82 protein-coding genes, 5 pseudogenes and 1 other annotated feature (1 of these 88 cut by a window edge) are annotated in these 83769 nt (G+C 37.7%); of the genes and pseudogenes, 17 read left to right on the forward strand and 70 right to left on the reverse strand.

Translation table 11 applies throughout. The features are described 5' to 3' along the window. The 17 genes and pseudogenes from ACGHCK_RS04265 to ACGHCK_RS04345 form a co-directional block, all read right to left on the reverse strand. Nucleotides 1-238: the 5' end (the start) of a replication initiation factor domain-containing protein gene (locus tag ACGHCK_RS04265; RefSeq protein WP_251420878.1), read on the reverse strand. It extends 239 nt beyond the left edge of the window; 238 of the gene's 477 nt are visible here — the first part of the coding sequence; the start codon lies at nucleotides 236-238; its stop codon lies beyond the left edge, outside the window. Nucleotides 239-757: 519 nt separating this feature from the next. Next, nucleotides 758-2119, reverse strand: coding sequence for a hypothetical protein (locus ACGHCK_RS04270; RefSeq protein WP_394304479.1), 1362 nt, complete (start codon nucleotides 2117-2119; stop codon nucleotides 758-760). Nucleotides 2120-2343: 224 nt separating this feature from the next. Beyond that, nucleotides 2344-4905 carry a BREX-1 system phosphatase PglZ type A gene (gene pglZ / locus ACGHCK_RS04275; protein ID WP_251420882.1) on the reverse strand — a complete coding sequence of 854 codons (2562 nt, stop codon included), beginning with the start codon at nucleotides 4903-4905 and terminating at the stop codon, nucleotides 2344-2346. Beyond that, nucleotides 4886-5446 carry an RloB family protein gene (locus tag ACGHCK_RS04280; protein ID WP_251420884.1) on the reverse strand — a complete coding sequence of 187 codons (561 nt, stop codon included), beginning with the start codon at nucleotides 5444-5446 and terminating at the stop codon, nucleotides 4886-4888. The genes pglZ and ACGHCK_RS04280 overlap by 20 nt, the downstream gene beginning before the upstream one ends. Further along, the gene (locus tag ACGHCK_RS04285; protein WP_394304480.1) at nucleotides 5446-6600 is read right to left on the reverse strand and encodes an AAA family ATPase; all 1155 of its coding nucleotides are present in this window, start codon (nucleotides 6598-6600) and stop codon (nucleotides 5446-5448) included. The genes ACGHCK_RS04280 and ACGHCK_RS04285 overlap by 1 nt, the downstream gene beginning before the upstream one ends. Nucleotides 6601-6837: 237 nt before the next feature. Further along, entirely contained in the window at nucleotides 6838-7233 is a 396-nt protein-coding gene (locus tag ACGHCK_RS04290; protein ID WP_251420888.1) for a hypothetical protein, read from the reverse strand. A 10-nt stretch (nucleotides 7234-7243) separates the two neighbouring features. Further along, nucleotides 7244-10642 carry a BREX-1 system adenine-specific DNA-methyltransferase PglX gene (pglX, locus tag ACGHCK_RS04295; protein WP_251420890.1) on the reverse strand — a complete coding sequence of 1133 codons (3399 nt, stop codon included), beginning with the start codon at nucleotides 10640-10642 and terminating at the stop codon, nucleotides 7244-7246. Between the two features lie 10 nt (nucleotides 10643-10652). After that, the gene (gene brxC / locus ACGHCK_RS04300; RefSeq protein ID WP_251420892.1) at nucleotides 10653-14192 is read right to left on the reverse strand and encodes a BREX system P-loop protein BrxC; all 3540 of its coding nucleotides are present in this window, start codon (nucleotides 14190-14192) and stop codon (nucleotides 10653-10655) included. After that, nucleotides 14189-14764 carry a DUF1788 domain-containing protein gene (locus ACGHCK_RS04305; protein ID WP_251420894.1) on the reverse strand — a complete coding sequence of 192 codons (576 nt, stop codon included), beginning with the start codon at nucleotides 14762-14764 and terminating at the stop codon, nucleotides 14189-14191. Before ACGHCK_RS04305 ends, brxC begins: the two co-directional genes overlap by 4 nt. A 3-nt stretch (nucleotides 14765-14767) precedes the next feature. After that, nucleotides 14768-15379, reverse strand: a complete 612-nt coding sequence (locus ACGHCK_RS04310) for a DUF1819 family protein (RefSeq protein WP_251420896.1) — start codon at nucleotides 15377-15379, stop codon at nucleotides 14768-14770. A 24-nt stretch (nucleotides 15380-15403) separates the two neighbouring features. Further along, nucleotides 15404-15595, reverse strand: a complete 192-nt coding sequence (locus tag ACGHCK_RS04315; RefSeq protein WP_058211109.1) for a helix-turn-helix domain-containing protein — start codon at nucleotides 15593-15595, stop codon at nucleotides 15404-15406. A 201-nt stretch (nucleotides 15596-15796) separates the two neighbouring features. Beyond that, a pseudogene (locus tag ACGHCK_RS04320) lies at nucleotides 15797-17161 on the reverse strand (IS3 family transposase). 109 nt (nucleotides 17162-17270) lie between these two features. Further along, entirely contained in the window at nucleotides 17271-18608 is a 1338-nt protein-coding gene (gene asnS, locus ACGHCK_RS04325) for an asparagine--tRNA ligase (RefSeq protein ID WP_251420898.1), read from the reverse strand. 20 nt (nucleotides 18609-18628) lie between these two features. Continuing rightward, nucleotides 18629-18956 (reverse strand): annotated as a pseudogene (locus ACGHCK_RS04330) (GIY-YIG nuclease family protein). After that, nucleotides 18946-20139, reverse strand: a complete 1194-nt coding sequence (locus ACGHCK_RS04335) for a pyridoxal phosphate-dependent aminotransferase (RefSeq protein WP_271328112.1) — start codon at nucleotides 20137-20139, stop codon at nucleotides 18946-18948. The pseudogene ACGHCK_RS04330 and the gene ACGHCK_RS04335 overlap by 11 nt, the downstream one beginning before the upstream one ends. 3 nt (nucleotides 20140-20142) lie before the next feature. Continuing rightward, nucleotides 20143-20586, reverse strand: coding sequence for a cell wall elongation regulator TseB-like domain-containing protein (locus tag ACGHCK_RS04340; protein ID WP_251420905.1), 444 nt, complete (start codon nucleotides 20584-20586; stop codon nucleotides 20143-20145). A gap of 219 nt (nucleotides 20587-20805) precedes the next feature. Beyond that, on the reverse strand, nucleotides 20806-23160 hold the full coding sequence (locus ACGHCK_RS04345; protein WP_251420907.1) for a helicase C-terminal domain-containing protein: 2355 nt from the start codon (nucleotides 23158-23160) through the stop codon (nucleotides 20806-20808). A 371-nt stretch (nucleotides 23161-23531) separates the two neighbouring features. Between ACGHCK_RS04345 and ACGHCK_RS04350 the strand changes: the two genes are divergently transcribed. After that, nucleotides 23532-23969, forward strand: coding sequence for a universal stress protein (locus tag ACGHCK_RS04350; protein ID WP_202230695.1), 438 nt, complete (start codon nucleotides 23532-23534; stop codon nucleotides 23967-23969). Nucleotides 23970-24041: 72 nt separating this feature from the next. On the opposite strand, the gene ACGHCK_RS04355 is transcribed toward ACGHCK_RS04350, so the two are convergent. Continuing rightward, nucleotides 24042-25733, reverse strand: coding sequence for a bifunctional lysylphosphatidylglycerol flippase/synthetase MprF (locus tag ACGHCK_RS04355; RefSeq protein WP_271328111.1), 1692 nt, complete (start codon nucleotides 25731-25733; stop codon nucleotides 24042-24044). Nucleotides 25734-26132: 399 nt separating this feature from the next. Continuing rightward, nucleotides 26133-27050, reverse strand: a complete 918-nt coding sequence (locus tag ACGHCK_RS04360) for a magnesium transporter CorA family protein (protein WP_251420911.1) — start codon at nucleotides 27048-27050, stop codon at nucleotides 26133-26135. 655 nt (nucleotides 27051-27705) lie between these two features. Between ACGHCK_RS04360 and ACGHCK_RS04365 the strand changes: the two genes are divergently transcribed. Beyond that, on the forward strand, nucleotides 27706-28104 hold the full coding sequence (locus ACGHCK_RS04365) for a VOC family protein (RefSeq protein ID WP_202230692.1): 399 nt from the start codon (nucleotides 27706-27708) through the stop codon (nucleotides 28102-28104). A gap of 147 nt (nucleotides 28105-28251) precedes the next feature. On the opposite strand, the gene ACGHCK_RS04370 is transcribed toward ACGHCK_RS04365, so the two are convergent. Then, entirely contained in the window at nucleotides 28252-28773 is a 522-nt protein-coding gene (locus ACGHCK_RS04370; RefSeq protein ID WP_202230691.1) for a hypothetical protein, read from the reverse strand. A 205-nt stretch (nucleotides 28774-28978) separates the two neighbouring features. On the opposite strand from ACGHCK_RS04370, the gene ACGHCK_RS04375 reads away from it, so the two are divergent. Further along, entirely contained in the window at nucleotides 28979-29959 is a 981-nt protein-coding gene (locus ACGHCK_RS04375; RefSeq protein WP_251420914.1) for an aromatic acid exporter family protein, read from the forward strand. Between the two features lie 164 nt (nucleotides 29960-30123). On the opposite strand, the gene ACGHCK_RS04380 is transcribed toward ACGHCK_RS04375, so the two are convergent. The 5 genes from ACGHCK_RS04380 to infC all read right to left on the reverse strand — a co-directional run bounded on the left by ACGHCK_RS04380 (nucleotide 30124) and on the right by infC (nucleotide 33967). Further along, nucleotides 30124-30834: a demethylmenaquinone methyltransferase gene (locus tag ACGHCK_RS04380; RefSeq protein WP_251420916.1), complete on the reverse strand. Its 711-nt coding sequence runs from the start codon at nucleotides 30832-30834 to the stop codon at nucleotides 30124-30126. A 139-nt stretch (nucleotides 30835-30973) separates the two neighbouring features. After that, on the reverse strand, nucleotides 30974-32275 hold the full coding sequence (eno, locus tag ACGHCK_RS04385) for a surface-displayed alpha-enolase (RefSeq protein ID WP_251420918.1): 1302 nt from the start codon (nucleotides 32273-32275) through the stop codon (nucleotides 30974-30976). Between the two features lie 351 nt (nucleotides 32276-32626). Then, on the reverse strand, nucleotides 32627-32986 hold the full coding sequence (rplT, locus tag ACGHCK_RS04390) for a 50S ribosomal protein L20 (RefSeq protein WP_003133061.1): 360 nt from the start codon (nucleotides 32984-32986) through the stop codon (nucleotides 32627-32629). A 251-nt stretch (nucleotides 32987-33237) separates the two neighbouring features. After that, nucleotides 33238-33438 carry a 50S ribosomal protein L35 gene (gene rpmI / locus ACGHCK_RS04395; protein WP_003133063.1) on the reverse strand — a complete coding sequence of 67 codons (201 nt, stop codon included), beginning with the start codon at nucleotides 33436-33438 and terminating at the stop codon, nucleotides 33238-33240. 31 nt (nucleotides 33439-33469) lie between these two features. Beyond that, nucleotides 33470-33967, reverse strand: coding sequence for a translation initiation factor IF-3 (infC, locus tag ACGHCK_RS04400; protein ID WP_237459962.1), 498 nt, complete (start codon nucleotides 33965-33967; stop codon nucleotides 33470-33472). A 52-nt stretch (nucleotides 33968-34019) separates the two neighbouring features. After that, nucleotides 34020-34146 (reverse strand) — a sequence feature (ribosomal protein L20 leader region). 268 nt (nucleotides 34147-34414) lie between these two features. On the opposite strand from infC, the gene ACGHCK_RS04405 reads away from it, so the two are divergent. The 3 genes and pseudogenes from ACGHCK_RS04405 to ACGHCK_RS04415 all read left to right on the forward strand — a co-directional run. Further along, nucleotides 34415-34918, forward strand: a complete 504-nt coding sequence (locus ACGHCK_RS04405) for a GNAT family N-acetyltransferase (protein WP_251420920.1) — start codon at nucleotides 34415-34417, stop codon at nucleotides 34916-34918. Between the two features lie 15 nt (nucleotides 34919-34933). Next, nucleotides 34934-35116, forward strand: a complete 183-nt coding sequence (locus tag ACGHCK_RS04410) for a hypothetical protein (RefSeq protein WP_271328110.1) — start codon at nucleotides 34934-34936, stop codon at nucleotides 35114-35116. Between the two features lie 24 nt (nucleotides 35117-35140). Beyond that, nucleotides 35141-35368, forward strand: a pseudogene (locus ACGHCK_RS04415) (GNAT family N-acetyltransferase); the annotation flags it as partial. Nucleotides 35369-35568: 200 nt separating this feature from the next. On the opposite strand, the gene ACGHCK_RS04420 reads toward ACGHCK_RS04415, so the two are convergent. Then, nucleotides 35569-35895, reverse strand: a complete 327-nt coding sequence (locus tag ACGHCK_RS04420) for a hypothetical protein (RefSeq protein ID WP_251420924.1) — start codon at nucleotides 35893-35895, stop codon at nucleotides 35569-35571. Between the two features lie 324 nt (nucleotides 35896-36219). Here ACGHCK_RS04420 and ACGHCK_RS04425 point away from each other — a divergent pair, with 324 nt between their 5' ends. Then, on the forward strand, nucleotides 36220-37185 hold the full coding sequence (locus ACGHCK_RS04425; RefSeq protein WP_202230667.1) for a zinc-binding dehydrogenase: 966 nt from the start codon (nucleotides 36220-36222) through the stop codon (nucleotides 37183-37185). 921 nt (nucleotides 37186-38106) lie between these two features. On the opposite strand, the gene ACGHCK_RS04430 is transcribed toward ACGHCK_RS04425, so the two are convergent. The 24 genes and pseudogenes from ACGHCK_RS04430 to ACGHCK_RS04545 all read right to left on the reverse strand — a co-directional run bounded on the left by ACGHCK_RS04430 (nucleotide 38107) and on the right by ACGHCK_RS04545 (nucleotide 60724). Next, nucleotides 38107-39246 carry a low temperature requirement protein A gene (locus ACGHCK_RS04430; RefSeq protein WP_251420926.1) on the reverse strand — a complete coding sequence of 380 codons (1140 nt, stop codon included), beginning with the start codon at nucleotides 39244-39246 and terminating at the stop codon, nucleotides 38107-38109. Nucleotides 39247-39314: 68 nt separating this feature from the next. After that, nucleotides 39315-39971 (reverse strand): putative quinol monooxygenase, encoded by a 657-nt coding sequence (locus ACGHCK_RS04435; RefSeq protein WP_251420928.1) that lies wholly within the window; start codon nucleotides 39969-39971, stop codon nucleotides 39315-39317. Between the two features lie 2 nt (nucleotides 39972-39973). Continuing rightward, nucleotides 39974-40888, reverse strand: a complete 915-nt coding sequence (locus ACGHCK_RS04440; protein ID WP_394304482.1) for an amidohydrolase family protein — start codon at nucleotides 40886-40888, stop codon at nucleotides 39974-39976. A 1057-nt stretch (nucleotides 40889-41945) separates the two neighbouring features. Beyond that, complete coding sequence (locus ACGHCK_RS04445) at nucleotides 41946-42629, reverse strand: LutC/YkgG family protein (RefSeq protein WP_202231315.1); 684 nt, start codon at nucleotides 42627-42629, stop codon at nucleotides 41946-41948. Nucleotides 42630-42631: 2 nt separating this feature from the next. Further along, nucleotides 42632-44104, reverse strand: coding sequence for a LutB/LldF family L-lactate oxidation iron-sulfur protein (locus ACGHCK_RS04450; RefSeq protein WP_251420930.1), 1473 nt, complete (start codon nucleotides 44102-44104; stop codon nucleotides 42632-42634). Between the two features lie 13 nt (nucleotides 44105-44117). Further along, complete coding sequence (locus ACGHCK_RS04455; protein WP_202231313.1) at nucleotides 44118-44885, reverse strand: (Fe-S)-binding protein; 768 nt, start codon at nucleotides 44883-44885, stop codon at nucleotides 44118-44120. A 283-nt stretch (nucleotides 44886-45168) separates the two neighbouring features. Next, nucleotides 45169-45348 (reverse strand): annotated as a pseudogene (locus ACGHCK_RS04460) (Asp23/Gls24 family envelope stress response protein); the annotation flags it as partial. 14 nt (nucleotides 45349-45362) lie between these two features. Continuing rightward, on the reverse strand, nucleotides 45363-45509 hold the full coding sequence (locus ACGHCK_RS04465; RefSeq protein ID WP_251420932.1) for a DUF2273 domain-containing protein: 147 nt from the start codon (nucleotides 45507-45509) through the stop codon (nucleotides 45363-45365). A 9-nt stretch (nucleotides 45510-45518) separates the two neighbouring features. After that, nucleotides 45519-46079, reverse strand: coding sequence for an alkaline shock response membrane anchor protein AmaP (amaP, locus tag ACGHCK_RS04470; protein ID WP_271328108.1), 561 nt, complete (start codon nucleotides 46077-46079; stop codon nucleotides 45519-45521). Nucleotides 46080-46105: 26 nt separating this feature from the next. Beyond that, complete coding sequence (locus ACGHCK_RS04475) at nucleotides 46106-46345, reverse strand: GlsB/YeaQ/YmgE family stress response membrane protein (protein WP_251420937.1); 240 nt, start codon at nucleotides 46343-46345, stop codon at nucleotides 46106-46108. A gap of 468 nt (nucleotides 46346-46813) precedes the next feature. Continuing rightward, nucleotides 46814-47167: a DUF4176 domain-containing protein gene (locus tag ACGHCK_RS04480; protein ID WP_251420939.1), complete on the reverse strand. Its 354-nt coding sequence runs from the start codon at nucleotides 47165-47167 to the stop codon at nucleotides 46814-46816. 35 nt (nucleotides 47168-47202) lie between these two features. Continuing rightward, the gene (locus ACGHCK_RS04485) at nucleotides 47203-47856 is read right to left on the reverse strand and encodes a DUF443 domain-containing protein (RefSeq protein ID WP_251420940.1); all 654 of its coding nucleotides are present in this window, start codon (nucleotides 47854-47856) and stop codon (nucleotides 47203-47205) included. Next, on the reverse strand, nucleotides 47849-49093 hold the full coding sequence (locus ACGHCK_RS04490; protein ID WP_271328107.1) for a hypothetical protein: 1245 nt from the start codon (nucleotides 49091-49093) through the stop codon (nucleotides 47849-47851). Before ACGHCK_RS04490 ends, ACGHCK_RS04485 begins: the two co-directional genes overlap by 8 nt. Further along, the gene (locus ACGHCK_RS04495) at nucleotides 49084-49440 is read right to left on the reverse strand and encodes a hypothetical protein (RefSeq protein WP_202231306.1); all 357 of its coding nucleotides are present in this window, start codon (nucleotides 49438-49440) and stop codon (nucleotides 49084-49086) included. The genes ACGHCK_RS04490 and ACGHCK_RS04495 overlap by 10 nt, the downstream gene beginning before the upstream one ends. A gap of 3 nt (nucleotides 49441-49443) precedes the next feature. Continuing rightward, entirely contained in the window at nucleotides 49444-49725 is a 282-nt protein-coding gene (locus ACGHCK_RS04500) for a hypothetical protein (RefSeq protein ID WP_202231305.1), read from the reverse strand. Between the two features lie 92 nt (nucleotides 49726-49817). Beyond that, nucleotides 49818-50342, reverse strand: coding sequence for a DUF6609 family protein (locus ACGHCK_RS04505; RefSeq protein ID WP_251420942.1), 525 nt, complete (start codon nucleotides 50340-50342; stop codon nucleotides 49818-49820). 187 nt (nucleotides 50343-50529) lie between these two features. Then, the gene (locus ACGHCK_RS04510) at nucleotides 50530-51372 is read right to left on the reverse strand and encodes a M48 family metallopeptidase (RefSeq protein ID WP_202231303.1); all 843 of its coding nucleotides are present in this window, start codon (nucleotides 51370-51372) and stop codon (nucleotides 50530-50532) included. A 527-nt stretch (nucleotides 51373-51899) separates the two neighbouring features. Beyond that, nucleotides 51900-53066: a nucleotide sugar dehydrogenase gene (locus ACGHCK_RS04515; protein WP_271328106.1), complete on the reverse strand. Its 1167-nt coding sequence runs from the start codon at nucleotides 53064-53066 to the stop codon at nucleotides 51900-51902. A 33-nt stretch (nucleotides 53067-53099) separates the two neighbouring features. Beyond that, nucleotides 53100-54425 carry a glycosyltransferase gene (locus ACGHCK_RS04520; RefSeq protein WP_251420943.1) on the reverse strand — a complete coding sequence of 442 codons (1326 nt, stop codon included), beginning with the start codon at nucleotides 54423-54425 and terminating at the stop codon, nucleotides 53100-53102. A 350-nt stretch (nucleotides 54426-54775) separates the two neighbouring features. Then, on the reverse strand, nucleotides 54776-56407 hold the full coding sequence (locus ACGHCK_RS04525) for a hypothetical protein (protein WP_394304486.1): 1632 nt from the start codon (nucleotides 56405-56407) through the stop codon (nucleotides 54776-54778). A 214-nt stretch (nucleotides 56408-56621) separates the two neighbouring features. Continuing rightward, complete coding sequence (locus ACGHCK_RS04530) at nucleotides 56622-57515, reverse strand: SPFH domain-containing protein (protein ID WP_202231579.1); 894 nt, start codon at nucleotides 57513-57515, stop codon at nucleotides 56622-56624. 61 nt (nucleotides 57516-57576) lie between these two features. Then, nucleotides 57577-58245, reverse strand: a complete 669-nt coding sequence (locus tag ACGHCK_RS04535; RefSeq protein WP_202231580.1) for a hypothetical protein — start codon at nucleotides 58243-58245, stop codon at nucleotides 57577-57579. After that, a complete protein-coding gene (miaA, locus tag ACGHCK_RS04540) occupies nucleotides 58235-59128 on the reverse strand; it encodes a tRNA (adenosine(37)-N6)-dimethylallyltransferase MiaA (RefSeq protein ID WP_251423950.1) in 894 nt (297 codons plus the stop codon). The genes ACGHCK_RS04535 and miaA overlap by 11 nt, the downstream gene beginning before the upstream one ends. A gap of 102 nt (nucleotides 59129-59230) precedes the next feature. After that, complete coding sequence (locus ACGHCK_RS04545; protein ID WP_394304487.1) at nucleotides 59231-60724, reverse strand: polysaccharide deacetylase family protein; 1494 nt, start codon at nucleotides 60722-60724, stop codon at nucleotides 59231-59233. Between the two features lie 125 nt (nucleotides 60725-60849). Here ACGHCK_RS04545 and ACGHCK_RS04550 point away from each other — a divergent pair, with 125 nt between their 5' ends. The 3 genes from ACGHCK_RS04550 (at nucleotide 60850) to ACGHCK_RS04560 (ending at nucleotide 61858) form a co-directional block, all read left to right on the forward strand. After that, nucleotides 60850-61029: a DUF3042 family protein gene (locus ACGHCK_RS04550; RefSeq protein ID WP_202231583.1), complete on the forward strand. Its 180-nt coding sequence runs from the start codon at nucleotides 60850-60852 to the stop codon at nucleotides 61027-61029. A gap of 24 nt (nucleotides 61030-61053) precedes the next feature. Beyond that, nucleotides 61054-61224 (forward strand): DUF3042 family protein, encoded by a 171-nt coding sequence (locus ACGHCK_RS04555; protein ID WP_251423944.1) that lies wholly within the window; start codon nucleotides 61054-61056, stop codon nucleotides 61222-61224. 529 nt (nucleotides 61225-61753) lie between these two features. Continuing rightward, nucleotides 61754-61858, forward strand: coding sequence for a putative holin-like toxin (locus ACGHCK_RS04560; protein ID WP_338147191.1), 105 nt, complete (start codon nucleotides 61754-61756; stop codon nucleotides 61856-61858). Between the two features lie 69 nt (nucleotides 61859-61927). Here ACGHCK_RS04560 and ACGHCK_RS04565 read toward each other — a convergent pair whose 3' ends face one another. The 4 genes from ACGHCK_RS04565 to ACGHCK_RS04580 form a co-directional block, all read right to left on the reverse strand. Beyond that, complete coding sequence (locus tag ACGHCK_RS04565; RefSeq protein ID WP_237460030.1) at nucleotides 61928-62131, reverse strand: hypothetical protein; 204 nt, start codon at nucleotides 62129-62131, stop codon at nucleotides 61928-61930. Between the two features lie 165 nt (nucleotides 62132-62296). Further along, complete coding sequence (locus ACGHCK_RS04570) at nucleotides 62297-62569, reverse strand: DUF1048 domain-containing protein (RefSeq protein WP_202231586.1); 273 nt, start codon at nucleotides 62567-62569, stop codon at nucleotides 62297-62299. 1 nt (nucleotide 62570) lies between these two features. Continuing rightward, a complete protein-coding gene (locus ACGHCK_RS04575) occupies nucleotides 62571-62930 on the reverse strand; it encodes a DUF1048 domain-containing protein (RefSeq protein ID WP_251423935.1) in 360 nt (119 codons plus the stop codon). Next, nucleotides 62927-63250 (reverse strand): PadR family transcriptional regulator, encoded by a 324-nt coding sequence (locus ACGHCK_RS04580; protein ID WP_202231588.1) that lies wholly within the window; start codon nucleotides 63248-63250, stop codon nucleotides 62927-62929. Before ACGHCK_RS04580 ends, ACGHCK_RS04575 begins: the two co-directional genes overlap by 4 nt. 163 nt (nucleotides 63251-63413) lie before the next feature. Between ACGHCK_RS04580 and ACGHCK_RS04585 the strand changes: the two genes are divergently transcribed. Then, nucleotides 63414-64346 (forward strand): dihydroorotate oxidase, encoded by a 933-nt coding sequence (locus ACGHCK_RS04585; protein ID WP_271328537.1) that lies wholly within the window; start codon nucleotides 63414-63416, stop codon nucleotides 64344-64346. 138 nt (nucleotides 64347-64484) lie between these two features. Here ACGHCK_RS04585 and ACGHCK_RS04590 read toward each other — a convergent pair whose 3' ends face one another. Further along, entirely contained in the window at nucleotides 64485-66149 is a 1665-nt protein-coding gene (locus tag ACGHCK_RS04590) for a hypothetical protein (protein ID WP_394304488.1), read from the reverse strand. A 453-nt stretch (nucleotides 66150-66602) separates the two neighbouring features. Here ACGHCK_RS04590 and ACGHCK_RS04595 point away from each other — a divergent pair, with 453 nt between their 5' ends. Genes ACGHCK_RS04595 through ACGHCK_RS04605 form a run of 3 tightly spaced genes read left to right on the forward strand, consistent with a single transcriptional unit; the run spans nucleotide 66603 to nucleotide 69127 of the window. After that, nucleotides 66603-67337: a metal ABC transporter ATP-binding protein gene (locus ACGHCK_RS04595; protein WP_251423916.1), complete on the forward strand. Its 735-nt coding sequence runs from the start codon at nucleotides 66603-66605 to the stop codon at nucleotides 67335-67337. A 6-nt stretch (nucleotides 67338-67343) separates the two neighbouring features. Continuing rightward, nucleotides 67344-68198: a metal ABC transporter permease gene (locus ACGHCK_RS04600; protein WP_251423919.1), complete on the forward strand. Its 855-nt coding sequence runs from the start codon at nucleotides 67344-67346 to the stop codon at nucleotides 68196-68198. Continuing rightward, nucleotides 68195-69127 (forward strand): metal ABC transporter substrate-binding protein, encoded by a 933-nt coding sequence (locus tag ACGHCK_RS04605; RefSeq protein ID WP_251423922.1) that lies wholly within the window; start codon nucleotides 68195-68197, stop codon nucleotides 69125-69127. The genes ACGHCK_RS04600 and ACGHCK_RS04605 overlap by 4 nt, the downstream gene beginning before the upstream one ends. A 256-nt stretch (nucleotides 69128-69383) precedes the next feature. Here ACGHCK_RS04605 and gndA read toward each other — a convergent pair whose 3' ends face one another. The 8 genes from gndA to ACGHCK_RS04645 form a co-directional block, all read right to left on the reverse strand. After that, a complete protein-coding gene (gene gndA / locus ACGHCK_RS04610) occupies nucleotides 69384-70805 on the reverse strand; it encodes an NADP-dependent phosphogluconate dehydrogenase (RefSeq protein ID WP_271328512.1) in 1422 nt (473 codons plus the stop codon). 123 nt (nucleotides 70806-70928) lie between these two features. After that, nucleotides 70929-71495: a YtxH domain-containing protein gene (locus ACGHCK_RS04615; protein WP_202231562.1), complete on the reverse strand. Its 567-nt coding sequence runs from the start codon at nucleotides 71493-71495 to the stop codon at nucleotides 70929-70931. A gap of 1 nt (nucleotide 71496) precedes the next feature. Continuing rightward, a complete protein-coding gene (locus ACGHCK_RS04620; protein ID WP_202231561.1) occupies nucleotides 71497-71916 on the reverse strand; it encodes a DUF948 domain-containing protein in 420 nt (139 codons plus the stop codon). Nucleotides 71917-72047: 131 nt separating this feature from the next. Further along, nucleotides 72048-72833: a prolipoprotein diacylglyceryl transferase gene (lgt, locus tag ACGHCK_RS04625; protein WP_251423928.1), complete on the reverse strand. Its 786-nt coding sequence runs from the start codon at nucleotides 72831-72833 to the stop codon at nucleotides 72048-72050. A gap of 10 nt (nucleotides 72834-72843) precedes the next feature. Beyond that, entirely contained in the window at nucleotides 72844-73767 is a 924-nt protein-coding gene (gene hprK / locus ACGHCK_RS04630; protein WP_202231559.1) for an HPr(Ser) kinase/phosphatase, read from the reverse strand. Between the two features lie 146 nt (nucleotides 73768-73913). Then, the gene (locus ACGHCK_RS04635) at nucleotides 73914-75581 is read right to left on the reverse strand and encodes a hypothetical protein (protein WP_394304489.1); all 1668 of its coding nucleotides are present in this window, start codon (nucleotides 75579-75581) and stop codon (nucleotides 73914-73916) included. 142 nt (nucleotides 75582-75723) lie between these two features. After that, a complete protein-coding gene (locus ACGHCK_RS04640; protein ID WP_394304490.1) occupies nucleotides 75724-75861 on the reverse strand; it encodes an adenine methyltransferase in 138 nt (45 codons plus the stop codon). A 117-nt stretch (nucleotides 75862-75978) separates the two neighbouring features. After that, on the reverse strand, nucleotides 75979-76158 hold the full coding sequence (locus ACGHCK_RS04645; protein ID WP_202229892.1) for a hypothetical protein: 180 nt from the start codon (nucleotides 76156-76158) through the stop codon (nucleotides 75979-75981). A 102-nt stretch (nucleotides 76159-76260) separates the two neighbouring features. Here ACGHCK_RS04645 and ACGHCK_RS04650 point away from each other — a divergent pair, with 102 nt between their 5' ends. After that, complete coding sequence (locus tag ACGHCK_RS04650; RefSeq protein ID WP_251423954.1) at nucleotides 76261-76716, forward strand: GtrA family protein; 456 nt, start codon at nucleotides 76261-76263, stop codon at nucleotides 76714-76716. 209 nt (nucleotides 76717-76925) lie between these two features. Here ACGHCK_RS04650 and ACGHCK_RS04655 read toward each other — a convergent pair whose 3' ends face one another. Both ACGHCK_RS04655 and ACGHCK_RS04660 read right to left on the reverse strand, forming a co-directional pair. Next, complete coding sequence (locus ACGHCK_RS04655) at nucleotides 76926-77828, reverse strand: YihY/virulence factor BrkB family protein (protein ID WP_251423957.1); 903 nt, start codon at nucleotides 77826-77828, stop codon at nucleotides 76926-76928. Nucleotides 77829-77863: 35 nt separating this feature from the next. Beyond that, nucleotides 77864-78721, reverse strand: coding sequence for a methionyl aminopeptidase (locus ACGHCK_RS04660; RefSeq protein WP_251423960.1), 858 nt, complete (start codon nucleotides 78719-78721; stop codon nucleotides 77864-77866). A gap of 158 nt (nucleotides 78722-78879) precedes the next feature. Between ACGHCK_RS04660 and ACGHCK_RS04665 the strand changes: the two genes are divergently transcribed. Next, the gene (locus ACGHCK_RS04665; RefSeq protein WP_251423963.1) at nucleotides 78880-79323 is read left to right on the forward strand and encodes a flavodoxin; all 444 of its coding nucleotides are present in this window, start codon (nucleotides 78880-78882) and stop codon (nucleotides 79321-79323) included. Nucleotides 79324-79360: 37 nt separating this feature from the next. On the opposite strand, the gene ACGHCK_RS04670 is transcribed toward ACGHCK_RS04665, so the two are convergent. Further along, on the reverse strand, nucleotides 79361-80089 hold the full coding sequence (locus tag ACGHCK_RS04670) for a TrmH family RNA methyltransferase (RefSeq protein ID WP_251423966.1): 729 nt from the start codon (nucleotides 80087-80089) through the stop codon (nucleotides 79361-79363). A gap of 93 nt (nucleotides 80090-80182) precedes the next feature. Between ACGHCK_RS04670 and ACGHCK_RS04675 the strand changes: the two genes are divergently transcribed. Continuing rightward, nucleotides 80183-80458, forward strand: a complete 276-nt coding sequence (locus ACGHCK_RS04675; protein WP_271328562.1) for an acylphosphatase — start codon at nucleotides 80183-80185, stop codon at nucleotides 80456-80458. Between the two features lie 340 nt (nucleotides 80459-80798). Here the strand turns inward: ACGHCK_RS04675 and ACGHCK_RS04680 are convergent, their stop codons facing one another. The 4 genes and pseudogenes from ACGHCK_RS04680 to ACGHCK_RS04695 form a co-directional block, all read right to left on the reverse strand. Continuing rightward, a complete protein-coding gene (locus ACGHCK_RS04680) occupies nucleotides 80799-81410 on the reverse strand; it encodes a lysozyme family protein (RefSeq protein WP_202229885.1) in 612 nt (203 codons plus the stop codon). A gap of 169 nt (nucleotides 81411-81579) precedes the next feature. Then, complete coding sequence (glyA, locus tag ACGHCK_RS04685) at nucleotides 81580-82821, reverse strand: serine hydroxymethyltransferase (protein WP_251423972.1); 1242 nt, start codon at nucleotides 82819-82821, stop codon at nucleotides 81580-81582. 110 nt (nucleotides 82822-82931) lie between these two features. After that, entirely contained in the window at nucleotides 82932-83534 is a 603-nt protein-coding gene (locus ACGHCK_RS04690; RefSeq protein WP_251423975.1) for an L-threonylcarbamoyladenylate synthase, read from the reverse strand. Nucleotides 83535-83643: 109 nt separating this feature from the next. After that, a pseudogene (locus ACGHCK_RS04695) lies at nucleotides 83644-83769 on the reverse strand (IS30 family transposase); the annotation flags it as partial.

Genomic DNA, 83769 nt, shown 5'->3' on the forward strand with positions numbered 1-83769 from the left:
GATTATCATTGATGATTTCAACAGGAAGCCTCATCGCTTCTGCACGTTCGAAATCTTTTTCATAAAATCGGAAAAACAGCAGACTCTTCCTACTGCCGATATACAAGGTAAATCCCTTCTTTAGTATTATGCGCCATGTCCCCCCTTGATTAACACTTGGGAGTTGGCGGTCGAGCAAGCTCGCCCGTTCTTGGATGCAAGGCGCATCGACGAACTTGTGGCTAAAGCCTCTGCACATTATCCCCCTCGTCAGCTACAAGTACTACCAGATATTTTCAAAATGATTCATCTTTGCTTTCTCATTTCTTCATGATGTTTCAAACTCTGGTCAATTAAAAAAGTCTCATATCCAGCTATGGAAATGAAGACTCTTTTGTGACTTACGTCTAAGATGTATTGAGAAAAGTTGGGGATCTCGGCGCATTTTGGTGATGGGTTTTACGCCGAAATTCTGAGCAATTTCGTCTTTGTCAGCATAGAGTTTTTGTTGGTTAGATTTCAAATAGTGCTTTCCATAATTTATTTTTAGATAGAAATTTATCACTTCAATATATAAGCGAAAAATTTTGATAATTCGTCCCCCCTTTTCTAAAATTTTATAAAATAAAAACTACAAAATAGTCCCTCTACTTATTAATTGAAAAATCAGGCAAAAGTAGAGTACTTTTTTAATTACATTTTCACAATATTTTTGTAAAAAACAAATACTCAAGAATAGATATAAAAATTCCTCTCACTAATAAGCGAAAAGAAAGCACTATAAGCCAGGAACTTCTGAATTATTTATATCTTTAAGTTCTTTTTCAACTGTGGCTTTTCCCTTCTCGATTCTCTCTTCTATAATTTTCACTTGTTCATCATTCAAAACGTGATAATAAGCATTATCTTTCATTTTCTTTTCTAAATATTCAATCGTAAACTCAGAATCAACAAAGATTATAGAATCGATAAACCTCCCATAACTTTCCTGTGCTGATAAAAAATAAGTATCAGATTCGATTTCAACTCTTGATAATTCATGATCAAAAGTCTTAATAAAATTGTCAGACATAACTTCAGAAACATCTTTTTCACCATTTTTGAAGCTTATGAAATCATTTCTATCCTCAATTTTAAGTTTTATCTCAAGTTTTCTAAGCAATCTTGCTAGCTTAACTAACTTCCAATTCATATCATACCAATAAGATGCCTTCGAGCTCATAGACGAAAATATTCTTCCAGGAAATAAAATACTCGAATTTCGTTTATTAAGTCGATTATAGCTGTTTCTAGAATTATTTAAAATTCTTTCTAAATAGAGAACTCCGCTAATAAAATCTTTATTGTCGGATTCCATCATTCTGTCACAAAGCAGCTCTAAAGTTCTATCATAAACTACATAAAGATAATTTTCATTATGCCATTTTTCCCCCATATCATTAATGAGTTCCCAAAAATCATTTTGAAAGTAAAAGTATTTTTTTCCAATTTCTTCGTTGGTTTTTAATAACAATCTCGGGGAAGTGAGCCACTTAAGTAAAGTACTCAATTTATTCTTCCTGCTAAACCAAATATCAAAAAATGAGTGACTATCGGCATAAATTGATATTATAAAATTTTGGACCTCATCTTCATCCTCAATCAATTCAATACGATTTCTAATACGGTTATCAAATTTTCTTAATCTATCAGATACTAAATCTTTATATAATATTTTCATATATTGATCTGATAGACCAGTTTGGATTATCCATTCTTCTCTCCAAATACCGTCCATTTTCACCTCTCTCATAGATGAAAAACCCCAGGTAAGATTAAAATAAATCGCTATAATAATGAAAATCAGTGATGCTATCCAAAGATTTTGTAAGATTAAGATATCTTTCCCCCAGAATAAAGGAAATACAATAAAATATAACAAGATTAATCTAAATAAAAACAGTTGCTCTATCTCTTCTAATACAGCTAATTTTACAGTTCGGCCATCCATATAAATCCCCCAGATTTTCTCTCTTCCCTTCTTTGAGGAAATTAGGAACTGAGAAATTGAAAAAATAATTGCATATACTGAAATTACAGTAAAAGCAACACCCAATAATGTTGCACTATCATTGGTAGAGAACATGTTTGCCAATTTCATTTTAGAACTAAGAAAATACAATCCAATAAAATAAGTTGACTGAATGATAAAAAGTAGAATGCCCTGAAATCTGTTGTATTTAGGACTCACGATTGACCTGTAATACTTCGAAAGTAACTTCCAGTATAACTTTGAACTCAAAAATATTAAGAAAATTATCAATAAAATCACTGAAGGATTTTGCAGAATGAAATTGATTACTGTATGAAGCATAAATATCCCACCTACCCTTCAAAATATCCAATATCAAACCGAAACCCGATTTTCTCAAAAACATCTGAACTCTCTTCAATCACAAGTCGATATTCTTCACTCATTAAATATTTTTGCTGTTTAAGATTAAATTGTAATCTAAATAAGCGTTCCGAATCACTCAAACTTTCTTTATTTGCAATAACCTGCTGCACATCACTTATTTTGTCACCATTTTGATTTTCAAAATATAAAGAATATATAGCTGGACGAATTTTATCTCCAACAGGATTTTTTTGTAAAAAATCTAATGAGAAAGTAAAGTTATTGCTCTTTCTGCTTTCACTGATTAAAATCAATTCGGGAGTTTGGATCTCAACAAATCCTTTTGAAGTCGTTCTGTGCCCTTTATATTTAATGACAGGAACAACCATTTCTTGTAAGCTCACACCACCGTGAACAAAGTTTTCCCCACCACCTTTAATTTTAAGACGAATTGTCTCTTGAGGCGCAAAACCTTGAATAGAATTTCCATTTAACTTTACATCACTCTTAATTGGTAGGAGATATTCTGAATAAGTTGCTTCTGTTGTGATTGCATATCTTCTTCCTAACTCTAAAACAGTGCCACTAAGTGATTGACTTCCTGATTTTTGTGACTCCTCTAATGATTTATAGCTATACATAAAACCGTGATCTGCTGTAAATAAGATATTAGAACTATGCAAATCATCGGTGATTATTTTTGCTAAGCCTGTCAATTCTTCGATCGTTTTCTCACAAGCATCAAAAACATCCGTCTCAGTAGTCAATTTGTCGCCTGTAGCATCTATTCTATTATGATAAATATAAATAACTTCTTTTCCTGAGTAAACTTTACGTCTTTGCTCTCTGTTTTTTGCAATTAACTCACTATATTGAATCGCAATGCTTTTTGGATTTGCTCTATTAAGGATTTTATTCCGATTGACTGTTCCACTTGCTGAGATGCCATCCAAGTACACGTTCATTTTATCGTCAACTGTAATTTCGCCTGCGGGTAAAAGTGCTGTCATTCCAAACTTAGTGACACTTGGGAATGTTGATTGCATTGATTCTAATACGGTAGTTCCTTTTGTTTTCTTAACCAGATAATCTGATAATTCAGCTGCGACCTCATATCTCAGTGCATCTGAAACAATAACAATCGTACGTCCTTTTGTCGATGAAATATAATGTGAATAAAAGTTATTTTGACGCTCAACGCCTGAAACAAATCCTTTTTCTTTAAAATCATTTTTTGCTGAGTCAAGCCAATTTCTGTTAACCTTTTTCAAATACCATTCATGATATAGTCCCTCTACGACATCAACAGTGGCTCTCAAATCCTCTTCTAGCAAAGGATGATGAGTAGATTTTGCCTTGTTGAAATAAATATGAAACTGGCGATAATAACTATCCATCAAGTAGAAGTCCTCAGTATAGCTCTTCCATATTTTATCTGCACCGACAGTATGAAAAGCATCTAAGTGCTTAAGATAGAACTCTTGCATTTTTCCTATATAGAACAAGCCTTCAAAATAATTTTTATGAAGTTTATACCAAGAGGAGATCCGCAATTGCTCAACTAGAACTTTGATATCATCAACTTTTATTATCTGATTGCTTACTAGGTCAAATTGACGTTTCAAGAGAATCACATTGATAATTGGAAAAATATTACTTACTCTTAACTCACTTTGTCTTGAAAACAAACTAAACAAGTTAAGTCGATTTTCAACTTCATAAACAATACTTTCAAGATCATTATTTAAATCACTCGCTTGCCAAGCACGAATAAACTGATAACAGTAGTTTGAGTAATTTATAGCACAATACGGACTTAACTCTTTATAAGAATCAACTGGATTATTTTGAGCAAAAGCAGTAACAAGTATGTGTGCAGCTAAATCAAACACTGTACGAGATATACCATTTGCAAACCCTGTGTACTTTTGAACTAAATGCCAAAACTCATTGATATTTCCAAATTTAGCAATAGATACCGTTTTTTCGTTTTCTTCTTCTAATCCTGAAATTAGTACTGCTTTAATGACATCTTCAAATTTTGCATCTGTCAAACCACATAAGGTAGCCATAATATCAACATGAAGCTGTTCTGCTTCTTCATATCTCCTGCCACGCCTTTGAATTTTTAACTTCCGTTCCTTATTAGCAAAGAATTTAGAGTATTTTTTTAAAACTCTACGCATTTCTTGAGTTTGAGCAATATTTAATTCTTCCATTTGCAAAGAGACTAAATCAGCTCTGAAAGGTTCCCCACTATATTTCTTAATATCATATAACCAGTCGTCTTGATGGTCTTTTTCATAAGTTAGTGAATCATAAATTAGGTAATCACTCTCCAAATCATCAATGACTAATTGCTTCTTAACTTGAAAATTATTGCTCCCTGTTAAAATAATTTTTTTGACATTAGTGAGCTCATAGTCAGCAAAATCCTCTCTAAATTCCTCATCTTCATCACTCCAAAAAACAATACGACGTTGATGAAATTCTGGCAAAGGAGATGTAAATCGTTCTTTTAATCTTTGTTCAATTGCTTCTGATAACATTGTAACTTCCTTTCCCAATCTCTCTAATCACATTTTCAATACTGCATGAAACTTCATCATACTTGGCAGTTGAAACATCTCGACTATTTTCAATGGCTTGATGAATATCTCGAACTAAATCTGTAATTTTACGCGTTGTTTTATTGTTCTCACTATACTCTGGAATATGTTTCTTTAAATCTCGAATCACATCCGCATAGTTCATTCTCAATTTCTCAAAGTGAGCAAGCAACCAGATTTCAAACTGGGGGTTGGTAAAACCAATGATATACCCAGTTGCTAACATTTGCTCAAACTGTTGCTCCGTCAAATGGTCTTTATCAAATACAAATGCAACTTTAGCAGAATCTTTAATTTGCTTTTTGTAAAAACGGTCTTTTAGCGCAGCGTCCAACAAATGATTTAAGCCCTCACAATTGATAATTTCAAGCTTGTAGTTAGATTGACGCACAAAGTCTTGCTGTTTCAAAGCTGAGAAATAAATTTCTTCGCTAAATCCTTCGACAAAGATAGTGAAGACCTGCTTTATTTTTCGTCCCATTAGTCTTCCTCCAAGATCCCCATCAAACCAGCTTCATTCACTTCTTGAATTGCCCCAAAAAGTCCTGCTTCATACTTAGGAGAAACTTTTGTCTCTTTGCGGATTCCATCAAATTCTGAAAGTTTATAGAGTTCACTCTCACCATCAGAGTTTTTCTCAACAAAATAGATTTGATGCTTTTGGAGAATATCCATCAAGCTACTGTCATGAGTGGTTGAGATAAATTGAATGTTATTCTTTTCGCTATTGATTAAATTCACAAAACTTTGTGTCAATTTTTTATGAAGTGAACGATCAAATTCATCATTTAATATCACAATATCTTTCACCGAGTTGCCCCCCAATAGAAGTAAAATCATATTGAAATATTGTTGTGTTCCATCACTTTCATTTTGCAAAAGTATCCTGAATCTTTTTCCGTTATTTTCATGAACAAGGTATATTTCGGTTACATTTTGCATAGTGAATTGCTGCTGAAAATCTTCTGGGCCTTTTGCTTCTTTCATGTCTATTTTCATTCCAAAAGAAAGTGACGGACGTAGATTTTCCTCAATTTCTATATCAAAAATATTGAAATCCGCAAAACGCATCGCATAAAGTACGCGTTCTTTAAAGTTACTATCATCTCTTAGTTTTTGAAAAACATTTCCACTATTTGGATTCTGCAGGTCATAAAACCATGAAAAAGCAATACGTGCTGCTTTAACATTATTATTTTGTGCAAAAAATAAAGCCAAACTTGTTTTCCGTATCGTTGCTACTAAGTAATTAACTTGAGCATTGATATCTGAAAAAACAAATTCTTGATAATTTCGCTCAAAAATCAGTTCTTCATCTTGTTGCAAACGTTCAAAAACAACTTCATTTCGATTATACTCAAGAATATATTTAAAAACAGATTCACGCTTTAAAAATACAACTTCAAATCTTGTGTTTTCTTTATTTGAAGCAAAACTATCTGAAAAAAGTCCTTGTTCATCATTTTGATTGGGATTTAAAATCAAGGCACTTAGCTGAAATAAAGCTTTCAAAATATTAGATTTTCCGCTCGCATTTGCGCCGTAAATCATTGCATTTTTAAGCACACGAATTGTGCCTAATTTCGTCTTAACCTCAAAACGGCGATTTTTATCACTTCGTTCATCTTTATTCAATACAAAAGAAATCTCTTGTTCTTCCTTAAATGACCGATAGTTTTTCACTTTTAAAGATAATAGCATCTCAACATCTCCAATCTTAAAAACACTTTCCTGTATTTAATTTTAACATTTTATTGTTTAAAACAGAAGAAAAGACTTTGCCGAATTTAACAAAGTCTTAACTATTTAAACTTTAATTGCATACACGCTGCGTTCGCAATTTATTTTAATCTCCAATATGAGGGCGACTACTTAAAAAGGATACTCTGAATCATTTATTTCGGTATTCGAGATTACTTCCGATAATGAAGCAATTACTTCTTTGTTAATGAATATTGTTTCATCAATCTTATATTTATCCTTCAACCAATTCTGGTTAAATATAGGTTCAAATTCTTCATCTTTAACAACAGCAACACAAAGCTTGGTTAGCTCATTATTATTTTTTTCAACATAAGCGTTAATCAACTCGGATTCATCTTCCAAATTTCTAATCACTAGACGCTGGCTCCAGATTTCTTTAACAGCCTTATTCAGAAGTGCACCAACATCATAATAAGGTGGAAGATTAACTGTCACATAATTTCTAGCTTCAGGAAAATAGTCTCTCGCCTCTTTATTTGATAATCCTAAAATTGATTTCCCCATAAATTAGCTCCTAGAACACCTTCGTTAAAATATCCCCAAACTTCGGATAGTTAACCTTTACTCCATCATCAAGATCTAGCTCGATATTCATATCTGCTAGGTGATGAACTTTTTCTTCAAAAATTACTGTCTCTTGAACTTGTGCCATAAACTTGGTTTGAGCTTTGGTTAAAGCGACACGCTCGCGTCCTTCTGCAGTCAGCAATTCTTGTTCAATTTGTTCAAGTTGCGTGTGATAGCGGTCTTGCTGCTCATGGATATAATCGGTACGGAGTTTGGCAAGTGTATCACGACTGTATCTGTGCAAGTAAACCAACGCTTTAAAACCATTTTTCTTACCACTATCAAACATCCAATAGATTGGACGTTTTTGATACATCTTGACATGATCTTTGTAGAAATCTTTAAGGAAATAGTTCCGCAAGACCTGTCTTGGTGTGCCTTTACCACCTAGTGCGTCCGCAATGAATTTGAGATTTTCTTCTAAAGTCGCTTCTCCATAGATTTTGCTGATGAACTCCACAAATCGACCTACGATATCATCCTCAAAATACTCATCATCTGTGATTGGGATAATATTATCTTCATCAGGAAGGAAAGGATCTATCCCGTTCTCAACTCCGTTACGTTTTGCAGAATCCATAATCCGCTCCACCTTTGAACCATAGCTCCAAGCGCCACCTGCATAGAAAAGGCCATCTTCGTATGGCGTGTAACGTCCAAATATACAGCCCACTGCATAGCTGATGAGTGATTTCACATCACGCACCAAGTCAGCTTTACGAACAGTGACATCTTTATCTTCAACCTCAGGACTTAACTCATCTTGCAAGCCATAGATATCAATGAAAATTTCGTTAAGCTTTTCTTCATTGGCTTTCAAGGTATTGAAGCGCTCATCAGCTTCTTTTTCCCAAAGTTCAAAAGCTGTCGCAATCTTGTCAGTACTGACAAGAAGCGGATGTTTCTTGAAGTCCCATGAATTTTCGAAAGAGTCCCAGTCGGTACGGGAGATGGAGATATTGTGTTCGACAATGGTTTCTACTTCTGCTATACAACTAAATAAAATCGGTAGGTTGCTGACATTTCCCTTTTGAAAATTCATTGTCGGATTAATTGCTGATAAATAATATGAAGCTACACAGCTATTCAAGAAAGCTAACAAATATTTTATTGAATATCCTGGTGGAATTGAAGCAAAAGAACCGCTTGCATCATATAAAAATCCATACTCCGTATACCTTGTAGAAAACATATTTGATGACAATGAGTTCCAACAAATATTTTCACAAAATATATACTCTAAATTAAATGCATGCGCTGGTATCTTGCCAGCTTCATTTTTTAGATTTCTCATATTATAACCGTCGTTATACCAGTCAACTACATATTCATTATTACCATACCATCTCCTAAACTCACCACCTTTACTGTATGGAAACCATTTTGCATTACTCATTATTGCTAAATCACGTGATTGACAATTTACACAAAAGCTTTGATTATTTACTTCATGCCATAGCCTCACAAATATATGATTGTTTCCCGTTATCATTCCCGCACGAGTTGTGAATAAATCACCAAAACTTGATGCTGAATCAAAAATCTCAAAGGCTTTTCTGTTCACCCAATATGCCACGGGACTACCCGGTATCTTGGAAAAATTGTCAGCATTAGAGACGTAGCGATCCTTACCCCTTAAGAACGATATTTCTTTCTCATCTTGACTGTTAAAGTCCACCAAGCGGATATACGTTCCCAAGAAACTCGGCGTTTTGTGAGTGTTTAGGACAAATGCTGTAGTCTGCACTACTTCACCGCCGATTTCCTCAAACGCTCGTGCTCCCAAATGTGCCATGTTTACGATGTCACAGGTAAGCAGTTTATTACGCAGTTTTTCATAACTTGACAGGAACATCCAAGCATGTTGAGTAATCATCGCCTGATAGCCAGTCGGCTTCAATAAATGCCTGCACCTTTCTATGAACGCGGCGAAAAGGTCGCTTTTCGTGTCAGAATAATTCTTCTTCACAAATTCAGACAATTTTCCACTCATACCATTTGAACTCATATAAGGCGGATTGGTCACAACCACATCATACTTTTGTGACAACAGTCGTTTAAAGTTCCATACACGTAGTTTCGTGCCATAATCTTCCAAATCCAGCTGATCAATCTGCTCTATCGGTTTAGGCTCAAGCGTTTCAACTTTGAGCAAAGAACCAAATTCTTCTCCGTTTGTCCAGCCTTCTGGATGATAGATTTGTGGTTTCACGCCAAGTGTCAAGAAACGACGATTATATTGTCTTGCTTTCATCATCAGTGCAAAGTAAGACAAGTGATAAGCACGTTTATCAATATCTAGTCCAAAAAGATTTTTCTCTAAGATGAGCTGTGCAGCCTCACGAGGACGATAGCCTGCACTTTCATAGATTTTAATCAAGACATCGAAGGCATAAACCAAGATATGACCGCTTCCCATACAAGGGTCAAGGAAAGTAATGTCTTCAGGCGACAGTCCGCTTCTTGTGCTACGAATTTGTGCAAGCTCACTTGCTACTTCGGGCAGTTGCTCAGCTTCTTCAAGGTAGTATTTCCATTCTGACTTGAGCGGACTATCGGGGTGAGCTTCTAACCAAGTCCGACCGAGCGAATTTTCAACCATATAGCGTACAATCCAGTCAGGTGTGAAAAGTTGAGTGGCTGCGGGAATTTTCTCTTTAGTGATTTTTTTGTTTTTCTTCAGTCCATCAAAGACTTCTTGCTTTGGCTCTGTATTGTAGTATTGATAAAGCCAGCCGATAATCTGTACGGCATCTTGCCAGTCAGCCTCAGGGATATCAGAGACTAGACGACCGAGTACACTATCGTCTTTGAGAAGGTTTGTAGGAAGTAAAAGCTCGGTGTAGCTATCCAAACGTTCAAACATCTCAGGGAGTGCTGAATTGAGCGCGTTACATTGTGTCAGCAAAAGATAGTTATAAAGTTCATTTGTGGCATTATCATTGATGAAAGTTGCCACTTTTGACGAATCAAGTCCATCAAGCTCTAAGCGCAAGGCATTGTCTAAAATTTCAGGCTTAAACTTACCATTAATATCTGAAAAAACTCGAATGTGCGTTGGTAGATAATCGTTGACTTCCATGTAGCGAAGCGCAACAAAACGGTTGAACCACGTATAAGCCACTTCTTCCATGACTTGTTGGTAACTGGATTGTTTGATTTTTGAGACGAGCTCTCTACGTTGGGACTTCTCATTGTCCGTTAGCACACGCTCATTGACAGCGACAGGGTTTTCTTCTCCATAGCCGTTTTCATCAATTCCGTAAAAATAAGCTTGCTGTTTCACTTGTGAGATGAGTTCCGTTCTTGCCCATACCGCATATTTTTGAACGGCATTTTTATTCATAAGTCACCTCTTAATTAATTTTGATACTGTCATTAGTATCTAATTTGCTGTAAAGCTTTTGCTTTATTGCGTCTAAATAGTCATCAATCTCTTGATGTGAGCTGAGCATTTTGACAGGAAACACTTCCATACGGCGCACACGAGTAATCTTAGGGATATGAGTTTCAATCTCAGTCCCATCTTCATACACAGTAAACTCTGTTTGTCGAACCAATCCTTCGATTCGAGCAACTACAGGAGCAGTGTAATTTTGAAGCTGGCGAATCATCGCATCAAGCTTCATGATTTGAGTGGTATATTCCACCTCTTCCTTTACACTTGTATAATATTGATCAGCTCGAGTGACTTCATTTTGCGCCCGAAGATCCCCCTCCGCTGTTGTATGCACTTCCGCCATACACTCTTGAATATTTTCAAAAACTTCCGCTTTCTTTTGAGCTAGTAACTCTTGGTGGACATTTTTAACCTCTTGAATTAAGCTTGGAAGTTCTTTGATGCGTTGGTATGGCTTAGGATTTGCTAAAATTGTTGCGATTTCTCTTAGGCTATCTGTTGCTTTTTCGCTTGTTTCAAGATAATGCCTTTCATCTTTCATATCAATTTGAAGTTTGAGGGCATTATCAAAAATCTCACGCTGAGAAGTAAAGAATGTCTCAATATCCTCTAAATCCTCTGACATATCGTACAAGTCATCTTGCTTTTGAATCAAGATTGTCAACAAAGCGATACTATCAGATTTTTGTGAAAGAATATCTTGTAGGAGTTGAATGGCATATTCAACCTCATGCTTTTGTGGGTAGCTTGTTACTTTGTATTCAGCGAGTAGTTCGTGATAATGATTGACTTTATCTGTCAGTGTCGCAACAACAAAATCTGGCAATTCTTCTTCACCAGTTGGCACACTCATGCGATCCATCCACTCGCGCATGAAGATAGCAGATTTTCTTAGGTGTTCTTCTGATGGTGCAACTTTACGTTTGACACTTGCACGGTCAATTTCCGATTTTCTACGTAGATAGTTCACTAGATTTCGATTATCAGCTCCTACCACTGCGCCAGCGTATCTAATCTCAATTTTCTTAGCTACAATGAGTTGTGCAATCATCCCAGCAATCTCATGCTCACGCCAACCATAAGGAATCGCTTGATAACGCTTTTGAACATCACCCATGGTCACAGGGATATGGCTCATCTCACGCTCATCCAACCACTGCAACATTTTTTGAATGGCAAACTCGTTATTCCCCCCAGTTCCTTCAAGTGTCGTTTCTGAAATCACGTTGTTTAAAACTGCTTGAATATCAGCATCACTCTCATAGAAAGTGTTTACCAAGTCAAGTTCTGAGTAAACATCTTCAATCAAGTGATTTAACAGGGTATCGATCTTAACTTTTGCTTCCCCCGCCTTGATTTCTATTTTTTCACCAAAAGCATAAAAATCTCCTTCAATAATCGCCTGCTCAATTTGCTGTTTCGCTTCATCTTCAAGTTTTCTTGCTTCTTCTTGGCGAGTACGGATAATCGTTTGAACGTGTTCTGGAAGCTGTCCAATATTTTTTTGCTTCACATACTTCTTGATTTTAGCTGCTGACTCAAGTGCATTATAATACTGGGCTGTTGTTGAAAGTAAAACGACTGCTTCATTATTTGCTCTCGAATCAAACAGGATTTTATTTTCATCACTCAAAAAACCATCGCTCGCTACAGTAATGAATCGTAAGCGAATGTCACCTTTTACACCACCAATAAGCGTACTATCAATATATTGGTCATAAGCAAAGTCATATCTCCCATTTTTACCATATTTAAATTTCTTCGATGGATAAATTTCAGAAAAAATAGTTTGACCGATGCCTTGTACAATATTGGCACTATCCACTGGTGTATTACGAATTTCTTGAGCAATATCTTGCTCTTCATCAGTCAAGAAATAGTAACGATCTCCATTACGAGCGATATAGTTCTCCCGCTCTAAGCGCTCTAATGATTCTGTAATTTCTTGTCTAAGTTTAATCTTGTCTGTTTTGATACTGTCAATCATCAAAATTGAAATATTATCAATATTTGACTTGATATCATCAATATAACGAATCAAATAAAGTAATTTCAGTACATCAACATCTAGTTGCTTCATATTGGGATTGGTATCAACTAAATTTTGGCAACGGTCAATAACACGACGAATCGTACTTTCTAAAAAGGTATGAACTGTATCATAGAATCTAAAGAATGGCACAAGTGCTTGTTCATCAGCATCTTGAACTTTTTGCGCAGCTTCTTGGAAACCTGACAGCATTGAACGTTCACCACCTGATAAGTGCTTTCCAGAGTTGCCGTGTTTTCTGATTTCAGCCAAGACCTTTTGGATAACGATAAATTGATATGGAACGAATGGGAAAGTTGAAACAAATTCTTCTGAATCATTGAATCCCTTCATATCTGAAACTGCATCACTAAAGGTAAAAAGATTTCTAAGCACCGCATAATCTTCACTATATTCAAGCTGAAGTTGTTGCTTCGCCTCATCTGTTTTCTCAAGAATACGTTTCTTAATTACTTCGTCGACTGATGCTGATGAAAGTGATAAACGAGTGTTGAAGCGCCCTTGAATTTTTGAAAAATCATCGCCTGCAATCTTAACAACTGAGTCAATTGCTTCTTGACTAGTCACCATCACCCAAACTTTACCCTGACAATGTGTCCCAAGCTCTTCGACAATCGTTTGGAGATTAATCATCAAGTTGCCATCATCACCAATGTATTGCCCCACTTCATCAATACAGAATAAAAGCCTGAAATCACCATCTTTTGCATCAACATAACCTTTAATATCAGCTACAAGTTGTTTGATACTCATATCAATGTTTTCTTCGCCATTGAACCAGTTTCTGGCTGCGGTATCACTCATACCAAGCACTTTTTGAAGAGTATCGACAACATCATCTTCAAAGAAAGCATAGGCTTCACGACTTGTCAACCATGGGTCTCCATGAATATCGTTGAAAACTCGATGGAATTCATTGGTTTTGCCCTTTTTATCAATGAACAATTCTAGCTTTGCTAGTTTTAAATCATCACCAAAAAAACCTAAATGATTGTAGAACACTTTCGCAAACACACGCAAAATGGCAGTCTTGTCCTTATTAATCGGGCCTTCATTATCAATATTGAAAAGGATTGACTCTGTAGGCACGTTTGCTGATTGAAGAAGTTTTTCATATAACTTCACATCAACAAATTTATCTTCAAAGAAATCAATAGCTTTTTTATTATCGACTTCTTTATTTGATAAGAGATATGATAAAATCTTTAGGAAGTGAGATTTACCACTCCCAAAGAATCCTGAAATCCAAACGCCAACTTTATCTGTCGGATAGTCAAGTGCTAAAGAATAGTTGTCTAGGAAAGTCTTAAAATGTCTCTCTAACTCCTTTGTAACGATATACTCTTCTAACTCGGTACTCAAGCTTTTGTTATCATCTTGGCTTACTTTGACTACTCCATTGATATCGCGATTGATATCCTTTTTAAACATCTTTTGAATTTTCATTCTGATTTCTCCTCAATCAAAAGGTTAAATGCTCTATAATAATTTCCATCACTAAACTCATTAAATAAACTCAAGCTTTGTCCTGTAAATTCTCCAGGATAAAACATAATAATTGGTACATTTTCAAACATATGTTGCATATTATCTAACACTTTGTGAGCCCGCATAAAGGGATAAACTTGGCCAACTCCAGTTAAAAACAGTACATTTCCTTTTCCGATTTCTACTTTCTTCATTCGGTCTAAAAACTCGTTTGGACTAGCTATCTTCTGAAGTTGCTGCAACAAGAAATCTTTTCCTTTTTTACGCTCCATATCACTAATGGCAGGCAATACTCGTTTTTCTTCTAAAATTTGAAGAAAAAGTTCATATAAATCTTGCTTCACAATTTTAAACGGAGGGTTAGAGCTTTCCACTATTTTTTGAACGTAAGCCTGAACAATCAGTTCATCTTTAGGATCATATTGAAAAATGTAAATTCCAACTTCATTTGATAGCCCTTCATTTTCCAGAAATCCTTTTTCTAAAATTCTTGGTTTAATTTGATCTAATCTCTGTTTTATATCTGACATTTATTAACTCCTTGGAAAATAATTGAATGCAGAAAATGCTGCTTCATCATGATTTTCTCTCATTCCTTCTTCAAGTTCAGCGCTAATAAGAATAGGATTTAGTTTTGTACTTTTTGATGAATTTAAAATCTCAACCTCAACTAGGCACTTTCTAAGTACTTGACTCAATTTTTTTATAGTTGCCTCGCTCCAAGATGCCACACTATCATTTTGTTCTTGAAGTCTTGTGAAAAATTCATTGATATCTTTTACAGTTAGCGTATCGTCATTTTGTCGATATTTTTCTCCAACTACATCAACCATGAATTCCCACACCAAACGATTGTATCGCATGATTGAGTAAAGATTGATTTGTTTAGCAACATCTGTAGGGGCATTGATTATTTCAGCTACTAATTTATCATTATCTAACAAATTAGCTCTTTTAAAGCACGCTCTCACCATTCTTGAAACTTGTCTTTCAGTTGGATATTGAAATAGATTATCTTTTTTGACTTCTGAAATGATTTTTTCTATTAGTTGTTTCTCTAAATATTTTTTTGCTACGATACGCATCTCATGAAACAAAAATTGCTCTGCAGTTAGCGCACCACTATATCTATCAGATTTCATCATCTCAATCACTCTCCCTTCACTTGATTAGTCAATATTGGCACTATCTCCACTCTCTACCCATCTATCAACTTCTGAAATTTTAAATTTATATTGTTTTCCCATTTTATGATAAGGAATTGCATCTTTTTTTATCCAGTTTCTGATTGTATCTTTGCTTACACCACAATGCTCAGCAATTTCCTCTAAATTCGACCACTTTTCAGGTTCTTTCTCCATTTTCTACACCTCTATCTTTGATTGCTTTTACTTATTATTGTATCATATTTTATATTTGAATAAATATTATCTAATGACATTTAATAGGATTTACTATGAATAAATAAGAAAATTTGGATATAAAAAAACTTCAGTATTTTTTGTACTGCACCCCAAAAGTTAGACAGAGAATGTCGTGCACCCATAAATTTGGACCGATGCTCAAGTAAAATTACGGTATTCGATTGGAGATAACCATCCTAATTTTTTCTTCACTCTTTTTGTATTGTAATAGTGTATCCATTGTTTGATGGTTTGCTTAAGTTCATCATAAGAATTAAAAGTGTGTCCATAATAGATTTCTTGTTTAAGAAGCCCAAAGAAATTCTCCATAACTGAATTATCATGACAATTTCCTTTGCGACTCATAGATTGAAAAATACGATGCTCTTTCAGCTTATCTGTATATTGGTGCATCTGATAGGCCCACCCTTGATCAGAATGAAAGGTACGACGAAAGAGACAATCAGAGGTGATGTCTATGGCTTGATTTAAAGCAGTCATAATAGATTGAGCACTCGATTGTTTGGAAAGACTGTAGGAAATAACTTCACGATTAAACAAGTCAATAAAAGGGTCAAGGTAAGCTTTTTTGACATTCCCCTTCTCATAATATTTAAATTCAGTGGTATCCGTTGTGATTTTTTGATGGACAAGAACAGTTTTAAATCGCCTTCTTATCAAGTGTTTCGCTACTCTTCCTACATAACCGCGATAAGAATTATATTTTCTTGATTTATGGTGAAAATTGGTCACAAGGAGACTGAGCTTCCTCATGACTCTTAACACACGCTTTTCATTGATTATCATCCCCTCCCGTCTCAAAAGGGCAGTAAGAGGGCGGTAAGAGGGCGGTAACCCGCATTAGGATGTTCTTGACGGAGATGCTTAAGTTTATTCTCTAAATCAAGGTCCTTGTTCTCTCTCGCCTTCAAAGTATAAAAATAGCTTGATTTTGCTAAACCAACGGTCTCTAGTAATTCTTTAAGTGTGTAGTGTTCACGGAGACTTCGAATTATTTCAACTTTTTCTTGATTTGTTTTGTTTCTCGTAGTCTCCGAAGTTCTTTTAAACAGTCGATCTCAACTTGTGCTCTTCTGAGTTGTATTTCTAGTTCTCGAATACGCTGACTTTCGATTTTACTGGATTTGGCTTTTGGCATAGTTTCTATAGTTGACGCTTTCCATTGTTTCTAAAAGCATTCGTACCATATTTGTTGTATTTAAGTACCCAAGCGGTAAGAAGAGTTGGGGCATCAATATCAAGCTGGTTCGCAGCCTCACAGTAAGAAATGTCTTTTGATAAATAATATTCTACCGCATTAAGCTTAAACTCACGAGAATACGTCCGCTTTTTACGCTTTCTTTTCAGTCCTTCGAAACCGTAGTACTCGTAAACATTGAGCCATTGAAGGATAATTGATTTAGTAGGTAAGCCATACTTTTGTGCTAACTTTTTATATCCTCCAAGACCCTCTAAGTAATCTTGAATCACTTGTCGTTTTAATTCATAAGAATATTTGACCATAAGAAAACTCCTCATAATTTGGATGTTTGGTCCAGACTATGGGGAGCACGACATTTTTTCGTCTAACTTTTGGGGTGCAGATCACAAGTTGAGAGCTTTTATTTAAGCCTTAAGGACGAATACGTCCAAGCATACGTGGGAATGGAATGGCCTCACGTATGTGTTGGTTACCTGTGATAAAGGTTACCACACGTTCCAAGCCAAGTCCAAATCCAGAATGTGGCACAGAACCGAATTTACGTAAGTCAAGGTACCAGCTGTATTCTTCTTCTGAAAGACCGAACTCTTTGACTTTTTCCACCAAGTAATCGTAATCTGTCGCACGTTCTGAACCACCGATGATTTCTCCATAACCTTCTGGCGCGATAAGGTCAGCACAAATCACAACATCTTCACGTGTTGGATGTGGTTTCATGTAGAAAGCTTTAATCGCTTTAGGGTAGTTGATGATAAATGTTGGCACGCCATAGTAGTTAGAGACAAATGTTTCATGTGGTGAACCAAAGTCATCGCCCCACTCGATATGATCGTAATCGTTATTTGCTTCTTCTTTTTGAAGAAGTTCAATTGCATCATCATAAGTGACACGTTTGAATGGTTCATTGACATATTTTTCCAACAAATCAATGTCACGTTCCAAAGTTTCTAAAGCATAACGTTGGTTTTCCAAGACTGATTTAATCAAGTGTTTGACGTATGCTTCTTGAATATCCAAAGATTCTTCATGTGTCGTGAAGGCCATTTCCGGCTCAATCATCCAGAATTCTGTCAAATGACGACGTGTTTTTGATTTTTCAGCACGGAAGGTTGGACCAAAGGTAAAGACTTTACCAAAGGCCATCGCTCCTGCCTCAGCATAGAGCTGACCTGTTTGTGACAAGAAAGCAGGATGCCCAAAATAGTCTGTCTCGAAAAGTTCTGTTGTGCCTTCTGGTGCAGAACCTGTCAAGATTGGACTATCAATTTTAACAAAACCATTGGCATTGTAAAACTCATATGTTGCACGGATAATTTCGTTACGTACAAGCAGAATAGCATGCTGTTTACGGCTACGCAACCACAAGTGACGGTTATCCATCAAGAAGTCTGTTCCGTGCTCTTTTGGTGTGATAGGATAATCCACAGATCCACCAACGACTTCAAGGTCTGTGACATCAAGCTCGTAACCAAATTTTGAACGTGAATCTTCTTTTACAATCCCTGTTACGATTACTGATGTTTCTTGAGCCAAATGTTTGATTTCAGTGAATTTTTCTAGTCCTGCTTCTTCACCAAATTTTTCAATCATGTTTGGTTTGAAAACGACAGCTTGGAAATAAGCTGTACCATCACGGAGTTGGAGAAATTGCAATTTTCCTTTTCCTGATTTGTCTGCAACCCAAGCGCCAATTTTGATTTCTTCTCCAACGTGGTCTTTCACATCGATGATTGATACTAAGTCTTTCATAAATCTTCCTTCTCTTTTTATTAATATAAATCTTTGTCTGCAAATTTCTCTAACCAGATTTCCTTCAAAGTTTTCAAATCTTCTTTAAAAGCTTGAGGTGTCTGCAATTCATCTTTCTTGAGCTCCTCAAGCACTAGAAGTTCAAAGTCATCCGATTTCCAATCTTTGTCAATAGATAGCGGAACGCCAATACCTGTTTTTGGGGAAAACTCAAAGCGATTTTTCAAACCAGGTAAATCTGGCGCTGTATCCAGATAAAACTTTTTTTGAAATATTTTTATAAGCTACAACAGCCCCAAACTTTTCTTGAAGCTTGTAAGCTGATTTCGCTTCTTTTTTATCTATCATTTGTCTGTTCCATCCAGTCTTTAAGCCGTTGTACAGCTTCTGTTAAACTTTCAAGGTCAGTAGCATAACTCAATCTTACATGTACAGGTGAACCAAATCCTTCACCCGTCACAAGAGCCACACCAGTTTCTTCAAGAATCGCTGTCGCAAAATCCGTAACATTGTCATACCCTTTAAGTGTCATGGCTTTCTCAACTTTAGGGAAGAGATAGAATGCACCATTAGGTTTGATGGCCTCAAAACCAGGAATTTGATTAATCATAGGATGAATTACATTTAAACGCGATTCAAATGCTGTACGCATTTTTTCGACTGCCGTTTCATCAGAATTAAAAGCTTCAATGGCTGCATATTGGGCAACTGTACTTGGGTTTGAAGTTGTTTGACCTGTAATCTTTGTCATTGCTGCAATAATTTCACTGTCCCCAACTGCAAGTCCAATACGCCACCCGGTCATTGCAAAGGTCTTCGAGACACCATTAATGACAATTGTGCGTTGACGAATCGCTTCTGATAAGGATGAAATAGCTGTAAATTCGCTTTGATTATAAACTAATCGGTGATAAATATCGTCTGCTAAGATTAAAAGATCGTTAGCTACAGCCCAATTTCCCAGAGCCAGTAATTCTTCTTTTGAATAAATCATTCCTGTTGGATTGGATGGACTATTTAATAAAAGCACCTTCGTCTTTTCGGTTTTTACTGCCTCGAGTTGCTCAACTGTGATTTTAAAGTCATTTTCTTGCAAAGTCGAGACGACAACAGGTTGGCCTCCTGACATTTTGACTTGATCCACATAACTCACCCAATACGGAGCTGGGATGATGACTTCATCTCCTTTATCTAAAACACTTTGGAAGAAGGCATAAAGCGCAAATTTAGCACCCGTGGTAACTAAAATCTCCTTATCTTCAATGGCATAACCATAATATTTATCCCAATAATTACGCACAGCGCTTTTCAACTCAGGTAAGCCAGAAGCTTGCGTATAGAAACTTGCCTTGCCTGAATGAATAGAATCAATAGCTGCTTCCCCGATTAATTCAGGCGTGGAAAAATCTGGCTGTCCTAAAGTTAAATCAATAATGTTTTTCCCTTGACTTGCAAGTTCTTTGGCCCGCTTTGCGGCAGCTAGAGTCACAGACTCTTCGATGTTTGAAACAAAATCAGATAGTTTTTTCATAGATTACAACAGCTCCTTACCCGTCTTGAAATCATAAAGTTTAAAACCTTCATGACTATTGACCTGCCATACTGGCTGATCCTTATAAAGGGCCAAGACAATGGAAGTTGTATTATCAGCTTTAAGTGTATCTGCCTTCACTCCCTCTGACAGGTCTACCACTGTTAAGTTCCCGCCATTTTTAGGAATCAAAACACCAATTTCTTGCCCTTGCTCAGTTTTTCCAAGCAATGAATAGTTTGTACTGTCTGTCGTTGCTAAGTCAAAGGCTGTCGGCGTTTTTAGCTCCGTCTTCTCTTTTGCAATCGAAATCGCAGCACGTCTTGCTGTACTATAAGGACTTGTAGCTCTCCAGATAAAGAGGCTTAACGCAATAAAACCCGCCAAAATTACGGTTAAAATACCAATAATGATCTGGGAATGCAGAGACATTCGTTTTCTTCTCATAGCTTGCCTTCCTCCCCTCTAGATAATCTATTTTATTATAGCAAAAAAGCAAAGAAATTGCTTTGCCACAAAAGACCAGACACGAAAAGCTTATGAGAACGAAACACATTCTCTTGCATCATTTCGCCTTAAAACTTGTGAAAACTAGCTTAAACATCTTTAAAATAAGAAATTTTCATTAAAAATTTCGTTCATAGCTTTGGAGTGAAAATTAAAACATTACAGGAGAAAATCTAGAAGTTCACCGACTAACTCACTGTTTTTTACTTTCTTTATTGGTGCCGTTTGTGCTAAATTTTTACGCATCCTTTTAGCATAAGATTTTCCTGCTAACCGATTATCGATAATGACAACTCTGGAATATTGATCCTGTCGGCGATTAACACGTCCCAAAGCTTGCTGAAGTTTTAAAGTAGCCATCGGAACATTGAAGTCATAAAAAGGATTAGCAAATCTTTTTGCATACTTTTTCGTGAGAATATCATCAGGAGTAGCAAATGGAAGCCGAGGAATCATTAAGACCAGCTTATCTTGTTCTTCAAAGTCAACGCCCTCCCAAAAAGAAGAAAGTCCCAGAAGAATTTGTCCTTCGCCCTTGTCAAACTTTTTCTTGATTTGAGCTGCGCTGCCATTGATATCCTGGGCCAAAACTTCCCATCCTTCAGCTGATAATTGCTCTGCAACAAAGGTTAGCGATATTTTTGAGGTGAAAAGAACGACGACTTGCGTCCCAAGTTCAGCGACTTCAGAAATCTTATCTGCAACATAGTGAGCATAAGCTATTACCCCTGTATTTTTTATAAATGGACCGTCTGTCAGTAGGATAATCTCTTGATTCTCTGCTGGACGACTGTCAAACTTGAAGAAACGATAGTTTTTAAAGCCTAAAAGTTCTGGGAACATGGGCTTATCTTCAGTCAAGGCCAAGGTCGCTCCCAGCAAATATAACTTTGTCCTTTCCGGAACTAACTTTTCAAAGTTGTAAAAATCACTATTTGAAGCGTGTACAATATCGCCGTCCCGCCAGATAAAGTGTCGTTCAGGGGCGTCAAAAATATCAGCAAATTCGTTTAAACCAAGTTCTTGAGCATCTAAGGCGATTTTCTCTGCATCTAACTTTTTATTCGCAAGCTGAAAGGTTAAACTCTCCATAAGGCGCCTGCTCAGATGTGAGGCTTCAACATCTACCTTTTCTAGCTGTTCAGAAATTTTAAGCGTTTTCTGATTCGCTTTTTCAAGTATCGTAAAGAGCTGTTGAGCCTCATCAACAACCAAAACACGCTCTTTCAAGAATGTTTCTGGATAGTCGGCGAGTCTCTCAATAAGATAAGCATGATTGACAACCTTAACTTGAGAAAACTCCGCTCTCTGTTGCGCTTTGAGCCAAAAATCTTGCTCATAGTGTAAGTGCTTACTATTCACATAACCATCGTGAGCAACTTGCAAGAAGTAGTCTTCATTGGTCATGACTTTTGATAATTCATCCAGTTCTCCCGTCAGAGTCTCTGTTAGCCAAACCAAGATTTTCATCTTGAAGATTTCAAAATTCTTTCCTTCTGTAGTTGACAAGAGAAGATGAGAAAATTTTTCCAATGAAATATAGTTTTGGGTTCCCAAAAGTTTGGCAAAATTTATACCAAACTTCTCTTTTAGAAGTGGAGCAACACCATGAATCATCTGATTTTGCAATACCTTTGTCGGGGTGGAAACCACAATTTCCCTCCCTTCTGCAAGCAAAGGAAGCAAATAAGCATATGTCTTGCCTATACCAGTTGGCGCTTCTATGAAAGAGGGTTCACTTTGCGAGAGTTCTTCTTTTACTTTCTCGGCTATTTGTTCTTGCCTTTTTCTAGCTTTAAGGCCTAGATAACTGATATTTTTCGCAAAAGAGGAGGCAAATGGCTTCTTCTCCTGCGTGATATTTTGTACCTGTGTTGCAATATTATGAACGAGGCGAAGATTCTCCACTTGTAAAGGCGTGTACTCAAGTTGTTCTTTTAAAAATTCCTTTGTCTCGTAAAGGAGACTGTCTGAATGGCGAATGATCTCCTCAAGAACAGGACGTGGCAGCTGTCGTATCTTATCTTGCATTTTAAGTAGCAGTTCTGCTGTTGCTAGAGCATCTGATAAGGCTGCGTGTGGCTGATCATGCTGCAAATCAAGTTTCTCACTTAAGGCTTCCATACCATATTTTTCGAAAGTAGGGAACAATACACGCGCTAGTTCAACCGTATCCACACGAGGCATTTCTAAATCAAGTCCCAGTGGGAAAAGACTCTTCATTAAGAGGGAATAGTCAAAACGTGCATTATGCGCAACAAAAATACAGCCCTCCAACTTCTTACGCACTTCTTCTGCAACATCTGAAAAGTCAGGGGCTTTTGCCAGCCGCTGATCCGAAAGACCTGTAAGATCAACAATTCTTGGCAAAAGTGACTCATGTGGATTGACATCGGTCGTATAAGTATCTACCAGCTCCCCGTCCTCGACCAACGCAATACCGATTTGGATAATTTTATTCTGCGAGCTGTGCGCATCGGTGGCTTCTAAATCTACCACAGCATATCGAGTCATTTTTTCACCTTTCATTTCCTGTTTTTAAACAGCTAAAATACATCTTAATAATTATAGCAAAAAAGTGAAAAAGCTGCTTTTTAGTAAGAATATACCAAAATATACGGAGACTCTCCGAACTTTTAAACTGGAAAGACATTCAAAAAACTTATAGAGTATCTGGTCAACCGTTTATATCTGTCAGAGAGAAAAGTTTTCCAGCTGCAAAGTTTTGGCACATGTTCATAAAACTGTACTTTAGACGTTTAAACTTTACAACATTTGAAAATCCTAATCTTATGTCAAAGGATCAAAAATAGTTTTTCTTTTACAAATAACACAAATTAGAGTAAAATTAGAGTATAGTAACAAAAACGAAAAGGAGTTTCACTATGCTTGATAATTACAAAAAAATCCTTGTTGGCCTTGACGGTTCTGTAGAATCAACAAAAGCCTTTGACAAGGCTGTTGCTACCGCTCTTCGCAATGATGCTGAATTAGTGATTGCCAATGTCATCGATTTGCGTGCCTTCCAATCCATTTCTGCCTATGATTCTGTTGTTGCTGACGATACACACAAAGGGGCTGAAAACCTCATTAACGATTTTGCAACTGAAGCAAAAAATGCTGGTGTAAAAACTGTATCAACGCGTGTAGAATTTGGCTCACCAAAAGTGATGCTGGGACAGACTCTTCCAAAAGAAGAAAATATTGACCTCATTGTTCTGGGAGCTACTGGTTTAAGCTATATCGAACGCATCTTTATTGGTTCTGTTGCAGATTACATCATTAAAAATGCCCCATGTGACACGCTCGTTGTACGTAAATAAGTCCCACGGTTTAGCCTTTCTGCTGGAAAAATTACCCAAATGAAAAAGCAATGCAAAAATTGGCATTGTTTTTTATTTTTCAATCTTACTTTTTAATTTATCAATAATTAATTTGTTAATCCCTTTAGGGTTTTGAGCTTTGAGCATAGCGTAGGCATAGCTAAAGCCAAAAGGTTTAGGAGCATATGCAATATAACGTGTCTGCCAATCACTTGGATTCCATTTTTTCTTGGCTTGATAAAGGCCTTTGAAGCCATAAACACCGTTCATATTCTCATATATAAACTGGAAAAGTTGGGTAGTCACTTTACTGCTGTCTTCTTTGTCTTCAATATTAGCAAGAGGACACAGTCCAAGATTTCCCCAAGTCACACCTTCCTCCCGCATCGTTTCAAAAGCTTGGAGTAGGCACAGTTCCATTGAACCGTTCGGAACATGTGTACGTCGGCGCGTAACATCTGCCATATACCCTGTTTCTTCGCCCTCAGCATAGGGAACAAAAATCACAAAAGCCAGCATTTTTCCAGAAGCATCTCTGCTATAAAAATACCGCCGCCCTAAAGGACTTTCCAAAGCCAAGCCACCAAGCATAAAGCCTAATTCAGGTCCTTTTGAGCCAAACCATTCCTCCGAAACTTGTCGAAGTTCCTCCTCTATCTTTACATCGCGTTTTTCATTGGGCTTGTATTCACTCACTGTGATTCCTAGACGACGCGCATGATTGATATTGGCCCTGACTTTCGCTGTTTTCTTTCCTTTAAGCTCAAAGTCTTCTAAACGTAAGCAGGCATCCTCACCTATCTTAATCATGGAAAAACCATACGACTCATAAGCAGAACGCATCGTTTCCGTAATATCCATAAAAAGAATTTTCCAGCCGTTACGACGTGAAAAATGAACCAGTTCTCCCATAAAACGCACGGCATCTTTCGGAGCCCAGACAATGTCACCACAGCCTACCAGAACATTATTTACCACTGTGTAAGCCAACATTCCTTCAACTGTTACACTAAAGAAATATGATTTTTGACCATCGATGGTCATGTAAGCCATAGGATTCTGCCCATATCTCTCAACCAGTGCAATTGCTTTTTCTTTTTCACGCCCACTTAAAATAGGGTAGTAAACCAGTGGCTTCAAGAGATAATACAGTGCCAAAACAACGCAAATCCAAGTAACAATAATCAAGCCAACGAGGTAGAAGCCATGCACATGGGAGTTAAAGTGTGCCTGCTTTACATCCATGGTTAAGAGAAAATGCAAGGATTGCTTAAAAATCAAGTAAACATCTGTATTCCCCAAATAATCTCGTCTTAAGAAGCTTAAACTTAACAGGGTATTGAATAAGGCCAGTACAAGTGGAATAAATCCTAAAAATACCGCTTTTCTAGCATAATTATGATCAATTGTTCGACTAAAATCCCGATGAGTCAGCCCGAGAATAAGCAAGATTGTTAGCGAAATAATAGAGCCGATACTAAAAAAGTTTTGGGTGGATATAAAATTCAACCGTAAAATAATAAGTTGGACAATGATGGTAATCATCCAAGCAGATCTTACACGTCTATAAAGGTTAAAAGAAACAAGAAGTCCCAACAAGCCTAAGGCAAAGCCCAAAATATAATGAGGCATAAAACGATAAGAAGGGAAATATTCTCTCAAGGCAGGAAACCTGTGAAGATAAAAGGCTGAAATAGCACCAATATCAATCATCAGAGACAAGAAGATAGCTAAATTCTGTGCAAAAATACGTAGTCTATACATAAATAATTCTTTCCTTATTAAAACTTTAGTGTAAAAAACAGAATATGATAAAGATAATTACTCACTCAAGAATGTAAACAAGTTTTTATTTTTTAAAATAAGCTAACGTCACCAAAGGCCCCGAATTTCATCCCCCTTCTTATGATTAGCTGCTTAAAGAAACTTTCTTTCACTCCATTTTATTGGCTGTATTATAGCTATCTTTACTTATTTGCTTGACCAAAAAACAGTCTTCAGACTGGGATGGACCATACACTTCCCTCAATTCTTACCTGAAAGCTTTCACTCAACTTCTATCTTAAGTTACGTTTTCAACTGCACTTTCAGATGTAAATCATTAAAAAATAGCTTTAACAAGTGCTTAATTTCCATTAACTCCAAACACTTTGAAAGCAGCTATCATAACATATCCTTTTTGCGTAAAGCCCAAACAACGATTCCACAAAATATGAGAGTTAGACCTAGAATAGCCCACATAATCCAACCAAGCTCCTGTCCAGGTATAGGGACGTTCATGCCATAGAAACCAACAACAACACCAGGAATACCCAAAACAAAAGTTGCTGAAGTCATGATTTTCATGACGATATTAAGATTGTTGGACACGATATTTGAGAATAAGTCACGCAAATTTTCAAGCAGTTTAAGCTGGATACGGGTTTCTGTATAAGCCTGATCCGTTTCGACGTAAATATCGTAAATCTTATCTGCAAAACCATCTTCATCTTCTTCACGCAGGTAGTCAATGAATTTTTTTAACACTTCCAAGTTATTATTTAAGGCATCTTCAAAATAGATTAGACTGGCTTGAATACCAATCATGTCTACAATTTGATCATTTTTGGTTGAATTTTTAATTCCTACCTCAAGACGACGACGACGGAGACGAAACTCTCGTAAATAAACATGGAAATCATGGGTCATCTGGTACATCACCTGATAAATAATTTCGTGCTTATAGCGACTTGTACTGTATTCTCGACCAAAAATTTGCTCTCCTTTTATATCATGATTTAAGGCAAGGATAACAGCCTCATTTTTCGTCCAAATCAATGAATAAGGAAAAGTACCTACCTCGCCATAACTTGATGAAGCTGGATATTGGAGAAGAATTAGATTATTATCAATATCATCCGTTTCAAAGCGGGCATTTTCATAATCATCAAGAATGCCGCTAAGGTAGTCAAAAGGCAGTTGAAAATACTCCGAGACACTCCCAATTTCTTCACGTGTCGGATTAAGTACATATGTAAAATTTCTCATCTCTGCCGTAGAGACTAGTCGCTGATCAGCTGACAATTCGTAATTTTTAATCATAATTATATTTTAAAGAGAAAACAAGTCCAACCCTTATAAATTCAGTGACAAAAAAGGATTATCACATCCTTTTTGACTTTTTGTTTTCCTTTACTTTCCTCCCTTTTCTTTCATTTTTGGTTAGCCTTCAATCATATGTTCAGAAAGCCAAATCATTATCCTTTAAATTCACTCATGGATTATTTTGCATACTTTTTGTCACATGGCTCTATACTTAAAGAACCATTTTTTACTTAAAATCCCTACGCACGTCCTCTCTATCAACAGAGGGCAAAAGCGCAAGAATCCAAGTATATGTTCAAGTATACTGTTCTTCTCCTAAAACTTCTGTACACGATTTTAAACACATAAGATAAACCGTAAGGACTGTGAGCTTTTTTAGAAGCAAGGAAGATAAATATGAATCCTCATTTCTACATTTAGAAGCAAGGTTACAACACTTCTTATTATAACATTTCTCTCTGCTTTTCTCCTCTACTTACCCATATCATGATAAAATCAGCAAAAACATCAGGACTCCTCAACTTTCTATCTTACAATCTTTTCGTCTTATTTTTTTGAAAGCATTTTCCAATAGAATAAGCCTCATTTATGCTACAATTAGCCTAAGGTCAAGAAATGCTTGACGTGAAAAAACACTATAAGGAGAATTAGTATGGCAACAATGGTCTTCGTAAACTTTCCCGTGACAGATATTAAAGTATCAACGTCTTTTTATGAAAAACTTGGTTTTAAAAAGAATCCTGATTTTTCTGATGAGCTCGTAAGCTGCATGGTCTGGGATGAAAATTTCTACATCATGCTCCTTTCACACGAACGTTATCAGACTTTTATCGGAGAAAAGACAATCGCTGATACTAAAAATGTGAGTGGTGCACTGGCTGCCTTTACCCTCCCTAGCGCGGAGGCTGTCAAAGAATTTGGAGAACGTGCCAGCCAAAATGGTGGACAATCTATTCATCTGGATAATGGTATTCCTGAAGATGTCATGTACGGTCTTGAAGTACAAGATCCTGATGGAAACTGTCTCGAACCTGTTTGGATGGCCATGTAAGACTAACGTATCTTCCAGCTAGAAAGAGAGCCTGACACAAAACTGCAGGCGAATCGGGCAAACAAAAAACGCTTAATCAGAGTATTATGATGAATCTGCTTAAGCGTTTTTTCTTCTAGAAATTTTGCCTCAGTTTTTTATTATCATCTATTTTAAACTGTTTAAGTAGGCATCTGTTGCTTTGAAAAAGACAACTTTTCCATCCGAACGAACTGCTCCTAACTCTTTTGCTTGGGCATCTGTAGCCCAGAAATAAAGATAAGTTTCTTTGCCATAAGCATCGATTGGATTCGGTAGCTCTGTTGAGGATTCACTGATTAACGATTTTTCATTTAAGTTTTTATTTGCTTTGCTTGTCAAAGTATAGCCATGGGCTGCTATATAAGCTTCAGCTTCTGCTGCTTTAGCAAGAACTAGATTTTTATAAGTTGTTTGGGGAGGAATAAGTCTATAGAGTTCTGAAATAGATTTTTCACTGCTGCTTGTAGAGGGAGCAGGAGATTCTGAACTCACTGAAGGTTTAGAAGAGCTGCTTTCTTTTGCAACTGATGCCGCAGTGTCCTCCTTTGCTGTAGGAGTGGCAGGAGGTTGAGTAATATTTGATATGCCCAAAGCCACTATAGCACCAAGTAAAAACGAAAACATGCCTACAACAATGTATTTTTTCATCTGAAAATTTTCTCCTTTTTTATCTTCCTCTCTATTATACACGGATTTTCCTCTCGCCTCTTCCCATTTGTTCTAAAAAATAAAACTTTAGAAGTTCAGGGCTTGTTTAGCTTGAATTTTTGTTATAATAATTTAAGTGAAATTTTCATAATCAGATGTTCGTTTCAAGAAATAAACATTGTGCATGAGCAAGAGGAGACGAGATGTGAATTACAACCCTATAAAAATCGGACAAAGAACCTTAAAAACGGCAATTTGTGCCGTATTAGCTATAATTATTGCCGAATTTTTCCATTTAGAATATGCCATAAGCGCAGGAATAATTGCAGTCCTATCCATCACGAACACACAAAAAAGCACTTTTCGTTTGGGATTCATGCGGGTATTGGGACTAATAATCGCAACGCTGTTAGCCTTTATCGTTTTGAATTTATTTCAATTCACCCCTTTATCTTTTGGAATTTTTCTGTTGCTATTTATCCCCATCTCTGTAGCAATAAAGACGAGTGAAGGTATTGTCGTAAACTCCGTCCTGTTTACTCATTATCTCCTTGCTAAAGAAATTAATTTTTCCCTAGTGGGCAATGAATTTTCGTTAATGTTTATTGGGGTAGGCTTAGCACTCTTAGCCAATATATACATGCCCAATAATGAAAAACTGCTCCAAAATAATATTCATATTTTAGAAAAAGAATTTAAAAATATCTCCGCCCATCTGGTCATCTGCCTAAACCAGAAACAAAACCTCAAAGCATTAGTAAAACAGTGCGACACACTACTTGAACTCATTGAAACAAGCAGTAAAATAGCTCGTGAAAAATCTGAGAACAATCTGTTGAGGAATAACACTTTTTATCAAAGATATTTTGATATGAGACATATACAAATTACTCTTTTAAAGGATATCATTGTAAAATTGCAAGACATCGATGTTGATAAGAAGCACTCAGCAGAGGTATCAAATATCTTTGAAACCTTATCGCTCACTTATGCTACCGATAATGATGGCAGTGATTTGTTAAGAAAGATTGACAGGGCTTATTTAAATTACCGTAAAATGGAGCTTCCTCAAACACGAGAAGAATTTGAAAATAGGGCAGGACTTTTTCAAGTTCTGCAATTACTTGAATTATTAATCCAGGAAAAAAATACTTTTGCTCTCAGTCAAGTTGGTGATACCTACTAAAAGAAAGTATATAAAAATGTGGCAAAACTTGTTGTCACATTTTTTATATTCCTTAATAATTGAGCTGCAACAAGTTAGAATCTACATGAACTTCTGTTGCAAGATTTCTCATCAAATCGGTAGGACGAACACTCATGATAACTCCTTATGTAGCAAAAAATATTTTATTTTTCAGACTTAACCGCAAAATGACTCGCAGCTACACCACCGCCATGTTTTTGGTAACTTACTTCTGAAAAACCTGCTTTACTGAATAAGGCACTCAAGGCTTGAGCATCCGGGAAGTTTTCTGCAGATTTCTGAAGCCATTGATATTCTCTCAATGATTTTGCGAATATTTTTCCCAGCAAGGGCATAATTTTTTTAAAGTAGAATTCAAAAAGCTGTTTATAAACAGGCAATGTCGGATGTGAGGTTTCAATACATACGACTTTTCCACCGGGTTTTAATACTCGGAAAATTTCTCGTAAAACCACAAGGTAATCTGATGTATTCCTCAATCCATAGCCAATAGTAACGACATCAAAAGTTTCAGGTTCAAAAGGGAGGGCCATTGCATTCCCTTGGACAAATGCAATATTTTTATACGCCTTACTTTCAAGCTTAGCTTGTGCTATCTCTAGCATATTTTCAGAAAAGTCAAGACCAGTCACATTTCCAGTAGATTTTGTAGCTTCGGCTAAATCAAAAGTCCAGTCTCCCGTCCCACAGCATAAATCTAAAATCTCTAAATTCGTCAAATCTCCCATTTTTTCCATCGTTTTAAGGCGCCATAAGTCATGTTGCTTAAAACTAATAATCGCATTCATTTTATCGTAATCTGATGAGATGTTATTAAATATTTCGTGTACACGCGCTTCATTTACCCTTTTCATGTTTTCATTATAGCATATGCTGGATATTAGTCAGCTGCTTCTTGCCTCTTAATTTGCAATATCAAAAAACACTCATACTATGTCTAAAAATCAAACATAACATGAGTGTTTCTAAAAGCAATCCTTGCTCAACTAAACCTTATTTTTTAAGATTGTAGAATGCGTGAAGTCCTTTGTAAACAGCAACTTCACCCAATTGGTCTTCGATACGAAGCAATTGGTTGTATTTAGCCATACGGTCTGTACGTGAAAGTGAACCTGTCTTAATTTGACCAGCATTTGTCGCAACAGCGATGTCTGAGATTGTAGAATCTTCAGTTTCACCTGAACGGTGAGAAACGATAGCTGTATAACCAGCTTCTTTAGCCATTTCGATTGCTTCAAATGTTTCAGTCAAAGTACCGATTTGGTTAACTTTGATCAAGATAGCGTTCGCAGCTCCTTCTTTGATACCACGTGCCAAGTAAGAAGTATTTGTTACGAAGAAATCGTCACCAACGAGTTGAACTTTGTTACCCAAACGTTCTGTAAGTGCTTTCCAGCCTTCCCAGTCGTTTTCATCCATACCATCTTCGATAGTGATGATTGGGTATTTGTTTACCAACTCTTCAAGATAATCAATTTGTTCAGCAGAAGTACGTTTAGCACCACCTTCGCCTTCGAACTTAGCGTAGTTGTAAACGCCATCTTCGTAGAATTCTGAAGAAGCACAGTCGAAACCAATCATAACACCGTTTTCACCAGCTTCATAACCAGCTGCTTCGATAGCTTTAAGGATAGTTTCTACACCGTCTTCAGTACCTTCGAAACGTGGGGCAAATCCACCTTCGTCACCGACTGATGTTTCAAGACCACGAGCCTTAAGGATTTTCTTCAAAGCATGGAAGATTTCAGCACCCCAACGAAGCGCTTCTTTGAATGTAGGTGCACCAACTGGTACAATCATGAATTCTTGGAAAGCGATTGGAGCGTCTGAGTGAGAACCACCATTGATGATGTTCATCATTGGAGTTGGCAATACTTTAGCGTTAAATCCGCCGAGGTAGTTGTAAAGTGGCACACCAAGTTCATCAGCAGCTGCACGAGCAACAGCGATAGAAACACCGAGAATAGCGTTAGCGCCCAATTTACCTTTATTTTCTGTACCGTCAAGAGCAATCATTGCACGGTCGATAGCTTGTTGCTCAGTAACTTCATAACCGATGATAGCTTCAGCGATTACGTTGTTTACATTGTCAACAGCTTTTTGAGTACCAAGACCGAGGTAACGAGATTTGTCACCGTCACGGAGTTCAACAGCTTCGTGTTCACCAGTTGAAGCACCTGAAGGTACCATACCGCGTCCGAATGCACCGTCTTCAGTGTAAACTTCAACTTCGATTGTTGGGTTACCGCGTGAGTCAAGGACTTCGCGAGCATAAACATCAGTAATAATTGACATTTTTATCTCCTTATTGTTTTAAGTGCTGTTTGCACTTTTTAATACACTCTGATTTTACTATTTTTCTGCCTTTATTTCAAGTGAAAAACAAAGTAAAAACCGTTTTACACAAGGTATGCGGTTACATTTCTCTCTTTAAAATTTATTGATATTTTCCTGTGAAACAAAGCAACACGTCCCCTTCTTCTCCCTTTGATTTTAAAAATTCCTCTCGGCACACGAAGCACAAACATGTTTCATCTTTATCACAGTAATGCTTAAACATTTAAGCCTCATGATGGCTCTCTCTTCATCAATTGCCCAGATTTAATGTTCTAAAGAAAAAAGCCTCCAGTTGGAAGCTTTTGAAAATTATTTAGCCAATGCTTTTTTAGCTTCTTCAGCAAGAGCTGTGAAAGCTGCTGCATCAGCAATAGCGATGTCAGCAAGCATTTTACGGTTGATTTCGATTTCAGCCAATTTCAAACCGTGCATCATTTTGCTGTATGAAAGACCATTCATACGAGCTGCTGCATTGATACGTGCAATCCACAATTTACGGAAGTCGCGTTTCTTTTGACGACGATCGCGGAATGCGTAGTAGTATGAGTTCATTACTTGTTCTTTAGCTGTCTTGAAAAGACGGTGCTTAGAACCATAGTAACCTTTAGCGAGTTTCAAAATACGTTTACGGCGTTTGCGAGTTGCAACGCTATTTTTAACACGTGCCATGTGTGTTCTCCTTATTTCTTAGAAAATTTTTATCCTGTCATCGACAGTTCATTTAAATGGTTATTGATTTCGAGTGAAATCCTATAAGTCTTATGTAGTGCTTATGAGTTAATCAGTCGTGAAAAGTTATTCGGGATAGCAATTGCTCCATGCATAACAGTCCACTGGACTGTTATTAACGCATGTTCTTCCTCGTACGGCTTCCGCCTACTCGTCAATTGCTCCATACATAACAGTCCACTGGACTGTTATTAACGCATGTTCGCAACCATACGACGGATGCGTTTGAAGTCACCTGCTGAAACCATACGGCCTTTACGGAGTTGACGACGTTGTTTTACAGTTTTACCGTGCATACGGTGTGAAGTGTAAGCGCGGAAGCGTTTGAGACCGCCATTACCAGTACGTTTGAAACGTTTAGCTGATGCGCGGTGTGTTTTTTGTTTTGGCATTTTAATTCTCCTTGGTTAATAATTAAGAACCTTAGTTCTTTTTGATTGGCGCCAATTGTAAGAACATTTGACGACCATCCATTTTGGCTTTTTGCTCTACCACAGCAATATCTTTTACTGCGTCAGCAAAATCATCCATAACTTGACGACCCACATCTTGGTGAGTAATCATGCGACCTTTAAAGCGAATCGAAACTTTAACTTTGTCTCCTTTTTCAAGGAACTTAGTGGCTTGACGAAGTTTTGTATTGAAGTCATTTTTATCAATGACTGGGCTCAAACGCACTTCTTTCAAAGTAACAGTGGCCTGTTTCTTCTTAGCTTCTTTTTGCTTTTTCTTTTGCTCAAACATGAACTTAGTATAATCCATGATTTTTGCAACGGGTGGTTCTTGATTTGAAATCAAAACCAAATCCATGTTAAGGTCTTCGGCCTGAGTGAGTGCAACAGCTGTTGGTGTTACACCAAGCTGTTCTCCTTCAGCACCGATAAGACGTACTTCGCGTGAACGAATCTGACCGTTCATCAAAGGTTTTCTGTTGTCTTGCTTTGCTATGTCTATTCTCCTTCTAAAATATTTTTTAGAAAAACAAAAGCGGAACGCACAGTGCGCCCCGCTAATGAAAACATTCGTTTCGTGAATAATTCCATTTCGTTGCCCAGGGCTATTACCACTCAGGCGAGAAGCGGGTGCTTCTGCTTTTCAACTCCTCCATTATACCACAAAAAATTTTTATGTCAACATTCAATGTCTGTCAGTATGTGTCGCAAATTTCCGGTTCTTTGTCAAATCTCACAGGATTTGGCAAAGAACCCCAAAAAATTCTGTACATTACCCTACAATATAGAATGGGGTTTCAAAAAAAGGGAAAGTATTGTAAAATTAATAAAAAGAAGAACATGGAGGGAGAACTATATGGGCAGACCGACTTTTTTTGTTAAATAATTTTATATTATTTAACAAGGAGAAAAATTTATGAGCTTAATAACATTAAAACCTTCACTATCACTTGAAAAAGAGGCTCTTAATCACATATTTAAGGAGGCAAAGCTATATTTCAATAAAGTGGAAGGCCGTGACCCCATACCTCCGCTAGTAAATATTGCAAGCATAATCCCTGAACTTTCTAATGACGATTGTTACTGTTTGAGTATTTTTTATTTAAATACGATAATTGGATATTTATGGGTGTTTGAAGACTCTACATCGAGCATATATATTCTTCATTTCTATATAGGTAAGAAATATAGGAACTGTGGATTTGGTAAACTTGCTATAAGAGAATTGGAGAATCGTTATGCTGAAAAACAACTAAAAAAAGCAGAGCTTGTTGTATCGACCAATAACTACGTCGGTTTAAAATTTTGGAAATCCATGGGTTTCGATAAGATAATAAACATCTATAACGTAAATCAAATAGGAACAAACTCTGTTGAAATTGAACTTCAAAAACAATTTACAAATGAACCTGAGGACTGAATCCATTTATTTCCGGTGAACGAAAAGAACTCTTTCTTAGGAAATAAAGTAGTTGTTACTAGTGAGCAGCTACATTTAAGTTTAGTTTTATCAATCCCAGAGGCAATTCAATCCGCTTTTGCAACTGAATATGCAGAACCTTATTTTATTTGTTTGAATAATAAAGTCATTGGCTACGCTTCTCTTGTTTTTGATTAAACGCTTCCAAATGAAGAAGATCGATATTGGCTATGGCACTTCACCATTGATAAGTCGTATCCAAATAAGGGATATGGAACAAAAGCATTGGAAATCATTGTTGAACAGTTTAGAAGCAAATCCGTTCCAGTCATTACTTTATCGACAAAATCAGATAACGACAAAGCATTACGCTTATATAAGAAATTTGGCTTTACTTTAACTGGTGAAACAAACAGTGATGAGGGCATTTTAAAGAAATATATTAATTAGAAAAAAGAAACAATCCTTGGTTGGGAGTGGTCTTTTTGTAAATAAAGGGAAAAATATTATTTAAAAAGAAAATTGACAGGTATTTCAAGAATAACGAATTATAGGTACATAAATAAATTTTCTTGATATAGAATTTTAAAAAATAGGGCTTCTCGTCCCTATCTTCAAATTTTGAGTGTTTATAGCAATGAACATGAATTCTATTCTGGTTTTATTTTAGAAGCCTTAAGAGTATGTTTATAATTAAATTGTGCAAGTCGGCTATTTTCAATTGCTTGATTCCATCTCTTTTTGCAACAACAATGTTTATATTTTTTCACTACCACACCCACATTTATCCTTGATGTTTGAGCCTCTACATAAGGTGCAGTTCCTCGGTACTTCATTGGCAATTCTTTGAGAGAAACAGAAATTCTAGGCAACTCTTTAGCTCTATAAGTATCAGCATTTACATTAGTTACACTAAGTGTATTTGCACTTAATCCTAAAACTACAGTTCCTATAGCTAAAATTGTTTTCTTTTTCATAACTTCCATTCCAATTTTAATTGTTTATATAATTCTAATCATTATATCAGACATCCATAAAAATGTTGGTATATAGTCAGATGTCCAAAACCACAAAAAAGCTTGTATTAGTAAATCTTGATTACAGACACTCAGTATTTTCTTTTTGCGAGTTTCCTTGATTTCTGGTACTGTATTTACCCAACTTACTTGTCTACTTCTTTTTACTTACTGTGTCATAGTTAGTAAAAAGTCCAACAGGGTATACTTAATTGTCCTTATGAGAAATTTTTAGTACAATAGCTTTGCTGAATAATTCAGAATAGACTTTACTTTTTAGAAAGGATGCTCAAAATGCATGCAATCGTTGTGTCTAAACCAGGCGGGCCTGAGCAACTCAAATATACGACTGTTCCAACACCAACCCTTCGTCCAGGTTGGACATTAGTTAAAGTCCACGCTTTTTCAATCAATCACTCTGAGATTTTCACTCGCCAAGGATTATCACCCAATGTTACTTTTCCACGAATTTTAGGGATTGATGTCGTCGGAACCGTTGTTGAGACAACATCAGTTAAATTTTTTCCTGAACAAAAAGTGATCTCGATAATGGGCGAAATGGGGCGAGCTTTTAACGGTAGTTATGCTGAATATGTTTTGATTCCAAATGAACAACTCTATCCACTTGAGACTAAACTCTCCTTTATCGAAGCAGCTTGTGTTTCTGAAGCATACTACACTGCTTTTGGTTCACTTAAAAACCTCAAATTGAAGGCGAATGACAATGTACTTATCCGCGCTGCTACTAGTGGGGTTGGAATTGCATTTGCACGCTTAGCTAAAGCTCGTTTTACAGATCTTTCTTTGAGTGGATCAACACGTTCGTTGACTAAAGTAGATGCTCTTTTAGCTGAAGGATTTGAAACAATCATTTTGGATCAAGAAAATAAGCTTAAGACGAATCAAAAATTTGATAAGATTCTAGAATTGATTGGCCCTGCAACTATCAAAGATAGTTTTTCCCATCTTTCTTCCGAGGGGATTGTTTGTAGTACAGGACAATTAGGTGGTAAATGGTATTTAGAAGATTTTGATCCGATTGTTGACTTAGCACCTAACAGCTACTTGACGAGTTTTTATTCTGGTAACGTTTCGGAGCAGGCTTTATCAGAACTCTTCGCCTACATCGATAAACATCAAGTTAACGTTACCCCTACAAAAGTTTTTCCCCTCACGCAAGTTGAAGCAGCTCACCGTTATCTTGAGAGCAACAAAAGCTTTGGAAAAGTCGTGATTACAGTAAGTGATTAAATAATAAGGGACAGGGAAAAAGTCAATTTTGATAGCCTTTAAAAATACACATTTTATCACTCTATCATATAATCCTTTATTTCTAAAGAAAATTACGTTTTCTTGTAAATAATTAAAAATAAAGAGAAAAAGACATATAATGCTATTTTGAAAATTGGATAAAAGGGCTATCTTGAGTTTATCTCCTTTGTTCGCTAAATTTAGGTTCTGTATACTCTATGGTGGTAGCTGAAAATCTACTGCCATTTTTGTATGAGAAAAGCAAAAAATAAGTTGTGAAACAGGAGAAAGTCATCAGTTTTTGATGTCTTTTTTAGTTACACTTTGTGAGAATTTGTTGGAGTAAAATTCGTTTTCTGAGATGATCAAATCTGACAAAGCCAAAGGCAATGCATTTAATGAGCTTACAAAAATTGTTGAGCCTTCTAGAAACCCGCTAGAGTAAGGCGAGATAAAGTAACATCTTTGCCCCACCTTTCATTGACATCTTGACCTTAAAATCAAGAAATACAGCTGCTCGAACAGTTGAGGAAAGCTTGACACCGGCCTCTACAAAGTAGGGATGAGGGGTGAAGAGGCTTTGAGGTCAAGCAATAATGTAATAGAATCTGAATGAGTCATAGGTTTTCCTTATAAAATAATTGTGTCGAAACTCTATTTTATCGAATTCCTATGACTTTTCTTGTACAAAAAAATGGCAATAGATTTTCATCTACCACCATAGATTATACAGAACCCATTTTTTAACTCTACGGAAACTCTAGACACCTAACCTACTGTCTGTAAACACCTTTACTAACATCCAGATTGAAGTACTTCTTCAAAGTAAGCGGCTGCGTTCCTGCATGTTAAGTTAATCGCAGTTGAAACCCTTTTATTAGAGCAACCTTTAGAATATCTACTATATCTGTTCTCAAAAATTTATGAGTGAGATAAGGTGTTCTTGATATTAAAATGAATAAAACTAATCATCATAATCGAACTAATAATACATGCAATGATAGTTAGTGTCCACCAAGATTTACTAAAAAACACTAAACTGATTATCCCCCCCATAATAGGTAATAAGATTAGAACTGCTAACAAATTTTTAGGAAGCATATAACCAATCTTATTATAGACATTGTGCTGCACTAAACCAATTATGAATAGCAGTACACCACCATAAAAATAAAGCATGGTATAAAAAATATTCATGTCACTATTTTCGAAAAAGGATAGCGAAATGGTGATTAGACTAAGTCCAAAGAGAATAGGATAATGGCTATAAATAGCACGAATTCCCGTTTCTTCACGATTGGTATCTAGCAAATGATCAATCTCAACAATATAAATCATAAAGAAATTAGTCACTATGATAAAAATAAGGATGGATTGTAAAGAAAAACTTCCTGAACTAAAATGCTCCGAAATTCCAATCAATGCTTCGCCAAAGGTAATTATAACTAAAAGCGATAAACGTTCTATCAAATGTGGAAAATTGACCGGTCTAAGCTCAGCAGAAACAAAACCATTACGGGGATCACTGAGTAAGCCTGGTAAGAGCCAAGTAGAGATTATGCTAAAAATTGCAATCCAAATACCAATTTCATATGGAAACAATAAGGAGATAAAAAGACCAGCTGAACGTAATCCTAAAATATAAAAAAATTGCTTAATGAAACTCTTGTCAGATATATTTGAAGTTGTAAAATACTCTAGAATATACTGGAACAAGAGTAACAATGAAATGCTCGCCATCGGAAAGAAAATCCATAGAAAATTATCTCGCCAATCACTGGACACCGCTCTTGACGCAACCAAGAGACAAATCATTTGTAAAAACATAAAAAAGATATTGCGAAGACTGTTTGAACCAAACCTATTGGTATAAACTGCTTGAACCATCCAAGAATTTATAAAAATAATCAACCCTACTGAAAAATTAAAGAATGACTCTAAACTCACAACTCCATGATGTGCGTGATGAATAATTGAAGTCAACTGACTAATAGCATATACATAGACAAGATCATAGAAAAGTTCCGTGAGTTCGACCTTTTTATGCTTAATCAATGACATAAAACCTCCTTATAAATCTAATTTAAGTGTAACACTATGGCACATAAAACAGTGCGAAAGAAGTTACACTAAGTAAATACTAAATTTCCTCTTGTGACAGCAATACTATTTTCTAAATCTGACAGTTTCTTGTCAATTAATAGGTCCTTTGTCTCCGAAATATAGGTCAGAAAATGTTCTGTTTCTAGATGAACCTCATATGCTTTAGCATCGGCGTAGACTTCGAAAAAATAATATCTTTTGAGATTCTGATTATCTTTTAGGGCATACATAGCCAATACTCCCACTTCTTCCTTCATTGACTTCCTCATGTTATCTATTACACTCGTCTCAAAGATTTTTTGCTCGCCATCTTTCACCTCTATCTGAGCAAATTTCAAAAAACATTGTCCAGAATCAAGTCTTATTCCAGAAGATAGTTTTTCTTTCAAGAATAAAGGTCCTACCTCATAAGACTTTCTTTTAGTCAAATAATTCCCTACTTCTTTAATGTAATTCTGGTATTGAATTGAATTCTGATGAATATGATAAGCTCTCTCATCAGCATAGACTTCAAATACGATAAATTCTGTTGGAGAATTTCTAAAGTTACTAGCGTACATAGCTAGGGTTCCTTCCTCCTCCTCATAAGAGGTAGTTAAATTGTAAACCCCTGCTTGATAAAAAGACTCCAACTTTTCCTGATCCACGCCTAAATAAAATAAATGAACCACTGGCTCTGTCATTCTTATATCTCCCTTTTAATTAAATTTTTAAAATTATCAGAATAAATTGCCCGCTTATCAGAAGAGGACAGTGGCAATTTCTCAATGGCTTCAATAATTACCTGAGTTGCTCCACTAGGAGCAATACCCAGAGGAGCATCTGTTCCAAAAAGTACACGTTCAATGCCAAAGTATTCTATTGCGAGTTCCAAGGCTGTGGGGTTTCCTAAAATAGCTGTATCTACATAAAATTTTCGGAAATCTTCTGCTTGTGATTCTGGAAGAATATGCTTAATCCGTTCACTGAAGAAAGGTACCATGGCTCCCGCATGATGCACAATAATTTTTATATTAGGAAAATCTTGGAAAATTCCCGCCTCAACCAACTGTAACATTGCTTGACTTTGTTCATATTCCCAAGAAAAGACAATATTGTTATCCGGCTTTCTGTCATCAAATACAGGATGAAGCCAAATAGGAATGTCCAGCTCCTCACATTTTTTGAAAATCGGCTTAAATTGCGGGTCGGCAATGGATAAGCCAAGATGTCGAGTAAACAGTTGCACACCAAAAATCTGTGAATGCTTGACAACAAAATCTTCCAAAATACCCAAACTTCCATCGATATTGTTCAAGGCTAGCATAGCAACAGCACCAAAAAATTGCTTTGGATATGCAAGGACCGTATCTAACAATTCATGATTCGCTTCCTTGACCAAGTCTAAAGCTTGATTCTTTTCAAGGTAATTCTCTGGATTGACATTGACAAAAGAGAGAACTTGTTTCACATCAGAAATCCCTACTTCCTGTCTCATCTTCATGTCCAACAAGAGAGGATTTTGCAGAAAAGGCATTTTTTGAAGCAATCCGGCATCAATGTCTAACATTTTTTTGCAAAATTGGGGCAGTAAAACATGGGAAAATATATCTATTTTCATCAGTTGACCTCCTTTCAACTATTCATTTTATCTCCAATTGGTTAACTGAACATTCGGTATTGTGTTATTTATAGATATTCGTTCTAATTTTTTGCTTTATTTTACTTGTTAATGGTAAATATTCTCTACAATAGGGACATGATTCTCTACCTAAATAGATAAAAATATTTCTTCTGCTTTTATTCAAAACATCCTTGGTAGATATAATTTAAAACTCTCTTTATACTCTTTAATAGTAAGTTCTTCTTTTTTTCTCTAGAGGAAATATTTGTATTATTATTATTATTATTTGCTGATGACATTTCGAACTTATAACATCCTGATATAAGAAATATGCTCACAGAAAATAAAAATATGCAAAACAAAAGTGTTCTTCTTTTCACCCCCTCATCAATTTGTAAGCGCCACTTAATTAAATTATATCTTCTTTTGTTGATTTTTTCAGGGAAGGTCAATAATTTTTGAAGCATCACAAGGAAGAACAGACTAGCATTTATGCTCATTACCAAAAAATAAGGACAAGAATCCTTATTTTTTTTGTTTTATATCAAGAGAATTTATTTATGTATCTTATAGATTGTAGTTCGAGATATCCCACAAGAATTTGCGATATTCTGCTTTCTATAGGAATTTTAAGAAGCTTGTATTTTCCTCCGTGAACTTTTCAGTATATTCTCCTGCAAATGTGTTGCCAAGGAACATGTGATTAAAAATTTAAAAAATCAAATTGAACACATGGTAACCGCACATAAAGAAGATGTAAATTAAGAGCTTGGATGAACTAAAATCTATGAGAAGACGTCATCAACAATTATTTAGTGGATTTAATAACCTCTTCTTTTTATCATCATATGATGTTCTTCCAAATGTTAGAGAATCCGTTCAGACTACAAAGCAAAAACTAGAAATTGATTTAAGGCAATGAATATAAAACATACAAAGAAAAAGATTTTAACGGCTCATAACTGGTAATCATAAGTGAGAGATAAATTATGAATTTTGGATCCCCCTCAAAATGCGTATCACTAAGACCTACAAACTTACCCTTAGTAAACTCCTATAAATCTTTGACAATTACATAGTTAATCTCTAAAGGACCGTGAAGTCCGACCACAAGTTGCATTTCAATATCACCGGAATTTGATGGTCCAGAAATAAAATGCAGCGTTGAACCAGGCTTTTTATTTTCATCCAACCAAGCTGCAGCTTGTGTAGAGCGTGGAACCATGCGGCTGAGTGGAATCACAGAAATATAATGGGTAGGTAAAAAGTGCAAAGAACGCCCTTGACCAGCTCCTGATTCAACCACAATTGTGGCTGATTCGGCAAGGAAAAATTTGGGAACAGCTACGACAACATTAGAATTTTGAGCAGCATTAATATTTTCTTCCCGATTTTCTTTACCCATTTTCCATTTGACCAGTTGGTCTGAAATAATATTAACTCCCAGTTGCTCTAACTCATCTGTTGAAGGAATCATGACCTGCCCGCCACCAGATTTTTCAATGAGACCGTGAATTATCTCATTCATTTCTGAAGAAGTTGTTTCCACTAGATTCGCTGAAACGCGACGCGCTTGTTCCTTGGCAAGTTCGAGTAATTCGTCACTGCTTAAATCTGTCAAATATGTTTGGGGCAGATCTGAAATGAGTTTATAAGGTTCAAATGGCAGTTCTACACCACCACGTTTTTTTAACAATGTGTCTAAAAATTGAGTTCGATTTTCAATAGTTCCTGTCATTTTTATTTACCTGCCTTATGTTTTTTATACCAGTGACGAAACTGTTCTTTATGAGGAGGAGCTATAGGTAAGTCGCGAACATCCGTCCAACCTTTGGCTAGAGCAGGTGCTTTTCTAACGGCACCGTATTTAAACAAGGAACCACCAACGCTTACTTCCTTATTTTTAGGTAACATATTGAGCCCCGTATGTGCCATATTCATTGCCATTCCAAACATTGCTGGACTACTTGTTCCTTTTCCAATCATATTCATTTCAAAATTTACAAAAGAGCCGTCGTGATGCATTGACAAATCATCTTCCATGACTTTACGATGTTCAATCAAAAGTTCATGCAAAGGAATTTTTACGGGACAGGTTTCTGTACAAGCCCCGCATAAGGTAGAAGCATATGGCAAATCACCATATTGTTCATAACCTCCCAAAACAGGAGAGAGAACGGAACCTATCGGACCAGGGTAAATAGAGCCGTAAGCATGACCACCAATTTGACGATAGACAGGGCAAACATTTAAGCAAGCGCCGCAGCGGATGCACTGTAAGACTGCTTCAAAAGCAGTTCCAATCGCATTTGAACGGCCGTTATCAATAATGACAACATGAAAATCCTCCGGTCCATCAGATTCATCCTCGGCTTTTTGACCAGCAAAAGTGACATAAGTTGTTAATTTTTGACCTACAGCTGAACGCGCAAGCATATTGTCCAAAATTTCAGCTTCTTTGATAGACGGTACAATTCGTTCCATTCCCATTAACACAATCTGTGTTTTAGGAATAGAAATCGTTAAATCAGCATTCCCTTCATTGGTAGATAAATTAATGTCACCGGTATTGGCAATGGCGAAGTTACAACCGGTGATGCCAACTTCAGATTTCAAGAAAAGCTTACGCATGGCATCACGGGCACAACGAGCAAGATTAACAGGATTATTATCTCCTTTATACCCAAGTTTTTTAGCAAAAATTTCACGAATTTGATCACGATTTTTGTGTAAAGCTGGAAAAACAATATGCGAAGGCTCATCCCAGTCAGCGAGTTGCAAAATAAATTCGGCCAAGTCTGTCTCTAAAATTTCCATATCATCAGCTAGCGAGACGAGCATTGGATCAATATCTACTTCAGTGGACACCATTGATTTTGATTTGACAATCTTTTTAGCCTTTTTTTCAAGAATAATACGTTTCACATATTCATTTGCTTCCTTAGCATCAGCAGCAAAGAAGACATGTCCGCCACGAGCGGCTACATTATCCGAAAATTCGGTTAGATAGTGTGGTAAATACTTTAAAGTGTGTTGACGAATAGATTCAGCAATGTTGCGCCATTCCTGCCAATTTCCTAGCTCATTACGTGCAGATTCTCGTTTGTCCCATTGAGCATCTTGTGCTTTTGCCACTGCAGCTTTGGCAAACTGGTCTTTTTTACTCTCTTCTAAACGTTCAGCGAAAGTTTTTGTACTTGTTGAAAGGCCCATTTTCTCCTCCTATTTATTTTATAAATGCTGGATTTTTGATAACATCTATTCTTTCTAAGTCAACATTGGTGTTTAAAATTTCAGCAATATGCATGACTCTAATCTTCTTTCCGTCACGATTCAATTTCCCGCCGATATTCATTAAGCAACCTAAATCAGCAGAGATCAAGATTTCAGCACCAGTTGACAAGATATCTCTTGTTTTTTCGGCAACCATCATTTCTGAAATTTCAGGAGATTTAACAGAGAAAGTTCCACCAAAACCGCAACAATTTTCTAAATGAGGCAGCGGAAGAAGCTCAAGCCCCTTGACCTTATCCAATAGGATAAAAGGTGCTTCTCGTTCCCCTAAAATGCGGGTCATGTGACAAGAACGATGATAAGTTGCCTTCTCGCCATTAAATGTGGCTCCAAGATCTTCAAGACCTAGCACCCGATAAAGAAATTGAGTGAATTCGTAGGATTTATTCGCTAAATCAATAGCTTTTTGCTTATAAGGATCACCTTCATCGAACATATGTGGATACTCTGTAAACATCCCCGAACACGATCCAGCTATACCCACCACATAATCAGAAGACTCAAAAGCATCAATCTGATTTTTGATTGTAGGCATGGATTCTTTAACTAATCCCGAGTTATAGGTAGGTTGTCCACAACAAATTTGTTGTTCTGGCAAGTCTGTTTCAATCCCCAAACGTTCTAGGACTTCAACCATTGCAATTCCAACTTGTGGAAACATGAGATCCATCACACAAGTAGAAAATATTGAAACTTTCATAAGCCCTCCTTAATATTTTTAAATCTTTATTGAAAATTCGACATTTTTTAGATATGTATCCTCTTTCATTATAAGCCGATTTTTTTATATTTTCAAAAAAAGAAGGTGTAAAAAGAATTTGACAGTGAGTAGTTTGAAAATTTTTACGTATAGTCGAAAAACAATGGACTTTTGTTTGGCTATGCTTTAGTTAACTTGCATGATGAAATAAAAAAGTCATTAAGATTACTCTAATGACTTTTTTATTGAATATATACCATATGTTATGTAAAAATTTAGCTTATTATTCCACTCTCCCCTGTTCAAATGCTACATCTTCAACTTTATCAACTTGTTTCGAAGTAAACTTTCCTGTAGTTTGAACAGCATCAGTAACATGATCTTGAACAGTTATTTCATCTTTTTTCTGTTGCTCTTTTATCTTGATATCTGTAACTGTCACATTAGCTTCAACAACATCAATGATTTCTGTCTTTTTTAAAATGGACCAGCCATTACACCTAGACTTATTAAAATTAAAAGCAGAATCATTTTCCATGATCCAATTGTGAAGATGACAACCGCTGCTATACCGTCAATAATGCCTCCGATAATTGGATATCGATATCTTTCCAGGTAATCCATTGATACCTCCTATACTACAAGTGAGTGCCTTGAATTCGCTTTTTTTTCCATTGCATTAACCTTAACTTTTATTTTTAGAGATTGCTCTAGCCCAAAGAAAACTTTTAAATAATCGACTATTTCTTGTTCCAATAATTGAGCTTTCTGCGTAACTTCTACTCGAGGGATAATTTCTCCCTTTACATAAATTTCTATTCTATTCTTATGTAGAACTACATGAATGCGAGGAAATTTTAGATAATTATTCTCAATGACTTTTTCACGAACGAGCCCTTCTATAGTAGAACGTTTTAAAGTAAGCTTTCCACTCTGAGTTGAGAGTGTAATATCTATATATGTTCTAGGATAAAATATAGTAATACCTAAAGCCAAAATTAAGACAAGGGCTAAGACAACATTTCCCCAAAATAAATAGGTTGGTACATATTCTCCAATATAGAGAAGTTGACTTGAAGAACTCATCTTGTAATTAGACTTTACCAGATTGTAGTAATCCCACGCTGTTGGTACTACAATAGAAAGTAGAAGAATATCAAGAACTATACATATAAACTTCTTTCCAGATGACACAAATCCCCCTTTCTAGATTCTTTAACTCAGTGACGCATTTTTGATAGTATGAAGGAGACTACAGCAACTACAATCACTGCACCGATGATTGAAGGAATTAATGCCATTCCTGCTAGGGAAGGTCCCCAGCTCCCTAGAAGTGCTTGACCCACCACAGAACCCACAAGGCCTGCTAGTATATTAGCAATCCAACCCATGGATCCTCCCTTAGTGATGACCCCTGCAATTAAACCAATAATAGCTCCAACAATTAACGACCAAATCATAAAATACCTCTTTTCTAGTATGATATCACATACAATTTAATAATAACAATAATAATCTAACATAAATATATAACAAATTCAAATATTTAATTCATTTTTTTATAATTAAATACTTAAAAACACTTAATTTTTAATGTTGTTTATAATATACAAGATAGCTACCCAATATACTTTCAACAATATTTAGTCTTTTAAGGGTTTGTAAAACAGAATATCAATGTCATGAAAATGAGGATATGTACACCAAAGACGATAAATTCATGCTTTTTTATATTAGTCAAAACCACCCGTTGAACGGATGGTTTTCTTGCTTTCTATATAGGGAGAACTAGCTGGAAACCATAACAAAAAAGACAAAGTCATGAGACCTTGTCTACAGTCTGAAGTTCTATCTTTTAGATGGAACTTATTTAAATAGATTATATTAATTTTCTCATGAAAATTTTTCGCGGTAATAGACACTCGCACTTAGAATCCGAAACTTTGCTCGTCCTCTAAACTTCGTTCGTTTTCTAATGAACTAACATTTCCTTTTTTTATCTTCTTTCCTTCTTCTTCAAACCATTCTTCATAAAGTTGAACAAAACGCGTTTCTTCCTCATCATTAAATCCTTCAAAAACAACTTCATCAATATCTTCTTTATTAAAATAAAGTACCTCCTCGGGATTTAATCCCACTGGATAAATTGCTGCTGAATAATCAAAGAGAAGTTGTTCCCCGTCTTTTTCAATAATAGAAGCACGATTTAAAATCATTAATTTCTTCGTTCCTTCTTTTAAATACACGATTGTTCCGATTGGTAAAATTTTTGCTGTCTTCATTTTTAATTCTCTCCTTTATCTGTCTTAAAATTTTATTATTTATAATCTTTTTCTCTCTCTATTGAAAAAGAAAGACCTAATGATAATGCTCTAATAAAAAACATTCTATGTTGAATTTGAAACATCATGAATCCACAGTATATAAGTAAAATACTCAAAAAATTATGTTCTTTTGCTGATATAAAAAGTGGTAGCAAAAGAAATAAACTTATTTGTAGGAAATTATTTATCCAGATTTTTCTTGTTTTTATACTATCTAAATTCTTTAATACAAGTTTCTCTCTTGACTTTAAAGAATTTAAGAAAATAATGTTTCTGTGCTTAAAAAACAAATTCATAATTTTATAAGACACAAACGCCATAACTATTGAGGCACCCAAGGCAAAAAAATAGTTTTCCTCAATAAGCTGTACAGGAACTATTTTAAAAATTATGTACAATATACTAGCAAAAGGTAACGTAATAGCAGAAATATTTATAACACTTATTCCTTTACTTCCAATAGTATCTACATTTTTTAAAAGAGCTTCATATTTTTTTTCATCAATTTCATAAACTTTTTGAGAAAATTTATTTGGAAAAATAATATATCTCGAGAATAAATCTGAATCTGAATCAACCAAATAGTATTTTTTTCCATCCGAAGCAAGACAATACTGGGGGATTTTAGAATAAAAAAGTTTAAGCATGTTTTTTCTTCCCCCAACCAAACACTGATTTTATAGATTCTATTCCTGAATTAACAGCTTTGCCAACTGTTTTTACTCCGTCTTGAAAATACAAAAGATTACTATCATATGCTAATTTAGTAAGGACTCCTGCAGCAACTCCAAGACCTATCGCCCAACCAATAGGGGTAGCCGCAACACTTCCAAAAACAACAGCTCCCGCTCCAGCAGCTAAAGCAGAACTAACTGCTGTAGTCGCAGCTGTATGCGTAAATGCCATTCCAACACTCTCTCCATCATTTCTATTTTGAAGATAGTCAATTCCAAATCCTAGTGTTCCTAAACCTGAAATTTTCGCTTTTCCCACGCCAAACTTGGCAACCGTTACCTTCTGCACACCTTTTTTAAACAACGAATTCCCTAGTGCCTTACCATAACCTGCTCCATCCCAATTAACATGGATATTTTTCCAGTATTGGTTGCCGCTAGTATAAAAACGTAGATATGACTCAGAGCTCGGCATGCTTGTATCCATGTTTTCTAAGAATGCACTTATTCTTTCAGAAAAACCATCCTGCACTGCACCACTTCCATAGTCTGTTAATACGTCTAATAACGCATTCTTATTTTTTTCTCCGATATTAAATTTCCCACCAGAATCAAAATTTCCACTCCCCAACGCGCTAATTACCGCAGACACCTTAGAAAATTCATCTGCAATTCCACTAAACAAAGATGCAATCTTCATGTCCAACTCATGGAGTTTTTTGAGTTTCTCCTCCACTTGCCGAATATCTCCTTGCACAACATTCATGAAATTTGTCAGTTCAGTCGCATGGTCATTATACATTGTTGTCAGCTCAGGATTTTCATTGAGTAGTGCTTGGTTCTGGTACGATTGAATTTGACTCGTCAATAGATTTTGCTGATTCTTCAATTCCTGAAGTTGTTGATTGAGTTTATCCTCATCTAGAATCTCTCCCCCTGCTGCACCTGTGTATTGCACATACTGCTGTAATCTTTTTTTCAGCTCTAGGATTGCCGTATTTGCTTTTGCCACAGTTGGGATTACAAGTTGCGCAAACAGGCTTTGCCCTGCAACAAATGCTGCACCACTTAACTGGTTACTGTTCAAAACATCCATAAGGTGTGTATTTCCTATTTTCAAATCACTGAGGATTTGTTCGCATGTCGCAATATTTGCCTGAAAATTAGATACCAAATCTCGTGACTCATTCGGATTATAAATCAATCCCATGATAATTGACTCCTTTCCTTGATGAGATTTTTTCGCTCGTCTTCTAATTGCTGACTCGCTTTTCTAAATTGCAATGCTTGTTCTTTTTGCTGATTTTCAATAAGTTGTGTGATATATTTTCTTTTCTGTTCTGTTTCTCTATATCCACTATTGCCGTGATTTCTTCGTTCCAGCTCGTCTTCTATTTCCATTAACCTCTGAAAACTTTGTGTTATCTCGCTGTTAAAATTTTCAAGCGACTGTCTGAGCTGTCGCTCCTGAATACGTAATTCTTCTGATTTTTGTTCAACCTCTGTTATTTTCAAGTCATATTCATAGCGTTTCTCATAATTCTTGTCCTTTATCATTTTCTATCTCCCCGATGTATTGTTTAAAAGGACGTTAGCATCTTGTTTGTCACGTTGTTCAATAGCTGATGCAAGTTTCGGAAATTTTTCTGCTTGTTTTTCCACACTTGACTGCAATTTCAATAAATCTCCAACGATTTTATTAGATACTTGCATGGCTGTTTTCATACCAGAGAGATTACTTTCTCCAAGCGTACTCGTTTTAGAACTGACACTTCTTGAATTTCTGTACCTAGATACTGCATCTTGTGCTACACCAACATTCGACTTAATAGATCCTGTCATTTCCTTTCTCCTCCTTCTTTTTGAGATAGTCACTTTACTTCTTTCTTCCAATATTCAACTCATCAGCACGCTCTTTCAAGACTTTTAAACGCTCACTCATGACAAGTTCTGCCTTTATAAGTAACTCTGACCATATAAGCCCCATAACCCATCTTTATTAGACCATCAATAATAAAAATAGTTTCTAATTGATTTGAATATAAAAATAGTCCTAGTAAAGCATTGAATACTAGTAAAATTACAAAAATTACTTGTGCTTTCCAATGTTTGTTTTCATTAGCAGGAATAAAAAACAAAAAATGCAGTCCTACAAACAATAATAGTAGTATCCACAAGATATTTAAGTTATCCAGTACATTTAAACCTATAAATATGCTTGCCCAACAGGTTATTCCTAGGAAGATGAATGCAGTGTTGACCCATTTTTTGTTGTTCATTGACCTGCTGCCTCTTCGTATTTTTTTCATTAGAATCAGTTGAACAATAATTGCTATGATATATATAGCGCCAAACAGGATTGGCTTTCTATAGTTACTTCCTAACAAAGTAAACATTGCCATTCCAATGACAAAAATGAAGCCTCCAGAAATAGTTTGATTTGCTAGTTTGTTCTCCAATTTAAGTCTCTCCCTTGACTACATCATGTGAAATAAGGCTTTCCATGTATTCTAGATTTTCTACAGACCATTTAAAAAATATATTCAGCAAGAAAATCTCTGATTTCTATACATTTCTTTGCTCTCACTTTTACAATATTTCATGGTCTGTTTTTGATGGCAAGTACGTCTGAACGCTTCTCTTTCACTAGAGCATCTTTCCATGTACATCCCAGCCCTTTTCCTCAGTTTCCTTGATGGCTTCCATGCGACGATAACCAACGGCATGATCTGAGAGATAGTTTTCAAGTTTAAGCCACAAACCACCTTTATGATTATGAACTGTTCTGAAGTATTCATCCATATCAACTTGCTTATAGAGGTGTTTTCCTGCAATCAAGACCATCATGGACTCTTTACCTTCTGGTGCGTAATAGTAGGCACAACGATCAGCTGTCCATTCTTGAGCACGGGTCAGTGATTGGCCTAGGCCTATAAGATTAGCCATCGGATGCGCTATAGTACGCCATGCACTGACATGGCCACACTTGATGTGCCCTAACTCATGAGCGAGAACAAAACCAATTCCTGAAAGATCATTATGTCTATAAGCAATTTCTAGCAGGTCAGAGTTGATACATACATAACCTTTATGCACTTGGCACTTTGAAGCAAAGGCGTTAAGAGTACCACTTCCATCTGTCATATAGAGGCGTGGGATATTCGACATCGCTCCCTTTCCGCTACCAAATCCCATATCCTTAGCAATACGTACATAAAGCTCATAAACTTCTGGGAACTGCTTATCGGTTAACTCTACTGCATTGACAACTGTCTTCCAGTATGTCCTTTTAAAGCTATAGAGAAGAAGAATAAATGGTGCAGCTGCTCCAAAGATGATGGGGAATGTCCACTCAGCTGGTGAGGCATGCTCCACTAAGACAACATACAAAAGAAGACTCCAAATAGCTACAGTGAGGACTATACACAGGGTGAGTAAAGGCATCTCTGCTCTGTGCCGTAGTTTTTTGACGCTCATCTTTTCATTCATTACAAAAAGTTCCTCCGTTTTTTAATTTTTTATATAAATATAAATGGTTTTCTAATATTGACTCAAAAAAGATTCTATCTCATGGACAAAACCTGTTGACTTTTTATTTTGTTCTTTCATTCTTATATCAACCAAAAAGAATGAAAACAATCAGAACTCACAAAGCAAATAAAAGCAATTTTTCCTCCTTTGTTGAAACCACTTCATCGCTCTTGCAAAAGATTCTAACGAGTCTCTTTTAGCAAACCACTCACACTATATTATAATATATCTTTCTATTTTAGTAAATTCTGAACACGAGTGCAAAACGTTTACAGAACAGCTGTGATTTCATCAGTCTTAATCTAGCTGAAACTTGCCTTGCCATTTTCCAGTAGTTTTTCTTTCTGCGATAAAAAATAAGAGCACATAAAAAATCCTCCTCTCCATTCTGTACAAATCTGAGAGAAGGACTCCTTTGTATATACTGAAGCTCTAGGATTCTCCATAAACAACAAAGCCTGCTGTCGGAAAAGCTTAACCTTTAGCTATTCTGTATGAAAAGCATCTCTTGTATAGACTTTGGTAAGAACATCATCGAGATACATGTCATATCTGTTCGCCAGTATAACATCGCTCTCTGCTTTAAAAGCCATCAAATCATTAACAACCTTTATTCCCTCAAAGTGATCAATTTCTAACAAAGGTTCATAAATAACTATGCGTTTTCCTTTTCTTTTGAGGCTCCTCATTATATCCACGAGTGCACTATTTTTGAAGTTATCTGAATCTTTTTTCATCGTTAACCTATATATTCCAATTACTCTTGAATTTTTGGAACAAATCTCATCTTCGATGTACTTTTTCCTCAGTTCATTAGAGCGTGTAATTGCTCCGATAATTTCTTGAGGAATATTTGAGTAACTGGCCTTTAAGGCTTTAGCATCCTTGGGTAAACAGTATCCCCCATAGCCAAACGAAGGATTATTATAATATTTGCCTATCCGATCATCTAAGGCAATCCCTGTAATGACTTCTTTAGCATCTAAATGCTTACTTGCTGCAAATGTATCCAATTCGTTAAAAAAACTCACTCTCATCGCCAAGTAGGTATTTGCAAACAACTTAATCGCTTCAGCTTCAGAACTCCCTGCCAACAAGACTTCTACTTCTTTTTCAAGGGAGCATTCTTTAAAAATATTCCCCAGCATCGAGGCACGCTTGCTCCTCTCGCCAACTATTATTCGTGTTGGATGTAAGCAGTCGTATAAGGCCCGCCCCTCTCTTAGAAATTCAGGAACAAAAATTATATTTTTAGTTTTGTGCTTTTTTCGCACCTTATCTACAAAACCAACCGAAACAGTTGATTTTATCAAGATAACAGCATCCTTTTTGATATTTAAAACATCTTCAATAACCTGTTCAACTAACCCTGTATCAAAATCTCCTCGCTTATCATTGTAGTCCGTTGGAACTGCAATGATAATATAGTCAGCAAAATCAACAGTTTTTTGTAAATCTGTCGTAAAGTTTAGTCTTGGATTTTCCGTGTGAAGAGATTCAATAATTTCCTCATCTTCAAGGTAAGAATGCTGATTTTGCAAACACTGCACCCTGCTCCAACTAATATCATATCCGACAACAGAGTGCCTTCTCCCCAACAACAATGCGTTGGAAAGTCCCACGTATCCTAAACCTATTACTGAAAACTTCATACTTTTCTCCTTATTAATTCGTCATTGATAATTTTACCGCGTGCCCCATCTTATTGACTTAAGTGTCAAAAAGGAATAAAGGCGTACTGGGACCAATATTGTAATATGAATAAATCCATAGATGATAAATAGGATAAATCCAAGGTCCTTCGTCCTATAAATCCCATACAGGGAACGAAGAAGGGCTATAAGTATCAGTATTTCAAGATAACTATTTAAATAAATAAAGGTTGACTGATATCTAGTGAGGATAAGCATATAAATAAGTGTCAGCAGCAAGCAGATGGGCAGGATAAATTGCATAAACAGCTCATAGAGTAAGTAAATATTTTTCTTATAAATGAAAGGAAGGGTCCAAAGCATTTCCCTGTAAAATGATCTATTCCAGCGCACCTGCTGCTTAATATAGGCTGATAAACTTGTCGGTACATAAGTGAAAGCTTCTGCAAAAGGGTTATACTCAACCTGCCAATCTCTGGATAAGACCAGATTGGTCAAGTGCCGATCATCTCCATAGGTGCAGTAGGAACCTAGAAATTTCTGATCTATGTATTTGTCTTTGACTTCCTCTATAATTTCAGCACGATAGACTGAAAAGGGGCCTGAGCAACACATGACTACTGAGCATAGGCTCTGTGCTGCCCGTTCTTGGTTAAAAGCAACCCAATACCGGTAGCTAATCAGCTTGGACACCAGATTTACATTTCTGTTTTCGACTCGCACATCTCCCGTTACTGCTCCAACTTTTTCATTTTCTAGAGGTTGAATTAACTTCAAAACACCCTCAGAATCATGAATAATCGTGTCCGAATCCACAGTAACAATCAGTGCCTTGCTGGCATGGTCAAAACCAAGCTTTTGCGCATGTCTCTTCCCTCTATTTTCTTGGTAAAAAACCTGAACTTTCGAGTCTTCATCAAATTTTGAATACACCTCATCAATCAATATCTGCCTATTAACCGACCCGTCATCTATCACTAAAACCTCCAAGTCGACAATGTTTTGCTTTCTGCAACTGTCAATGCAGCTATAAAGTATATCTGGTTCTTCATTGTAAGCAGGAATAATAATCGAAACCGAGGCTTCAAATGTTTTTTTCTCATGTCTCCCTGTGATTTTCTCAGCTTTTCTTATTGACTTTCTATGCTTTCTCTTGCGTAAGAACTCCAAATGCGCAAAAGAAACTTGTATGGCTAAATATATTAGTACGAAAGCACCATAAAACACAATCCCCTGCGCTATGGTCCCACTCTTGGTTAAGCTCGTTTCAATCGTTTTTTGTATCGATAAATACTGTACCAATGCAAATATAAGCAACCAAAATACAATTATTCCTACGATACCTTTATAATTTTTCATCCGCTCCCCTTTATAAGATTAGTTTAGACTTTATCGTCATACGTCATGAGATGTCGCATCTTTTCTTCATTCATACCTCCTACTTCAATATTATTTATAGTCAAAATTCATCACTACCTTTCCATACTAATAGCTCCCTTATAAAAATTCAAGATAAAAAAATTTAGAACATAGAACTTTTTTCAAAAGAAAATAGGGAAAAATCTAACTTTTTCCCTTTCCCATAAAACTATTAATTCCCTTGGCTGTAACTTTTTCTATATATTTATTTCCAGTTCCCTATTTCTCATAAAAAAAAACACCCAATGGGCATGTAGAATGCCGTGTTAAGTGTTTTTATGTAATGGATTTTATTGTCTGACAATGAGGGCAGGCCGCAGTCCTCCCCACAAAGTATGATGATTCACATCGCGGAATCCACTTATATTTCCATTACCAAGCACAGACCACATGTAACCTGGGTGAGCTCCAGGAGTCCGAAGCCAGGACCAATGAGTAAGATTTTCATTTACAATAAATCCACGCGATCTATGATCGGGAAAAGCGCGGCCTGGTCCTGATAAGTGAACTAAATCTGCTAAGGAGAGAACAAAGGCTTGGGGGCTACCACTTGAATCAACTCGAGTTAAATCAGCCGCAGCTTGGGGGAAATCATTCAGATTGGTCGGTAGCCAACGATTGCCTGTAAAAATAATGTCTTCATCCGCAACATTAGGTGCAGGAGAAGGTATAGACACAGGCTGAATCATAGATTGGACCGCCGAATCAAGGTTGTTATAATAGTCGGTGAGACGCTGATTTGTATTAGGAAAATTGACATGTGTAATTATATTATTTCGAATAATCAAATGATTCCTACCACCTTGATTCTCCAAATAACGATACTGCTCATTAGCCATGGTGAAGATGGTCCCCGGTGCCATGATGCTAAAGTTGATTTGGTCGGGTTGGACATTGTCATCTGGTCCCGGGTTCCCCCAGTTGTTATCAATAGAGCCATTCTGTACAGCTGTCAGGAAGTCTGACAAGTCATCATGATGCGTATAGTCTGGATCTGCAGCCAAGAAGTCATTGATACGGTCGGGACTGATCAGTTGCCCGTCCACATGGATACCGTAGTAATATTCTCCCGGGATAGCATTCGCTGCTGCGGTCATCTGTGCTGCATCCAAGAGGTAAGAGGTGGTCTCTCCTGCTTGAAGTTGGTTCGCCCAGTAGGCCCAACCTGTTTGGTGGTCGATGACCCAGAAGTTCCCGACTTTCAGGTTATTAGGTAAGGCTGCCCACTGGCTGATGGTCATCGGGGCACGCTCTTGTTGCAGGTTTTGAGCTGCATCATGGGTGACTTCTTCTCCCGGCCAAACTGGTCCGCTGTTATCAAAGCTGTCGCCAGAGGACCAGTAGGCATCTGTACCGACTCCCGGATGCGTGGCGCCGTCTGTGACACCGTCTGTGGCTGTGCTTGTGATCCAGTCACGGGCATGTCCTGCCGCTGCTGTCATCAGGTCTTGGTTGTCCCGGTTGAAGGTCGGCATGAACCATGGGGCATCTTGACCTGAACGGCTCCAACCAAAGGTTAGGTTGGAGTAGGTGTTGAAGGCTGCCGAGTCATCTACACGGGTGTTCAGGTTGTTCTCTGAGGGACGCATGACCGTCCAAGTATCCACTTGGTCACGGACGGTATTGTTCACTATAGGGGTGAAGTCTGTATCTCCTACTGAGCGTTTCTCCATGAACTCGGAGAGGCGGATACGGGCCATGAGGGGCACATTGCCATAGTTCTCCACGAAGACGTCCTTGTTTTCGGTGTCACGGTTGTAGTAGTCGTGGACACGGCCGCCGGGGGTGTTTTCCCGGAGCCGGTCATTGATGGCCCGCTGGTTGAAGGCTTGGAAGGCGAAGGTGCCGCCTACCAAGAGCAATAAGAGGGACAGGAGCGCGAGGTTGCGCAGCCGCCGCTGGTTTTTCTTTTCTGGTGTCATAAACTCCTCCTTTGACGTAACGTTTGGTTTAGATTTTTCATTACATTTGCATTTCTAATGTTACGTTTACTTTCTGAGTCTATAGTATAAAAAAAAAAAGGTCAAATGAAATGAGTGTTTGATGAGAAAAGGGTGGGTGGTTTGGCTGGGGACTTGGCTTTAGACATGAAGAAAAGAAGCCCCAGAAGGAGCTTCTTTTCTCTATTATCAAATTTTATTTGGCCTTTAAGGCACTCAAGATTTGTGTGCGAAGGTCCTCAATACCGTCCGCGCTAGCTGGTAAGAAAATCGTCGAATTACCGCCATTCGCAAACTGGTTGAGAGTGTCCAGATACTGGTTCGTCAAGAGAATCGACATGATTTGATCCTCCGTTAAACTTGCACCTGTGTTTTTAATTTCAATGATTTGTTGGGCAAGTCCATCAACGATGGCCTTACGCTGCTCTGCAATACCCACACCACGCAAACGATCTTTTTCTGCTTCCGCTTCCGCTGAGGTAACAATCTTGATCTTCTCTGCGTTAGCAAGCATTTGTGAAGCATCCTGTTTACGTTGTGCAGCATTGATTTCGTTCATGGATTGCTTAACCTCTGCATCAGGTTCTACACGAGTGATGAGTGTTTTAACGATGATATACCCATAGGTAGTCATTTCTTCTGCAACCTGATGTTGTACTTCCAAAGCAATCTCATCTTTTTTCTCAAAGACTTCATCCAGAGTCAACCTAGGCACAGCGGAGCGAAGAGCATCTTCAATATAAGCTTGAATCTGTTCCGCAGGATTCATCAGCTTATAGTAAGCATCTTTAATGTTTTCTTCATTAACACGATATTGTGTAGCAACATTCATCGTGACAAAGACATTGTCTTTTGTCTTGGTTTCCATGGTCATTTCATTTTGCAATAAGCGCAACTGGATGCGGGCAGCAACGCGGTCAATTCCCCAAGGCAATTTTATATGAAAACCTGCGGAAGACGTTTTTTGATACTTCCCAAAACGTTCGATGATTGCTACCGTTTGCTGCTTAATAACATAAAATAATGTACTTACACTCACCAAGAATATGATGAAGAAAACCGCAACGATGATAAGCGAAACTGTTAACATAAAAACTCTCCCTACTTTAGTTCTCTCCCCTAATTATACCTCATTTTTCAGAATATTCCAATCAAAATCCTTTAGAGATATACATGTAACATTTGTTTTTCTCCGCTTGATAAAGAAGGGGCTTAAGATAACCGATTTTTTCAGCCTGCAAAAGCAAATCTTCAAAATTATAGCCTGTCAAACGAATATAGTTTTCATTTTCATCTGCTGTTGTCAAGTCTGAGAGCTCATGCACATCTGTAAATCTCCCCTTAAAATCAGCTTTCTTCATAACCAAGTATTCGTTTTCCTGCTCTAAAACATAGTGAGGAAAAATTTGCGCAATTTCATAAACAATCTGTGTGGTCATCTTAAGCGGAAATTCACTGAAAACAAGTGCTTCCTCTTGAGCATTGCGGTAACAAAAGCCAAAGGATTTTCCTGATATATTCAGACGCACAAAACGGAAGTTTTCCGTCCCTTCTTTTCCCTCCAAATGAAAATTCGGTTGCGTTTGAAACATCGCTAAGTCACGAGATAGCGCAAAGAAATACTTGGTCGCATCCTGAGGAGAACGTTTTTGATAAAGCTCTGCAAAATAGGCATTGATAACACTTGAAGGCGGTGTTACCAAAAGCATTTTTTCCTTTTCGTCAGTCAGGCTCTCTAAACGATTTTCTAGAAAAACCCTATCCTGAGCCATATAGCCACCGTATTTCAAGCCTAAATCAATATATTCCTTATTTTTCACTTCTTTCCTCCATATTTAAAAATTCTTTTGCACACATTATAGCATTTTCCGGATAATCCATTGATAACACATCATAAAAATCAACATTCATACGGTTACGAAACCAAGTCAGCTGACGCTTAGCATATCTTCGTGAATTTCTTTTCACAAGCTCCACCGCTTCCATAAGTGAACATTCTCCTGCAAAATAGGGGAAAAACTCCTTATAGCCGATCCCCTTAGCTGCTTGGACATCTGGATAGCCCTCAAATAAAAATTTGGCTTCCTGAAGAAGCCCTTCGTCCATCATTTGGTCTACTCGGCTATTAATCCGCGCGTAAAGCTCTGACCGTTCACTACTGAGGCCGAGGATAGAAAATTCATAGTCCGGTTTCTGATTTTCACCTGTACCGAAAGCTTCTAATTCTAGAAAACGCACTGCCCTTCTCCGATTGAGCTCTGGAATCTCTTGTGTCACGCGCGCAAAGAGTTCTTCATCAGACAGCGCCTCTAGATTTTTACGTAATGTCATCATTTCCTCATGATGTGCCTGCCCTCCCAGATGATATCCCTCAAGAAGACTCTGAATATAAAGTCCTGTTCCTCCTACTATTATGGGGACTTTTCCTGCTTCAATAATTTGTTCAATACTTTGTGTTGCTTCTTGGACAAAGTCAAAGGCAGAATAGCTCTCATCTACATCACGTACATCAATCAAATGATGCACCACAGCAGCCTGCTCTTCTGGACTCGCCTTAGCTGTTCCAATATCCAGTCCCCGATAAACTTGCTGCGAATCTCCTGAGATTATCTCCCCTCCAAATTTCTGAGCCAACTGGATCCCCAGAGCTGTTTTTCCCACGGCTGTAGGACCCACAACCACTAAAACTTTCTTTTTCTTCATACTTTTACTTTTCTACTGTTTCTTTCTATTATAGCATATAGCATTTTTGACTTCGGGAATTATTTTTCGATATAAAAAACCTCAAAAAATTGAGGTAAAATTTTATCTCGTTGCATTAAAGTAAACTTGAGAATTTTCGAGCTTTCCACGCGCTTCAATCAGTTGATTTACTGTGACGAAAGTATAGCCCTGCCTTTTTAGTTTCTTGATTACTTTTTCTGCCCCATCAACAGAGCTATCGTAAATATCATGCATGAGAATGATGGAGCCGTCATAGACTTCATTCATCACAACCTGTTCTATCTGGTCTGCATTTTTACTCTTCCAATCTAAAGAATCCACACTCCATTGAATGATTGGTGTTTGTGCTTGCGCATTGATTTCAGGCGTTGTTGCTCCATAGGGCGGACGTAAGCCTTGTGGGGCAATACCGAGAGTCTTTTGGACTAAATCTGCTGTATTTTTGATTTCCTCCTGAACCTCTTTCATGGGAAGTTGCGGAAGGTTCAGATGATTAAAAGTATGAGAACCTACTTGATGTCCCAACTTATACTCCTGCTTCACTATTTCCGGATAAAGCGCAAGACGATTACCAAGTATAAAAAATGTTGCGGGCACATTTTCTTTTTTCAAAATAGAGAGCAAGCGCGGCGTAGTTTGTGGATCTGGCCCATCATCAAAAGTTAAAGCAACGAGCTTCTTGCTGGCAAGCTGTTTATTTCTAACCTGTCGAGCAGAAGGAATTTTTACTTTTGATTTCTCCGCTTCCTCCTTCAAATGCTCTACTAAGATTCGGGGAGTCACAACTTCTCCAAGCTCACGAAGTGGAAGGGAAACCTGTACATAGTTCTTGGTATCCCTGTTTATCTGATGCGGGGCAAAATAGAAAACTAAAGAATTATTATTCAAAACAAAGGTATTAAAATTTTGCTCAACAGCCTTTAATCCGCTTTGTAAAACCGCCTTTGCCTTTTGTGTGGAATAACGCTGCTCCTTTGAAAATTTGTCATAAATATACTTAGAAATACTTTGCAGATCCTCTTTTTCTTTAAGCAGATCTGAGATTTGTAATTCTTTTTCTTCTTTTAAATCATAGGTTTTCGTAATGACTTGACTTTCTGTTTGCAGCAGCGGACTGTTTTTTCGCATCACATTAAACTTAAAACTCACGATATCAGGGGATAACTCATAAGTTTCAAAAGACTGAAAGAAACTTCCTTTCTCTTTTGGATTATTTTCAAGGGTAGCTCTTTTAAAAGCTGAAAGCTCACTGCTTAAAAAACTTTCTAATTTTTGATTGATTTTCTTACTTTTAGTTTTAGGATAATTTACCAAAATTTGTTGCTCTTTATTTTCGGACTTCACCTCAATGCTAAAATCTTTTAAGGTTACACTTTTTATATAGGTATTAACTGACGGAGTCTTCGCTTTAGATTCTTTATCCCCCACTTTTTCCGACATCACTCCAATAATAATTCCGAAAATAGGCAAAAGCAGACCTAACCATAACCACTTCTTTTTCATGCTCTCTTCCCCTCCCCCTCTGCACTCTGATGCTCCTCTTTTTAAGATAACAATAATTTTTAATACTTTCAAATATTTCGTCTGTTTTACATATGCAGCAGCTTAAAATACTGGGCTTAGAAGCTTACAAGTGTTATAATAAACTTATACATTTCTAAAAGTATCATCATGATTGACAAACATAGGAGGAGAAAAGGATGAATAAATATCTTAAGGGCTATCTTATCGGAAAAGCTATTGAAATCACAGTAGCTGGAACGGCTGTGATGTTTGCTAAACATAAAGGATTGATTGATGCTGAAATGCATCCCAATCTAAAAAAAGATGTCGTTGTTGAAAATCAAAAGCGTGCCAGAAGAAAACGTCTAGCGCGCTAATAATCACTCTTGGAGGTATATATTATGAATAAAAATTTTGTTGCCGGTTTTGTTGCCGGTAAGGTCGTTACTCTTGCAGCTTTAGTGGCTGCTGGTGTCATTTATAAAAAACGTCGTATTGATCCTATAGAGCGCAAATGGGAATTTGTCCAAGAAAACCGTAAAAAGGCGAACCGTAAACGTATTGCCCCTTAAGCGAGTTATTAAAAATTTAAACAAAATACTTCTTCAATGACTCTCAAATAGAGACTGGTCTATTTATGAATGGATAAAGAAAAAACGGGAAATATTCTCGTTTTTTTTTGTCTTTCTCGCCGCCTCTAAGCCGCCTCCAAGAGATAAGGCGACTCTGCAAAGGGAGCCAATACTACCCTTTCATTTATAACTACATTATGAAAGCAACAATTAAAAAACTCCCCTATAGTCAGAATGAAAGACAATATGAGGTAATAGAGCCTTATATCCTCTGCTTCTTGCAATAGTCACAGGAATAAGCCCGGATAAGAATGAATCAAATGACAGTCAAAATAACAACCTTATCAGGCGGATAGCTTCGATTTATCGAGGTCTTTTTTTGTGCTGTAATCATACTGTAACGTATTTTGAAAGAGTGACTAATATGATATAATAGCCCAGTAGAAGTTTATGGACGGTAGCCTAACTGGAGGTGATGCTTATGAAAAATTGTAGGCGATAACCTCACAATACAGAAAGGCGACAAATTTTGTCGATATATGAAACACTCTCATTGATGATTGCACTTGCGTTATTAATGATTACAGTGATAAATAAAAACGATAAAAAAATAACGTCCAACTTTAGCGAGTGACGTTATTTTACGTTAACTTTGCTACCGTTCTTAATACGGCTACACGGGACTTGTTAGCGCAAGTCCTTTTTATTTAGTTTTATTATAACACCGCCCTGTCGGAATAGCAAGGGGAATAAAAATCTGCTGGAGCATTAATGTAGCCAGCAGAACTTCTTCTTCCTCAAATCCTCCAATCAGGAGTAGGAGTTCAGGAGCTGGTTCAATTTTTTCAAACTCTTGCATTGTATTAAACTCAAAACATGCTTTTGTTCCTGCTTTCCAGCTGTTCACTGAAACACAGGTAGTATTATCGGTAGCTCCAGATTTATGGAATCGCACTAATTAATGTAATTCCATTTTCTTATTTTTCAGATTTCCGCCACCATAGAAAAAACGCTCACCAGTGTCTTCTTGTACACCTGTGAAACGTTTCTCTTTTCATGAGATTTGCCTTCTTTATTTTTCACAAAGGTCATCCTGTCTGAGTAAACTGTCACTGAAAGCAGCAATGTCCCTTCCGGTCACTTGCAAAATGTCTACCTCTCTCAGTACTCCATCTTCAAAAATCTCCAGCAGTTCACGAAAAACCTGAGTATCTGTAACACCAATTTTGAAAAAATATTTTTGTATTTCTCGATAGACGATGTAATAGTCTTTTGGCAAAGTTTTTACAGCCGCTTGCAAGATACGCCATTCCTTTTTTCCATCTCTCATTTCCTGAAAACTCATCTTAGTCCCTTCCTAGCTTTTTGAACACGTTACGGTTAAGCTGTTCACGACACTTGTCACGGTAGGACATGTAAGGTATAGGCTTACGCTGGTCAAAGAGTTCTGCAACAAAAGCCTCCTTGTCTTCACCAATCACAGCTGAAACGTCTGCATAGTCAGATGCCGTCTCTTCAAAGAAGTCCAGCAAACTCGACATGATCGGGATAAGATTTCTCCCTGTCAAAGCACTGTATCTTTGGATATTTGGTTCTAGTTCAGCCCACATAATCCGATAGCTTTCTGGCAAATAAGCTACTCTTTTTTCAAAATCCGCTTGAGCAAGAGTCATATCTCTTCCTGTTACTCTATCCCAAAAATTCATCTGTCCCTCCTTATTTCCGCAAGTTTTTCTGAAAGAAAATCCCACCTCGTCCAAAAAGCAGCCAGCTCTTGCCTTCCTGCCTCATTGATCCTGAAGAACTTCCGTGCCGGTCCCTTATCTGAAACTTTCTTTTCTGTTTCTAATAGTTTTTGACGTTCAAGTCTAGAAGTTATGGTATAAACTGTCCCTTCAACTACATCGACAAAGCCATGCTCTTTTAATCTCTGGGTAATCTCATAACCATAGGTCTCCCCTTGGCTAATGATTTGTAATACACACCCTTCTAAAACGCCTTTCAGCATCTCTGTATTCTTTTCCATTTTCACCCCTGTCTAATCTGTATTAACTAATACAACTATACAGTAACACATATTAGTAGAAAAGCAAAGAGAAATAAGTTTTTTCCAGCTGTTTAGACTTAATCATTTAATTTCTCGGCTAATCATGATAGAATAGTAAAAATTATGAAAGAGGTTTAGTGATTTGAAACAAGAAACAATTTTTGCTCATGCTAAATTTTCCAATCCTTTTATGAATGCTTCTGGTGTGCATTGTATGACTATTGAGGAGTTGAAAGACTTGGAAAAATCTGAGGCTGGGGCATATATCACGAAAAGTTCAACTCTAGAAAAAAGAGAGGGAAATCCATCGCCGCGTTATGTTGACTTAGCCCTTGGAAGCATTAACTCGATGGGGTTGCCTAATCTAGGTTTTCACTATTATCTAGACTATGCTTTAGGACAACAAAAGCATCAAGAAACACCACTCTTTTTCTCTATTGCGGGGATGAGCCAAGAAGAAAATATCGAGATGTTGAAACTTATTCAAGACAGTGCTTTTTCCGGAATTACTGAACTTAACCTTTCATGTCCAAATGTTCCAGGAAAGCCTCAGATGGCTTATGACTTTCAGGCTACCGAAGACCTTCTCAAAAAAGTTTTCATCTTCTTTAAAAAACCACTTGGCGTTAAGCTTCCTCCTTATTTTGACTTGGTGCATTTTGACCAAATGGCTGATATCCTTAACAAATTCCCTCTCACTTATGTGAATTCTGTCAATAGTATCGGCAATGCTCTATTCATCGATTCTAAAGAGGAAGCCGTTGTCATCAAGCCTAAAAATGGTTTTGGGGGTCTGGGAGGACAATACATCAAACCTACTGCCCTCGCTAATGTTCGTGCTTTCTATACACGGCTTAAACCAGAAATTCAAATCATCGGGACAGGCGGTATTGAAACAGGGCATGATGCCTTTGAACACCTGCTCTGTGGTGCAACCATGCTCCAAATCGGAACAGCTCTCCACAAAGAGGGACCCGGAATTTTTGCGCGAATTAGTAAAGAATTACAGGAAATCATGGATGAAAAAGGTTATCGGTCCATTGATGAATTCCGTGGTAAGCTGAAAAGCCTCTGAAACTCAGCAGCGATGGCAAAGCTTAGTCAAGCTTAACACGTTAAGGCAGCTGTATCAATAGCTTTATCTTAAAAAATCACTCAAATTTGGCACATAAGAATGCCAGTTTGAGTGATTTTTTGTTTGGTAAGTTTGTCTTTAGTTCGATTGGTTGATGATGAGGGCGGGGCGGGACCCTCCACCAGTATTTGCGCCCTGTGATGTATGTCCTCCATTAAGGGCCCCGCTTAAGTCTTGTCCATGTCCTCTATGGAGGATAACCCAAGAATGCCCTACTAGAGCACGAGTTCGAAGCCACCACCAACTATTATTGGCACCTATACGTCCTGCTGGATTAGGAAAAGCTTGCCCGCTTCCTGATAAACGTGCTACATCAGCTAAGGAGAGGGCAAAAGCACGAGGAGCTCCACTTGTATCAACATCAGTCACATCAGCCGCAACCAGTGGAAAATCTGTCAAGTTACTTGGTAGCCATGCCTGAGTTGAACCTGTCCAAGTCAGATCGCCATGCCTGACCGCTCCTGTATCAAAATTATCTGAAACCGGTTGAACCATAGTCCGAACATCCGCATGTAGGGCGTCATACCAAGAAACCAGTTCTGCCTCTTGATCGTTCCAAGAAACATTGCGTATTGCCTCATTCCGAATAATCATATGATTGCCAGAACCCATGTTTTCAAGGTAACGATACTGCTCCCCAGCCATAGTAAAGATACGGCCCGGACGCATGGTTGAAAAGTCAAAGTCTGCTGGTGCACTGTCTTCGTTAGGCAGTGGGTTCGGGCCGTCATCGTACATCACCCCATTCTGGATACCTTGGAGAAAGTCTTCCAGCTCCGCATGGTGCTGCTCCCCGTCATTGAGGAATTCCTCATGTTGGTCAGGACTCACTAAGCCACTCTCGACATGAATCCCATAGTAGTAAAAGCCGTTAAAGACCTTGTCCTCAATGGCAGCCGTCATCTCCGCTGCATCTAGCAGGTAAGAGGTGGCTTGTTCCCGGTCCAGTCGGTTGGCCCAGTAAGCCCAGCCCGTGTTCGGGTCAACCACCCAGAAGTTCCCTATCTTGTCTTCGTTAGGCAGATTGCTCCACTGGTTCATGGTCATTGGGGCACGGTCTTGGGGAAGGTTCTGGGCGGTTTGGTTGGTCACTTCTTCCCCCGGCCAGACTGGACCACTGTTGTCAAAGTCTTCGTTTGCTGACCAGTAAGCATCAATACCATCTCCCGGATGTGTCGCTCCGTCTGTGACCGCATCTGTAGCACCGTTCCCTTCGATCCAGTCCCGCGCATGACCTGCCGCTGCTGTTCTTAAGTCCAGGTTGTCATGGTTGAAGGTCGGCATATACCATGGGGCATCTTGACCGGAACGTTCCCAACCAAAGATGAGGTTGGCGTACTGGTCGAAGGCATTTGAAGCATTAGAGTTTTCACGGTCGGTGATGTCGTTTGCGCTGGGAATCCATGTGGTCCAGTTTTCTACATCCTCACGGCTGGTCCCTGCGACCAGGGGCGTGAAGTTGGCTTCATTACGCTGGCGGGTTTCGAGGAACTCGGACAGGCGTATCCGTGCCATGATTGGCCGTTCGCCGTAGTTTTCCACGAAGACGTCCTTGTTTTCCGTGTCTCGGTTGTAGTAGTCGTGGACACGGCCGCCGACATTGATGTCCACTTCATTCAGCCGGTCATTGATGGCCCGCTGGTTGAAGGCTTGGAAGGCGAAGGTGCCGCCTACTGCGAGTAACAAGAGCGACAGGAGTGCGAGGTTGCGCAGCCGCCGCTGTTTTTTCTTTTCTGGTGTCATAAATTCCTCCTTTGACGTAACGTGTGGTTTTGTATTTTCATTACAAGTTCATTTCTAATGTTACGTTTACTTTCTGAGTCTATAGTATAAAAAAAAAAAAAGGTCAAATGAAATGAGTGTTTGATGAGAAAAGAGAATGTAGCACTTATTTTTTCCTGATAGGAACGGGGTTTTATCTTCGCCTGCATTTTTTATAGCCTCACCTATAAAATATTTGACTTTATTTAGCATAACCTGTAAAATGTTATTTAACTCACTTACAATGAATAATGTTTCACGTTTAAAACCCTGTTTCTCAAATCTGGAGAAAAAGAGGCTTATAAAAAATTATTACTGGTCCGTGTGCTGCTTTCAGTAGACCACATTTTCAAAACTAAAAAAATGCTATTAACACCAAGTATCTTGGGTGCCAACAGTCACTCACTGTGAACTTTTAAAAATGAAGAGGGAGAGATGTTAAAGATTACTAATTTATCCGTTGAATATAAAGGAAACTTAGCCTTAGACGATATATCACTAGACATTCCAGCAGCTACCTGTACAGGGATTATTGGACCAAATGGCGCTGGAAAATCAACTTTGATGAAAAGTATCTTAGAGATGGTGCCTGTCAAGTCAGGAAAAGCCACTATTGATAACCAACCTATCAAAAATTTCAAGCGAAAAATTGCTTATGTCGCACAACGTAGCGAAATTGATCTCAGTTTTCCAATCACGGTTTTTGATACTGTTCTAACAGGAACCTATCCGAATTTGAAGTTGTTTCAGAATCCGGGGAAGAAAGAGAAAGAAAAAACACATCAAGCCTTGCATAGACTAGGTCTTGATGCCTTTAAGGATAAGCCACTCAGCGACTTATCTGGTGGACAACTTCAACGGGTTTTTATTGCACGCGCCCTGGCCCAAGAGGCTGATTACTACTTTTTAGATGAGCCTTTTGTTGGTATCGATATGATTAGCGAAAAGATTATCATTAAAATTCTTGAAGAGCTGAGACAAGAAGGTAAGTCAGTCATTATCGTGCACCACAACCTTCATAATGTAAAAGAATACTTTGACTATCTGATTATTCTCAACAAAAAGCTTGTCTGTGCAGATTATATTCCCCAGTGCTTTACTAACAAAAATCTCCAAAGTGCTTATGGAGAAGCTTTGGGTAATGTTATCATCAAAGAAAGCGAGGTATAAATCAAGATGGATATTCTATTTTCTCTTTCTGACCTCACAGGACTGACCGTAACAATGCTGAGTGCTTTTATCGCTTCTCTCCTGCTAGGAATCATTTCAGGAATTTTGGGGTGCTTCATTGTCCTTCGCCGTTTGTCACTGATGGGAGATGCCCTCTCTCATGCTGTTTTACCTGGCGTAGCTCTTTCTTATATGCTGGGCATTAACATCTTGATTGGTGCAACCCTTTCAGGCATCTTAGGAGCTATTCTGATCCAGTTCATCATCAAGCACAGCAATTTAAAAACAGATGCATCTATCGGTATTATCCTAAGTAGCTTTTTTGCATTGGGCATTGTATTAATCACGAAAGCTGAAAGTGGTGTTGACCTCAACCATATTCTCTTTGGAAATATTCTCGCAGTTACACCACATGAACTCATACAATCTTTTGTATTATTACTCATCGTTGTTCTTGTCGTCAAGCTTTTTTTCAAGGAATTACTCATTACTTCCTTTGATCCTATCATGTCTAAAGCTTACGGACTAAAAAATAATTTTTATCATTATCTTCTGATGATTCTTCTTACTCTCTTCACTATTTCCGCCTTAGCTCAAGTCGGGATTGTGCTTGTAGTTGCCATGCTCATTATTCCAGCCTCTATCGCTTATTTGTGGGTTAACACGCTCCCGCGCATGATTACTCTGTCCTCTATCTTGGGAGTTCTCTTTGGCGTACTTGGAGTCATCCTGAGCTTTCACTATGACCTCCCCACAAGTGCCACTATCGTCATTGTAGGTGCTCTCGCTTTTGCCTTATCATTTTTCCTCAGTCCTCGCAATGGCTTTATCCACTATACTAAGAAAGGAACGTCACTATGAAACTCAAACGACTTGCTCTTGCTGCTGTGTTAGCCGCACTCTTTCTCCTTTTTACAGCCTGTGCTGCCCCAAAAGAAGAAACTGCTGCTTCAAACAAATTGAAAGTTGTAACAACCTACTCCATTATTGCTGATATTGTTGAAAATATCGGAAAAGATCACGTTGAGGTTTATAGCATGGTTCCTCGTGGAACTGATCCACATCTATACGACCCTAAACCCAATGATACACAAGCTGTAGAAAAGGCTGACCTTGTCTTTTACAATGGTCTAAATCTAGAAACTGGAAAAGGATGGTTTGATAAGCTCATCAAAAACAGTCGTAAAGAGGCAGCCAGTTTCATGGTGAGTGAGGGCGTGTCACCGATTTACTTGAGTGAAAAAGGGAAAGAAAGCGAAGAGGACCCACACGCTTGGCTTAATATTCAAAATGGTATTCTTTACGCTCAAAATATTGAAAAAGAGCTTTCAAAGAAAGACCCTCAAAACAAAGCAATCTATCAGAAAAATCTCAAAACATACACTGAGAAATTACAGCAATTAGATACTGAAACACAAAAGAAAATCAACAGTATTCCCAAAAACGACCGTATCCTAGTCACAAGTGAAGGTGCTTTTAAATATTTTGCTCAACAATACGGGTTGACTGCTGAGTATATCTGGGAAATCAATACGGACAATCAAGGTACACCTTCACAAATGACACGCATAAACAACATCATTAAGGATAAAAGTGTAAAAGCACTCTTTGTCGAAACGAGCGTTTCCCCTAAAACAATGGAAGCCGTCTCACGACAAACTGGAGTCCCTATTTTCTCCAAAATCTTCACGGACTCTCTGGCCGATAAGGGGCAAGAGGGGGATACTTACTATGACATGCTCAAATGGAATATTACTCACATCTACGACGGTTTGAATGGAAAGAAATGAATGCTTCACGATTTCTCCCTGTTGAAAGAACTAGTGAAAAACGACTGAGAAAAGTTCCAAAAATGAAAAAAGTGCCTAACCACGTGCATCATGATGCTGTGGTTAAGCACTTTTTGTTTGTGCGCCTTAGCTAAAATCAACTTTCGCCTCCCTCTCTGCCCAAACTCTTTAATTTTCTGTTCTCATAATAAATGGACAGCAAAGTAAGCAAGGCGAATGAAGGCCGAGATTGAAAACTCGGCGAGGGACTTCCAAATTAATCTTCTGTATACCAGTCATAGTGGAAGATTCCATCCATATCCGTACGTTCATAGGTATGCGCACCGAAGTAGTCACGTTGTGCTTGAATCAAGTTTGCGGGCAAGTTTGCAGAACGATAGCTGTCATAGTAGCTGATTGCACTTGCAAATGTTGGCACTGGAATACCTGCTTGAACAGCAAGACTCACAACGTCGCGTACTGCTGCTTGATAGCGATTTGTGATATCGATAAAGTACTCATCCAAGAGAAGGTTTTCAAGATTAGGGTTCTTGTCAAAAGCATCTGTAATGTTTTGCAAGAACTCTGCACGGATGATACATCCTGCACGCCAGATTTGGGCGATTGTACCGTAAGGAAGATCCCAGTCGTATTCCTTAGAAGCTTGGCGCAGTTGAGCAAAACCTTGGGCATAACTCATGATTTTTGAGAAATAAAGTGCTTGACGGATTTTTTCCACAATTTCAGCTTTGTCGCCTGAGAAATTCACTTCTGGACCTGATAATATCTTGCTTGCTTTCACACGTTCGTCTTTATAAGTTGAGATGAATCGCGCAAAGACAGATTCTGTAATCAATGGCAATGGAACACCCAGATCAAGAGCACTTTGTGATGTCCATTTACCTGTACCTTTATTGCCAGCTTTATCAAGGATTTTATCCACGATATAGCCGTCTGTACCTTGATCGTCTTTACGTTTAAGGACTTCTTTTGTGATTTCGATAAGGTAGCTGTCCAGTTCGCCTTCATTCCATTCTTCAAAGATGGACTGAATTTCAGCGTTGTCAAGTCCGAGCACACGTTTCAAGAGGTCGTAAGATTCGGCGATGAGTTGCATGTCGCCATACTCAATACCATTGTGGACCATTTTCACATAGTGACCCGCACCATTAGGACCCATATAAGCCACACATGGTTTGCCATCTTGAGGCGCTTTACCTGCGATTTGTTCAAAGATTGGTGCAATCAAATCGTAAGCTTCTTTTTGTCCACCAGGCATGATTGAAGGTCCTTCAAGCGCACCTTTTTCACCACCTGAAACACCTGTACCGATGAAGTTGATTCCTGAGTCTGCAAGCTCTGCATTACGACGCATTGTATCTGGGAAATGTGTATTTCCGCCATCAATCAAGATGTCACCTTTATCCAAATGTGGTAAAAGCGCTTGAATTGTCGCATCTGTTGCTGGACCAGCTTGTACCATAAGCATGATACGGCGTGGTTTTTCAATAGCAGCTACGAATTCTTCGATTGTCTTTGTCAAAACAAAATTTTTATCTGGATGTTCAGCTACAACTTCCTCCGTTTTTGCAGTCGTACGATTAAATAGGGCAACTGTATAGCCTCGTGATTCAACATTGAGGGCTAGATTTTTCCCCATTACGGCCATGCCGACCACGCCAAAGTTAGCTTGAGTCATTGTAAATCCTCCGATTTTTTTATCTTTTATAGCTCTATTATAACGCAAATTCTTTACAAAAGCTTATATAAACACTGTAAATTTTTTACAAAACAAAAACTGCCCGAGGACAGCTTTTCATTTTTACCATTCTGTTTCTGAAAGTTCTTTGGCTTTTTTTTCAAGGTCATCTGCTTCTTCAGAAATCTTATCAAAGTCGATATTATCTTCAACTTTTTCAGATACTGTATCAATATTATCATCAAGCTTTTCTTTAAATTCTGCCGCTTTTTCAACAACTTCATCTGTAATTTCTGATTCATTTTCATCAAAAAGCTCTTCAGTGCCTTCTTTGGCTTGATTGATTTTATCGACAATCGCATCACGTGTACTGTTGAAAAACTCAACAACTGATTCTTTAGAAAGTTCCCCTGAATCTACTTTTTCTTTAATCCAATCACGTTTGTTTGTCAAATATTCTTTCGCAGAATCTGCGGAGATTTCACCTGAGTCAAAGCGTGCTTTAATGTCATTAAATTTTTCTACAGAAAAGTCGCGCAGATTATTAAGCGCTGCCTCTGGATCCTCTTTGAAGTCACCATACATTTTTCCTGCATCTTCACGCATTTCGCTGCCTTTTTTGGGAGCGAAGAACAAAGCCGCAGCAGCACCAACTAAAGCACCTACTAAAAATCCTGATTTTTTAGACATATTATTTATCCTCCACTTTCTTTTTCTTCTTTAAAAATTTGTTTGCTGTTTTAGCCAACACCAAGGTTGAAGCTGAACGACCAACATTTCCTGTTTTTCTTGAGAAACGTTCTACCATATCACGACTGCTCTTGTTCACTGCAGTTACGCTTTCTGAAAGTTCTGCTACTGCCACAAAAAGAGGATCAATCGTCGCTACCTTTCCGTTGACATCATCCAAAAGAACATTAGCTTTAGCCATCAGTCCATCTGCTTGATGGAGTAAAACATCCACATCGCTGGATACTAACTTAACTGTACGGTTAGCTTCTTCAACAATTTTTGAAACTTTAAGCAAAAGTACAATCAAGAAAACAACCAAGGTTGCAAATGCAATTGCAATAATCAACCAAGCTATAGCTTGAATACTTATTTCTCCCATAGTCCACCTCCAAAACCGCTTAAATCTATGCGGTAATTTAACTTTATTATAGCAAAATTAATATTTTTTATAAACTAATTTATATTTTTATAAAAAGTACTTTTCTTAGTTAGCCAGAAAAGTACTTTTTATTAATCAACTTTTTTTAAACGTCCAATCAAGATGAAAGCAATACCCGCTATGACCATCAATGCTGAAAAGACTTGTGACACCCTAAACGCGCCAAGCATTAAGCTGTCTGTGCGCATACCTTCTACGATAAAGCGAACCAAGCCATACCAGATCAAGTAAAAGGCAAAGATTTCACCGCGCTTCAATCCTGGAAGACGATGACGGAAAATCATAATTATTAGAAAACCTGTAAACGTTCCGATACTTTCATAGAGAAATGTCGGGATACGATAAGCCCCATCAATAAACATTTGTTCTCGGATAAAGGAAGGCAAGTAGTTTAAGTTACTCACTGCCTCACCATAAGCTTCTTGATTGATAAAGTTACCCCAACGTCCAATGGCTTGCCCTATAAGTACTCCTGGAACACTGATATCTAGGAGATCCAGTGGATTAATCATTCGATAATAGGAAAAGATAAACAAGACAATAGCACCAGCAATCAGGCCACCGTATATAGCTCCGCCACCGTCCCAAAGTGCAATAATTTCACCTGGATGCTGACTATAATATCCCCATTCGAAAGCGACATAATATGCACGTACACCAATCAAGCCAATAGGAAAGGCCCATAAGATAAAATCAATCACATCGTCTGTCGTTAAGCCTCGCCGGGGGGCTTCTTTACAAGCGAGCCATACCCCTAAAGCTGCACCTGTAACAATAAAAATCGCATACCAATGAATGGAAAAGGGACCGAGCTCTAAGGCAATTTTATTTATTGCTAAATTTGGAAAATAGTTCACAGTCAACTCCTTAGCTGTTGTTTTCAATCAAATGTGTCAAACGGTCTTCAAAAAGTTCCGTTGCATCATAACCCATATCTTTAGCCCGGTAATTCATCACTGCTGCTTCAATAATGGTTGAAACATTCCGTCCTGTTTTCACTGGGATTTTAATCTGTGGTACCTCAACGTCTGCTAGAATGATATTTTTAATACCATTTCCCAAACGGTCAAATTCGCCGCCCACTTCATAAGGCTCAAGGTAAATCGTTAAGTCAATATCCGTTTGGTCTTTAACAGCACGCGCACCGTATAAGCTCATAACATCAATAATCCCAACTCCACGCAGCTCCAAAAAATTCTGCAAAACAGGTGCAGGCTCACCAGCTAGCGTGAAAGCATCTTTTTGGAAAACGTCAACACGGTCATCAGCGACTAAGCGATGGTTACGTGCCACCAAGTCCAAAGCCGTTTCAGATTTCCCGATGCCACTTGCCCCCTGAATCAAAACGCCGACACCGTAGATGTCCATTAGGACACCATGTACGCTCACACGTTCTGCCAACTCCTCATCCAAATAGGAAGTCAAGATGCTGTTTAAACGACTGGTCGTTTCACGTGACTGCAACAACACAATATCATGCTTACGGGCAACATTGATCATCTCCTCAGGAATTTCCAAGTTACGGGCAACAATAACGACTGGTGTGAGCTCTGTCATTACTTTTTTAAGAATATCATAGCGAGCATCTCCCACCACATTCATCATGTAAGACCACTCTTTCATCCCAAACAGTTGAATCCGTTCAGGCGTAAAGTACTCAAAATAACCAGACATTTCTAAACCAGGACGTAAAATATCTGAAGTCGCCACTTCTTTTTGAAGCGCTGTTTCCGTCGAATAGATAACATTAAACTTAATTTTTTTTATGAGATCTTGCACTGTGACTGTCATAACCGTCTCCTATCGTCTTTTTCTTTACTTATTATATCAGAATTATCCTTCCCACTCTAGAATATTCAGTTCATCCCTAAGTTAAAAGCTATAAAAAAACAAGTTTTCCTTGGATTCCTTGTTTATATTTTATTAATTTAGAATTTTTAGTTTGTTGGTTGGTGGATAATCAAAGCGGGTCGATCTCCAATATCCGAATTAGGTGGCTGCACAAGAGCTAGTCTTGTTGGCCTAAGGCCCAAATTCATCCCAATGTGCCAAATAGACTGATTTAGATTAGGAGGACCCAAACTGCGTAATCTCCAACCTGTTGATGAAGGATAACCATATGCCGCTCCGCGTCCTGATGGAGTAGAGAAAATTTTACCAGGTTGAGCAAGTCTAACGAAATCTGCCAGTGAAAGAGCAAAGGCGCGCTTAATCCCATCCTCTTTAACAACCCTTGTTACATCTGATGCAACGACTGGAGAAACATCAAGATTAATTGGCAATCTGTTCCAATCGTCTGGATTGCTCCAGAGAAATGTACTCTCGCTGGAATGTCCCGTATTAAAACTTCTTTCAACTGGAGAAACAATGTCTTGAACTTCTTGTCTAAGGCCGTTATACCAGTTAGAGATACGAGTATGTTGCCCAGCATCAGCTGACCGCGGAAGTGTATAATTTCGAATAATCAGATGATTCCCCTCACCCATATCCTCGAGATAGCGGTATTGCTCCCCTGCCATGGTAAAGATACGTCCCGGATACATGGCGCTGAATCTAAACTCATCGGGATGACTGTCCTCATCATAAGCTGGATTTTCAAAGTTATCATCCACCGCATTATTACGAATACCACGAAGCAGACGTTCTACCTCTCCACTTTCTGGCTCATCCTCAAAATCACTGTCCGGCGTAATCAACTGACTGTCCACATGGATAGCGTAGTAATAAGAACCACGGATATCATGTGCTGTCTCTGTCATCACTGCTGCATCCAACAGGTAAGAACTGGTTTCTCCCTCCTGCAGTTGACTGGCCCAGTAAGCCCAGCCTGTTTCCTGATCAATAACCCAGAAGTCGCCGATTTTATGCTCATTGGGTAAGGCAGACCATTGCTGAAGTGTCAGTGGGGCACGGTCTTGCGCCAAGTTTTGTGCTGTTGTACGTTCAACGCCCTCAAGAGCTCCGGGCCAGACTGTACTTGTTGGACCCTGACCATTTGTATAGCTCTCTCCTTCTTGCCAGTAGGCATCCTCACCTGTACCCGGATGAGTGGCCCCATCTGTACTACCGTCTGTGGCACTATCGCCAGCGATGTAGTCTCGCGCATGCCCCGCTGCAGCCGTCATCAGGTCGTTCTCCACATGGTTGAAGGTGGGCAAGTACCAAGGCGCATGTTCTCCTTGACGGGTCCAACCAAAGGTCAAGTTACTATATTGGTTAAAGACGGCAGAGTCCCCCACACGAGTAGTGAGCGTGTTGCCTTCTGGAATGTAGGTGGTCCAAGTTTCAATTGCATCCCGCTCAGTATTGGGCACTATAGGTGTGAAACTTGTTTCTCCTCTTCCTCGAATTTCCATGAACTCAGACAGACGAATCCGTGCCATGACAGGCTCCTCCCCATAGTTTTCGACAAAGACGTCCTTGTTTTCGGTGTCACGGTTGTAGTAATCGTGAACGCGGCCGCCTACTTCGCCCAGATTATCTCTCAGGCGGTCGTTAATGGCGCGTTGGTTGAAGGCGGTAAAGGCGAATGTCCCTGCAATCAGCAGAAGGAGTGTGAACAGAACTAGGGCAATTCCCAGTTTTCTCTTGTTTTTTACGTGCATTTTGTTTTTCCTCTTTTTTTTAGTTTTTTCGGTTGGAAGTGATGTTGAATAGGAGTACTCTCAGGTATATGACCAGCAGCACACGGCAAAAAACGTCCCAGTCATCCGGAACGTTTTGGTGCATGGAGAAAAGAGCGGCAATCTACCGCCTGTTTATGTGCTGTGCTGTGCTGTGCTGTGCTGTGCTGTGCTGTGCTGTGCTGTGCTGTGCTGTCTGATTATAGAGCATGGCTTTTTCCTCGTCAAGTATATTGTACACATTAAGTAATACAATATACATATTATATAATGTTATTGTAATCTTTTTCTTATCAATTTCAAAATGATATCTTTACGAAAATAAAAAGAGAGGCAAACCTCTCCTCATAGAATATAAAAAAACAATGGACAAATTCCATCATTTGATATTACTGAGCTTTACAAATTTATCCACCTTGTAGGCCACATAAATCCTGCGCCCCAGAAGAAAACTTGCAATAAAGAACCAAAACCATTGGGCTGCAAAAAAGGAGATGGAGAAAATCCATGCTTCAATAATTGTCCCAAGTATAAAAGAATAAAATCGTGATTTTAACATAGCTTTATTATAACACAGCTTGCTAAAGAAAGGGGAATTAACGTGAGAACTTTCTCAATAGCTCCTAGCAAAAACAGGAGAATTTTGTTAAAATAGGGTGCTATGGAAAAACTTAAAAACTTCGTAAAAACCGAGGCTTTTACCTATCTGGTCTTTGGTGTCTTGACCACTCTGGTTTACTACGTCTTTATGCAAGCAAGTTTCTACCTGCTTAACCAACCTGGAATAAATGCTGGTGCAATTTCTGAGGCTATCGGTCAGATTGTCAGCATCATTTTTGCTTTTTTTACAAATAAAATCTGGGTTTTTAAGCATCAATCAAATCATATTTTTCTTGATTTTCTTAACTTTGCTGCTGGTCGTCTGTTCTTCATGCTTCTGGCTATCTTTCTTAAATGGTGGTTTATCGATACGCATCCAGAAATCTTGATGAACCTCCTTCACCTTAAAAAACCAGTTGTGGTTCTTGTGCTTTCACTCGCAATTCAAATCCTTAACATCATTTTGAATTACTTTTACTCTAAATTCATTGTTTTTCGAAAAAAATCCAAAGTCTAAAGACAAATGCCCCGTTTAAGTGATATTCTACACCCCTAACGTTAGACAGAATCTAGCATTAGCGGTGTTTTTCTATGGAATTAAGTTATGACTTTATTTTATTACTCGTATGAATACACGTATTAAAACTAAAAGGACTTCGCTCTGTACTATAGAGAGCCAAATCCCTTATTTAAATTATTTGTTCAACTTTTGAGAAGCAGTACATCTTACTTTCTAATATCTCTGATAAAGGCCACAATCTCTCCTCGTCGGGTTTCAATCTGTCCAAAAGATTTTTTCTGATAAGTTGCATTTAAAGCAGTCCCCACAATCAAAACCTTTGCTATAAATATAAACCAAATCATCAAACCAAAAATGAGCACAGAACCGACCAGCTTGAAGTCACTCATCTGGCTTAAAGCACGGCCCAGATAAGCTCCGAAAAAGTGAGGCAGGGCTACTAGGACCAGAGTAGAAAAAATCGTCCCTGGCATAATATACTTTAGCTTATGTATCTTTACATTAGGTAAAACAAAATAGAGTAAAATCAAAGATACAAATACAATAATAATCACAACAGGCAAGGTCGCTGTTTGCAAGGTGCGATAAAGTCTATCGTCAAAGGCAAACAAATGCTCATGTATGTAGGCTAGCACCAGCTGCCCAAATGTCGAAATTAAGATCGTCAAAGAGAGTAAAGTCATAAGTCCTAAGCCCACAACCATCCCAGTGATTCGGCTGAGGATGAAGTCACGGTGCTGCGAGACTTCATAGGCTTTATTCATGGCCATCTGCAAGGTAGCTAATGCTCTTGAAAAAGTCCAAAAGCCGGCTAAAACAGAGACAGAAAGTAAACCTGTGTTAGGATTCTCCAAAATATTCCGAATAAATCCCGCACTCATTTCATAGATTTGTTCGGGAATCTGCTCACGCAGAACATTCAATATCAAATCTACATCAAGATTTAAGAAGGGAAGGAGATTGGCAAAAATCAAAAGTAAAGGAAAAATAGATAGAAGCAAGTAATAAGCCACAGCGATACTTGATAAAGACAGCTCTGAACTTTTGTAAAAGCTCATAAAATCTTTTAAGGGTTGCCAGGACAAAACCCGCTTAAAAAAAGCTTTCATACACTATTTCTCCTTTCTTTTTATTTTCATAATGCTCAGTAGGTACCTTCTTCTCCTTGACTTGTCAGAATAACTGGACCATCTTTGGTAATGACAAACTGATGTTCAAACTGGCAGGATAAGCCACCATCCAAAGTCTTATGCATCCAGCCTGTTTCCATATCCGTGTCAATTTTCCATGTTCCTGTATTAATCATCGGTTCAATAGTCAAGACCATCCCTTCACGTAAGCGTAAACCACGTCCTGCTTTACCATAGTGAGGTACTAAAGGGTCTTCATGGAATGTTGGTCCCATCCCGTGACCGACAAGATCACGGACAACACCATATCCACGACTTTCAGCATGCTCTTGAATCGCCGCACCGATATCACCGATACGGTTGCCTACAACAGCTTGCTCAATACCAAGATAGAGGCATTCGCGGGTTACATCCATAAGCTTTTTGACTTCTTCTGAAGGCGTGCCCACCGCATAAGCCCAACAACTATCAGCGATAGCTCCGCTAAAACCTACTGTATATTTTTTCATCTCAGCAACATTATCAAAGTCCAACTTTGAAACATCCACGGAACCATCTTCAACCATGCCTAACACCATATCCACCTTAATAAGATCACCCTCTTTTAACTTCAGATGACGGGGAAAGCTATGTGCAACTTCATCATTAAGAGAACAGCATGTCGCATATGGATAATCCATGATTGAGCCATCGACACCAATCTGTAGCGGCAAGGTATTTGTTTCCTTGCAAACCTTGCGTACATATTCTTCGATTTCCCACATGTCAATACCGGGCTTTATCAAATCACGTAAACCAATATGAATACTGGCGAGCAAAGAGCCCGCACGATCCATTTGATCTATTTCACGTTGAGATTTTAATGTAATCACTCTTTTTACCTTCTCCTAAATATTTCTCTAATCACAATGATACTCCTATTTTATCATAAAAATACTGGGGTAGAAAGTCTGAAAAAATGCATGGAAGCTGATTTTTCTTGAATTTCTTGATATAATCTTGTTATATAAATTTCACAAGGGAGCAGAAAATGGCTTTAGCAAAAGTAGTTTATGCAAGTATGACTGGCAATACACAAGAAATTGCTGAAATTGTTACTGATAAATTGGAGGAGTTGGGGCTTGATGTAGACCTAGACGAATGTACCTCCGTGGATGCCGATGAGTTTGAAGATGCTGATCTTTGTATCGTTGCAACTTATACTTACGGCGATGGTGAACTACCAGACGAAATCGTAGATTTCTATGAAGACTTAAAAGAGGTTGATCTTTCTGGAAAAGTTTTTGGCGTCTGTGGTTCAGGTGATACCTTTTATGATGATTTCTGTATCTGTGTAGATATGTTTGAAGAACAATTTGCACTCACAGGTGCTGAAAAGGGAGCGGAGTCTGTCAAGGTTGATTTGAATGCTGAGGATGAGGATATTATTAATCTTGAAGCTTTTGCTGAAACATTGGCAGCTAAGGTGCAGTAATATAAAAACTTGCGATAAATCGCAAGCTTTTTTGTTCTCATAAACTAAACATAAGAATCCCTGCAGCAACAGCAACATTCAAAGATTCTGCCTGGCCAAACATTTCAATATGAATCAGTTTATCTGCAGCACTTACTGCTGTGGAGGTTACTCCTGATCCCTCATTTCCCATAACTAAAGCAAAATTTTTTTCTACTGATAGTTCTTTGTAACTCACAGAGTCTTTTGACAAACTCGTCACATAAAGGGGAATATTGGCTGCTTGTAAGTCTGTAAAATCTTTTATATGCCAGATTGGGATGTGGAAGTTGCTTCCTTGCATACTCCGCATCACTTTTGGTGCATAAACATCAGCTGTGTCTCCCAAACAAAGAACTGCTGAAAATCCTGCTGCATCAGCGGTACGAATCATCGTGCCTACATTTCCAGGATCTTGAACGTTTTCTAAAACCAAGAACTTTCCTTGATCAAGCTGAATATACTCCTTTTTACGCACGACTTCAGCAACCACTCCTTGAGGTGTTCCAGTATCCGACAAGCTCTTCAAGACTTCCGAGCTGACAAGGACAACATTATCCAGATGTTCAACTTCTTTGTGCTTATCTTCTTCCACAAAAATTTGCAAAATCTCAGCTCCAGAATTTACAGCCTCTTCGAGCAGGTGAAAGCCTTCTATGAGATAAGAATTTTTACGATATTTTTTCTTTGTGAGTAACTTACGCGCTGCCTTAATTTTTTTATTGTCTTTTGCTCTTATAATTTCCATTTGTTATAATTATATCATACTATCTATCACTGCACCTAAGAGCACTTATGTGCCTTATTCAATAAATTTTAGTTTCCTACAGGGGGAAGAACGATGTACAAAGTTAAAATAATTGCTCACGGACAGGTACAAGGTGTTGGTTTTCGCTATGGAACCGTCCTTATCGCACGGCAGCTGGGGCTTAAGGGACGTGTTTGGAACAATGCAGACGGTACTGTGGGACTGTTTGTTCAAGCGGATAATCAAGAAACATTAAAAATCTTTGAAGAAAAACTTCGTCAAGGTCCGACTCCCTTTGCTTCTGTTGTTAAACTTGATGTCTTTTCTACAGACTTCAATGATTTTCAAAATTTTGATATAAAATATTAAGTTTTTGTATGCGTCATGGTGGTAAATGAAATTTCACTGCCATTTTATTTTAGTTTTAAGCAGACACTTGGGTTAGAAGTTCATACAGGTTGCCTTACTTACAGTGTACTTTTATTTCGCGAGATTTTTTTATAAGTTCGGAAGGGAATATCAGACAGACACATATCTGCGCTGCTCTCTACAGAATAAACTACGGATGAAAAAAATGAACCACTGAGCAGAACCGAAAAATATAGGTTTCTCTTGTCTGCTTTATGGTTCATTTTATTCTTTGAATGTGTTGAGTTTATAGATTTTAGCTCATGTTGGATAGGTCAGCTTCCATGCTCTGCTCTACTGTCTACCAATTGAAAAGATCGAGCAGCATCAAATGCCATTTGACCTCATTTGCATAATACATATTTCCACCATTAACATAGAGCTTTCCTCCACTGTTCATCAGTGAATCCACTGTCACATGATAATAGGTTTCACCTGTTGTATTTCCTAAACTCGGAGCCACAACGGTACGCGAATACTTCTCTGCCAATTCTAGATTGTTTTTTCCGCCATTTTTAGCCACATAGTCTATATAGGATTGACCAAAATTATAAGCTTGCACACCTGTCCAGATGTCTACTTTTTTATCTTCGGCATACTCTAAAACCTTGCAAAGATTTGCTACACCTTGTTGTATGCTCTCGTCTTCAGTTAAAATACTGTTTCGGTCTCCATTTAAGCTTTCGCTTGACTGCATAACATCTGCTGCATTCCCTTTTGTCTCTGTATAAATAATGGCCAACGCCAACCTCGTATCACCTTCTAGTCCTTGAGCTTTAAGTGTTGCATCAACCGCCTTTTCATACTTCATCACATTTTTTACATTTGTATAAGTTCTATGCGCATAAAAAACTGCTCCAACTACTACTACAAGTAGTGTGAGCTTGATAAAGAGCTTCAAAATTTTCAACATTTGTCTATTACCTAATCATTCTTTCTGATGGCCGTACTTCAACTTCAGTTTGTACTTCTGCCATCTTGTCATGTTAAAAACTTCTCTAGCATGTCCACCTCTTTACTTATCACTGTTCATATTATTCTTTATCCGGTGGAAGTCTTGTTAAAAAAGTTGTACCTATATTCTAGACCAAAGGAAAGGTCTTTGTCAAATTTAATGCAAATTGACGTACTTCTTGGAGTGTTACTTCGTCATCTTTATTTGACAGTGCTTTAACAATCATTTGAGCAATCTTACGACTTTCTTCTTCTTTCATCCCGCGACTCGTAATTGCTGCTGCTCCGATACGTACACCACTCGTTTCAAAAGGACTGAGTTTTTCTCCTGGAACCGAATTTTTGTTAAGCGTAATGTTGACCGTGTCTAAAAGATTTTGCGCTTCTTTGCCGTTAATTCCTAACTCTGTTACCTTCACTAAAAACAGATGATTATCTGTTCCATCTGAAACAACGTGTAAACCTGCTCGTCTAAACTCATCAGCCATAGCTGCTGTATTTTTCAACACTTGTCCGATATAATCTGTAAATTCTGGCTCTAAGGCTTCTTTAAAAGCAATCGCTTTAGCCGCTATCACATGCTCCAATGGTCCACCTTGTAAACCCGGAAAAATTGCACTGTTAATTTTTTTTGCCAAATCTGCATCATTTGTGAGAATCAGACCACCGCGTGGCCCACGCAAGGTTTTGTGTGTTGTAGAAGTCACGACATCTGCGTAAGGGAGTGGACTTGGATGGTGTCCAGTAGCCACAAGACCAGCGATGTGAGCCATATCTACCATCAATTTAGCACCAACTTTATCTGCAATTTCCCGGAATTTTGAAAAATCTATAATCCGTGAGTAAGCCGATGCTCCAGCAATGATAAGTGATGGACGATGTTTTTCAGCTTGTGCTTCAATTTCTTCAAAGTCCAGTAATTCTGTTTCTGGATGAAGACCGTAAGAAACGAAATTATACATTTTGCCAGAAAAATTAACTTGTGAACCGTGAGTCAAATGCCCACCAGCATTCAAGTCCATTCCTAGCACAGTATCTCCTGGTTCTATGAGTGCCATATAGGCTGCTGCATTGGCTTGTGATCCTGAGTGCGGCTGCACATTCGCAAACTCAGCATGGAAAAGCGCTTTTGCACGCTCAATAGCCAAATTTTCCACCACATCCACAGCTTCTGTTCCACCATAGTAACGCTTTTCAGGATAACCTTCTGCGTACTTATTGGTTAAGACAGATCCTTGCGCTGCACGTACTGCTGGGGATACGATATTCTCAGAAGCAATTAATTCAATCGTCTTCTGTTGACGTGTTTCTTCTGCATGAATAGCAGTCCAAAGTTCTGGATCAAGCGCTTCAAAATTATATATTTCCATATATGTCTCCTTTGCCATATGCGTTGCTCTCTCTAATTTTGTTAATAAAGGCGCAACTTTTGTACATCTTCCATTATATCTAAAGCAAAAGACTGAACCAAATGATTTGTTTAAACAATTTCAGATAATTCTGGAACTGCATCAAGGAGCTCTTTCGCTGTAATCGCTCCTTGTCGTAAAATTTTGGGTTTATCTGTAGAAAGATCTAGAATAGTTGTATCTAGGCCGTAAACACTGTCATCTTGAATAGAGACTGCCGCTTTATCCAAGATATCTGTCGTTAACTCATTATAAAATTGTGGGCTAGGGGCTCCTGTTAGGTTTGCTGATGGCCCAACTAGGACACCTAAAGCTTTAATCACTTCTTGTGTTGCTCGGACGGAAGGCATTCGAAACCCTACTGTGCTCTTGCCAACATGAATCCACTCAGGTACTTCTGAACTTGCTTCTAAAATAATCGTCAACGGTCCTGGAAGAAAAGTTTTCACTAGTTTTTCTAAATATAGAGGTTGGTGGGTTGAGTATTTCAAAATCTTATTGTAGTCTGCCACATTCATGTTTAGTGCCTTATCAACGGGGCGTCCTTTTACAGCATACAATCTTTGTACAGCTGCTTCGTTTGTTGCATCAGCAAATATACCATAAACTGTCTCAGTAGGTAATACAGCTAGCTCTCCTGCTTTTAAAACTTCTATTGCTTTTTCAACTGTCATTTTATAATTTCCTCTCCATGTAGCCTTTGACTTTAAGTAACACTTCTTTATCATAAATGGGAGAGACCTAATAGTCAACAAAATCGTTTTTTTATTTTATCTTGAATAGTCAAGTTAAGTGCAACACCTCTTCAAAAAAGATTTCATAAGGTGTTTTCCAGCCCAAGACCTTTTTTGGTCTTAGATTAAGTTTTTCAATATATTTATCAATGGTTTCAGAAGGTACTTCATCCAT

The organism is Lactococcus muris (genome assembly GCF_042849115.1).
GTDB lineage: Bacteria > Bacillota > Bacilli > Lactobacillales > Streptococcaceae > Lactococcus > Lactococcus muris.

Bases quoted from the DNA above. Each gene is read 5' to 3' on its own strand.
- ACGHCK_RS04530 (WP_202231579.1), bottom strand. From the start codon at position 57,515: ATGTTAACAGTTTCGCTTATCATCGTTGCGGTTTTCTTCATCATATTC.
- ACGHCK_RS04635 (WP_394304489.1), bottom strand. From the start codon at position 75,581: ATGCACGTAAAAAACAAGAGAAAACTGGGAATTGCCCTAGTTCTGTTC.
- ACGHCK_RS04340 (WP_251420905.1), bottom strand. From the start codon at position 20,586: ATGAGAAGAAAACGAATGTCTCTGCATTCCCAGATCATTATTGGTATT.
- ACGHCK_RS04280 (WP_251420884.1), bottom strand. From the start codon at position 5,446: ATGGGACGAAAAATAAAGCAGGTCTTCACTATCTTTGTCGAAGGATTT.
- ACGHCK_RS04370 (WP_202230691.1), bottom strand. From the start codon at position 28,773: ATGAAAAAATACATTGTTGTAGGCATGTTTTCGTTTTTACTTGGTGCT.
- ACGHCK_RS04645 (WP_202229892.1), bottom strand. From the start codon at position 76,158: ATGTTAAAATCACGATTTTATTCTTTTATACTTGGGACAATTATTGAA.
- ACGHCK_RS04655 (WP_251423957.1), bottom strand. From the start codon at position 77,828: ATGAAAGCTTTTTTTAAGCGGGTTTTGTCCTGGCAACCCTTAAAAGAT.
- ACGHCK_RS04595 (WP_251423916.1), top strand. From the start codon at position 66,603: ATGTTAAAGATTACTAATTTATCCGTTGAATATAAAGGAAACTTAGCC.
- ACGHCK_RS04515 (WP_271328106.1), bottom strand. From the start codon at position 53,066: ATGAAGTTTTCAGTAATAGGTTTAGGATACGTGGGACTTTCCAACGCA.
- ACGHCK_RS04550 (WP_202231583.1), top strand. From the start codon at position 60,850: ATGAATAAATATCTTAAGGGCTATCTTATCGGAAAAGCTATTGAAATC.
- ACGHCK_RS04555 (WP_251423944.1), top strand. From the start codon at position 61,054: ATGAATAAAAATTTTGTTGCCGGTTTTGTTGCCGGTAAGGTCGTTACT.
- ACGHCK_RS04670 (WP_251423966.1), bottom strand. From the start codon at position 80,089: ATGGAAATTATAAGAGCAAAAGACAATAAAAAAATTAAGGCAGCGCGT.
- ACGHCK_RS04365 (WP_202230692.1), top strand. From the start codon at position 27,706: ATGGCAACAATGGTCTTCGTAAACTTTCCCGTGACAGATATTAAAGTA.
- ACGHCK_RS04485 (WP_251420940.1), bottom strand. From the start codon at position 47,856: ATGCTTAAACTTTTTTATTCTAAAATCCCCCAGTATTGTCTTGCTTCG.
- brxC (WP_251420892.1), bottom strand. From the start codon at position 14,192: ATGAAAATTCAAAAGATGTTTAAAAAGGATATCAATCGCGATATCAAT.
- hprK (WP_202231559.1), bottom strand. From the start codon at position 73,767: ATGACAGTCACAGTGCAAGATCTCATAAAAAAAATTAAGTTTAATGTT.
- ACGHCK_RS04665 (WP_251423963.1), top strand. From the start codon at position 78,880: ATGGCTTTAGCAAAAGTAGTTTATGCAAGTATGACTGGCAATACACAA.
- ACGHCK_RS04420 (WP_251420924.1), bottom strand. From the start codon at position 35,895: ATGAAAAAGAAAACAATTTTAGCTATAGGAACTGTAGTTTTAGGATTA.
- ACGHCK_RS04620 (WP_202231561.1), bottom strand. From the start codon at position 71,916: ATGGGAGAAATAAGTATTCAAGCTATAGCTTGGTTGATTATTGCAATT.
- gndA (WP_271328512.1), bottom strand. From the start codon at position 70,805: ATGACTCAAGCTAACTTTGGCGTGGTCGGCATGGCCGTAATGGGGAAA.
- ACGHCK_RS04675 (WP_271328562.1), top strand. From the start codon at position 80,183: ATGTACAAAGTTAAAATAATTGCTCACGGACAGGTACAAGGTGTTGGT.
- pglZ (WP_251420882.1), bottom strand. From the start codon at position 4,905: ATGTTATCAGAAGCAATTGAACAAAGATTAAAAGAACGATTTACATCT.
- ACGHCK_RS04270 (WP_394304479.1), bottom strand. From the start codon at position 2,119: ATGAAATTGGCAAACATGTTCTCTACCAATGATAGTGCAACATTATTG.
- ACGHCK_RS04440 (WP_394304482.1), bottom strand. From the start codon at position 40,888: ATGAAAATAGATATATTTTCCCATGTTTTACTGCCCCAATTTTGCAAA.
- asnS (WP_251420898.1), bottom strand. From the start codon at position 18,608: ATGAAAGACTTAGTATCAATCATCGATGTGAAAGACCACGTTGGAGAA.
- ACGHCK_RS04590 (WP_394304488.1), bottom strand. From the start codon at position 66,149: ATGACACCAGAAAAGAAAAAACAGCGGCGGCTGCGCAACCTCGCACTC.
- ACGHCK_RS04500 (WP_202231305.1), bottom strand. From the start codon at position 49,725: ATGACAGGATCTATTAAGTCGAATGTTGGTGTAGCACAAGATGCAGTA.
- ACGHCK_RS04580 (WP_202231588.1), bottom strand. From the start codon at position 63,250: ATGGAAAAGAATACAGAGATGCTGAAAGGCGTTTTAGAAGGGTGTGTA.
- ACGHCK_RS04455 (WP_202231313.1), bottom strand. From the start codon at position 44,885: ATGAAAGTTTCAATATTTTCTACTTGTGTGATGGATCTCATGTTTCCA.
- eno (WP_251420918.1), bottom strand. From the start codon at position 32,275: ATGTCAATTATTACTGATGTTTATGCTCGCGAAGTCCTTGACTCACGC.
- ACGHCK_RS04350 (WP_202230695.1), top strand. From the start codon at position 23,532: ATGCTTGATAATTACAAAAAAATCCTTGTTGGCCTTGACGGTTCTGTA.
- ACGHCK_RS04335 (WP_271328112.1), bottom strand. From the start codon at position 20,139: ATGAAAAAACTATCTGATTTTGTTTCAAACATCGAAGAGTCTGTGACT.
- ACGHCK_RS04615 (WP_202231562.1), bottom strand. From the start codon at position 71,495: ATGTCTAAAAAATCAGGATTTTTAGTAGGTGCTTTAGTTGGTGCTGCT.
- ACGHCK_RS04495 (WP_202231306.1), bottom strand. From the start codon at position 49,440: ATGATAAAGGACAAGAATTATGAGAAACGCTATGAATATGACTTGAAA.
- ACGHCK_RS04680 (WP_202229885.1), bottom strand. From the start codon at position 81,410: ATGTTGAAAATTTTGAAGCTCTTTATCAAGCTCACACTACTTGTAGTA.
- ACGHCK_RS04380 (WP_251420916.1), bottom strand. From the start codon at position 30,834: ATGAAAAGGGTAAATGAAGCGCGTGTACACGAAATATTTAATAACATC.
- ACGHCK_RS04605 (WP_251423922.1), top strand. From the start codon at position 68,195: ATGAAACTCAAACGACTTGCTCTTGCTGCTGTGTTAGCCGCACTCTTT.
- pglX (WP_251420890.1), bottom strand. From the start codon at position 10,642: ATGAATAAAAATGCCGTTCAAAAATATGCGGTATGGGCAAGAACGGAA.
- ACGHCK_RS04345 (WP_251420907.1), bottom strand. From the start codon at position 23,160: ATGACTCGATATGCTGTGGTAGATTTAGAAGCCACCGATGCGCACAGC.
- ACGHCK_RS04450 (WP_251420930.1), bottom strand. From the start codon at position 44,104: ATGGGCCTTTCAACAAGTACAAAAACTTTCGCTGAACGTTTAGAAGAG.
- ACGHCK_RS04445 (WP_202231315.1), bottom strand. From the start codon at position 42,629: ATGACAGGAACTATTGAAAATCGAACTCAATTTTTAGACACATTGTTA.
- ACGHCK_RS04690 (WP_251423975.1), bottom strand. From the start codon at position 83,534: ATGACAGTTGAAAAAGCAATAGAAGTTTTAAAAGCAGGAGAGCTAGCT.
- miaA (WP_251423950.1), bottom strand. From the start codon at position 59,128: ATGAAGAAAAAGAAAGTTTTAGTGGTTGTGGGTCCTACAGCCGTGGGA.
- glyA (WP_251423972.1), bottom strand. From the start codon at position 82,821: ATGGAAATATATAATTTTGAAGCGCTTGATCCAGAACTTTGGACTGCT.
- ACGHCK_RS04465 (WP_251420932.1), bottom strand. From the start codon at position 45,509: ATGGATTACCTGGAAAGATATCGATATCCAATTATCGGAGGCATTATT.
- ACGHCK_RS04310 (WP_251420896.1), bottom strand. From the start codon at position 15,379: ATGATGAAATCTGATAGATATAGTGGTGCGCTAACTGCAGAGCAATTT.
- ACGHCK_RS04640 (WP_394304490.1), bottom strand. From the start codon at position 75,861: ATGTATATTGTATTACTTAATGTGTACAATATACTTGACGAGGAAAAA.
- ACGHCK_RS04575 (WP_251423935.1), bottom strand. From the start codon at position 62,930: ATGAATTTTTGGGATAGAGTAACAGGAAGAGATATGACTCTTGCTCAA.
- ACGHCK_RS04430 (WP_251420926.1), bottom strand. From the start codon at position 39,246: ATGTCATTGATTAAGCATAAAAAGGTCGAACTCACGGAACTTTTCTAT.
- ACGHCK_RS04525 (WP_394304486.1), bottom strand. From the start codon at position 56,407: ATGACACCAGAAAAGAAAAACCAGCGGCGGCTGCGCAACCTCGCGCTC.
- rpmI (WP_003133063.1), bottom strand. From the start codon at position 33,438: ATGCCAAAACAAAAAACACACCGCGCATCAGCTAAACGTTTCAAACGT.
- ACGHCK_RS04290 (WP_251420888.1), bottom strand. From the start codon at position 7,233: ATGGGGAAATCAATTTTAGGATTATCAAATAAAGAGGCGAGAGACTAT.
- ACGHCK_RS04305 (WP_251420894.1), bottom strand. From the start codon at position 14,764: ATGTCAGATATAAAACAGAGATTAGATCAAATTAAACCAAGAATTTTA.
- ACGHCK_RS04425 (WP_202230667.1), top strand. From the start codon at position 36,220: ATGCTCAAAATGCATGCAATCGTTGTGTCTAAACCAGGCGGGCCTGAG.
- ACGHCK_RS04435 (WP_251420928.1), bottom strand. From the start codon at position 39,971: ATGACAGAGCCAGTGGTTCATTTATTTTATTTAGGCGTGGATCAGGAA.
- ACGHCK_RS04650 (WP_251423954.1), top strand. From the start codon at position 76,261: ATGGAAAAACTTAAAAACTTCGTAAAAACCGAGGCTTTTACCTATCTG.
- ACGHCK_RS04510 (WP_202231303.1), bottom strand. From the start codon at position 51,372: ATGAATGAAAAGATGAGCGTCAAAAAACTACGGCACAGAGCAGAGATG.
- ACGHCK_RS04315 (WP_058211109.1), bottom strand. From the start codon at position 15,595: ATGGAGAAAGAACCTGAAAAGTGGTCGAATTTAGAGGAAATTGCTGAG.
- ACGHCK_RS04475 (WP_251420937.1), bottom strand. From the start codon at position 46,345: ATGATTTGGTCGTTAATTGTTGGAGCTATTATTGGTTTAATTGCAGGG.
- ACGHCK_RS04480 (WP_251420939.1), bottom strand. From the start codon at position 47,167: ATGAAGACAGCAAAAATTTTACCAATCGGAACAATCGTGTATTTAAAA.
- ACGHCK_RS04405 (WP_251420920.1), top strand. From the start codon at position 34,415: ATGAGCTTAATAACATTAAAACCTTCACTATCACTTGAAAAAGAGGCT.
- ACGHCK_RS04570 (WP_202231586.1), bottom strand. From the start codon at position 62,569: ATGAGTTTTCAGGAAATGAGAGATGGAAAAAAGGAATGGCGTATCTTG.
- ACGHCK_RS04490 (WP_271328107.1), bottom strand. From the start codon at position 49,093: ATGGGATTGATTTATAATCCGAATGAGTCACGAGATTTGGTATCTAAT.
- rplT (WP_003133061.1), bottom strand. From the start codon at position 32,986: ATGGCACGTGTTAAAAATAGCGTTGCAACTCGCAAACGCCGTAAACGT.
- ACGHCK_RS04520 (WP_251420943.1), bottom strand. From the start codon at position 54,425: ATGAAAAATTATAAAGGTATCGTAGGAATAATTGTATTTTGGTTGCTT.
- ACGHCK_RS04600 (WP_251423919.1), top strand. From the start codon at position 67,344: ATGGATATTCTATTTTCTCTTTCTGACCTCACAGGACTGACCGTAACA.
- ACGHCK_RS04360 (WP_251420911.1), bottom strand. From the start codon at position 27,050: ATGATTAAAAATTACGAATTGTCAGCTGATCAGCGACTAGTCTCTACG.
- ACGHCK_RS04355 (WP_271328111.1), bottom strand. From the start codon at position 25,733: ATGTATAGACTACGTATTTTTGCACAGAATTTAGCTATCTTCTTGTCT.